General features: G+C 60.8%; 78 protein-coding genes and 4 tRNA genes (2 of these 82 cut by a window edge). 27 read left to right on the top strand and 55 right to left on the bottom strand.

All coding sequences use genetic code 11. The annotated features are described in order from the left end of the window. Positions 1–551, top strand: the 3' portion of a protein-coding gene (locus JOE39_RS03730; protein ID WP_210077883.1) for a HAMP domain-containing sensor histidine kinase. Its footprint begins 490 nt before the window's first position; 551 of the gene's 1041 nt are visible here — the last part of the coding sequence; its start codon lies off the left edge, out of view; the stop codon is at positions 549–551. Positions 552–559: 8 nt separating this feature from the next. Here the strand turns inward: JOE39_RS03730 and JOE39_RS03725 are convergent, their stop codons facing one another. The 8 genes from JOE39_RS03725 to JOE39_RS03690 all read right to left on the bottom strand — a co-directional run bounded on the left by JOE39_RS03725 (position 560) and on the right by JOE39_RS03690 (position 6899). Then, positions 560–1606 carry an AI-2E family transporter gene (locus JOE39_RS03725; protein ID WP_003394617.1) on the bottom strand — a complete coding sequence of 349 codons (1047 nt, stop codon included), beginning with the start codon at positions 1604–1606 and terminating at the stop codon, positions 560–562. A gap of 69 nt (positions 1607–1675) precedes the next feature. Then, positions 1676–2494 carry a DUF4892 domain-containing protein gene (locus tag JOE39_RS03720; RefSeq protein WP_024665632.1) on the bottom strand — a complete coding sequence of 273 codons (819 nt, stop codon included), beginning with the start codon at positions 2492–2494 and terminating at the stop codon, positions 1676–1678. A 139-nt stretch (positions 2495–2633) separates the two neighbouring features. Further along, a complete protein-coding gene (locus JOE39_RS03715; RefSeq protein WP_044311589.1) occupies positions 2634–3488 on the bottom strand; it encodes an alpha/beta hydrolase in 855 nt (284 codons plus the stop codon). Further along, the gene (locus tag JOE39_RS03710) at positions 3485–4294 is read right to left on the bottom strand and encodes an alpha/beta hydrolase (protein ID WP_003423598.1); all 810 of its coding nucleotides are present in this window, start codon (positions 4292–4294) and stop codon (positions 3485–3487) included. The genes JOE39_RS03715 and JOE39_RS03710 overlap by 4 nt, the downstream gene beginning before the upstream one ends. A 252-nt stretch (positions 4295–4546) precedes the next feature. Then, a complete protein-coding gene (locus JOE39_RS03705; protein WP_003343540.1) occupies positions 4547–4990 on the bottom strand; it encodes a hotdog fold thioesterase in 444 nt (147 codons plus the stop codon). Positions 4991–5052: 62 nt separating this feature from the next. Continuing rightward, entirely contained in the window at positions 5053–5508 is a 456-nt protein-coding gene (gene sixA, locus JOE39_RS03700) for a phosphohistidine phosphatase SixA (RefSeq protein ID WP_058445122.1), read from the bottom strand. After that, a complete protein-coding gene (locus JOE39_RS03695; protein WP_210077885.1) occupies positions 5505–5849 on the bottom strand; it encodes a DUF4389 domain-containing protein in 345 nt (114 codons plus the stop codon). The genes sixA and JOE39_RS03695 overlap by 4 nt, the downstream gene beginning before the upstream one ends. A gap of 24 nt (positions 5850–5873) precedes the next feature. After that, positions 5874–6899 carry an NAD(P)H-dependent glycerol-3-phosphate dehydrogenase gene (locus JOE39_RS03690; protein ID WP_003394589.1) on the bottom strand — a complete coding sequence of 342 codons (1026 nt, stop codon included), beginning with the start codon at positions 6897–6899 and terminating at the stop codon, positions 5874–5876. A gap of 286 nt (positions 6900–7185) precedes the next feature. Here JOE39_RS03690 and JOE39_RS03685 point away from each other — a divergent pair, with 286 nt between their 5' ends. From JOE39_RS03685 to fabB, 3 genes are all read left to right on the top strand, one after another. Beyond that, the gene (locus JOE39_RS03685; protein WP_024665630.1) at positions 7186–9123 is read left to right on the top strand and encodes an ATP-binding protein; all 1938 of its coding nucleotides are present in this window, start codon (positions 7186–7188) and stop codon (positions 9121–9123) included. Between the two features lie 221 nt (positions 9124–9344). Further along, positions 9345–9860, top strand: coding sequence for a 3-hydroxyacyl-[acyl-carrier-protein] dehydratase FabA (gene fabA, locus JOE39_RS03680; RefSeq protein WP_003316569.1), 516 nt, complete (start codon positions 9345–9347; stop codon positions 9858–9860). Between the two features lie 10 nt (positions 9861–9870). Further along, positions 9871–11094: a beta-ketoacyl-ACP synthase I gene (fabB, locus tag JOE39_RS03675; RefSeq protein ID WP_003394585.1), complete on the top strand. Its 1224-nt coding sequence runs from the start codon at positions 9871–9873 to the stop codon at positions 11092–11094. Between the two features lie 252 nt (positions 11095–11346). Here fabB and JOE39_RS03670 read toward each other — a convergent pair whose 3' ends face one another. Next, positions 11347–12075, bottom strand: a complete 729-nt coding sequence (locus JOE39_RS03670; RefSeq protein WP_003316567.1) for a dienelactone hydrolase family protein — start codon at positions 12073–12075, stop codon at positions 11347–11349. A gap of 90 nt (positions 12076–12165) precedes the next feature. Beyond that, positions 12166–14073: a molecular chaperone HtpG gene (gene htpG, locus JOE39_RS03665; protein ID WP_003394582.1), complete on the bottom strand. Its 1908-nt coding sequence runs from the start codon at positions 14071–14073 to the stop codon at positions 12166–12168. Positions 14074–14385: 312 nt separating this feature from the next. Between htpG and JOE39_RS03660 the strand changes: the two genes are divergently transcribed. Next, the gene (locus JOE39_RS03660; protein WP_002552985.1) at positions 14386–14646 is read left to right on the top strand and encodes a lipoprotein; all 261 of its coding nucleotides are present in this window, start codon (positions 14386–14388) and stop codon (positions 14644–14646) included. A gap of 93 nt (positions 14647–14739) precedes the next feature. On the opposite strand, the gene brnQ is transcribed toward JOE39_RS03660, so the two are convergent. After that, on the bottom strand, positions 14740–16053 hold the full coding sequence (gene brnQ, locus JOE39_RS03655; RefSeq protein ID WP_004410338.1) for a branched-chain amino acid transport system II carrier protein: 1314 nt from the start codon (positions 16051–16053) through the stop codon (positions 14740–14742). A gap of 301 nt (positions 16054–16354) precedes the next feature. Here brnQ and JOE39_RS03650 point away from each other — a divergent pair, with 301 nt between their 5' ends. Beyond that, entirely contained in the window at positions 16355–16930 is a 576-nt protein-coding gene (locus JOE39_RS03650) for a GNAT family N-acetyltransferase (protein WP_024665287.1), read from the top strand. A gap of 100 nt (positions 16931–17030) precedes the next feature. Here JOE39_RS03650 and sucD read toward each other — a convergent pair whose 3' ends face one another. The 9 genes from sucD to sdhC form a co-directional block, all read right to left on the bottom strand. Then, positions 17031–17912 carry a succinate--CoA ligase subunit alpha gene (gene sucD, locus JOE39_RS03645; RefSeq protein WP_003316562.1) on the bottom strand — a complete coding sequence of 294 codons (882 nt, stop codon included), beginning with the start codon at positions 17910–17912 and terminating at the stop codon, positions 17031–17033. Beyond that, complete coding sequence (gene sucC / locus JOE39_RS03640) at positions 17912–19078, bottom strand: ADP-forming succinate--CoA ligase subunit beta (RefSeq protein ID WP_003316561.1); 1167 nt, start codon at positions 19076–19078, stop codon at positions 17912–17914. Before sucC ends, sucD begins: the two co-directional genes overlap by 1 nt. A gap of 208 nt (positions 19079–19286) precedes the next feature. Continuing rightward, complete coding sequence (lpdA, locus tag JOE39_RS03635; protein ID WP_003394569.1) at positions 19287–20723, bottom strand: dihydrolipoyl dehydrogenase; 1437 nt, start codon at positions 20721–20723, stop codon at positions 19287–19289. A gap of 172 nt (positions 20724–20895) precedes the next feature. Beyond that, the gene (gene odhB, locus JOE39_RS03630; RefSeq protein ID WP_016567773.1) at positions 20896–22131 is read right to left on the bottom strand and encodes a 2-oxoglutarate dehydrogenase complex dihydrolipoyllysine-residue succinyltransferase; all 1236 of its coding nucleotides are present in this window, start codon (positions 22129–22131) and stop codon (positions 20896–20898) included. Positions 22132–22172: 41 nt separating this feature from the next. Beyond that, the gene (locus JOE39_RS03625; protein WP_210077887.1) at positions 22173–25004 is read right to left on the bottom strand and encodes a 2-oxoglutarate dehydrogenase E1 component; all 2832 of its coding nucleotides are present in this window, start codon (positions 25002–25004) and stop codon (positions 22173–22175) included. A gap of 259 nt (positions 25005–25263) precedes the next feature. After that, on the bottom strand, positions 25264–25968 hold the full coding sequence (locus tag JOE39_RS03620; protein ID WP_003316554.1) for a succinate dehydrogenase iron-sulfur subunit: 705 nt from the start codon (positions 25966–25968) through the stop codon (positions 25264–25266). A 12-nt stretch (positions 25969–25980) separates the two neighbouring features. After that, positions 25981–27753 carry a succinate dehydrogenase flavoprotein subunit gene (sdhA, locus tag JOE39_RS03615; protein ID WP_003394562.1) on the bottom strand — a complete coding sequence of 591 codons (1773 nt, stop codon included), beginning with the start codon at positions 27751–27753 and terminating at the stop codon, positions 25981–25983. Between the two features lie 3 nt (positions 27754–27756). Further along, positions 27757–28125 (bottom strand): succinate dehydrogenase, hydrophobic membrane anchor protein, encoded by a 369-nt coding sequence (gene sdhD, locus JOE39_RS03610; RefSeq protein ID WP_003316551.1) that lies wholly within the window; start codon positions 28123–28125, stop codon positions 27757–27759. Then, positions 28119–28493: a succinate dehydrogenase, cytochrome b556 subunit gene (gene sdhC / locus JOE39_RS03605; protein WP_003423585.1), complete on the bottom strand. Its 375-nt coding sequence runs from the start codon at positions 28491–28493 to the stop codon at positions 28119–28121. Before sdhC ends, sdhD begins: the two co-directional genes overlap by 7 nt. Before the next feature lie 361 nt (positions 28494–28854). Here sdhC and gltA point away from each other — a divergent pair, with 361 nt between their 5' ends. Further along, the gene (gene gltA / locus JOE39_RS03600; RefSeq protein ID WP_002552974.1) at positions 28855–30144 is read left to right on the top strand and encodes a citrate synthase; all 1290 of its coding nucleotides are present in this window, start codon (positions 28855–28857) and stop codon (positions 30142–30144) included. Positions 30145–30208: 64 nt separating this feature from the next. Here gltA and JOE39_RS03595 read toward each other — a convergent pair whose 3' ends face one another. The 9 genes from JOE39_RS03595 to JOE39_RS03555 form a co-directional block, all read right to left on the bottom strand. Beyond that, on the bottom strand, positions 30209–30820 hold the full coding sequence (locus JOE39_RS03595) for an START domain-containing protein (RefSeq protein WP_183133129.1): 612 nt from the start codon (positions 30818–30820) through the stop codon (positions 30209–30211). Positions 30821–30876: 56 nt separating this feature from the next. Then, positions 30877–31134: a YkgJ family cysteine cluster protein gene (locus tag JOE39_RS03590; protein ID WP_003406159.1), complete on the bottom strand. Its 258-nt coding sequence runs from the start codon at positions 31132–31134 to the stop codon at positions 30877–30879. A 94-nt stretch (positions 31135–31228) separates the two neighbouring features. Further along, positions 31229–31870, bottom strand: a complete 642-nt coding sequence (locus tag JOE39_RS03585; RefSeq protein ID WP_245227467.1) for a translation initiation factor 2 — start codon at positions 31868–31870, stop codon at positions 31229–31231. Positions 31871–31984: 114 nt separating this feature from the next. Beyond that, complete coding sequence (locus JOE39_RS03580; RefSeq protein ID WP_003319050.1) at positions 31985–33424, bottom strand: PLP-dependent aminotransferase family protein; 1440 nt, start codon at positions 33422–33424, stop codon at positions 31985–31987. A gap of 217 nt (positions 33425–33641) precedes the next feature. Continuing rightward, the gene (locus tag JOE39_RS03575; protein ID WP_210077890.1) at positions 33642–34457 is read right to left on the bottom strand and encodes an OmpA family protein; all 816 of its coding nucleotides are present in this window, start codon (positions 34455–34457) and stop codon (positions 33642–33644) included. Continuing rightward, positions 34454–34807 carry a DUF4398 domain-containing protein gene (locus tag JOE39_RS03570; protein ID WP_003345625.1) on the bottom strand — a complete coding sequence of 118 codons (354 nt, stop codon included), beginning with the start codon at positions 34805–34807 and terminating at the stop codon, positions 34454–34456. The genes JOE39_RS03575 and JOE39_RS03570 overlap by 4 nt, the downstream gene beginning before the upstream one ends. Before the next feature lie 10 nt (positions 34808–34817). After that, a complete protein-coding gene (locus JOE39_RS03565) occupies positions 34818–35645 on the bottom strand; it encodes a transporter substrate-binding domain-containing protein (protein WP_198705644.1) in 828 nt (275 codons plus the stop codon). A 116-nt stretch (positions 35646–35761) separates the two neighbouring features. Further along, entirely contained in the window at positions 35762–36691 is a 930-nt protein-coding gene (locus JOE39_RS03560; RefSeq protein WP_003366683.1) for an FAD-binding protein, read from the bottom strand. Continuing rightward, positions 36692–37441: an electron transfer flavoprotein subunit beta/FixA family protein gene (locus JOE39_RS03555; RefSeq protein WP_003394537.1), complete on the bottom strand. Its 750-nt coding sequence runs from the start codon at positions 37439–37441 to the stop codon at positions 36692–36694. Between the two features lie 519 nt (positions 37442–37960). Here JOE39_RS03555 and JOE39_RS03550 point away from each other — a divergent pair. Further along, positions 37961–39616, top strand: coding sequence for an electron transfer flavoprotein-ubiquinone oxidoreductase (locus JOE39_RS03550; protein WP_003394534.1), 1656 nt, complete (start codon positions 37961–37963; stop codon positions 39614–39616). 101 nt (positions 39617–39717) lie between these two features. Here the strand turns inward: JOE39_RS03550 and JOE39_RS03545 are convergent, their stop codons facing one another. Continuing rightward, positions 39718–40611: an AraC family transcriptional regulator gene (locus tag JOE39_RS03545; protein ID WP_032660594.1), complete on the bottom strand. Its 894-nt coding sequence runs from the start codon at positions 40609–40611 to the stop codon at positions 39718–39720. A gap of 179 nt (positions 40612–40790) precedes the next feature. On the opposite strand from JOE39_RS03545, the gene JOE39_RS03540 reads away from it, so the two are divergent. Then, positions 40791–41843: an NAD(P)-dependent alcohol dehydrogenase gene (locus JOE39_RS03540; protein ID WP_003394533.1), complete on the top strand. Its 1053-nt coding sequence runs from the start codon at positions 40791–40793 to the stop codon at positions 41841–41843. A gap of 11 nt (positions 41844–41854) precedes the next feature. Here JOE39_RS03540 and JOE39_RS03535 read toward each other — a convergent pair whose 3' ends face one another. From JOE39_RS03535 to leuC, 9 genes are all read right to left on the bottom strand, one after another. Next, positions 41855–42664 (bottom strand): IclR family transcriptional regulator, encoded by an 810-nt coding sequence (locus JOE39_RS03535; RefSeq protein ID WP_004418314.1) that lies wholly within the window; start codon positions 42662–42664, stop codon positions 41855–41857. Positions 42665–42743: 79 nt separating this feature from the next. Continuing rightward, positions 42744–44054 (bottom strand): MFS transporter, encoded by a 1311-nt coding sequence (locus JOE39_RS03530; protein ID WP_003316531.1) that lies wholly within the window; start codon positions 44052–44054, stop codon positions 42744–42746. 326 nt (positions 44055–44380) lie between these two features. Continuing rightward, positions 44381–45529, bottom strand: a complete 1149-nt coding sequence (gene dgoD, locus JOE39_RS03525) for a galactonate dehydratase (protein ID WP_003394509.1) — start codon at positions 45527–45529, stop codon at positions 44381–44383. Between the two features lie 66 nt (positions 45530–45595). Continuing rightward, positions 45596–46231, bottom strand: a complete 636-nt coding sequence (locus JOE39_RS03520; RefSeq protein ID WP_003316530.1) for a 2-dehydro-3-deoxy-6-phosphogalactonate aldolase — start codon at positions 46229–46231, stop codon at positions 45596–45598. 1 nt (position 46232) lies between these two features. Next, entirely contained in the window at positions 46233–47237 is a 1005-nt protein-coding gene (locus JOE39_RS03515; protein WP_016567766.1) for a 2-dehydro-3-deoxygalactonokinase, read from the bottom strand. A 180-nt stretch (positions 47238–47417) separates the two neighbouring features. Beyond that, positions 47418–48530, bottom strand: a complete 1113-nt coding sequence (asd, locus tag JOE39_RS03510) for an aspartate-semialdehyde dehydrogenase (RefSeq protein WP_002552957.1) — start codon at positions 48528–48530, stop codon at positions 47418–47420. 70 nt (positions 48531–48600) lie between these two features. Continuing rightward, on the bottom strand, positions 48601–49683 hold the full coding sequence (leuB, locus tag JOE39_RS03505; RefSeq protein WP_003345644.1) for a 3-isopropylmalate dehydrogenase: 1083 nt from the start codon (positions 49681–49683) through the stop codon (positions 48601–48603). A gap of 147 nt (positions 49684–49830) precedes the next feature. Next, positions 49831–50472 (bottom strand): 3-isopropylmalate dehydratase small subunit, encoded by a 642-nt coding sequence (leuD, locus tag JOE39_RS03500; RefSeq protein WP_003423567.1) that lies wholly within the window; start codon positions 50470–50472, stop codon positions 49831–49833. 10 nt (positions 50473–50482) lie between these two features. Continuing rightward, entirely contained in the window at positions 50483–51907 is a 1425-nt protein-coding gene (leuC, locus tag JOE39_RS03495; protein WP_003316525.1) for a 3-isopropylmalate dehydratase large subunit, read from the bottom strand. A gap of 145 nt (positions 51908–52052) precedes the next feature. Between leuC and JOE39_RS03490 the strand changes: the two genes are divergently transcribed. After that, the gene (locus JOE39_RS03490) at positions 52053–52925 is read left to right on the top strand and encodes a LysR family transcriptional regulator (protein WP_003345646.1); all 873 of its coding nucleotides are present in this window, start codon (positions 52053–52055) and stop codon (positions 52923–52925) included. Between the two features lie 66 nt (positions 52926–52991). Continuing rightward, on the top strand, positions 52992–55184 hold the full coding sequence (locus JOE39_RS03485; RefSeq protein WP_210077892.1) for a GGDEF domain-containing phosphodiesterase: 2193 nt from the start codon (positions 52992–52994) through the stop codon (positions 55182–55184). Positions 55185–55250: 66 nt separating this feature from the next. Here JOE39_RS03485 and JOE39_RS03480 read toward each other — a convergent pair whose 3' ends face one another. The 9 genes from JOE39_RS03480 to uvrB all read right to left on the bottom strand — a co-directional run bounded on the left by JOE39_RS03480 (position 55251) and on the right by uvrB (position 62467). After that, a complete protein-coding gene (locus JOE39_RS03480; RefSeq protein WP_003345647.1) occupies positions 55251–55694 on the bottom strand; it encodes an Hsp20 family protein in 444 nt (147 codons plus the stop codon). A gap of 129 nt (positions 55695–55823) precedes the next feature. Beyond that, the gene (locus JOE39_RS03475) at positions 55824–56789 is read right to left on the bottom strand and encodes a tRNA-dihydrouridine synthase family protein (protein ID WP_210077894.1); all 966 of its coding nucleotides are present in this window, start codon (positions 56787–56789) and stop codon (positions 55824–55826) included. Positions 56790–56818: 29 nt separating this feature from the next. Next, positions 56819–57280 carry a thioesterase family protein gene (locus JOE39_RS03470; RefSeq protein WP_103695333.1) on the bottom strand — a complete coding sequence of 154 codons (462 nt, stop codon included), beginning with the start codon at positions 57278–57280 and terminating at the stop codon, positions 56819–56821. A 525-nt stretch (positions 57281–57805) separates the two neighbouring features. Continuing rightward, positions 57806–57881 (bottom strand) — tRNA-Glu (locus tag JOE39_RS03465). Positions 57882–57927: 46 nt separating this feature from the next. Beyond that, a tRNA-Ala gene (locus JOE39_RS03460) sits at positions 57928–58003 on the bottom strand. A 51-nt stretch (positions 58004–58054) separates the two neighbouring features. Continuing rightward, positions 58055–58130: transfer RNA gene (locus tag JOE39_RS03455), tRNA-Glu, on the bottom strand. 95 nt (positions 58131–58225) lie between these two features. Then, a tRNA-Ala gene (locus tag JOE39_RS03450) sits at positions 58226–58301 on the bottom strand. A gap of 148 nt (positions 58302–58449) precedes the next feature. After that, positions 58450–59931, bottom strand: coding sequence for a glutamate--tRNA ligase (gene gltX, locus JOE39_RS03445; protein ID WP_046266695.1), 1482 nt, complete (start codon positions 59929–59931; stop codon positions 58450–58452). Between the two features lie 520 nt (positions 59932–60451). Next, positions 60452–62467: an excinuclease ABC subunit UvrB gene (gene uvrB, locus JOE39_RS03440; protein WP_024649959.1), complete on the bottom strand. Its 2016-nt coding sequence runs from the start codon at positions 62465–62467 to the stop codon at positions 60452–60454. Between the two features lie 402 nt (positions 62468–62869). Here uvrB and JOE39_RS03435 point away from each other — a divergent pair, with 402 nt between their 5' ends. After that, complete coding sequence (locus tag JOE39_RS03435) at positions 62870–64066, top strand: amino acid aminotransferase (protein ID WP_024649960.1); 1197 nt, start codon at positions 62870–62872, stop codon at positions 64064–64066. Between the two features lie 222 nt (positions 64067–64288). Next, positions 64289–64600, top strand: a complete 312-nt coding sequence (locus JOE39_RS03430; protein WP_032660575.1) for a hypothetical protein — start codon at positions 64289–64291, stop codon at positions 64598–64600. Between the two features lie 52 nt (positions 64601–64652). Here the strand turns inward: JOE39_RS03430 and JOE39_RS03425 are convergent, their stop codons facing one another. Continuing rightward, a complete protein-coding gene (locus JOE39_RS03425; protein ID WP_032660572.1) occupies positions 64653–66986 on the bottom strand; it encodes an acylase in 2334 nt (777 codons plus the stop codon). Between the two features lie 192 nt (positions 66987–67178). Here JOE39_RS03425 and JOE39_RS03420 point away from each other — a divergent pair, with 192 nt between their 5' ends. From JOE39_RS03420 to JOE39_RS03410, 3 genes are read left to right on the top strand one after another with little or no spacing between them, the layout of a single operon-like run. Beyond that, the gene (locus tag JOE39_RS03420; protein ID WP_032660570.1) at positions 67179–68351 is read left to right on the top strand and encodes an efflux RND transporter periplasmic adaptor subunit; all 1173 of its coding nucleotides are present in this window, start codon (positions 67179–67181) and stop codon (positions 68349–68351) included. Then, positions 68352–70322 carry a MacB family efflux pump subunit gene (locus tag JOE39_RS03415; RefSeq protein WP_210077896.1) on the top strand — a complete coding sequence of 657 codons (1971 nt, stop codon included), beginning with the start codon at positions 68352–68354 and terminating at the stop codon, positions 70320–70322. 7 nt (positions 70323–70329) lie between these two features. Next, on the top strand, positions 70330–71718 hold the full coding sequence (locus tag JOE39_RS03410) for an efflux transporter outer membrane subunit (RefSeq protein WP_003423557.1): 1389 nt from the start codon (positions 70330–70332) through the stop codon (positions 71716–71718). 197 nt (positions 71719–71915) lie between these two features. On the opposite strand, the gene JOE39_RS03405 is transcribed toward JOE39_RS03410, so the two are convergent. Beyond that, positions 71916–73550: a PvdJ/PvdD/PvdP-like protein gene (locus tag JOE39_RS03405; protein ID WP_210077898.1), complete on the bottom strand. Its 1635-nt coding sequence runs from the start codon at positions 73548–73550 to the stop codon at positions 71916–71918. A gap of 182 nt (positions 73551–73732) precedes the next feature. On the opposite strand from JOE39_RS03405, the gene pvdM reads away from it, so the two are divergent. The 6 genes from pvdM (at position 73733) to JOE39_RS03375 (ending at position 84279) form a co-directional block, all read left to right on the top strand. Continuing rightward, entirely contained in the window at positions 73733–75127 is a 1395-nt protein-coding gene (gene pvdM, locus JOE39_RS03400; RefSeq protein ID WP_032660561.1) for a pyoverdine-tailoring dipeptidase-like protein PvdM, read from the top strand. Continuing rightward, positions 75120–76400 (top strand): aminotransferase class V-fold PLP-dependent enzyme, encoded by a 1281-nt coding sequence (locus tag JOE39_RS03395; RefSeq protein ID WP_032660560.1) that lies wholly within the window; start codon positions 75120–75122, stop codon positions 76398–76400. Before pvdM ends, JOE39_RS03395 begins: the two co-directional genes overlap by 8 nt. A gap of 47 nt (positions 76401–76447) precedes the next feature. Then, a complete protein-coding gene (locus JOE39_RS03390; protein WP_210077899.1) occupies positions 76448–77314 on the top strand; it encodes a formylglycine-generating enzyme family protein in 867 nt (288 codons plus the stop codon). A 66-nt stretch (positions 77315–77380) separates the two neighbouring features. Next, entirely contained in the window at positions 77381–79057 is a 1677-nt protein-coding gene (locus JOE39_RS03385) for a cyclic peptide export ABC transporter (RefSeq protein ID WP_024661644.1), read from the top strand. Positions 79058–79363: 306 nt separating this feature from the next. Continuing rightward, a complete protein-coding gene (locus tag JOE39_RS03380; protein ID WP_024684592.1) occupies positions 79364–81595 on the top strand; it encodes a TonB-dependent siderophore receptor in 2232 nt (743 codons plus the stop codon). A 272-nt stretch (positions 81596–81867) separates the two neighbouring features. Then, positions 81868–84279: a TonB-dependent siderophore receptor gene (locus JOE39_RS03375; protein WP_046265646.1), complete on the top strand. Its 2412-nt coding sequence runs from the start codon at positions 81868–81870 to the stop codon at positions 84277–84279. Between the two features lie 144 nt (positions 84280–84423). On the opposite strand, the gene JOE39_RS03370 is transcribed toward JOE39_RS03375, so the two are convergent. The 5 genes from JOE39_RS03370 to JOE39_RS03350 all read right to left on the bottom strand — a co-directional run bounded on the left by JOE39_RS03370 (position 84424) and on the right by JOE39_RS03350 (position 112049). Beyond that, positions 84424–93054: a non-ribosomal peptide synthetase gene (locus JOE39_RS03370; protein ID WP_210077901.1), complete on the bottom strand. Its 8631-nt coding sequence runs from the start codon at positions 93052–93054 to the stop codon at positions 84424–84426. 1 nt (position 93055) lies between these two features. Beyond that, entirely contained in the window at positions 93056–99520 is a 6465-nt protein-coding gene (locus JOE39_RS03365; RefSeq protein ID WP_210077903.1) for a non-ribosomal peptide synthetase, read from the bottom strand. A 14-nt stretch (positions 99521–99534) separates the two neighbouring features. Beyond that, positions 99535–107403: a non-ribosomal peptide synthetase gene (locus tag JOE39_RS03360; RefSeq protein ID WP_210077905.1), complete on the bottom strand. Its 7869-nt coding sequence runs from the start codon at positions 107401–107403 to the stop codon at positions 99535–99537. Then, positions 107400–110810, bottom strand: coding sequence for a non-ribosomal peptide synthetase (locus JOE39_RS03355; protein ID WP_046265824.1), 3411 nt, complete (start codon positions 110808–110810; stop codon positions 107400–107402). Before JOE39_RS03355 ends, JOE39_RS03360 begins: the two co-directional genes overlap by 4 nt. Before the next feature lie 261 nt (positions 110811–111071). Next, a complete protein-coding gene (locus JOE39_RS03350) occupies positions 111072–112049 on the bottom strand; it encodes a TauD/TfdA family dioxygenase (protein WP_003416013.1) in 978 nt (325 codons plus the stop codon). Positions 112050–112343: 294 nt separating this feature from the next. Here JOE39_RS03350 and JOE39_RS03345 point away from each other — a divergent pair, with 294 nt between their 5' ends. The 5 genes in view from JOE39_RS03345 to JOE39_RS03325 are tightly spaced (at most 35 nt apart) and all read left to right on the top strand, a layout consistent with a single transcriptional unit that may run on beyond the window. Beyond that, entirely contained in the window at positions 112344–113558 is a 1215-nt protein-coding gene (locus tag JOE39_RS03345; protein ID WP_096133372.1) for a PepSY domain-containing protein, read from the top strand. Continuing rightward, entirely contained in the window at positions 113555–114100 is a 546-nt protein-coding gene (locus tag JOE39_RS03340; RefSeq protein WP_024683408.1) for a hypothetical protein, read from the top strand. The genes JOE39_RS03345 and JOE39_RS03340 overlap by 4 nt, the downstream gene beginning before the upstream one ends. Beyond that, positions 114097–114429, top strand: a complete 333-nt coding sequence (locus JOE39_RS03335) for a hypothetical protein (RefSeq protein WP_096115489.1) — start codon at positions 114097–114099, stop codon at positions 114427–114429. Before JOE39_RS03340 ends, JOE39_RS03335 begins: the two co-directional genes overlap by 4 nt. Continuing rightward, a complete protein-coding gene (locus JOE39_RS03330; RefSeq protein WP_004404943.1) occupies positions 114426–114992 on the top strand; it encodes a DUF6162 family protein in 567 nt (188 codons plus the stop codon). Before JOE39_RS03335 ends, JOE39_RS03330 begins: the two co-directional genes overlap by 4 nt. A 35-nt stretch (positions 114993–115027) precedes the next feature. Next, positions 115028–115343, top strand: partial view of a metal ABC transporter substrate-binding protein gene (locus JOE39_RS03325; RefSeq protein ID WP_003423544.1) — the start only. It continues 617 nt past the right edge of the window; the window shows 316 of its 933 coding nt (coding positions 1–316); its start codon is at positions 115028–115030; the stop codon falls past the right edge of the window.

Here is a 115343-nt window from a genome sequence, read left to right as displayed (position 1 = left end):
TCGAAGAGCCCAGGCTGCATGGCCAGATGACTCAGGATCTCAATGACATGATCAGCATGCTCGACGCCACCCTCGCCTACCTCAATGAGCACCGGCGCAGCGAAGGCCTGCAGCAATTCGACCTGCAGGCGCTGATCGAATCGCAGGCCGAGAATGCCCAGGACAATGGCGACGACGTGCAGTACGAAGGCCAGTGCAAACCGCTCAGGACGCAGCCGATGGCGCTGCGCTCGTGCCTGCAGAATCTGGTCGACAACGCTCTGCGTTACGCTGGTAGCGCGCGTATTGTGATTGAGGACAGCGCCGATCACGTGCGCATATCGGTCGTTGATCACGGACCGGGGATTGCGCCCGAGTTTCACGAGACAGTATTCGAACCGTTCTACCGTCTGGAAGGTTCTCGCAACCGCAACTCCGGCGGAATCGGCATGGGTATGAGCATTGCGCGGGAAGCCGCGCGGCGCATCGGCGGCGAGCTATCGCTCACACAAACGCCAGGCGGCGGCCTGACGGCAATCCTCGATCTGCCAAGACGCAGAGCGACTGCATAGCCCGCCCGCTAGCGGGGACGCGCCCGCTCGCTGCCGACCCAATCGGTCAACAGGCTGTAAGCGACTGCCAGAAGCGTCGGGCCGATGAACAGGCCGATGAAGCCGAATGCCAGCAATCCGCCGAACACACCCAACAGGACAATCACCAGCGGCAGATTGCCGCCCCTGCTGATCAGGTATGGCTTGAGCACGTTGTCCACGCCACTGATGATGAACATCCCCCAGATGCCCAGAAATATCGCCATGCCGTACTCGCCCTGCCAGACCAGCCAGGCAGTGGCAGGCAACCAGACCAAGGGCGGGCCCATCGGGATCAGACTGAACAGAAAAGTCAGAATACCCAGCACCAACGCGCCGGGAATACCCGCGATCAGGAAGCCGATCAGCGCCAGTACCGCCTGGGCCGCTGCTGTGCCGATGACGCCGTTGACAACGCGCTGCACTGTGCCAGCGACCAGATCCAGATAATACTGGGCGCGCTCGCCGATCAGGCGTTCCAGCAGGCTGAGCACGAAGGCGGCCAGGCGCGGACCGTCCCTGTAGAAGAAGAAGGCGAAGACGATGCTCAGGGTCAGTTCCAGAATCCCGCTGCCGATCTGCGCACTGCGTGCCAGAATCCAGTTACCGACCTGACCCAGATGCGGCTTGAGCGTCGCCATGAACGCCGCGCCTTGCTGATCGATGGTGGTCCACAGCGCTACCAGTCGTTCGCCCACCAGCGGAATACCCGCCAGCCATTGTGGTGGGTCGGGCAAGCCGTCGACCTGAATGTCCTTGATCAAGCCCGTGGCGTCACGCACATGGTCGGCAAGATTGAAGCCCAGCCACACCAGCGGCGCCGCGACCAGCAGCATCCAGCACAGGCACATCACCAGTGCAGCCAACGACTCACGGCCCTTGAACCAGCGGGTCAGCAAACGCATCAGCGGCCAGCTGGCGAAGGCCAGTACCGCGCCCCAGACCAGCGCCGACCAGAACGGCGCCATCACCCAGAGACAGGCACCAAACAGCGCCAGCAGCAGAATCTGCACCAACAGACGGTCATTGTTGAACATGCGCTATTCACTAAAAAGGATCGGAGGAAGCGAGCATAATGGCGAACCTGCCTGTCCGCCATCACTGTTCTAGCGGATAACCTCGATCTTGAGCCCCTTGCCTTCAGTGACGCCCGCCTCGAGCCGGGCAGCACGAACGCCTTTGGCGATCAGGGCGTCAAGCCAGGCGCCGGCACTGGGCCCGGACACCGTGGCGCGCAGGCTGCTGTCCAGGTTCAGGGCGCGAGAAACAAGAGTAACCCAGGCATCCTGTGGTTCGCCGCTCAGTCGGGGCAGTTCCAGCTTGCCGGTGCTGCGCAATTGGCGCAGCAAGGTGGCAGAGGTCGGCAGCAGTTCGCCCAGTGGCGCAGAGGATTCAAACTGCTCGACGTGCAGGTAGGCCCGGCGGTTGCCACGGGTGATGCTGTAAAGCGCTACCAGGGTGTCACTGCGCGGTTCTGCCAGACGCAACAGAAGGTAAGCCTGGCGGTCATCCGCGCCATACAGTTTTGCGTTGCCGAACACTTCGTTGGCCCACAGGCTGCTTTCTCCGCAGTCGCGCGCCTGACACCAGAACAGCAGTTCGGCGCCTTGCTGCTGCAAGGATTCGCGAGCTGCAGTGAAGGCGTCGTCGGAAGTCCGCTCGGCAGGTAATTGATAGGTAACCGACGTCAGATTGCCGCGCGCACTGACCTGGCCATCAAAACGCAACTGGCCGCTGATCTTGCGGATCGAGCCCATGGGGTAGACCCGCTCGAGCTCGGCAGCCGGACGATAATCGACGATTTCCGTGTCGGCCAGACGCGGCAGAATTTGCAGATCACTGCTGCCTGTTACATCGGCGGCGCAGAGCACAGTGCTGAACATCGACAGGCACAAGGCGACAACGGGAACACTTGATAAACGCATGAGTGCTCTCATTGGCAGGCAAGCAGGGAACGAAAATATAAAAGATCGCCAGCGAGGCGGCCACCAGAGGCTGCGGATTGATCCATCACGGTTGACTCCTGTTTCAACCCGTCCAGCGTCGACAGTTGCCGGGCTCAAGTCAAGAAGCAGCGAACAAGCGATTGATACAGTGTGCAACAGCGCTCGCACCGTGCTCGTCGTCCAGGTGCAGATGATGACCGCCTTCAAGCTGCACGACGTCGAAAGGCAGCCCGGACAGCATGAGCTGGTTTTTAGCCAGCATGCCGCCTGTAGCGACCAGCAGTTGCGTCGGGCAACGGATAGCGTTTACGAAAGACATCGCCTGCTGATGTGTAAGACGAATCGCAGATGGCAACGTCAGGCGGCTGTCGCTGCGCCAGGTATAGCCGCCGGGTACCGGCATCAGACCGCGCTGGGCGAGTAATTCGGCAGCCTCGCGACTCACCGGGACCACGCCTTTCATACGCGCCAGAACAGCACGTTGCTGATCCTCGTAAACCGGCTTTTTCTTGCCTGACAGCCTGAGCTGCGCCTGCAGGGCGGAGCCCATCCGCCCGGCGGCGGATTCAGGGTCGCCGGTCAAGGGAATCAAACCATCGATCAGGGCCAGCCGCGTGACCCGCTCCGGCAACGACCCGGCCAGCAATACCGAAATGATCGCGCCCAGCGAGTGGCCCATCAGGGCGAAGCGCTGCCAGCCCAATTGCTCGGCGACCTGCAGCACGTCGAACACGTAGTCGGCCAGCGCATAGGACGCCCCGGCAGGCCGATGCTGTGAATGACCATGCCCGGCCAGATCGAGCGCCACGATGCGCAGGCCCTCCAGTCGCGGCGCCAGCCTGGCAAAGCTGTTGGCGTTGTCGAGCCAGCCATGCACGGCAATCACCGGCTGGCCGTCTTCGGGGCCGTAAAGATGAGCCGCCAGTTCGATATGCCCAAGATTGAAACGCACCTCTTCCATGGCAAACGTCACGCCGTCACCCTTGAGGCACTGCGTGCGTCCCAGCGAGCCAGCAGCGTCTTGAGCAGCAATGCGGTTTCATCCGGTCGTTCAAGGGGAAACATGTGCCCTCCAGGCATGGACAGGTATTCGCCTTCGCGCATGCGTCGGGCCAGATAGCCATGATGAGGCATGATCACCCGGCTGTGTTTGCCGCGCACCATCGCGAGTGGCACCTTGAGTTGCCGTGACGGCACTGGGCTGGTGTGCGGGATGCTGCGGTAGATGCTGATCTCGGTCGCTGGGTCGAAACGCAGCCGCCACTGCCCGCCGTCCTCGCGCAGACCATGTTGCAGGTACGCGGTCAGGCAGTCGGGATCGAAGCGGCTGAACAGGGTCTTGCCAGCGAAGTAGGCGCGTGCCGACGGCAGATCATCAAACGCCTCACGACGGCCCAGGGTACGGCCCGCTGGCGTGATGCGGTCGATAAAGCCCAGGCGCTTGGCGGCGCGTATGAACAACTGGTCAGCCAGCCCCAGCACCGGCGAATCGAGCATCACCACGCCCCGGTAGAGTTCCGGGCAGCGCAATGCGGCATGCAGATGCAACACGCCGCCGAGCGAGTGCCCTACCCCCCACACCGGGCCAGGCTGCTCGCGCAGATGGTGAAGCAACTCATCGACCAGATTCAGCCAGTTGTCATCCACCGGAAAACGCGGATCATGGGCGTGTTGCTCAAGATGGGCCACCGAAAATTCCGGTGCCAGCGCGCAAAACAGCTTGCTGTACGTCGCCGAAGGGAAGCCATTGGCGTGAGCAAAGAACACGGGTTGCGACATGCCAATACTTCCATGAGCGGGCGAGTCACGATTGTGCCAAGTTGCTTCGTAGATCGGCAATGACTGGAACCGCCATCACAGGTGTCACTCCGGCCATCAGGATCACCCGATACGGCGGTCGGAGCGGCATTAAGGCCTATAAAGCCTGGGTGAACCGGTCCAGGCAAGCCTTTATATATAGGCGACCTGAAAACCAAAAGACTGCCTGAAGAGAGCCTTGGCTTAAGCAGAGGGATTAATAGCTGAGAACACTCAATTGACTGGAGGCTCTTTGCCATGCGCTACGACGGCCACCGTCAAGCGCGAAATGCAGCTTGGCTTGCCTTCGTCGTTGCTGATGCGGATGTCCCATACATGAGTGGTCCGGCCTATGTGCACAGGCCTGACCACACCGGTGACACGCCCGCTACGCACACCACGCAAATGGTTGGCGTTGACCTCCAGCCCGACGCAAAAATACTTGCTCGGGTCGACGATCAGGTAACTGGCCATTGACCCCAGCGACTCCGCCAGGACCACGGATGCGCCGCCGTGCAGCAGCCCGAAAGGCTGGTGGGTACGTTGATCGACCACCATGCTGGCCGTGAGGGAGTCATCGGTGAAAGACTCGAAGCGAATGTCCAGCACTTCACCAATGGTGTTTTTTTGAGCCGCCATAAGGGCTTCGATATCGGGAGCCTGACGCCATATGCTCATGCTGAATCCTTTTCCAGGGAGAGCCGCATTCGCGGCGGTTATTCATTGCGCGTACAGACCGTTCAGACGTGCCTGACGCTGTTGAGGCGCATCCCGCCTGCCACTACAAACTCGCCTTCCAGCTCGGCAAGACTGGCAGTGCTCATCGGCTCGGCCTGTCGCGGACTGCCGTGTGCCAATACCCCGATCAGCTCGCCCACCAAAGGCTGATGGCTGACCAGCAGCACTTCATCGATACCCAGCTTGTCCAGTTGCGCCAGCACCTCAAGCGGGCTGCTTTCGGGTGTAAGCCAGGGTGCGGTGACGATCGAGCCATCGAAGGCCAATGACTGACGCACCAGTTCGGCAGTCTGTTGTGCACGCACATAGGGGCTGGCGATGATCCGTCGCACAGGCTTGTCCGTCAGTTGCAGTGCACTTTTCAGCACCTCCTCACGCCCATGTGCAGTCAACTCGCGCTCGGCATCACTGCGCGCCCGCGACTGCGCTTCGCCATGACGCAATACCCAGACCTTCATGGCTTTGGTTCCTCATCGCGCACCGGCTGTACCGTTGGCGGGACATGATGAGGCACCTCGCCTTCGGGCGCACGCGGTGCTGGCCAGTCGCCAAAAGGCCAGGGTTTATGGTCGCTGTGAAACGTCCCGAAACGACCGATCTGCGCCAGGTACTGGCTGATGCTGTCGCCGAAGTTCATCAGGCCACCATTCGGCGCACCGTGAATCAGGCGGTAGACCAGTTGCACCAGCACCACGCCCGCCAGAATGATCTGGGCAACGTGCCATACGCCCAGAAACAGCAGCATCCACAGAATGCGCAGCAGGATCGATTCGTTGTGCTGGATTTTCGACTCGTTCAAGACCTTCTCCTGATCAGACTGAATTCAATTAAAGCCGGTAATCGAAATGAAATCGACGTCCGTCTTGGGCTCGGCCCGCATCAGCGCCTCAATGACCTGGCTGAGCGTACGGCCTTCAAAAAGAATCGCGTGCAGCCCGGCGACCAATGGCATATAGACCTGCACTTCCTGCGCTTTGACCTTGAGCACCTTGAGGGTGTTCACACCCTCGGCCACCTCGCCCAGGCGTGTGACCGCCTCTTCCAGCGTCAGCCCCTGGCCCAAGGCAAACCCGACCTGATAGTTGCGGCTTTTCGGCGAGGAACAGGTGACGATGAGATCGCCCACCCCGGCCAGGCCGAGAAAGGTCATCGGGTTGGCACCCTGGCTGACCGCGAAACGGGTCATTTCCGCCAGCGCCCGGGTGATCAGCATGCTCTTGGTGTTTTCGCCCATGTCCAGCGCCACCGCCATGCCGGCAATGATTGCGTAAACGTTCTTCAGTGCCCCGCCCAGCTCGACGCCAAACCGGTCATTGCTGGCATAGACGCGAAAGGTGCGCCCGTGCAATGCCGCCTGAACCTCCTGACACAACGCCTCGTCTTCGCTGGCAACCACCGTTGCGGTCAACGCATGCTCGGCGATTTCCCGCGCCAGATTGGGCCCGGACAACACGCCGATACGCGCTTGCGGGACGATCTCTTCGAGGATCTGACTCATCAGCTTGAAGCTCTGCGCTTCGATACCCTTGGTCAGGCTCACCAGCATCTTGCCATTCAGGCGCTCGACGTGAGGCGACAGCACCGAGCGCAAGGCACTCGATGGCAAGGCGACGAAGATCAGTTCACTGGCGTCGAGCACCGCCGTCAGGTCGGTGACCGGTTCGACTTCAGGACGAACCTTGATGCCTTTGAGGTAACGGGGGTTTTCACGATTGACGCGAATGGCCTCAGCCTGCTCCGGATCGCGCATCCATTGACGAACCTGATGGCCGTTCTCGGCCAGCAGATTGGCAATGGCCGTACCGAAGCTGCCACCGCCAAGCACCGCGACGGGTTGCTGTGTGGTCATAAAACTATCCATCCAGAGCCATTCAAGTGGCGATGTGATCATTATACGGAGCAACACGTTATCAGCTAGCGACAAAGCTGATCCGTTACGCAGTCAGGACAGCATCAATCAAACAAGTTCGCTGGAAACACGCGCCATCTCGGTTAACATGCGCGCACAGCATGAATCATCGTGATGGCCGGCCCTGCCTTGTGCAGCCTGACCGATTCGCGACCACCGGGCAAACAGGCATGGACGCATCAATCGAACAACCTCAGCAGTGCCTTGCGCGCGAGGCGCACAGCCGATGAAGTTTCGGCACTGGGACATCAATACCCGCACGCAGATCATCAGCCTTGGCCCTGCCCTGTTGCTGACGGCTTTGCTGATCAGCTTTTTTACTTTCGTGCGTATTCAGGATCTGCGTCAGGAGCTCAATCACACCGGGCAGCTGATCGCCAATCAGCTGGCGACCGCGGTCGAGCCGGGCGTGACCACGGGTGATATCGAGGGGCTCAAGGCGCTGATGCGCGCCACCCTGTCCATGCCCAGCGTTCGCTATGTGGAAATTCAGGATAGCTCCAATACCGCCGTGATCTACATAGACCAGCCGCGCGACAACGAGCAGCAGGCCCGGCAGATGGAAGTGTTCCTGGCCCCCGTTCAGCCGCAGCGCACCACCATTCACGGCAATCCCGGCACGCCTGCCCCAGGAAAAAGCCAACCCGCGCAGGGCGCTTCACAGCGTTATCTGGGGCGGGTGCTGGTGGGCATGTCCAGCGAAGCATTCAGTCGACGTCAGCAGGAGATACTGCTCAAGGCTGGCGTCCTGGCGATGGTCGCTTTGCTGTTCGCCTTTCTGCTGGCGCGTAGCCTGGCTTTGAGCCTGTCCAGGCCCATCAGTGATATGGGCGAAGCGCTCAAGGCGATTCAACAGGGCGATTACCACACGCCCATGCCGGTCAGCGACGACGCCGAACTGGGCGCGCTGGCACGGCACATCAACAACCTGGCAGAGAACCTGCACCGCGCCAGCCTCGAGCAGCAGCGCTCGGTGGCACAGCTGATCCAGACCCGGGAAGAAGCCGAGCAGGCCAACCGCGCCAAATCTGATTTTCTGGCCATGATGAGTCACGAGCTGCGTACGCCAATGAACGGTGTACTGGGCATGCTGCAGCTGCTGGAAACCACGCACATGACCCATGAGCAGAGCGAGTATGCGACGCTGGCGACCGAATCCACCGAGCATCTGCTGCGGGTCATCAACGATATCCTCGACTTTTCCCGCATCGAGCGCGATGCCCTGCAGATGGAAGGCATACCGTTCAACCTGGCGGAACTGGTCAGCGCCTCGACCCACGCCTTCAACCACAGCGCCGCGCAACGCACGCTGCTGCTGGAACTGCATATTCAGCCAGGCCTGGAGACCTTGAACGTCATAGGCGACCCGACCCGCATTCGCCAGATTCTGGTGAACCTGATCGGCAACGCGCTTAAATTCACCGAGCAAGGCAAGGTCTGCGTCGACGCCAGGTGGGCAATGCTCGACGATGAGCTGCTGCACTTTACCTGTGCGGTACAGGACAGCGGCATCGGTATCGACGCCGAGCGACTGGAATCGATGTTCGATGCGTTCAAGCAGGCCGACAGCTCTATTTCCAGACGTTACGGCGGCACGGGGCTGGGGCTGCCGATTGCGCGGACTCTGGCCGAACGCATGGGCGGTACCTTGCACGCCGAGAGCGAGGAAGGGTCCGGCTCATTATTCACGCTGCAGATCCCCCTGCCCGTCTCGCGCGACGCTTCGGTGGCTATTGCCAAGCCGCTGTCGACACTCGACTCACACGGCCGGGAGCGCAGCATCTTGCTGGTCGAAGACAACCCGGTGAACCGCACCGTGGTGCAGGCCATGTTGCGTAATCTGGGGTGCGAGGTCGACATCGCTGTCGACGGTGCCGAAGCAGTGGCGAAGGCAAGCGCAGGCAATCACGCGTTGATTCTGATGGATTGCCGACTGCCGGTCATGGACGGCTATGAGGCCACCCGTCGAATCAGGCAACTTTCCGGGCTGGAGCGAATCCCAATCATTGCCCTGACCGCCAACGCGCTACAGGGTGATCGGGACGCCTGTTTGCAGGCAGGGATGGATGATTACCTGCCCAAACCGTTCAAACATGCTGATTTACAGCAGGTTTTGCAGCGCTGGCTGTCCTTTGAAGCACCTGTGACTGGCGATAAATGTTAAATTGCGGCAGTCTTGGCATCCAGATCGGCCAGCAAAATCGGCTGAATGACAAAATTCAGTGTACAGGTGTACCTTGATTTCACCTGCGCTGTGACTTTCATTACAACGCAACAGTCTATGAGTAGGCTGCCGGACAGGGTCCTGGCGAAATTAGCGCGCCAGGACTGGCGTTCGGGCCAGTGGCGCCACAACCTGCCGCACAAGATTATTGAGGAGCTCGCATGACCAAACAACACGCCTTTACCCGGGAAGACCTGCTGCGCTGCAGTCGTGGCGAGCTGTTCGGCCCAGGTAATGCGCAACTGCCCGCCCCCAACATGCTGATGGTTGATCGCATCACGCACATCAGCGATGAGGGCGGCAAGTTCGGCAAAGGTGAGTTGGTCGCCGAACTGGATATCAATCCGGACCTGTGGTTCTTTGCCTGCCACTTCGAAGGTGATCCGGTCATGCCTGGATGCCTGGGCCTCGACGCCATGTGGCAGCTGGTCGGCTTCTATCTTGGCTGGCAGGGCAATCCCGGCCGTGGCCGTGCCCTGGGTTCAGGCGAAGTGAAGTTTTTCGGTCAGGTTCTGCCTACCGCCAAGAAAGTCACTTACAACATCCACATCAAGCGCGTCCTCAAGGGCAAGCTGAACCTGGCCATCGCCGACGGTTCAGTGAGTGTCGACGGTCGCGAAATCTATACCGCCGAAGGCCTCCGGGTCGGCGTGTTCACTTCCACTGAAAATTTCTAAGGGTACTCGCATGCGCCGCGTCGTTATCACTGGTCTGGGTATTGTTTCCTGCTTGGGCAATGACAAAGAGACCGTCACCGCTAACCTGCGTGCTAACCGCCCTGGCATCCGCTTCAACCCGGAATATGCCGAAATGGGTCTGCGCAGCCAGGTTTCCGGCTCCATCGACCTGAATCTGGAAGAGCTGATCGATCGCAAGATCTTCCGCTTCGTCGGCCATGCGGCAGCCTATGCCTACCTGGCGATGAAAGACGCTATCACCGATTCGGGCCTGACCGAAGAGCAGGTTTCCAACGTGCGTACCGGCCTGATCGCCGGCAGCGGCGGCGCCTCGACCCTGAACCAGATGGAAGCGCTGGATACCTTGCGTGAGAAAGGCGTCAAGCGCGTTGGCCCCTACCGCGTCACGCGGACGATGGGCAGCACCGTTTCGGCCTGCCTGGCCACACCATTCAAGATCAAGGGTGTGAACTACTCCATCTCGTCCGCCTGCGCCACCAGCGCACACTGCATCGGCAACGCTGTCGAGCAGATCCAGCTGGGCAAACAGGACATCGTCTTTGCCGGTGGCGGCGAAGAAGAGCACTGGAGCCAGTCGTTCCTGTTCGACGCGATGGGCGCACTGTCCACCCAGTACAACGAAACGCCGGATAAAGCCTCGCGTGCCTACGACGCCAAGCGTGACGGTTTCGTCATTGCTGGTGGTGGCGGCATGGTGGTGGTCGAAGAACTCGAACACGCCTTGGCGCGTGGCGCGAAGATCTACGCAGAAATCGTCGGTTACGGCGCGACCTCCGATGGCTACGACATGGTCGCACCCAGCGGTGAAGGTGCCATTCGTTGCATGAAGATGGCCTTGGGCGACATCGACTCCGGCGCCATTGACTACATCAACACCCACGGCACCTCGACCCCGGTCGGCGACGCCAAGGAAATGGAAGGTGTGCGCGAAGTATTCGGCGCCAACGCTCCGGCGATCAGCTCCACCAAAAGCCTGTCGGGCCACTCGCTGGGCGCCGCAGGTGTCCACGAAGCGATCTACTGCCTGCTGATGATGGAGAACAACTTCATCGCAGGTTCGGCCAACATCGAAGAGCTGGACCCGGTGGTTGCCGACATGCCTATCCTGCTCAAAACCAAGGAAGACGCCAAGCTCGATCTGGTCATGAGCAACAGCTTCGGTTTCGGTGGCACCAACGCCACGCTGGTCTTGAAGCGCTGGGCGGGCAAGTAATACTGCTTTTGCCACAAACAAAGAAGGCGCCTTTCGAGGCGCCTTTTTTGTGAGTCGGAAAAACGTGGCTAGCGTTCTTCGGTATATCTGGGGGGACGATGGATCTTCAGAACACCGATCGTTCACACCACTCCAGCGTGGGAATTCAGTTCACGACGCTCTGCGTCGCAAGAGGACGCAGAGCGTCCGGACCGGCATGCCCACGGAACGGTAGTGTCATCCGGCACGCCTTAGGGGAAGATCGTTGTTCCTTCAGCCGAACACTTCTTTCAGCAAATCATGCATCGACTTGAACGCGCGGCTCGATACTTTGGCGTCGTACATCATCATGCCCGGCACGTTGGCGTGCGGATCGGTGAAGGAGTGGAATGCACCGCCGTAGCTGTACAGTTGCCAGTCCACGCCAGCGGCGTTCATCTCGTCTTCGAAAGCCGGCAGTTGCTCTTTCGGCACCAATGGGTCAGAAGCACCGTGCAGGACCAGCACCGAGCCCTTGATGTTTTTGGCGTCAGCCGGGTTGGGTGTGTCCAGCGTGCCGTGGAAGGAGATCGCGGCTTTCAGTTCGGCACCGGTACGCGCAAGCTCCAGAGAGCAGCAGCCGCCGAAGCAGAAGCCGAAGGTTGCGATTTTGCTTGAGTCCAGAGACGCACCGCCCTGGCCCAACAACTGGTCGAGCCCTGCCTGCATACGCTTGCGCAGCAGGCCGCGATCGTTCTTGAGCGGCGTCATGGCAGCGCCCGCCTCGTCATTGTTACCTGGACGAATCTGCTGACCATACAGGTCAGCCAGCAACACTACATAGCCCTCGGCTGCGACTGCTTTGGCAATGTCTTCGGCACCCTTGCTGACACCCATCCAGTTAGGCGCCATCAACAGACCCGGCTGTGCAGCAGTAGCTTTTGTGTCGTACACCAGACGGCTTTCATAAGGCTGACCATCAATCTGATAGACCACAGAACGAATTTCGATATTGCTGCTCATTACTGACTCCTGATCGTTGGAGAGATGAAGGACGTGTCGCGGGAACTGAAACAAAAAACCCGCCGAGGCGGGTTTCTTGTCAACCGGCTATCAAACCGACAGTTCTACCAGCAACTTGTTCAGACGGCGCACGTAAGCGGCCGGATCCTTGAGGCTGTCACCGGCGGCCAGCGCGGCCTGATCGAACAGGATGTGCGACAGATCGCCGAAGCGGTCTTCGCTCTGTTCGGCATCGAGCTTGCTGATCAACGGGTGCGCAGGGTTGAATTCGAAGATAGGCTTGGAATCCGGCACCTTCTGCCCGCTTGCTTCCAGAATCTGACGCATCTGCAGACCCATATCCTGCTCGCCAATGGCCAGGATCGCAGGCGAATCGGTCAGACGATGGGAAACCCGCACTTCGCTCACCGACTCACCCAGCGCGGCTTTCAGGCGCTCGATCAGGCCTTCCTTGTCCTTGGCGATCTCTTCCTGAGCCTTCTTGTCCTCTTCGGAGTCAAGCTTGCCCAGATCCAGGTCACCACGCGCCACATCCACAAAGCCCTTGCCGTCGAAGTCGCTCAGGTAGCTCATCAGCCACTCGTCGATACGATCGGTGAGCAACAACACTTCGATGCCTTTCTTGCGGAAGACCTCAAGGTGCGGGCTGTTCTTGACCTGTGCGTAGGATTCGCCAGTGAGGTAGTAAATCTTGTCCTGACCTTCCTTGGCACGCGCCAGGTACTCGGCCAGAGAAACGCTCTGTTCGCCGCTGTCGTCGGACGTCGATGCGAAACGCAGCAGACCGGCGATTTTTTCCTTGTTGGCGAAGTCTTCTGCCGGACCTTCCTTGAGGACCTGACCGAAGTTCTTCCAGAAACCCTTGTACTTCTCGGGCTCGTTTTTCGCCAGCTTCTCCAGCATGTCCAGCACACGCTTGGTCAGCGCCGACTTCATCGAGTCGATGATCGGATCTTTCTGCAGGATTTCACGGGAAACGTTCAGCGACAGATCGTTGGAGTCGACCACGCCCTTGACGAAGCGCATGTACAGCGGCAGGAACGACTCGGCCTGATCCATCACGAACACGCGCTGCACGTAGAGCTTGAGACCACGCGGTGCTTCACGCTGATACAGATCGAACGGCGCACGCGCAGGCACGTACAGCAGCGAGGTGTATTCCAGCTTGCCTTCGACCTTGTTGTGGCCCCAGCTCAGCGGGTTCTCGTAGTCGTGCGCGACGTGCTTGTAGAATTCCTGGTACTCCTCGTCCTTCACCTCGGTGCGCGGACGGGTCCAGAGTGCGCTGGCGCGGTTGACGGTTTCCCACTCCAGCGCCGGAGCCTCCTCGCCTTCGGCTGCCGGAGGCTGCTCTTTGGGCAGCTCGATCGGCAAGGCAATATGGTCGGAGTATTTCTTGATGATGTTGCGCAGGCGGTAGCCGTCAGCGAACTCTTCTTCACCGTTTTTCAGGTGCAGAACAATACGGGTGCCACGATCAGCCTTGTCGACGGTGGCGACTTCGAACTCGCCTTCGCCCTTGGAAGACCAGTACACACCTTCGCTCGCTGGCGTGCCGGCACGACGACTGAACACTTCGACCTGATCGGCAACGATGAACGCCGAGTAGAAGCCCACGCCGAACTGACCGATCAGGTGCGAATCCTTCTTCTGGTCGCCGGACAGGTTTTTCATGAAATCGGCGGTACCGGACTTGGCGATCGTGCCCAGGTGGGTGATCACGTCTTCACGGCTCATACCGATGCCGTTGTCTTCAAGCGTAACGGTCTTCGCGTCCTTGTCGAAGCTCACACGAATTTTCAGCTCCGCGCCGCCTTCCAGCAACTCGGGCGTGGACAACGCTTCAAAACGCAATTTGTCGACCGCGTCAGACGCGTTCGAGATCAATTCGCGAAGGAAAATTTCCTTGTTGGAATACAGCGAATGGATCATGAGGTGCAGCAGTTGCTTTACCTCGGTCTGGAAGCCCAGGGTTTCCTTTTGAGTTTCCACACTCATAATCATCAAACTCCGATCTGGATGGTATAAGCCGTCACGGTCAGGCAGCAGCCTGTGTGACAGCGGGTAGTCATCAAGGTGGGGGCTGGGTCGGGGATTTCAAGAGCTATGATGCCTGGAGCGTTTTTCGCTCACCGGGCACGAGGCGAAACAGCCTGCCTGGGGCTCGCAGAAACGACTCATCATCAGGCCGCCTGCATCAGCCTGTAACGACAGTGAAACGGCCCCCTCCATTATTGTCGTCACGGGTGGAACTTAACCCTCGGGGGCAGGCTCTTAGGCTCGTGAATACTTAATAAGGAGAAACACCCCATGCGTAAATCTTTAGCCTATGCCTTGATGCTTTCTGCCACCCTGGGCCTTGCCGCCTGTGACAAAAAGTCCGAAAACACTCAGCAAGATGCCAACAAGGCAGCTCAGCAGTCCCAGGAGTCGATGGAAAAGGCTCAGGAAAAAGTGAATGACGCGGCCAAGGAAAGCCAGGAAGCCGCTCAGAAGAACGCTGAAGCCGCTCAGCAGCGCACCAATGAAAACGCCAACAAGGCGCCAGAAGCAGCACCAGCCACCAAGTAAGGCTGACACGCTCGCAGAACTAAAAAGGCCCGCTTATAGCGGGCCTTTTCATGCAACACGATTTTTCCTGCGCAATCGTCTAAAGCCGGGCCTTCAAGCCAGCGCCTCGCTGCGCTTGCCCATGACCCTGTCGACCACCACTGCAACCGCAAGTGTGACAACAGCAGGCACCAGCCACGCAAGCCCCTGATCACCCAGCGGCAGATGGCTCAAAACATCCGGCAGAGCATCGGCGAAACCAGCGCCCTTCAGCGCATCGATCAGGCCGAATACCAGAGAAACCAGCATCACGGGTGCCACCACACGTCCCTGGCTCTGCCAGAGCTCTTTGCAGAAGCTCAGCGCGACCAGAACGATGCACGGCGGATAAATCGCCGTGAGCACCGGAATCGAAAACTGGATCAGTTTGGTCAACCCGAGATTGGACACCAGCAACGAGAACACCGCGAGAATAATTACCAGCGTTCTGTAGGACAGCGGCAGCACCTTGGCAAAGTATTCGGCGCAGGCACAGGTCAGGCCTACTGCAGTGACCAGACACGCCAGGGAAATCAGTACGGCAAGAAAACCGCTGCCCAGCGAACCGAAGGTGTGCTGTACGTAGGCATGCAGAACCGCTGCGCCATTGCTGGCACCTGCGGCCACGGCGTGGCTGCCGGAACCTAGGCGAAATAGACTGACATACACCAGCGCCAACCCGACCCCGGCGATCAGCCCGGCAATGATCGCGTAGCGCGTGATCAGACGGGGCGATTCGACACCGCGAGAGCGGATCGCGTTGACGATGACGATACCGAAGACAAGCGCCCCCAGCGTGTCCATGGTCAGGTAGCCATTGATGAAGCCCTGGGAAAATGGCGCTACGGCGTACGCCGGCTCTGCCTCCCCTATTCCGCCTGCCGGCAAGGCGAATGCCGCGATGCCCAGTACCGCCAGCGCGATGATCTTCAGCGGCGCCAGAAAGCGCCCGACGGTATCGAGCAGGCGCCCCGGGTACAGCGACACCCAGAACACCACCAGAAAATACACCAGACTGTAGAGGAACAACGCCATCGGCGTGTCGCCGGTCAGAGGCGCAAGCCCGACTTCGAACGAGACCGTGGCGGTACGTGGCGTGGCGAACAATGGACCGACCGCCAGATAGCAGACGGCAGCGAGCGCCCCGCCGGCGATCTTGCCAATCGGACTGCTCAGGGCATCCATCGCGCCCCCGACCCTGGCCAGAGCAATCACGGTAATGACCGGCAAGCCAACTGCGGTGACCAGAAAGCCCAGCGCCGCCATCCAGACATGCGGCCCGGCCTGCAGACCCACTATGGGGGGGAAGATGATGTTGCCAGCCCCGACGAACAGGGCAAATGTCATAAAACCGAGTGCCAGGATGTCCTGGCCTTTCAACACTTTCATTACGAGGGACCACACGGAATCGAAATAAGGGATGGGACGTCACCCATGAATGGGGCAGACGCAGCCCGTCGGCGTAAGACGTGGCAGTACCTTGCGAAACGCCCCTCGTGAGGGCAACGCAAAAACGGCGGACAGGGTAGCCAACTTCGCTCGAAAATGCACTGTCTCAGGGCGAGCAACCCGACGACGCACCTTGAACTGGCAGTTGCAAAAGCCGCTGTAAAACCAGAAATGCCTGACAGACCAGGCGTTTCCTAGCGGATAGATTGGCCCTCCTCTCTATACCCGGCAGCTTATTTCCATGCCTGACATCACCCATCTGAGCGCGATACTCACGCCGACCCTGTATACGCCGCGCCTGGTCCTGCGGCCCTTGCAGCTTGAAGACGCCGCGGCGATGCAACACCTGTTCAACCAGTGGGAAGTGGTGCGTTATCTGACCCACCATGTGCCCTGGCCCTACCCTGACGGAGAAGCGCTGCGTTATCTTCGCGAGGACGCCCTGCCAGCCATGCAGGACGGTGAAGAGTGGCACTGGTCGATTCGTCTTTGCGGCGAGCAGGATCATCTGATCGGTGCCGCGTGCATGATGGATGAGCCAGACAACAATCGCGGGTTCTGGCTATCTCCACCCTATCAGGGGCTGGGCCTGATGTCGGAGGTCTGCGTGGCCATCGACCGTTTCTGGTTTGAAACCTTGAAACGTCCTGTTTTGCGTGTAGCCAAATCGGCCTTGAATGAAGCGTCGTGCCGCCTGTCGCGGCGTGAAGGCATGCGTCTTGTGACTGTGCAGGAAGCGCAGTTTGTTTGCGGGACCACCCAGGAGCAGATATGGGAATTGACCCGCCAGGAATGGCAGATGAACAACAATCGATAGGAGAACACAGGACCAGAACGCCCCCGCGGCCTTTTTCAGACGCCCAAACAAAAGCCACCCGAAGGTGGCTTCTGTCGATTACCCGAAAAGCAAGCGAGGCTTACTTGGTCGGCCAACCGGTCAGCTCGGCCAGGGCCTTGCCGATATCTGCCAGGGAGCGCACGGTTTTCACGCCAGCGTCCTGCAGTGCAGCGAATTTCTCGTCTGCAGTACCTTTACCACCCGAGATGATTGCACCGGCATGGCCCATGCGCTTGCCCGGAGGAGCAGTCACACCAGCGATGTAGGAAACAACCGGCTTGGTCACGTGTGCCTTGATGTAGGCAGCCGCTTCTTCTTCAGCCGAACCGCCGATCTCACCGATCATGACGATCGCTTCGGTCTTCGGGTCTTCCTGGAACAGCTTCAGGATGTCGATGAAGTTCGAGCCCGGGATCGGGTCACCGCCGATACCAACACAGGTGGACTGACCGAAACCGGCGTCAGTGGTCTGCTTCACAGCTTCGTAAGTCAGGGTGCCGGAACGCGACACGATGCCTACCTTGCCTGGCAAGTGAATGTGACCTGGCATGATGCCGATCTTGCACTCGCCCGGAGTGATGACGCCTGGGCAGTTAGGACCGATCAGGACCACACCCAGCTCGTCGCACTTGACCTTGGCTTCCAGCATGTCGATGGTCGGGATGCCTTCGGTGATGCACACGATCAGCTTGATGCCGCCGAACGCTGCTTCAAGGATGGAATCCTTGCAGAAAGGAGCCGGAACGTAGATGACGCTGGCGGTTGCGCCAGTGGTGTCTACCGCTTCTTTCACAGTGTTGAACACGGGCAGGTTCAGGTGCGTGGTGCCACCCTTGCCTGGTGTCACGCCGCCAACCATCTTGGTGCCGTAGGCAATGGCTTGCTCGGAGTGGAAGGTACCTTGCGAACCAGTGAAACCCTGGCAGATAACCTTGGTGTCTTTATTGATCAGGACGCTCATTACTTGCCCTCCGCGGCTTTGACAACTTGTTGAGCAGCGTCGGTCAGGCTGGTAGCAGCGATGATGTTCAAACCGCTTTCTGCCAGTACTTTAGCGCCCAGCTCAGCGTTGTTGCCTTCAAGGCGAACAACAACCGGGATTTTAACGCCGACTTCTTTCACTGCACCGATGATGCCTTCGGCAATCATGTCGCAACGAACGATGCCGCCGAAGATGTTGACCAGTACTGCAGCGACGTTGGCGTCGGACAGGATGATCTTGAACGCTTCGGTAACGCGTTCCTTGGTGGCACCGCCGCCAACGTCAAGGAAGTTTGCAGGCTTGCCGCCATGCAGGTTGACGATGTCCATGGTACCCATGGCCAGACCGGCACCGTTGACCATGCAGCCGATGTTGCCTTCCAGCGCAACGTAGTTCAGTTCGAACTTGGCGGCGTGAGCTTCGCGAGGATCGTCCTGCGAAGGATCGTGGAAGCCCTTCAGCTTTGGCTGACGGTACATGGCGTTGGCGTCGATGTTGATCTTGGCGTCCAGGCAGTGCAGATCGCCGTCAGCCTTGATCACCAGCGGGTTCACTTCCAGCAGTGCCAGGTCATGGTCCTGGAACAGCTTGGCCAGACCGGTGAAGATCTTGGCGAACTGAGTGACCTGCTTGCCTTCCAGACCCAGCTGGAATGCCAGATCGCGACCCTGGAACGGCTGAGCGCCGACCAGTGGATCGATGGTGGCCTTGAGAATCTTTTCAGGAGTGTCGTGAGCGATCTTCTCGATGTCCACGCCACCTTCGGTGGAAGCCATGAACACGATACGACGGCTGGAACGATCGACCACAGCGCCCAGATACAGCTCTTTGGCGATGTCGGTGCAGGACTCGACCAGGATCTTGGTCACTGGCTGACCGTTGGCGTCAGTCTGGTAAGTCACCAGACGCTTGCCCAACCACTGTTGAGCGAACGCTGCAGCGTCTTCCTTGCTGCGAACCAGCTTTACGCCGCCCGCTTTACCGCGACCACCTGCGTGAACCTGGGCTTTGACGACCCACTCGGTCCCGCCGATCTTGTCGCAGGCTTCTGCTGCTGCTTCCGGGGTGTCTACCGCGTAACCCTTGGATACTGGCAGGCCGTACTCAGCGAACAGCTGCTTACCCTGATACTCGTGAAGATTCATGCTTATTACCGTCTTCGTTTAGGTACTGCGCATTCGGTGCTGCACGTCAGCGTGCCGCACCACCTGTGACCGCTACTCCGGGTGGACTCCGCAAGTGCCGTGGGACACTCATGAAGCCGCCTGAGAGGTCGAGTCCGGCGCAGATTCCGCGGTTAGCCCTGCTTGCAAGGCCAACGACGGGCACTGCGCCGTGGTTTCTCTTGTTGTCTTAGCGTTTTTTGCGATTCTGGATATGGATGGCGCCGCCATTCACAGCCAGTGCAGCTTCATGCAGCGCTTCGGACAAGGTCGGGTGCGAGAAGACCATCATGCCGATGTCCTCTGCGCTACTGCCGAATTCCATCGCGATTGCGCCCTGCTGTACCAGTTCTGCGGCGCTCGGGCCGATAACGTGAACACCCAGTACGCGATCGGTCTTGGCGTCGGCAATGATCTTGACGAAACCGCCGGTGTCGTTGGCTGCCATGGCACGGCCACTGGCTGCGAACGGGAACGTACCGACATTGACTTCAACGCCTTCGGCCTTGAGCGTCTGCTCGGTCTTGCCGACCCAGGCGATTTCCGGGTGGGTGTAGATAACCGACGGGATCAGGTTGTAGTTCATCTGAGCCTTGTGGCCCTTGATGCGCTCGACAACCATGATGCCCTCTTCCGAGGCCTTGTGCGCCAGCATCAGACCGCGAACCACGTCACCGATGGCGTATACGCCCGGTACGCTGGTGGTGCAGTAGTCATCAACGTAGATGAAACCGCGCTCATCCAGATCCACACCGCTGTCCGAAGCCAGCAGGTCAGTGGTCACAGGGCGACGGCCCACGGCAACGATCAGACGATCGAAGGTGATCGACTGTTCGCCGGCAGCGTCGGTGTAGCTGACCACAACCTGTTCGCCTTCGACCTTGGAACCGGTCACGCGAGCGCCCAGTTTGATGTCCAGACCTTGCTTGTTGAAGGTTTTCAGCGCTTCCTTGGAGACCGCTTCGTCGGCTGCAGGGATGAACTTCTCCAGCGCTTCCAGAACGGTGACCTGAGCACCCAGGCGAGCCCACACGGAACCCAGTTCCAGACCGATCACGCCAGCGCCGATGACGCCCAGACGTTGTGGAACCTGCTGGAATTCAAGAGCACCGGTCGAATCGACGATGACTTTCTGGTCAACAGGAGCTGGCGGAATGTCGATAGGACGCGAACCCGAAGCCAGGATCACATGGTCCGCTTCGATGATTTCGACAGTGCCGTCGGCTGCGGTCAGCTCGACCTTCTTGCCGGCCAGCAGTTTGCCGTGACCCTGCAAAGTGGTCACGCCGTTGGCTTTGAACAGGCTGGCGACGCCGCCGGTCAGGCCTTTGACGATCGTCGACTTGCGGCCAATCATCGCTGGGATATCGATGTTCAGTTCAGATGTCGAGATGCCATGTACGCTGAAGCCGTTCTTGGCTTCATAGAATTTCCAGGAGCTGTCGAGCAGTGCCTTGGAAGGAATGCAACCTACGTTCAGGCAGGTACCGCCGAGGGCCAGTTTGCCCTCCTTGTCCTGATACTTCTCGATGCAGGCAGTCTTGAGACCAAGTTGCGCAGCCTTGATGGCGGCAACATAACCGCCAGGGCCTGCGCCAATCACTACCACGTCGAATTTCTGGGACATAAAAAAGAATTCCTCTATAGCTGCGAGCTTTTAGCTGCAAGCTGCAAGTCAGTCCGCGTTTCATCGCGAGGCCGACTTGCGACCTATTGAATGAGGTGAAACACATCAGCCCCGACTGCTCGCCTTTCGCTTCTGACTTGAAGCTTGAGGCTTGCAGCTCGAGGCTACTCCATCAGATATCCAGCAGCAGACGAGCCGGATCTTCCAGCAGGTTCTTGATGGTCACGAGGAAGGTTACCGCTTCCTTGCCGTCGATCAAACGGTGATCGTACGACAACGCCAGATACATCATCGGGCGAATCACAACCTGACCATTGACCGCCATCGGACGCTGCAGGATGTTGTGCATGCCCAGAATCGCAGCCTGTGGCGGGTTGACGATCGGCGTCGACATCATCGAACCGAAAGTACCACCATTGGTGATGGTGAACGTACCGCCGGTCATCTCGTCGATGGACAGTTTACCGTCGCGGGCTTTCTTGCCGAAGGTGGCGATGCCGCCTTCGATTTCAGCCAGGCTCATGTGCTCTGCGTTACGCAGAACCGGTACGACCAGACCGCGATCGCTGGAAACCGCGACACCGACGTCGGCATAGCCGTGGTAAACGATATCGGAACCATCGATCGACGCGTTGACGGCCGGGAAGCGTTTCAGCGCCTCGGTGGCAGCCTTGACGAAGAACGACATGAAGCCCAGACGTACGCCGTTGTGCGACTTCTCGAACAGGTCCTTGTACTTCGAACGCAGCGCCATGACTTCGGTCATGTCGACTTCGTTGAACGTGGTCAGCATCGCCATGTTCGACTGAGCTTCGACCAGACGCTTGGCAACGGTTGCACGCACGCGGGTCATCGGTACACGCTTCTCGGTGCGATCGCCAGCGGCGACGACAGGAGCAGCGGCGGCGGCAGGCTTGGCAGCAGGCGCAGCGGCCGGAGCGGATTTCTTCGCTTCAACTGCAGCAACCACGTCTTCCTTGGTGATACGGCCGTCTTTACCGGTGCCCTTGACGCTGGCCAGGTTGATGCCGTTTTCTTCAGCCAGTTGACGCGCAGCAGGCGCAGCAATCGGGTCTTCTTCGCCAGCAGATGCAGCCGGTGCAGCGGCGGGTGCCGAAGCAGGCGCCGAGGCAGGCGCAGCAGCAGGTGCCGGAGCAGCAGATGCTGTAGCACCGTCATTCAATGTGCCGAGCACTTCGTTGGACAGGACGATGGCACCCTCTTCCTTGGTGATCGCGCCCATCACGCCGTCAGCTTCGGCCAGCACTTCGAGGACAACCTTGTCAGTCTCGATATCGACCAGCATTTCGTCACGCTTTACCGCATCGCCCTCTTTTTTGTACCACTTGGAAATGGTGCCGTCGGCAACGGATTCCGGGAAAGAGGGGGCTTTAATCTCGATAGCCATTATCTGTAATTCCTTAATTCGGTTTCTAATGCTCGAAGGCGTTAAACAGTGAAGGCATCTTGCAGCAGTTTTTCCTGCTGCTCGGCGTGCATCGACGCGTAACCACACGCTGGAGCGGCAGAAGCATCACGACCGGCGTACTCGAGAACGAGTTCACGTTTGTGGTTGCCCATGCTGCGACGCAGGTGGTGTTGACTGCTGTACCAGGCACCCTGGTTCATCGGTTCTTCCTGACACCAGACCACATGCTGCAGGTTGGTGTAAGGCGCGATGGTTTCCATCAAATCATCTTCAGGGAACGGATACAGCTGCTCGAGGCGAACGATGGCGATGTCTTCACGCCCTTCGGCACGGCGTTTTTCCAGCAGGTCGTAGTAAACCTTGCCGCTGCACAGCACCAGACGCGTGACCTTGGCCGGATCGAGGGTATCGATTTCCGGAATGACGGTCTGGAACGAGCCTTCGGCCAGATCTTCCAGGGTCGAAACAGCCAGCTTGTGACGCAGTAGCGACTTCGGTGTCAGCACGATCAGCGGCTTGCGCAGCGGACGGATGACCTGACGACGCAACAAGTGATAGATCTGCGCCGGAGTCGTCGGTACGCACACCTGAATGTTGTGCTCGGCGCACAATTGCAGGTAACGCTCCAGACGTGCCGACGAGTGCTCTGGCCCCTGCCCTTCGTAGCCATGAGGCAACAGCATGGTGAGACCGCACAGACGGCCCCACTTGTGCTCGCCGCTGGTGATGAACTGGTCGACAACCACCTGGGCACCGTTGGCGAAGTCGCCGAACTGGGCTTCCCAGATAACCAGTGCATCAGGCTGGGTGGTCGAATAGCCGTATTCGAATGCCAGTACAGCCTCTTCCGAAAGGAACGAGTCGTACAGGTCGAAACGTGGCTGACCGGAGTACAGATTCTGCAACGGGATATAGGTCCCGGCGTCTTTCTGGTTGTGCAGCACGGCGTGACGGTGCGAGAACGTACCGCGACCGATGTCCTGCCCCGTCATGCGGATCGGGTGACCTTCGAAGGCCAGTGTGGCGTACGCCATGGTTTCGGCGTAACCCCAGTTGATCGGCAAGCCACCGGCCTGCATCTTCTGGCGGTCTTCGTAGATTTTCTGAACCTGACGCTGCACGACGAAACCTTCCGGCAGCTCCATGAGCTTGGCGGACAGTTCCTGCAGGGTCTTGAGATCGAAGCTTGTATCGTGACGCGCAGTCCAGGCATGACCCAGATATGGACGCCAGTCGACGAACAATTCCTTGTTCGGCTCCTTGACCAGGCTTTTCACTACGTGCAGACCATTGTCCAGCGCGCTGCGGTAGTCGTCGACCTTGGCCTGAACGCGGGCATCGTCGAGAACGCCGGTCCTGATCAGATGCTCGGCATACAGCTCGCGGGTGGTGCGCTGCTTGGTAATCTGCTGGTACATCAAAGGCTGGGTGCCGCTAGGCTCGTCAGCTTCGTTGTGACCACGGCGACGGTAGCAGACCAGGTCGATCACGATGTCACGCTTGAACTGCATGCGGTAATCGATGGCCAGCTGGGTCACGAACATCACGGCTTCCGGATCATCCCCATTCACATGGAGGATCGGTGCCTGGATCATCTTGGCAACGTCGGTGGCGTACTCGGTAGAACGCGAGTCCAGCGGGTTGCTGATGGTGAAGCCCACCTGGTTGTTGATGACGATATGGATCGTGCCGCCCGTCTTGAAGCCGCGAGTCTGCGACATCTGGAAGGTTTCCATGACCACGCCCTGGCCGGCAAAGGCCGCGTCGCCGTGGAGGGAAATCGGCAGAACCTTGTCGCCGTTCGGATCGTTGCGACGATCTTGACGCGCACGCACAGAACCCTCGACCACTGGAGACACGATCTCCAGGTGAGACGGGTTGAAGGCCATGGCGAGGTGGACCTCACCGCCTGCGGTCATGACGTTGGAAGAGAAGCCCTGGTGGTATTTGACGTCACCGGAACCCAGCTCCACTTTCTTCTTGCCTTCGAACTCGTCGAACAGGTCGCGAGGATTCTTGCCGAAGGTGTTCACCAGTACGTTGAGGCGGCCACGGTGGGCCATGCCGATCACAACTTCCTTGGTGCCATAGGACCCGGAACGCTGAATCAGCTCGTCGAGCATCGGAATCAGGCTTTCGCCGCCTTCCAGACCGAAACGCTTGGTGCCCGGGTATTTGGTGCCCAGGTATTTTTCGAGGCCTTCAGCCGCGGTAACACGCTCGAGCAGATGGCTCTGAATGTCAGCCGAGAACACCGGACGGCCACGGACACTCTCGAGACGCTGCATGAACCAGTTGCGCTGCTCGGAATCCACGATGTGAGTGAACTCGGAGCCGATGGTGCGACAATATGTCTGCTGCAACGCTTCATGAATTTCGCGTAGGCTCGCTTCCTCTTTGCCGATGAACAGGTCGCCGGCACGGAAGGTCGTATCGAGATCGGCATTGGTCAAGCCGTAATGATTGATCGACAGATCCGCAGGCGCAGGGCGCTGCCACAGGCCCAGCGGATCGAGTTGGGCAGCCTGGTGGCCACGCATCCGATATGCCTGGATCAGTCGCAGCACTTCAACCTGCTTCTTCTCGTGTTCGCTGCTCACACTGCCGGCGGACACCGGTTGAGCGCGGCGCTGGTTTTTGGCCAGCAACACGAAATGATCGCGAATGGTCGAGTGCGATACATCAGTGGCAGAGCTGCCGTCTGCTGGCAACTTCTGAAAGTAGGTGCGCCATTCTTCTGGCACAGCGTTAGGGTCGTGCAGGTAAAGCTCATAGAGCTCTTCCACATAGGCAGCGTTACCACCGGATAGGTGGGCACTGTTCCACATGCGCTGCATCACGCTTTCTTGCATGCTTGGTCACCCTCGGTAAGGGGACACCACCGGCGAAGACACCAGAGCAATCCTGAAATAGTCGTGTGCAGCGACTGTATCAAGTCACCAGGGATCACGCAGATAGTCCGGGTACCAGCCCGGATGCCCCTGCTGGTCTCATTTCTTCAAAATAAGAGCCGCAGCTTTGCGAGCTGCTGCTCAGGTTAAAACTACGGCGCCGGTTGAAGCCTGCGCCGTAGCCACTTCAGTGTAACGGTGTAACAGATAAAGCGATGAATCAGACGCCGTTCTGCAACAACATGTTGCGTACGTGACCGATAGCCTTGGTTGGGTTAAGGCCCTTCGGACAGACGTTGACGCAGTTCATGATGCCGCGGCAGCGGAATACGCTGAACGGATCATCAAGCGAAGCCAGACGCTCACTGGTGCGAGTATCACGGCTGTCAGCCAGGAAACGGTAGGCTTGCAGCAGTGCAGCAGGACCCAGGAACTTGTCGGGGTTCCACCAGAAGGACGGGCAGGAAGTCGAGCAGCAAGCGCACAGGATGCACTCGTACAGACCATCGAGCTTTTCGCGCTCTTCCGGCGTTTGCAGACGTTCGATGGCCGGAGCCGGCGTATCGTTCTGCAGGAACGGCTTCACCTTCTCGTATTGCTTGTAGAAGATGCTCATATCGACGACCAGGTCACGGATAACCGGCAAACCAGGCAGAGGACGTACGATCAGCTTGTTCTTGGCAACGACAGCCGACAACGGCGTGATGCAGGCCAGGCCATTCTTGCCGTTGATGTTCATGCCGTCGGAACCGCACACGCCTTCACGGCACGAGCGACGGTACGAAAAGCCTTCATCCTGCTCTTTGACCAGGGCGAGCACGTCCAGCACCATCAGGTCCTTGCCACCGGTATCGACCTGAAACTCCTGCATGAATGGTGCAGCGTCCTGATCAGGGTTGTAACGATAAACACTGACTTGCAACATATCGGTCACCCCTTAATAAGTCCGAATCTTCGGTTCAAAAGTCGGGACAGTCTTCGGCGAGAAGTTCACGGCGCGCTTGGTCACACTCTTGTCACCCGGGAAATACAGGGTGTGGCACAACCAGTTCTCGTCATCGCGATCTTCAAAGTCTTCACGAGCGTGAGCGCCGCGGGACTCTTTGCGATGCTCTGCAGCGATCGCCGTGGCTTCGGCAACTTCCAGCAGGTTTTGCAGTTCCAGCGCTTCGATACGGGCGGTGTTGAACGCCTGGCTCTTGTCGTTGATCTTGACGTTGGCGATACGTACGCGCAGATCAGCCAGCTGGGCGATACCCTTCTGCATGTATTCGCCGGTACGGAATACACCGAAGTAGTTCTGCATACAGCTCTGCAGTTCTTTACGCAGGGTTGCAACGTCTTCACCGGTGGTGCGCTCGTTCAGGCCGGCAAGGCGTGCAAGGGCAGCATCGATGTCGGACTCGGAAGCGCGCGCATAATCGACGCCTTCACGCAGGGCCTGCTCCAGGTGGATACCCGCAGCGCGGCCGAACACCACCAGATCAAGGAGCGAGTTGCCGCCCAGACGGTTGGCGCCGTGAACCGATACGCAAGCCACTTCACCTACCGCGAACAGACCTGGAATGATCTGGTCGACGCCCGCCGCATCCTGAGTGATCGCCTGGCCGTGAATGTTGGTGGCAACGCCGCCCATCATGTAGTGGCAAGTCGGTACGACAGGAATCGGCGCGGTCGCAGGATCGACGTGAGCGAAGGTCTTGGACAGCTCCATGATGCCTGGCAGACGGCTGTGCAGCACTTCTTCACCAAGGTGATCGAGCTTGAGCATCACGTGATCGCCATCGGGACCACAGCCGTTACCGGCAATGATTTCCTTGACCATGGAACGTGCCACAACGTCACGACCGGCAAGGTCCTTGGCGTTCGGAGCATAACGCTCCATGAAACGCTCGCCGTGCTTGTTGATCAGGTAACCGCCTTCACCGCGGCAACCTTCGGTGACCAGTACACCTGCGCCGGCAATACCGGTCGGGTGGAACTGCCACATTTCGATGTCCTGAACCGGAACACCGGCACGCAGCGCCATGCCGATACCGTCACCGGTATTGATCAGGGCGTTGGTGGTCGACGAGTAGATACGGCCTGCACCGCCAGTCGCCAGCACGGTTGCATTGGCGCGGATGTACGAGGTTTCGCCCGTCTCGATGCAGATCGCGATGATGCCGACAAAGGCGCCATCGTTGTTCTTCACCAGATCCACTGCATAGTATTCATTGAGGAATACAGTGCCGGCCTTCAGGTTGGCCTGATACAGGGTGTGCAGCAGCGCGTGACCGGTACGGTCGGCGGCAGCGCAGGTACGGGCAGCCTGCCCGCCCTTGCCGAAGTCTTTGGACTGGCCACCGAACGGACGCTGGTAGATACGGCCCTGCTCGGTACGGGAGAACGGCAGGCCCATGTGCTCGAGCTCGAAGACCGCTTCCGGACCTACGGAACACATGTATTCGATAGCGTCCTGGTCACCGATGTAGTCGGAGCCCTTGACGGTATCGTACATGTGCCAGCGCCAGTCGTCGTTTGGATCGGCGGAAGCGATTGCACAGGTGATGCCACCCTGGGCGGATACGGTGTGCGAGCGGGTCGGGAAGACCTTGGTGACCACGGCAGTCTTGTGACCGCCCTGGGCGAGCTGCAGCGCAGCGCGCATGCCGGCACCGCCACCACCAATGATGATGGCGTCGAAAGAAAGCGCATTAATGTTAGCCATGGATCAGATACCCCAAAGAATCTGCACGCCCCAGACGAAGTAGGCGAACATCAGAACGCCACATACCGCCTGGAACAGGAAACGTACTGCAGTTGCGGACTTGCCCAGCGCCATCGGCGTCAGGTAGTCGGTCGCGATGGTCCACATGCCGACCCAGGCGTGAGCGCCAAGGGCAACGAGAGCCAGAAGACTGAAGATACGCATTCCGTTGTGAGCGAACAGACCATGCCATTGGGCGTAGCTCAGACCCGGGTGAAAGACCATGTAACCGATCAGGAAAATGAAATAAGCCGCGAGCACGACTGCGGAAACACGCTGAGCCATCCAGTCATAGAGCCCCGAACGCGACAGGTTGGTGACGTTGGTTACCATATCCATACTCCCGCCAGAAGAATCAGAATCACGGAGACCGCGATAACGATTTTGGAGCCCAGCTTGCCGCCTTCAAGCGTCTCGCCTACCCCCGAGTCCATGATGAGGTGACGAATACCGGCCACCAGGTGGTACAGCAGGGCAGACAGAAGTCCCCAGATGATCAGCTTGGCCAGCGGACTGGTCATATACGCCTTGACTTCACCAAATCCCTCTTCGGAGGCCAGCGACTTGTCCATTGCATACAGCATGATTGCAATACCGACAAAGAGGATGACACCGGAGATGCGGTGAAGGATGGACGTGTAAGCGGTGACTGGGAGCTTGATGGTCCTTAGGTCTAGATTTACAGGTCGTTGGCTATTCACGGCTTTTTTTCACACTGAAGAGCCCCTAACAATCAGGGCAAGTTGTTGGGAAGTGCACTGGTCAGGTACCCACCACCCAGGAAGTGACGACCCCCTTGAAACAGGCCAAAAGCCTCTGGCGGTCGGACGCCGAGTATAGACAGTTAGGTTACTAATGACAACGCGCAGACTTACCGCCAATAGCGGATTGCGTTGCTGCGACAAAAGGCGTAAACGGCAGTAAACCGTATGCAAAATTCACGGCCGAGCCCTTGCGGAACACGACTTTAGGCAAATTGACTTTAGAATTTATCTCACTATAGTGATGCGGGCCCTGCGTGGGGGGCCTGTCTGATGATTTGAAGCATAAATAGGAGGCCACATGGCTGACAAAAAAGCGCAGTTGATCATCGAGGGCGCTGCCCCCGTCGAGCTGCCAATTCTGACCGGTACAGTGGGTCCGGACGTGATCGACGTACGCGGCCTGACCGCCACCGGCCGCTTCACATTTGACCCTGGTTTCATGTCCACGGCCTCTTGCGATTCGAAGATCACCTACATCGATGGTGATAATGGCATTCTGCTACACCGCGGCTACCCGATCGAACAACTGGCCGAGCAGTCCGACTATCTCGAAACCTGCTACCTGCTGCTCAACGGTGAACTGCCCACCGCCGAGCAGAAAGCCCAGTTCGTGGCCGTGGTCAAGAACCACACGATGGTTCACGAACAGCTCAAGACCTTTTTCAACGGTTTCCGCCGCGACGCCCACCCGATGGCCGTCATGTGTGGCGTAGTCGGCGCCCTGTCAGCGTTCTACCACGACTCACTGGACATCAATAACCCGCAGCACCGCGAGATTTCTGCGGTCCGCCTGGTCGCCAAAATGCCGACCCTGGCAGCGATGGTCTACAAGTACTCCATGGGTCAGCCCATGATGTACCCGCGCAACGACTTAAGCTACGCGGAAAACTTTCTGCACATGATGTTCAACACCCCGTGCGAGATCAAACCGATCAGCCCGGTGCTGGCCAAGGCGATGGACAAGATCTTCATCCTCCACGCCGATCACGAGCAGAACGCTTCGACCTCCACCGTGCGCATGGCAGGCTCTTCGGGCGCCAACCCGTTCGCCTGTATCGCAGCCGGTATCGCAGCGCTCTGGGGCCCTGCCCACGGCGGCGCCAACGAAGCGGTACTGACCATGCTCGATGAAATCGGCGATGTGTCGAACATCGACAAGTTCATTGCCAAGGCCAAGGACAAGAACGATCCGTTCAAGCTCATGGGCTTCGGCCACCGCGTGTACAAGAACCGTGACCCGCGCGCGACCGTAATGAAGCAGACCTGCGACGAAGTACTGAAAGAGCTGGGCATCACCAACGATCCTCAACTCGAACTGGCCATGCGCCTGGAAGAGATCGCCCTGACCGACCCGTACTTCATCGAGCGTTCGCTGTACCCGAACGTCGACTTCTATTCGGGCATCATCCTCAAGGCCATCGGCATTCCGACCAGCATGTTCACCGTGATCTTCGCCCTGGCGCGGACTGTCGGCTGGATCTCGCACTGGAAGGAAATGCTCTCCAGCCCTTACAAGATCGGTCGCCCCCGTCAGCTGTACACCGGCAACGTGCAACGCGACATCGTCGCCCTGCAAGACCGCAAGTAAGCGCCACGCGCAAAAAAAGGGCTGCCATTGGCAGCCCTTTTTTGTGCCCGCTACCCGGTACAAATCATGGGGTTTGCGCGGCACGCTCCCTGAGGGCCTTCAGGGTATTGAACGGCGCATCGACAACGAACTTGTTGGCCAGCATCGACGGCACACTGCCACCCGGCTCGGTGTGAACCTGATAGGTCACTTCAGTCTGGTTCGGCCCTTTCGGCACCATTTTCCAGAAGCCTTTGACCTCGGTCACCCGCACATAGCCCTTCTCCTCGGGGATATACGAGGGCTGCTCTTCCAGGTTACGGGTAACACTCCGGTCAGGGCCTTCCTGAGTGGTGATCAACAGCACCGAATCGCGAGGCGTCACCGGCCAGGGCGTATTGAACTGGCTGTAGGTCCAGGTCTTGTTGCCTTCGTGCTTGAGCACTTTCTGCAACTTGCACTCATGAATCCAGGCGCAGGCCCCCGTGACGTCCTCCTGGAGCGCACGCAACTTGCTTACGCTGGCATTGATCAGCGCAATACCTTGATACGCCTTGTAATCGGAACCAGGCACGTCGCTCAACGAGACCTTGATGCCATCCTGATTCTTGACCTCTTTCCACTCTTCAGCTTGCGCCGTTCCGGCAAGCATTACAGTAAAGCCACAAGCAACAGCCATGCGATACAGCGGACCCATTGTTCTATTCCTTGTTTTGAAGTTCCGAAGAAGCATTTGTGCTCGAAAACACTTTTTCAGGCCACCGCAGTGGCTTTTTCCCACCAACCGATCAGGCGAATGGCATCCGCCTGGTCGGCACCGCAGACATCCTCTGCCGCCTTGAACTGACTACACACCGCCGGCCGCTCAGCCCTGCCGAACAAGGCGCACAAAAACTCGACCGACAGATGCAGACAGCGCTCGCCAGCAGGCTTTCCGTCAGGCATACCGGGTATGGGAGACGTGATGGAAGGCGCTATACAGCACGCGCCACAACCGGAACGGCAGTCCATGACCAGACACCCTTTTGTGAAAATTAAAAAAGAGGAAGGATATTAACCGTCAAAACGTCTGTTTGAAAACGCCGTATCGGACGACAGGCAGGACTTACTGCTTGAATTTGAAGTCCAGCGCAGCGCCTTCTACATCGCGACGGTTGTCATTGCGCATCTGCAATTGCATTTCGTTGGTCAGCAATCGCCCCTCGAGCTCGAAAGGGCCAGGGTTCGCAGAATCGCCCTTGTCGCTGAACATCTGCGGCAATATCGGCTTGCGCTTGTTGGTAATAACCTTGGCAGGCGGGTCGAGCTCCTTGACCAGCTCGGGAGGCAGGCTCAGGTCCAGCTTGGGTGCTTTGATTCGCACATCCTTGACGCTGGCGGTCTTGGCATCCTTGGCGTTCTTGCGCTTGCTCGCAGGTGCCTTGGCTGCCGCAACCCTGGAAGAGGCTTTTTCGGAAGTCGCCGATTTGACGCTCTGGGGTGCTGCAGGTTCTGATTTTTCATTTCCGACCACCACAGGCACGACTGGCACGCCCGGCATCAGCTGATGCATGGTGTCCGGCGCCTTGATTTGCTTGGCATCGGTGGCGGCTGCCTGCGCAGGTGCCTCAGTCTTCAGATGCACCTCGGGCGATACCGGCGCGGTGATGACCGCCTCGGTCTTGGGTTTGGGCACAGAGGTATCCGGAGCGTCACAACCACTCAGAAGTACGACGACAAGCAATCCGAGACAGCGAAAAACATTCATAGGCAAAAAGTCAGGCAAGACAGTGGCAAAAAGCCGGAAAGAAACACATGCTGTCCTTTTGAGGCCAACCTGACAAGACAAGAGTTCCGAAGAATTGACAAATATCTTTGCCAATCAATAAGCCTGAACAGCCTCCTGACACAACTGCTTGGACAGAATCCCCAATGTCATCAATGCGCGCTCGGCTTCCTTGTTCCATTTCATGCCGCAATTCAAACGAATACAGTGGTTGAACTGCTCGGTATTACTGAAAATCAGCCCGGGCGCGATGCTGATGCCCTGCTCGAGCGCACGCACGTGCAATTCCTGGGTATTGACCCTGCCCGGCAGACTGACCCAGAGGATAAAGCCCCCTGCGGGACGACTCATCTGCGTACCTTCGGGAAAGAACTGCTGCACCGCCAGCTGATACGCACTGAGGTTCTTGCGGTATTCGAGACGAATGAAGCGCAGGTGCCGATCGTAGCCACCGTTTTCGAGGTAAGCCGCGACGGCCATTTGCGTGACACTGCACGCCGAGTGAGTACTGAAGGTTTGCAGACGCTGAATTTCCGCCTGGTACTTGCCGGCTATCATCCAGCCGATACGCACACCCGGCGACAAGGTCTTGGAGAAGCTTGAGCAGTAAATCACCCTCCCCAGCCGGTCGAACGCCTTGAGCGCCTTGGTCCGCCCTACTTCGAACATCAACTCGCCATAGACGTCGTCTTCAACCACCTGGATATCGAAATCCGAGGTCAGACGCAGCAGGCTTTTCTGCCGCTCCTCAGGCATGGTTCCGCCCAGTGGATTGCTCAGCCGCGAGGTCAGTACCAGTGCCTTGATGGACCATTGATTGGCCGCCAGCTGCAAGGCTTCAAGGCTGATGCCGGTGGCCGGATCACTGGGGATTTCGATGACTTTCAAACCCAGCAGGTCGGCAAGTTGCAGCAACCCGTAATAGGCTGGCGATTCGGCGGCAATCAGATCGCCGGGCCGCGTCAACACCCGCAGGGCCATCTGCAGCGCATCCACGCAGCCGTGAGTGATCACCACCTCTGACGGGTCGACCACCACGCCGGCGTCACGCATGCGGATGGCGACCTGCCTGCGCAAGGGTTCGAAGCCGGGGCTGAACATGTAACTGAAGGCCCGCGGGCTGTGAAAGCGCGTGACCTTGGCCAACTGCTGATGCAACGCGCGCACCGGCAGGTAATCAACATGAGGCACGGCAGCTCCAAGGGCGAACACACCTTCACGGCGGGACTCTTCGAGTACCTGCTGGATAATGCTGCTGCGTGTGACCAGGCCGGGCCGCTCGACCCGCGCGATATCCGGGGTCGAAGCTGTCAGCGCGGGGGTTTGATGGACGTAGTAGCCGGACTGAGGACGCGCGCGGATGAGCCCCTGATCTTCAAGGTTCGCGTAAGCCTGCAATACAGTGGCATGGCTGACGTTGAGCTGCGAACTCATTTTGCGGACGGACGGCACCCGCTCGCCGGGCTGATAGACACCACGACGGATGTCTTCGGCCAACTGCTGAGCGATACGCTGGTAGAGCAAGAGATTGGTCATGACACAGCCTCAAAAAGACCGGTGATTTATTATTTTTGAAAATACAGATGCGTAATAACCGGCACAGATCGGAAGTGTACGGGAACAGTTTGAAATCAGGCCAGCATTGATGACTGCTGATTGAAAATAAACGCGGGCAGAAACGCCATAATCAATGTGATTAAAGACAAAAAAGCCCGAGGCCGTTTCCGGCGTCGGGCTTTTTATCGGCTTTTTATCAGCGAGCTGCGCCCAACTGACCTTTCTCGTCCGAGAAAACGATCTCGACACGCCTGTTTTGCGCACGGCCCCGCTCGGAGGTATTGGTATTCACAGGAAACTCCTGGCCATAGCCTTCGACGTGGATACGTTTTTCATCGACACCCAGGTCCATCAGCACGTCAGCGACGGCCTGTGCCCGGTCTTTCGAGAGCTTCAGGTTGTCCTGACGATCGCCCGTACTGTCGGTATAACCTTCGATCCGGACCACTCGGCGCGGGCTGATCTGCAGAAACTGCACAACTTTGAGGATGGTACGGCTGGCGGAGTTTTTCAGGCCGGCATGTCCGGCGTCGAACAGCACATCGCCCAGGGTCATGACCAGCCCGCGGTCGGTTTCGGTGGTGGCCAGGCTGAGGATCTGATCCTCCAGCCAACGACCCTGCTGCTGGGCGCTGGCCAGCTTGGCTTCACGCAGTGCCAGCTGCATACGCTGACGCTCCATGTCCATTTTTGCCAGACGCTCCTGACTCAGCATCAGGTTGCTGTGCTCACGCGCGATTTCGCTGTAACGGCTGCTGAGGTAGGCGTAGTGAGCGACATCGGCACCGCTCCCCAGGTAACTGGACAGACGCTCGGCGCGGGCCAGCGACTCACCCGCGCGAATGACATCTTTGGGCGCACTGCGCAGCACATCGGTATCTTCCTTGACCTTCTGGAAGTCGGCACTGGCCTGCTGCAAGGCCTGGCCACTGTCCTTGTGACCGGCACAACCGTAAAGGCCAGCCGACCCCAGCAACAGACACACACTCAGGACACGAGGAATACGGTTCATTGCGCCTCCCCCAGCTGCTTGCGCAAGCGATTGAGGCGGGTATTCAACTGATTGACCTGCTCCTGGCTCTTGAGGGTCAGCACTCGCGCTTCGGCCAGGCGCGCATCAAGTTCGGCCTGCTCGGCTTTCATGCGCGCGTCCTTGTAGGCGTGGCTTGCCATGGAGGCGCGGGCTTCGGCGAAGCCGGCCTGGGCGACTTCCATCTCGGGCTGATCGTCACTCGCACCGACCGCCTTGGCCTGCTCCAGCGCCTGCTCGGTCAGTTTGAACTGCTCGGTTGGTACCGGGTCACTGGCGCAACCGGCCAGCGTGGCGATTGCCATGACGGCAATTGAAAAACGAATACTCACAAAAACATCCCTACTTGTTGGGTGCGCTGGCGCTGGCAGGTTGCAGCAGTTGGGCTTTCCACAACTCCAGGTTGTGCCTGATGACATCGCCCGCAAGGCCAGAGGCGGCCGATTCTGTCATCTTTTTCGCCAGCTGTCCGCGCAACCATGGTTCATTGCAGGCCGAATTGAACGACAAGGCCAGATAAAAACCCGGCGTATCGACCGGTAGAGGCTGCGCTGTCAGGTCTTTGGACAGACCCAGGGTCTGCACCATGACCAGACCGGCATAACGCCCGGCAAGCACGTAATCCACCTCACCCAGGGCCAGCTTCTGGAACGCGGGCGTAAGTGCAGGCACCCTCTCCAGGGTCAGACTCTGTCTGGCCAGCGCATCAAAGGATGGCGTCAGGCGGGTCTTTTCCGACATGGCGCCGGGATGACCCTGCAGCTCGCTGACGGCATTGAACGGCACACTGTGATCGTGACGCGTCCAGACCATGATTTCGTTCTGCACGATCGGCGGATGAATGTAATCCAGCGCTTCGAGTTGTGCCGCGTTCAACGGCGCGTCAGCCAGCAGGTCCATGCGCCCGGTGCGCACCTCTTCGAGTGCCTGACTGCGCTTGCCGCCATACAGAAACTCAACCTTGATACCCAGCTCGCCCGCTGCCTGAGTCAGCAGATCGGCATTGGCACCCATCAGGTGACGCGGTTCCTGGGGATCACGCCACAGATAAGGCGGCGCGTCCGGGCTGCCAGTCACGATCAGACGCTCGCACTTGCCTGCGGCGAAGGCCAGCGACGGCAGCGCGATCAGCCCGAAAAGAAGCGAAGACAGCAGCCGGGAATGCACCATGAGAAGTCCTTTCGATACCCAATAAAAAACCCGTTCGATCCGGGCAGGCGCACCATAAACCGCTGGTGTGCGAACCCCGAATGGAACGGGTTCTCTTTATAGTGGAAGCGCGTGGCTTAAACCAGCTTCTCCAGCTCGGGGATGGCTTCGAACAAGTCAGCCACCAGACCGTAATCGGCGACTTGGAAGATCGGCGCCTCTTCATCCTTGTTGATCGCAACGATCACCTTGGAATCCTTCATACCGGCCAGATGCTGAATGGCACCGGAAATACCGACCGCGATGTACAGCTGAGGAGCAACGATCTTGCCGGTCTGACCGACCTGCATGTCGTTGGGTACGAAACCGGCATCGACCGCAGCACGGGAAGCGCCCACTGCCGCACCGAGCTTGTCGGCCAGCGTGTACAGGTGCCTGAAGTTGTCGCCGTTCTGCATGCCGCGACCACCGGAAACGACGATCTTCGCTGCTGTCAGTTCCGGACGATCAGATTTGGCCAGTTCTTCACCAACGAAACTGGACTTGCCGGCATCGTGAGCAGCCGATACCGCTTCAACAGCGGCCGAGCCACCCTCGGCAGCCACCGGGTCGAAGCCGGTGGCGCGTACGGTGATGACCTTGACCGCAGCCGTCGACTGCACGGTGGCGATGGCATTACCGGCATAGATCGGACGAGTGAAGGTGTCGGCGGAAACCACCGATACGATCTCGGAGATCTGGTCAACATCCAGCTGCGCAGCGACACGCGGCAGGATGTTCTTGCCATTGGACGTTGCCGCAGCCAGAACATGGCTATGGCCCGCAGCCAGTTCCACGACCAGCGGTGCGATGTTTTCAGGCAGTTGGTGCGCGTAGGCTTCGTGATCGGCCACCAGGACCTTGGTCACACCGGCAATTTTGGCGGCTGCGTCGGCAACGGCGCTCACGCCGGAACCGGCCACCAGCAAATGAATGTCACCGCCGATCTTCTGGGCAGCAGCAAGGGTGTTGAGCGTAGCCGGGGCTACGGTCGCATTGTCGTGTTCAGCGATAACCAGGATCGTCATTTAGATTACCTTCGCTTCGTTTTTCAGTTTCTCGACCAGTTCAGCCACCGACTTAACCTTGATGCCGGCGCTGCGTGCAGCCGGCGCTTCGACCTTGAGGGTCTTGTTGGTCGAGGCCGTGGAAACGCCCAGTGCATCCGGGGTCAGCACTTCGAGCGGCTTCTTCTTGGCCTTCATGATGTTGGGCAGCGAAGCGTAGCGTGGCTCGTTCAGACGCAGGTCCGTGGTCACAATGGCTGGCAGGCTCAGGGAAACAGTCTGCAGGCCGCCGTCGATTTCACGGGTCACGGCAACCTTGTCGCCAGTCACTTCAACCTTGGATGCGAACGTACCCTGCGGGTAGCCGCTCAACGCAGCCAGCATCTGGCCGGTCTGGTTGTTATCACTGTCGATGGCCTGCTTGCCAAGGATCACGAGTTGTGGCTGCTCCTTGTCGACCACGGCCTTGAGCAGCTTGGCCACAGCCAGAGAAGTCAGTTCCTCGGCGGACTCGACCAGCACGGCACGGTCGGCACCCAGTGCCAGGGCGGTACGCAGTTGTTCCTGAGCGGTGGTCGGGCCGATGGTGACGACGACGATTTCGGTGGCTACGCCCTTCTCTTTAAGACGAACCGCCTCTTCAACGGCGATTTCGCAGAACGGGTTCATGGACATTTTGACGTTGGCAAGATCGACGCCGGAGTTGTCCGCCTTGACGCGAACCTTGACGTTGTAGTCGACCACTCGTTTGACAGCTACAAGAACCTTCATGGATTCCTCACTCTCCGGTGAAAAGAAGTCGCCCGGCGGCACCAGGCGATCGATATGTGTCCTCAACAAGCAATCGCTATGCGTGCAGGCCATTCGGACGGCTTTAAAAAGCCATATAAAAGCCGGGAGTCACCCGTCAAGCAGCGGCTGGGTGTGTAAAATGCGCCGTGCGACGTTGACCTGTTGCCTGCAGCGCGTCTGCCTGATGCCTTTTGAGAGATTGCCCGCAATCCGGGAACCTCGTTTCAGCCTACGGCAAACGCAAAACCGCCCGTATATTGACCGCAACGCCTTTTCCGGTCAATACGCCAAATCGGCCAGTTCCGAGTCTGGTGTCTTTGATTTATCTGGCCTGCGGCCGATTCAAACAAACGTTTGTATTGGACCCGCGCAGTGGTGTAGATATAATGCGAACCATTAAAAGACGAGGCGGTTCAATACCTCCATGCGTCGGCCTGCAGCAACCAAAAAAGCAGTGCCCATAAAAACACCGTGAGCCTTGAGAGTAGGAGATAGCCTGTGGAACGCGAATACATGGAATTCGACGTCGTTATCGTCGGAGCCGGCCCGTCCGGGCTTTCTGCCGCTTGCCGCCTTAAACAGAAGGCCGCTGAAGCTGGCCAGGAAATCAGCGTCTGCGTGGTGGAAAAAGGCTCCGAAGTCGGTGCGCACATCCTCTCCGGTGCCGTGTTCGAGCCCCGCGCACTGAACGAACTGTTCCCCAACTGGCAGGAACTGGGCGCTCCGCTCAACACGCCGGTCAAGCGCGACGACATCTATGTGCTGCGCGACGCCGAAAAAGCCCAGAAAATACCGGACTTTTTCGTCCCCAAGACCATGCACAACCATGGCAACTACATCATCTCGCTGGGCAACCTGTGCCGCTGGCTGGCGCAGCAGGCTGAAAACCTCGGTGTCGAAATCTATCCGGGCTTTGCCGCTCAGGAAGCGCTGTTCGACGAAAACGGTGTAGTACGCGGCATCGTCACCGGCGACCTGGGTGTCGACCGCGAAGGCAATCCGAAGGAAGGCCTGTACACCCCCGGCATGGAACTGCGCGCCAAGTACACGCTGTTCGCCGAAGGCTGCCGTGGTCACATCGGCAAGCAGCTGCTCAAGCGCTTCAAGCTCGACGACGAAGCCGACGTGCAGCATTACGCTATCGGCCTCAAGGAAATCTGGGAAGTCGATCCGGCTAAACATGAACAGGGGCTGGTGGTGCACACCGCCGGCTGGCCGCTGGACGATGACAATCCGGGCGGCTCGTTCCTGTACCACCTGGAAAACAATCAGGTCGTGGTCGGCCTGATCATCGACCTGTCCTACAGCAACCCGTACCTCTCGCCGTTCGACGAATTCCAGCGCTACAAGCATCACCCGGTGGTCAAGCAGTACCTGGAAGGCGGCAAGCGCATCAGCTACGGCGCCCGTGCGATTGCCAAGGGCGGCTTGAACTCCCTGCCGAAGATGGTCTTCCCCGGCGGCGCGCTGATCGGCTGCGATCTGGGCACGCTGAATTTCGCCAAGATCAAGGGCAGCCATACGGCGATGAAGTCAGGCATGCTGGCTGCCGATTCGGTAGCCGACGCGCTGCTCGCCGGCAAGGAAGGCGGCGACGTGCTGAACGCCTACGTGGACGCCTTCAAGGCCAGCTGGCTGCATGAAGAACTGTTCGCCAGCCGTAACTTTGGCGTGGCGATCCACAAATACGGCGCGATCAAGGGCGGCGCATTCAACTTCATCGATCAGAACATTTTCGGTGGCAAGCTGCCGTTCACGCTGCACGACACCAAGCCGGACTACGCCTGCCTGAAGCTCGCAGCCGACTCGAAGAAGATCGATTACCCGAAACCCGACGGCAAGCTCAGCTTCGACAAGCTCAGTTCAGTATTCCTCTCCAGCACCAACCATGAAGAGGAACAGCCCTGCCACCTGAAGCTGACCGATCCGAGCATCCCGATCAGCAAGAACCTGCCGCTGTATGACGAGCCAGCTCAGCGCTACTGCCCGGCTGGCGTGTATGAAGTCATCACCAAGGAAGACGGCGAGAAACGCTTCCAGATCAACGCGCAGAACTGCGTGCACTGCAAGACCTGCGACATCAAGGACCCGTCGCAGAACATCACCTGGGTAGCACCGGAAGGCGCTGGCGGCCCGACCTACCCGAATATGTGAGGTGAAGCAGCTACAAGCTACAAGCTACAAGCTACAAGCTACAAGCTACAAGCTACAAGCTACAAGCTTTGATCTTGAAGCTTGCGGCTTGAAGCTTGCAGCTAAACCCTACATCCCTCTTCGCCCGGTCTGCGCTCAAAGTAACGTTTGTATTCACGACTGAACTGCGACGCGCTTTGATAGCCGACCTTCAACGCGACCTGCGCCACACCCAGGCCCTCGGCCACCAGCAATTGCTGAGCCTTGAGCAGGCGCAGGCGCTTGAGGTACTGCACCGGCGACAACAGCGTGCTGCGCTTGAAATGCTCATGAAAGGTCGACGTGCTCATGTTCGCGCAACTGGCCAGCGTGTCGACGTTCAGCGCGTGGTCATAATGCTCATGCAGGTAGGTCACCGCCGAGGCAATTCGTGCGAACTGCCCCTGCTGTTCGACCAGCGCACGTAGCACCCCCGACTGCGGTCCGCGCAGCGCGGTGTACAGTACCTCGCGAATCCGTGCCTGGCCCATGGCCTGACACTCCAGCGGATCATGCAGACAACGCAGCAAACGCTCGACACTGTCGCGCATGGTGTTGTCGATGCGCACCGAGGTCATGGACTCCGGCGTCTGCACCTGACTCTCGTGCCCGGTGACCGGGCCCATCGCCTGCACCAGCTCACCGAGTAACACGCGGTCAATGGCCACTGAAACGCCGTAAAGCGGCTTTTCCGGAGTGGCGAACGTTTCGCACTTGAACGGCACAGAGAGCGCCTGAATCAGGTAATGCCCGGTGCCGTATTCGAACGTGCGCGGCCCCAGGCACGCGACCTTGCTGCCCTGCACCACGATCATCAGGCTCGGCTCGTAGATCTGCGGGCTGCTGGCGACATAACCAAACGCCGAAAGCACGCGGACCTTCGGCAACGGCGTAGCGACAAACCCCGGGCGCACTGCCAGCGGCTGGATCAGGGAAACGAGGGTGGCATTGCCATCCGGCACAACAGGTAAGGTCATGGGCACAGCCTGGCAGAGAAACAGACAGCCGTATCATCGCAGATTTGCGCCTCAGCGCCGACCCTGAAATTTCAGGCCGGAGGAATAGGCATGAAACACGGAGGATTCACCATAGCCGCGAAGGGCCTGTATCAGGACAATGGCTCGCCTCTCTTCCGTTACATCTTGCGAGGTCAAACATGTACACAGCTATCGGTTACGCCGCACAGTCAGCTACCGCTCCCCTCGCCCCGATGACCTTCGAACGTCGCGCTCTGCGTGCCGACGACGTTGCCATCGAAATCCTTTATTGCGGTGTCTGCCACTCCGACATTCACCAGGCGCGCAACGAGTGGGGCATTGCTGTTTACCCACTGATGCCAGGCCACGAAATCGTTGGCCGCGTCACTGCCACTGGCGCCAATGCCACTAAATACAAAGTCGGTGACATGGTCGGCGTAGGCTGCATGGTCGATTCGTGCCGCGAATGCTCGGCCTGCAAGTCGGACCTCGAGCAGTACTGCCTGGAAGGCCCGACCATGACTTACGCAACGCCGGACCGCGTGGACGGCAGCAACACCATGGGCGGTTACTCGAACAGCATCGTGGTCGCCGAGCACTTTGTCGTGCGCGTCCCGGAAAAACTCGATCCGGCCGCTGCTGCGCCGATTCTCTGCGCAGGTATCACCACCTATTCGCCGCTCAAGCACTACGGCGTCAAGGCGGGCGACAAGGTCGGCATTCTGGGCATGGGCGGTCTGGGCCACATGGGCATCAAGTTCGCCAAGGCCATGGGCGCTGAAGTGACCCTGTTCACCCGCTCCGCCGCCAAGGCTCAGGAAGCACATCGTCAAGGCGCCGATCATGTGATCGTATCCACCGACGCTGAACAGATGAAGGCTGCTGCCGGGCACTTCGACTTCCTGCTCGACACCATTCCGGTGCAGCACGACCTGAACCCCTACCTGGAAACACTGCGTTTCGACGGCGCCCACATTCTGGTCGGCCTGATCGAGCCGATCGAGCCGCCAGTACACGCGGCCAACCTGGTAATGAGCCGTCGCGTGCTGGCCGGTTCGTTGATTGGCGGTATCGCGGAAACTCAGGAAGTACTGGATTTCTGTGCCGAGAACGACATCACCTGCGACATCGAAATGCTCGATATCCGCAACATCAACGAAGCCTACGAGCGCATGCTGGCCGGTGACGTGAAGTACCGCTTCGTGATCGACATGGCCACGCTGAAGGCCTGATCGACTGCCGATCAGCCGCCGAGATCGGCCGAGAGTTCCGCTGCGATGGTTTTGATCAGCGGAACCAGCTCGGCCATCTTCTCCAACGGCATGTAGGGCACGGTACTGGCGACACTGATGCCGGCAACGATCTGTTTGCTGGCATCACGTACCGGCGCTGCGACACAACGGATCGACGGCTCGTTGTCCTCCAGATCGAATGCATACCCTCCTTCTACGTACTCCTCCCGCCGTGCCTTCAACTGTTCCCAGGTTTGCTGCTCATGAGCAGGCCATAGCGGATTTCTGCCTGTGCTCGGCATGCTGATTTCATACAGCCGCTGCCACTCGGACTGAGCACTGTCCAGCAGCAGCGCCTTGCCGATACCGGTGCGCACCATCGGCATCCGATGCCCGACCCGCGAACGCATTTCCGGACCATTGCGACCGGGATTCTTGTGCAGATAGAGCACGTCGTCCCCTTCCCGTACTGCCAGATGCACGGTATCGCCGGTCAGCTCCGACAAGCGATCCAGATACGGCCGGGCCAGCATCGCCAGGGGCACCTCTTCACGCGCCTGAAACCCTAGCTCGATCAGTTTTGGCCCAAGCAGATAGCCCACCTGAGGAACGATGCGCAGGTAACGCTCCTCGACCAGGCAACTGGCCAGACGGTGCGTGGTGCTGCGCGTGGTGCCGATCAGCCGGGCGATCTCCTTGAGGTCCCGTGCGCCACCGGCAACCGCCTGCACCACCCCCAGCCCGCGCAGCAAGGTCTGAGTCCCGGTGGGTACGGAGTCCTTGCCGGTAATCTTTTCAGGGGTGATCGAATCGTTGTGCATGAGAGGCCTTGCTCGGATCAAAAGGGTTCGGATCGAAAACCGGCGGCATTATCACCGCCAGTGTCCGGATGCGTCGATATCAGAGCTCGATACGCTCCACTTTCCCTACCAGCAGGATGTACGACAGCGCGCCCAGCAGCGCCAGGACCGAAATGTAGGTGATGGCAGGCGCGAACGAGTCTCCCGACGCCAGAAAGCCAATCACGATCGGGGTGGCGATGGCAGAGAGGTTGCCGATGAAGTTGAACGTGCCACCGGTCAGGCCCAGCAGGCGCGCCGGTGCCAGCGTCGAGACCAGCGACCAGGTGATCGACGCCAGACCGTTGCCGAAGAACGCCAGCGCCAGAAAGGTGATCACCAGCGGCGTGGAGTCGACGAAGTTGGCACCGATGATCGAGGTCGAGATCAGCAGTCCGGCAATGATAGGCAACTTGCGTGCAAAGCCTACGCTATGCCCGCGACGGATCAGCCAGTCGGAAAAAAAGCCCGAGCACAGCACACCGACGAATGCGGCGAGGAACGGCAACGACGCCAGCAGGCCGGACTTGATGAAGTCCATGCCCCGGTATTTCACCAGGTAGGTCGGGAACCAGGTCAGGAAAAACCACAGCGTCGAGTTCAGGCAGAACTGCCCCAGGTAGATGCCCCACAGCTTGCGCCTGCTCAACACAATGCCCAGGTCCAGCCAGCTGAACGCCTGCTTCTGTTTTTCGACGTCCTTCTGGATGTCCACCAGCCCGCCGCCCTCCTGGATCAGCTCGATTTCCTGCTGATTGACGCCTTTGAAATCACGTGGCTCGCGATACACCGTGTACCAGATCAGCGCCCACAGCACGCCGACTCCACCGGTGGCGACAAACACCATGTGCCAGCCGTAGTGCGCCTGCAACCAGGCCAGTACCGGGGTCAGAAATGCCAGACCGACGAACTGCCCGGAGGTATAGACGCCGATGGCGGTGGCTCGCTCGCGCTCGGGAAACCAGGTGGTGACCACGCGGCTGTTGATCGGATAAGCAGGTGCTTCCAGCGCACCAACCGCCATGCGCAGTACGAACAGGGCGATGAAGCTGGCGGCGAAGCCGAGCATGATGGTCGCAATGGACCACAGCAGCAGGGCTGCGGTATAGAGAATGCGCGGCGGCACGCGATCTACCAGCCAGCCCCCGGGCAGTTGCATGGCGGCGTAGGTCCAGCCGAACGCGGAAAAGATCAGCCCGACATGCACCGGATCAAGGCCCAGTTCTGAGGTCAGCGCTGGTGCGGCAATCGACAGGTTGCTGCGGTCCAGGTAGTTGATCACTACGGTGATGAACAGCAGCACCATGATAAAGAAACGTTTGCGGGACGGCGTCACCAGGGATGCCGCACCCTCCAGAGTTCGAGTGCGCATGGAATGTAGCCTCTTGTTGGATTTATTGAGGTCTGTGTTTCGATATAACCGAGCTGAAGGCACGCCGATTCTCGTTCCCGCGCAGAGCGCTCATCGTTATACGCAAGTGCGCTTTTGATTCTGGCCGAAGGCCTTAGGAGCGAACGTGTTCGCGAAGACAATTGTTCAAACGAAACATTTTCAGAGAACAGGTAAGCCTGTTCGCGAACACGTTCGCTCCTACGCCCTGCGGGCAGAAGCCTGAACGCCCATTTTCCAGGCTCTTCAGGACTTATGTATGGCGATGAGCGTAGAGCGCCGAAACGATGGCTAGCGGATTTGCTTTTCTACCACTCGGCAAAACTGCCATCCGCATGACGCCAGATCGGGTTGCGCCAGCGGTGGCCGATGGCGGCGCGTTCAATGACGTATTCTTCGTTGATTTCGATGCCCAGGCCGGGGCCGTTGGGGATCTTGACCATGCCTTTGTCGTAGTCAAAGACTTCCGGGTGCTTGACGTAATCGAGCAGGTCGTTGCTTTCGTTGTAGTGAATACCCAGGCTCTGCTCCTGGATGAAGGCGTTGTAGCAAACCGCGTCCAGTTGCAGGCAGGCCGCCAGCGCGATAGGCCCCAGCGGGCAATGCAGCGCCAGTGCGACGTCGTAGGCTTCAGCCATGTTGGCGATCTTGCGGGTTTCGGTAATGCCACCGGCGTGCGAGGCATCCGGCTGGATGATGTCGACGTAGCCTTCGCTCAACACACGCTTGAAGTCCCAGCGCGAGAACAGCCGCTCGCCCAGCGCAATCGGAGTGCTGGTCAGCGGCGCCAGTTCCTTCAGTGCTTCATAGTTCTCGCTGAGCACCGGCTCTTCGATGAACATCAGCTTGTACGGGTCCAGCTCCTTCATCAGCACCTTGGCCATCGGCTTGTGAACCCGGCCGTGGAAGTCCACACCGATGCCGACATTCGGCCCCACTGCATCACGCACGGCGGCCACGTTGGCCAGTGCCAGGTCGACCTTGTCGAAAGTGTCGAGAAACTGCAGCTCTTCGGTGCCATTCATCTTCACCGCCGTAAAACCGCGCTCGACCGCTTCCTTGGCGGCGCGCGCCGTATCGGCGGGTCGATCACCGCCAATCCACGAATAGACGCGAATCTTGTCACGCACCTGACCGCCGAGCAGATCACTGACCGACACCCCCAGCGCCTTGCCCTTGATGTCCCACAACGCCTGATCGATACCGGCCAGCGCACTCATGTGAATCGCGCCGCCGCGGTAGAAGCCGCCGCGGTACAGCACGGTCCAGATGTCTTCAATGTTGCGCGGATCCTTGCCGATCAGGTAATCGGAAAGCTCTTCCACAGCGGCAGCGACCGTGTGCGCGCGGCCTTCGACCACTGGCTCGCCCCAGCCGACAACGCCCTCGTCGGTCTCGACCTTGAGGAAGCACCAGCGCGGCGGAACGATGAACGTGGTGAGTTTGGTGATTTTCATGAGTGCGGTTTCTCTTGTTGATTCTCTTGTTGGATAGCGGCTACTGCACGACGGCGTCTGCGCCGGTCAGTCTGCAAGCGCTGCGCTGTGCAGCTTCCAGGCCGCCACATAGGCCTGGGCACGCTCGGTGACGTCTGCGACGCTCATGCCGGGTTTGAACAGCCCGGAGCCCAGGCCAAACCCCTTCACGCCCGCATCGAGAAATACCTTCATGTTGTCCGGCGAAATCCCCCCGACCGGCAGCAGAATCGTGCCCTTGGGCAAGACCGCCAGCCACGCCTTGACCACCGCAGGCGACATTTGCTCGGCAGGAAACAGCTTGAGCACATCGGCACCTTCGGCCAGTGCCGCAAAGGCTTCGGTCGGCGTCGCGACCCCTGGCGACAGGAACAGCCCGGCCGCCTTGGCCGCACGCAGCACCTTGGCGTCACTGTGCGGCATAACGATCACTTGCCCGCCGGCATCCTTGACCTGAGTCACCTGCTCAGCGGTGAGCACGGTGCCAGCACCGATCAGGCAATCGGCAGGCAATTGCTGACGCAACAAGCGGATGCTGTCGAACGGTTGCGGGGAGTTGAGCGGCACTTCGATGACCCGAAACCCCGCCTCGTACAGCGCATCGCCCACGGCAGGCGCTTCTTCGGGACGCAGGCCGCGCAGAATCGCGACCAGGCCATTTTCTTTCAATGCTTGCTTGAGCATGTCAAACCTCTCGAATGTGTTGGGACGAGCGGCGCGCGATCAGACCGGCCTGAACGGCGACCTGCCACAGGCCACGCTCGGTCGCCTGCTCGGCCAATGTCACCCCGGGAAAGCCACAAACCGCAAGCCCGCGTGCATAGCGCGTGCACAGCGAATCACTGCCGATGAGGATCACCGCAGGCAATTGTTCGTGGTTGTGCAGATGCAGCCTGGCGATGGCACCCAGTTCATGGCCAATCAACAGGCCGGAAAGATAGTCAGGTTGCGCACTAGCAGCCAATTGCCCGGTCAGGCCGAGCGTTCGCGTGCTGAAAATCGTCGACAGCGGCCCCGCGGAGCCCGCGTCGGACAGAGCAATCGACAGGCCGCGGTCAAACGCCTGCTCGTCGAACGCCTGCGAAGGCTGCATAGTGCGTCCGAGAATGGTATGTGCGCAGAGTGCGGCGTAGACCTCGCCGGTCATGAAGGTGTCGAAGTGAACGATGCGCCCGCGCTCTACCTGCACCCATTTGGAGTGACTGCCAGGCAGACCGATCAGCAGAGGCTGGCTGCCCTGCCCTTCTTCGAGCCCCGCCAGCACACCCAGCACCTGGGTTTCTTCGCCACGCATGACGTTAGGCAGGGTCGAGCGCTGCAGGACGCCGGGGATGATGTGCACGGTTACACCGCGCACGCTGCGCACGGTCTGCAACGCTGCGCTCAGTTCGTTGACGCTGGCCGGCGTTTCCCGGTAAGCCGCCTCGCGCCAGCCCTGCGCGCTGCCGACCATGCCGCAGGCAATCACCTGCAGGTCTGGCTGGGCATCGAGCCAGTCGCCGCACGCCTGGTCAAAGGCCAGTTCGAAACCGTCACTGCAGAACTGCCCCGCGATCAGCCGCGGCGTGGTTGGCAACTGCATGATGCCCGCGCTCAATGCGCGCTGTTCCAGTACCTGGCCATGTTCGCCAAGTCGATAAGCACGAAGTGAGGTTGTCCCCCAATCGAGCGCGATCAATTGCGCCTGCATTGCGTCACCTGTTGTTTTTTTGGAAGTGAGTGCAGGACGACTATAAACCCGTTGTTACACTTATCTCAATATGTAAATTTCAATCCCATATATAGGGACAAAGGGCGATCAATCAAAAGTATCAGCCATTAAAAAACCCGCTTCCCTTTCGGAAAGCGGGTTTGCTGTGAAACCGAAGCCTCAACGCTCCAGCAGGATTCTCAGCATGCGACGCAGCGGCTCCGCAGCGCCCCACAACAGCTGGTCACCCACGGTGAAAGCGCCCAGGTATTGCGAACCCATGTTCAGTTTGCGCAGACGCCCCACCGGAATGCTCATGGTGCCGGTCACCGCCGTCGGGCTCAGCTCATGCATGCTGGCTTCGCGATTGTTCGGCACCAGCTTGACCCACGGGTTGTGCTGGCTGATCAAGCCTTCGATGTCCGCAATCGGCACATCCTTGTTCAGCTTGATGGTCAGCGCCTGGCTATGGCAGCGCATCGCACCAATGCGAACGCAGATGCCGTCCACCGGGATCGGGCTCTTGAAGCGACCGAGGATCTTGTTGGTCTCGGCCTGGCCTTTCCACTCTTCGCGGCTCTGGCCGTTTGGCAGGGCCTTGTCGATCCACGGGATCAGGCTGCCCGCCAGCGGCACGCCGAAGTTCTCGGTGGGGAACGACTCGCTGCGCATGGCTTCAGCCACCTTGCGGTCGATGTCCAGAATGGCGCTGGCCGGGTTGGCCAGATCATCGGCCACCGAAGCATGCACCGCGCCCATTTGCCGGATCAGCTCACGCATGTTCTGCGCGCCGGCGCCGGAGGCCGCCTGATAGGTCATGACGTTCATCCACTCGACCAGACCGGCATCGAACAGGCCGCCCAGGCCCATCAGCATCAGGCTGACGGTGCAGTTGCCACCGATATAGTTCTTGGTACCCGCATCCAGTTGCTGGTCGATGACCTTGCGGTTCACCGGGTCAAGCACGATGACCGCGTCATCCTGCATGCGCAGGCTCGACGCCGCATCGATCCAGTAACCCTGCCAGCCCGCTTCGCGCAGCTTGGGGAACACCTCATTGGTGTAGTCGCCACCCTGGCAGGTCAGCACCACGTCCAGGGTTTTCAGCTCGTCGATGCTGTAGGCATCTTTCAGGGGCGCAACATCCTTGCCCACCGAAGGCGCCTGGCCACCGACATTGGAAGTAGTGAAGAACACCGGCTCAATGAGATCGAAGTCCTGCTCTTCCCGCATCCGCTGCATGAGCACGGAACCGACCATGCCACGCCAACCGATCAGACCTACACGTTTCATCGCAACTACACCTTGAATAAAAGTGGGACCGCCGCTCTGCGCGTACACAGCAGGCGGCGGGCCAGAGAGATTACAGATTCCGCAGCGCGGCGACTACAGCATCGCCCATTTCCTGCGTACCGACTTTGACTTTGCCTTCCGACCAGATGTCGCCGGTGCGGATACCCTGATCCAGAACCAGGCTGACAGCCTTTTCGATGGCGTCGGCCGCATCGGTCAGATTGAAGCTGTAACGCAGCATCATCGACACCGACAGAATGGTCGCCAACGGGTTGGCAATGCCTTTGCCGGCGATGTCCGGCGCAGAACCGTGACATGGCTCGTACATGCCCTTGTTGGCCGTGTCCAGCGAGGCCGACGGCAGCATGCCGATGGAGCCGGTGAGCATCGACGCCTGATCGGAGAGAATGTCGCCGAACAAGTTGTCGGTCACGATCACATCGAACTGCTTGGGTGCACGCACCAGTTGCATGGCAGCGTTGTCGACGTACATGTGGCTCAGTTCGACTTCAGGGTAATCCTTGGCAACCTGCTCGACGATTTCGCGCCACAGCTGGCTGGACGCCAGTACGTTGGCCTTGTCCACCGAGCAGAGCTTCTTGCCACGCACCATGGCCATGTCGAAACCGACTTTGGCAATGCGGCGGATCTCGCTTTCGCTGTACGGCAGTGTGTCGTAAGCCTGACGCTCGCCATTATCCAGCACCCGCGTGCCGCGTGGCGCGCCGAAATAGATGCCACCGGTCAACTCGCGAACGATCAGGATATCCAGGCCGGCGACAATTTCCGGTTTCAGGCTCGACGCGTCGGCCAGTTGCGGATAAAGGATCGCCGGACGCAGGTTGCCGAACAGGCCCAGTTGCGAGCGTATTTTCAGCAGACCGCGCTCAGGACGGATGTCGCGCTCGATGGTGTCCCATTTCGGGCCGCCGACTGCACCCAGCAGCACGGCATCGGCCGCACGGGCACGCTCCAGGGTTTCATCGGCCAGCGGCACGCCGTGCTTGTCGATGGCCGCGCCGCCGATCACGTCGTGGGTCAACTCAAACCCCAGCTGATACTTTTCATTGGCCAGCTCCAGCACTTTGACCGCTTCGGTCATGATTTCCGGACCAATACCATCACCAGGGAGAATCAGAATCTGCTTGCTCATAACATCCTCGATTTTGTGCATCGGCGTCTTTGACAACGCCTGCTTGAAACGCTCGATACCACAGAAAATTTAGCGTGCCGCGAAAACACTTTTGCCAGCAAGGGGCAATTGCACCTTACTGGCAAACATGCATCCGCTGGCAATCAATCAGTCGCGAAACAGCCACGGCTGGCTGGCGCGATGCTTGCTCTCGAAACCGGCGATGGCCTCGGCGTCCATCAGCGTCAGGCCGATATCGTCCAGACCGTTGAGCAGGCAATGCTTGCGGAACGCATCGATTTCAAAGCTCAGGACCTTGCCATCCGGGCGGGTCACGGTCTGCGCCTGCAGATCGATACTCAACTGATAACCGGGCGTGGCTTCCACCTGCTTGAACAGTTGATCGACGTCTTCCTCGGACAGGATGATCGGCAACAAGCCGTTCTTGAAGCTGTTATTGAAGAAGATGTCCGCGTAGCTCGGCGCAATGATTGCGCAGAAACCGTACTCTTCCAGTGCCCACGGCGCGTGTTCGCGGCTCGAGCCGCAGCCGAAGTTTTCCCGGGCCAACAGAACACTGGCACCCTGATACCGCTCGTGGTTGAGGACGAAGTCAGTGTTCAATGGGCGCTTGGAGTTGTCCTGGTAAGGCTGCCCCACGTCCAGATAACGCCATTCATCGAACAGGTTCGGACCGAAACCGGTGCGCTTGATCGACTTGAGAAACTGCTTGGGAATGATCTGGTCAGTGTCGACGTTGGCACGATCCAGAGGAGCGACCAGGCCACGGTGCTGGGTAAAGGCTTTCATACGGGACTCCTCAGTGCTGGATCAGGTCGCGAACATCGATGAAACGGCCATTCACCGCAGCGGCAGCGGCCATCGCCGGGCTCACCAGATGCGTGCGGCCACCGGCCCCCTGACGACCTTCGAAGTTACGGTTGGAGGTCGACGCGCAGTGCTCGCCGGAACCCAGGCGGTCCGGGTTCATCGCCAGGCACATGGAGCAGCCCGGTTCACGCCACTCAAAGCCGGCTTCGATGAACACCTTGTCCAGCCCTTCCTTCTCGGCCTGCGCCTTGATCAGCCCCGAGCCTGGGACCACGATGGCCTGCTTGATGGTTGAAGCCACCTTGCGACCTTTGGCAACGTCCGCAGCGGCGCGCAAGTCTTCGATGCGCGAGTTGGTGCAGGAACCGATGAATACCCGGTCCAGCTGGATGTCGGTAATCGGCTGATTGGCTTTCAGGCCCATGTACTTGAGCGCACGCTCGATGGAGCCACGCTTGACCAGATCCGGCTCTTGCGCAGGGTCCGGCACGTTCTGATCAACCGCCAGGACCATTTCCGGCGAGGTGCCCCAGCTGACCTGCGGCTTGATCTGTGCGGCGTCCAGCTTGACCACGGTATCGAACACAGCGTCCGGGTCGGACACCAGGTCCTTCCAGGCTTCGACAGCGAGGTCCCACTCTGCGCCTTTGGGTGCGAACGGACGGCCTTTGACGTACTCGACGGTCTTCTCGTCGGTGGCCACCATACCAACCCGCGCGCCCGCTTCGATGGACATGTTGCAGATGGTCATGCGCCCTTCGATCGACAGGTCGCGGATCGCGCTGCCGGCGAACTCGATGGCGTAACCGTTACCGCCGGCAGTGCCGATCTTGCCGATCACTGCCAGTACGATGTCCTTGGCTGTCACGCCAAACGGCAATTGCCCTTCGACCGACACCAGCATGTTCTTCATTTTCTTGGCAACCAGGCACTGGGTAGCGAGCACGTGCTCGACCTCGGAAGTGCCGATGCCGTGGGCCAGCGCACCGAATGCGCCGTGGGTCGAGGTGTGCGAGTCGCCGCAGACCACGCTCATGCCTGGCAGGGTTGCGCCCTGCTCCGGGCCGATCACGTGGACGATGCCCTGGCGCGGGTCATTCATCTTGAATTCGGTGATGCCGTACTCGTCGCAGTTGTCGTCGAGGGTCTGCACCTGCAAGCGCGACACCTGATCCTCGATGGCACCGATGCCACCCTTGCGTTCCGCGGTGGTCGGCACGTTATGGTCAGGCGTGGCGATGATCGAGTCGATCCGCCAAGGCTTGCGCTTCGCCAGCCGCAGACCTTCGAACGCCTGCGGCGAGGTCACTTCGTGGATGATATGACGATCAATGTAGATCAGCGCCGAACCATCGTCGCGCTGTTTGACCAAATGCGAATCCCAGAGCTTGTCGTAGAGCGTTTTCCCGGCCATCGGACGTACTTCCTCATCAGCTTCTTTCTATGCCTTGGGCAATCGTGGCGATGACCCTTTGGCTTGTGCGGTCATCCTATGGAATATGCTTAAATAACTCAAATTCATAATTTTCATACTTTGGATAACCAACTGGAATCTGACCATGGACCTGGCCAACCTCAATGCCTTTATCGCCATCGCCGAGACCGGTAGCTTCTCCGGGGCAGGCGAACGCCTTTACCTGACCCAACCGGCCATCAGCAAGCGGATTGCCGGTCTGGAGCAGCAACTCAACGTGCGCCTGTTCGACCGCCTGGGCCGCGAAGTCAGTCTGACCGAGGCCGGACGCGCCCTGCTGCCGCGCGCCTACCAGATTCTCAACGTGCTGGATGACACCCGCCGTGCTTTGACCAACCTGACCGGGGAAGTCACCGGGCGGTTGACTCTGGCGACCAGCCATCACATAGGACTGCATCGTTTGCCTCCGATATTGCGGGCCTTTACCCGCACTTATCCGAAGGTTGCACTGGACATTCAATTCCTGGATTCGGAAATTGCCTATGAGGAAATTCTTCACGGGCGCGCCGAGTTGGCAGTCATTACACTGGCGCCCGAGCCGCATGCACTGATCCGCGCCGTGCCCGTCTGGGACGATCCGCTGGATTTCGTCGCGGCACCCGAGCACCCGCTGGCCAACAGCGGCCCGATGAAGCTGGAGGATATTGTGCGCTATCCGGCGGTATTTCCCGGCGGTAACACGTTTACCCATCACATTGTCAGCGGATTGTGCGAGGCCCAAGGCCTAAAGCCCAACATCGCCATGAGCACCAACTATATGGAGACCATCAAGATGATGGTTTCCATCGGCCTGGCCTGGAGTGTTCTGCCACGTACCATGCTCGACGAGCAGGTCGCGCGCATTCCGCTGCCGGGCGTACAGCTCAATCGCCAGCTAGGCTACATCCTGCACACCGAACGCACGCTGTCGAATGCGGCACGGGCATTCATGAAATTGCTCGATGCGCAGACACAGTGAGTAGATGCTGCTGCAGGCCGCAGGCAGATCGCTCTGGCGGTTCTATCGATTAAAGGCTCGGATAACATGCCCAACCTACCGGATAACGCCGTGCCGAAAGCTACCGCACAGTCGGCCTCCGCCAGGCTGCCGCTGACGGACGCAGAGCGGGCCCTGCAGGAAACCCGTGATCGCCTGGAGCTGGCGCTGGACCTGGCGCAAATGGGCACTTGGGATCTGGATATCATCCGCAACCGACTGCAAGCCTCGGCACGCGCGGCGCTGCTGCACGGCATGCCGGCGCTGCCCTTCGATGAGTCTGGCGGGCAGTTCTTTGGCAGCCTGCCCGGCGAAGAGCGCCGCCGAATGCGCGCGATCTATGCCGTGGCACTCGAAACCGGGCAGGACTGCCTTCAAGTCACCTACCGGTTCAAGTTGAAAAACGGAGCGTCACGCCTGCTTGAAGGCCGCGCGCGGATTTACCGGGATGAACAGGGCCAGCCCGTCAGGCTGTCCGGCACCCTCATGGACATTACCCAACAGTGCGCGCAGATCGCCCTGGAGGCCAGCGAGGAAAAATTTGCCAAGGCGTTTCATTCAAGCCCCGACTCGATCACCATCACTGAAATCGACTCGGGCCGCTATGTCGAGGTCAACGATGGTTTTACTCGCCTGACCGGTTTCAGCGCGCAGGAAGTGCTCGGCCGTACAGCGCACGAGGTCGGTATCTGGACCGACACCTTGCAGCGCGAACACATGCTTGAAGAATTGCGCCAGAAAGGCCGCGTGCATCATCGGGAAATGGACGGTCGAGACAAGCACGGCGCGCCCCTGGTACTGGATATATCGGTCGAATTCATCACCCTGAACAACACCGCCTGCCTGTTGATGAATGCCCGCGACATCGGCGCGCTTAAAAATGCCCAGGCGCAGATTCAGCACCTGGCTTATCACGACCCGCTGACCGGGCTGCCCAATCGCGCACTGCTGCTCGACCGCCTGAGCCAGCAAGTGTCGCTGCTTCAGCACCAGAACCTGCGCGGTGCCCTGCTGTTTCTCGATCTGGACCATTTCAAGCACATCAACGACTCGCTCGGCCATCCGGTAGGCGACAGCGTCCTGAGCATCATCGCCGCGCGCCTGGAAGCCAGCGTGCGCCAGGAAGACACCGTGGCCCGCTTGGGCGGCGACGAATTCGTGGTGTTGATCTGCGGCCTGGAAGGCTCACAGGACGAGGTCACCCAGCAAGTGCGGGAGCTGGCCGACAACCTGCGCAACCTGCTGGCCGAACCAATGTTTCTCGACGGCCATCGCCTGCAGGTCACACCGAGCATCGGCGTGGTGCTGATTCCGGATGATGGGCTGACCCCGGCCGATCTGCTCAAGCGCGCCGATATTGCCCTGTATCGGGCCAAGGATTGCGGGCGCAACGCTTCGCAGTTTTTCCATGTATCGATGCAACAGGCCGTCAGCCAGCGTCTGCGCCTGGAAAACGACCTGCGCCTGGCACTGACCCGTAACGAATTTCATCTGCACTTCCAGCCCCAGGTCGACTGTCGCAACGAATACATCACCGGGGCTGAGGCCCTGCTGCGTTGGCAACACCCCGAATACGGCTTGCTGGCGCCTGATCAGTTCGTGCAGATACTTGAAGAAAGCGGCATGATTCTGGAGGTCGGCAGCCATATTCTGAACGAAGCCTGCAAAACCGGTGGCCTGCTGTTAAGACAGGGGCTGATCCCGGAAAACAGATTCCTGATGGGCGTCAATATCAGCCCGCGACAGTTTCTCCAGCATGATTTCATCGAGCGCGTGGAGCGCAGCCTCACGCTGCACCAGCTGCCTGCCTCCATGCTCAAGCTGGAAATCACCGAGGGTATCGTCATTCAGAATCTGGACGACACCATCCTCAAGATGCTCAGCTTAAAGGCGCTGGGCGTCAGCTTTGCGATGGATGATTTCGGCACTGGCTATTCGTCACTGACCTACCTCAAGCGCTTGCCGGTGGATACGCTGAAGATAGACCAGTCTTTCGTCCAGGACGCCACCAACGACCCCAACGACGCGGAAATCATCCGTGCCATCGTCGCCATGGCGCAGAGCCTCAACCTGAACGTGATCGCGGAAGGCGTGGAAACCTCGGAGCAGTTGGCATTTCTGGAAAAAGTCGGCTGCTACACCTATCAAGGCTATCTGTTCAGCGAACCGCTGCCAGGCCCGCAGTTCGAGTCCTTGCTGGCGCTCAAGCGGCCTGCGCAGCAAACCGCACATCAGGACTGAAAAAGAGAAGGCGCCCCGCAGGCGCCTTCTTTGTTACGTGCCGCTGACTCAACATCACCTGACGGATCAGTTTTCCAGCGCTTTCTGGCTATTGAGCGGAATACGCTTTGGTTTCGCTTCTTCCGGCACGTTGCGCACCAGGTCAATATTCAGCAGGCCGTGAGACAGATCGGCCCCTTTGACTTCGATATTGTCCGCCAGCCTGAATGACAGCTTGAATTCACGCCGGGCAATACCCTGATGCAGATACGTCACGTTTTCGGCTTCTTGCTCGCGCTTGTTGCCAACTACGGTCAGCACACCTTTTTCGACCTGCAACTCGAGATCCTGCTCTTGCATACCTGCTGCAGCGATCACGATTCGATAATGGTCATCGGTGTGCCGCTCGACGTTGTAGGGCGGATAACCGCTGGTTGTCTCATTTCGTGCCGCCGACTCGAAGAGGTCGTTGAAGCGGTCGAATCCCACTGAGTTGCGAAACAGTGGAGCCAGAGAAAATGCAGTAGCCATAACAATTCTCCTGTTTATCAGCGAGTGGTTTACGCGACCCGTTTTCGGCATCGCTTGATCACCAAAATAGGGACAGCCTTTCGCTTTTCAAGAGACTTTTTTCAGGATTTTTTTGACCGTTCGTCGGGATCAGCTTCTGGGTAAGCAACCGGGCGCGCAGCCCAGCAATACGCTGATGCGGTCGCAGTCGGTCTCGCGGCGCAACGTATTGAACATCAGGGTCGCCTCGGGATAACTCTTAGTCAGCAGCACCAGCCACTGCTTGAGCCGGCCCGGCGCCTGAATCAGCGTCATCTTCGCCAGGCAGTCCTGCCAGAAGACCCGCAGCATCGGCTGTAGCTCGCCCCAGGTGATTGGCACGACCTCTTCGCCCTTCTGCGCCGCAGCGATCTGCCGGGCCAGATCAGGACGCGCCACCAGCCCGCGACCGATCATGATGTCCCGCGCGCCACAGATTTCGCGGCAACGCCGCCAATCCTCAACGGTCCAGATTTCCCCGTTGGCGACCACCGGAACCTTGACCACTTCCTGAATGCGCGCAATCCACTCCCAGTGCGCCGGCGGCTTGTAGCCGTCGACCTTGGTGCGGGCGTGAACGACGATTTGCTCTGCCCCGCCGTCAGCCAATGCCCGCGCGCAATCCAGCGCGCCGTCGGTGTTTTCGTAACCCAGACGCATCTTGGCGGTGACAGGAATATGTTGGGGCACGGCACGGCGTACCTGGCTGACGATCGAATGCAGCAATTCCGGCTCCTTGAGCAGGATTGCGCCGCCACGCGAGCGGTTGACGGTCTTGGCCGGGCAGCCGAAGTTGAGATCCAGCACGGGGGCGCCCAACTCGCAGGCGAACGCGGCGTTTTCGGCCAGGCACACCGGGTCAGAGCCCAGCAACTGAAGGCGCAACGGTGTGCCGGCGTCAGTTTTCGCGCCCTGGTGAAATTCCGATGCGTACTTGTAGAAGTAGTGCGCCGGCATCAAGCGCTCGGACACCCGGATGAATTCGGTCACGCACCAGTCGATGCCGCCGACTTTCGTCAGCACATTACGCAGGATGTCGTCGACCAACCCCTCCATGGGCGCCAGAGCAATTTGCATGGGTCACACTCGAAAAAAAGTCCGGCAGTTTACTGCCCGACGTGCGGATTGGGAACGGCGCTGTCAGAGATGGCTGCGCCATAGCCCTCAATGAACTCGGCAGGCATACGCTTGGGCTTACCAGTGGACAGTTCGATGCAGACAAAGGTGGTTTGCGCGCGCAGCAAGGTCAGGTTGTCGGCAGGACGCTTGAGCTGAAAACAGCGGGTCATTTTCAGGCGGCGGTCCCAGTCGACGATCCAGGTCGCCAGTTGCAGCTCGTCGTTCTCGTAGGCGCTGGCGAGGTAGTCGACCTCATGCCTGACCACCGCCATCGCACGGTCAAGGCGTCGGTATTCGGTGAGGTCCAGCCCGAGGAACTGCGAATGACGCCAGGCACAGCGTTCCAGCCATGACACATAGACGGCGTTATTGGCGTGCCCCAGCCCGTCGATGTCTTCGGCGGCGACATTCAGATCGATGACAAACGGCGTTGCCCGGTCCCAGACCATGCGTGCTCCTGCTTGAGTAGATGTGATTGGCGGGAGTGTAGCGGGTCATGGCGCGCGTTCACACGCGCTGGCATGAAAAGGGCCCCTCGGAACGCCTTTTGCTCTTCACGCTACAGCGCTCAGAGTCACACACAAGTCTGGATAAGCCCGGATAAAAGGCCTGAAACCGTACGTGCAGACTGGACACAGACCTGTGGGAGTGAGCTTGCTCACGAAGACGATGCATCCAACCCCTATTTCCTGGGAGCTATACCGGCCTCTTCGCGAGCAAGCTCGCTCCCACAAGACTTATGTATAACCATGAGGGCTGTAGCGCGAGGATGCAGTTCGCGGCGCACTGCGTTGCGAACGCATAGAGGACGCGGAGTGTCCCGAACGGCATGCCAACGCAGTATCGGCAAGAGAGTCGGTTACAGTTGAGTGTGGCAATAGATAAAAACAGAAAGGAGGATTTTTCGAACCCTGAAAAAACAAAAGGGCCATTCAATAATCGAATGACCCTTGGTCCCGCAGAGCGGGAAATCGTGGCGTCCCCTAGGGGACTCGAACCCCTGTTACCGCCGTGAAAGGGCGGTGTCCTAGGCCACTAGACGAAGGGGACGCAAAACCTTCAGTCAGGTTCATCGAACGATGAACCCTGGCAAAATTGGTGGAGCTTAGCGGGATCGAACCGCTGACCTCCTGCATGCCATGCAGGCGCTCTCCCAGCTGAGCTAAAGCCCCGGATTTACGCCTCTCGGCGGAGATCAACCTTCCGGCATCACTCGGTGAAACTGGCGTCCCCTAGGGGACTCGAACCCCTGTTACCGCCGTGAAAGGGCGGTGTCCTAGGCCACTAGACGAAGGGGACAAAACCTTCTCGCAAAACAAACGGTCGCTGGATCCGCTTGTTTCACATCATTCCAGATTCCAGAGCAGTGTAGCAGCACTCTGCAACGCTAAATTTGGTGGAGCTTAGCGGGATCGAACCGCTGACCTCCTGCATGCCATGCAGGCGCTCTCCCAGCTGAGCTAAAGCCCCACATCAGTGGACGGGGCGCATATTAAGCGTGAGTGACAGGGCTGTCAAATTTATTTTCTACAATCTGCAAACTTTTTTGTCGGTAATACAACCACTTACCATTCAACCCCCGGAGAACCGGGGGCGATTCACAGGAACAGGTAATGCCTCAGGCAATCGAGCCCAGCAGCTTTTCCCATTCCTTGTTTTCTTTCTTGGAAACGCCGCCCAGCAAATCGAGTGCCTGACGCAGCCGGAAGCGGGTCAGGTCAGGACCGAGGATTTCCATCGCATCGGTCACCGAGACCGAATTGGCCTGACCGGTGATCGCAGCGAACATCAGTGGCATGGCATCACGCAGCTTGAGTTCGAGATGTTCGACCACGGCCTGGATGCAACCCATGATGCGGTCCTTCTCCCACTGACGCAGCGATTCCAGCTTCCACAGGATCAGCTGCATCACCTGACGCACCTGCTCCGGAGACAGCTTCTTGTGTTCGAACAGCTTCACATCAGGCGTGACGCCACCTGCGAAGAAGAAGCCGGCCAGCGGTGCGACCTGACTGAAGGTCTCTACCCTGCCCTGCACATGCGGTGCGATCTTCATCATGTAGTCAGGGTTCAGCGCCCAGGTCTTCAGACGTGAGGCAAACTCCTCGACCGGCAGATCACGCAGCCATTGGCCATTGAGCCAGGAAAGCTTTTCGATATCGAAGATCGGCCCGCCCAGCGAAACACGCGACAGGTCGAAGTTGTCGACCATCTCCTGCAAGGAGAACTTCTCGCGCTCGTCAGGCATCGACCAGCCCATGCGCCCCAGGTAGTTGAGCATCGCCTCGGGCATGAAGCCCATGCGCTCGTAGAAAGTCACCGAGGTGGGGTTCTTGCGCTTGGACAGCTTGCTCTTGTCGGGGTTACGCAGCAGCGGCATGTAGCACAGTTGCGGCTTGTCCCAGCCGAAGTATTCGTACAGCAGGATCAGTTTGGGTGCCGATGGCAGCCATTCTTCGCCGCGCAATACGTGGGTGATGCCCATCAGGTGGTCATCGACGACGTTGGCGAGGAAGTAGGTCGGCAGGCCGTCGGTCTTCATCAGGACCTGCATGTCCATGCGGTCCCACGGGATTTCGACTTCGCCACGCAGCATATCAGGGACGACGCAGACGCCTTCGGTCGGCACTTTCATGCGGATCACGTGTGGCTCGCCGGCATCCAGGCGGCGCTGAACTTCTTCCTTGGTGAGCAGCAAGGCACGACCGTCATAGCGCGGAGTTTCGCCCTTGGCCTGCTGTTCGGCGCGCATCTGGTCCAGCTCTTCGGCGGTGCAGAAGCACGGGAAGGCATGACCCATGTCGACCAGTTGCTGCGCGTATTTCTTGTAGATGTCGCCGCGCTCGCTTTGGCGGTAGGGGCCGTGAGGACCACCGACGTCGGGGCCTTCGCTCCAGTCGATGCCCAGCCAGCGCAGTGCGTCGAAGATCTGCTGTTCGGACTCGCGGGTAGAGCGCAGTTGATCGGTGTCTTCAATGCGCAGGATGAACTCGCCGCCATGCTGTTTGGCAAAGCAGTAGTTGAACAGCGCGATGTAGGCCGTGCCGACGTGGGGGTCGCCTGTGGGCGATGGCGCGATGCGGGTACGAACGGTGGTCATGGAAAATCCCGAATTATGTCGATCAAGCGCGGAATGTTAACAGGCCGGGGGCATGGGGCTCCAGCAAGAAAGGCAATTGCCCGGACGTCTCTCGTTCCACATGCTCCGCGCCCGGAGCTGTAAAAAAATTCAGCTGATTATCGTGCCAATGCTCCGCATTGGCATGCAGTTCGTGATGCTCTGCGTCACACGGCGGTTTTTCTTTTTCAGGTGGATTGGGGTTCGGCTCAGGTCACCTTTTCGCCCCTCGGCGACCTACTTTGATGGGGCCAAAGTAGGCAAACCCCCTCGCTCCGGTTTCCGGCCCGACTTCGTCGGGTTCCTTCGCCCTGGCACTTACGTCGCACTCTGCGTCGTCTGTGCCATCGTGATCGAAAAGCGCGTATGGCGGCCTCATAGAGGCGCGGCATGACGTTGTGCGGCACTGAAGACTTTTGACACAGAGCGTAACGACCTGCCTGCCAACACGGAGCATTGGCATGCAGGTCAGCGCGGATTGACGCAAGCGTCGGCTAGCCCATCAAACCGCCAGCAACCGCTCGCGCAGTTTGCCGATTTCGTCGCGCATTTGTGCGGCGGCCTCGAATTCCAGGTCGCGGGCCAGTTGGTACATTTTTTCTTCCAGTTGGCGAATGCGTTTGTTGATCTCGCTCGGCGAGCGCAGTTCGTTCTCGTAGCGGGCGTTTTCTTCGGCGGCTTTGGCCATGCCTTTGCGCTTCTTGCTGCGCGAGCCGGGCACGGTGGCGCCTTCCATGATGTCGGCGACGTCCTTGAATACGCCTTTGGGCGTAATGCCATGTTCCAGGTTGAAGGCGATCTGCTTCTCGCGACGTCGCTCGGTCTCGCCGATGGCGCGCTCCATCGAGCCGGTAATCCGGTCGGCATACAGAATCGCCCGGCCGTTGAGGTTCCGTGCCGCCCGGCCAATGGTCTGGATCAGCGAACGGTCGGAACGCAGGAAGCCTTCCTTGTCGGCATCGAGAATTGCCACCAGCGACACTTCCGGCATGTCCAGACCTTCACGCAGCAGGTTGATGCCCACCAGCACATCGAACGTCCCCAAGCGCAGGTCGCGGATGATTTCGACGCGTTCCACCGTATCGATGTCCGAGTGCAGGTAACGCACGCGCACCCCGTGGTCGCTCAGGTAGTCGGTCAAATCCTCGGACATGCGCTTGGTCAGCGTGGTGACCAGCACCCGCTCTTCGAGCGCAGCACGCTTGTGAATTTCCGACAGCAGATCGTCGACCTGGGTCAGCGCCGGACGAATCTCGATCTGCGGGTCCACCAGGCCGGTCGGACGCACCACCTGCTCGACGATACGCCCGGCGTGCTCGGCCTCGTAGTTACCCGGAGTCGCCGAGACAAAAATGGTCTGCGGGCTGATCGCCTCCCACTCGTCGAAGCGCATCGGCCGGTTATCCAGTGCCGACGGCAGGCGGAAGCCGTACTCGACCAGGGTTTCCTTGCGCGAACGGTCACCTTTGTACATCGCGCCGACCTGCGGCACGCTGACGTGAGATTCGTCGATCACCAGCAAGGCATCCGGGGGCAGGTAATCAAAAAGGGTCGGCGGCGGCGCACCGGAGGGACGGCCCGACAGGTAGCGCGAGTAGTTTTCGATACCGTTGCAGTAGCCCAGCTCCAGCATCATTTCCAGATCGAAACGGGTGCGCTGCTCAAGACGCTGGGCTTCCACCAGTTTGTTCTGGCTGCGCAGGTACTCGAGGCGCTCCTGCAGTTCGACCTTGATGTTTTCCATCGCTTCGATCAGCGTTTCGCGCGGGGTGACGTAGTGGCTTTTCGGGTAGAAGGTGAAGCGCGGCAGCTTGCGGATCACCTCGCCGGTCAGCGGATCGAACGCCGACAGGCTCTCGACCTCGTCATCGAACAGCTCGATACGAATCGCTTCCAGATCGGATTCGGCCGGGTAGATGTCGATCACATCACCGCGCACCCGGAATGTCGCACGGGCAAAGTCCATGTCATTACGGGTGTATTGCAGGTCCGCCAGACGGCGCAGCAAGGCACGCTGATCGAGTTTGTCACCGCGATCGATGTGCATGACCATGCGCAGGTAGGTTTCCGGACTGCCCAGACCGTATATGCACGACACCGTGGTGACGATGATCGCATCCTTGCGCTCCAGCAACGCCTTGGTCGCGGACAGACGCATCTGCTCGATGTGGTCGTTGATCGACGCATCCTTCTCGATGAAGGTGTCGGACGACGGCACGTAGGCTTCAGGCTGGTAGTAGTCGTAGTAGGAAACGAAGTATTCCACGGCGTTGTTCGGGAAAAACGCCTTGAATTCGCCATACAACTGTGCGGCCAGGGTCTTGTTCGGCGCCAGCACCAGCGTCGGGCGCTTGATCTGCGAGATCACGTTGGCGATGCTGAACGTCTTGCCCGAGCCGGTCACCCCGAGCAAGGTCTGGTGTGCGAGCCCGGCGTCGATCCCTTCGACCAGTTGGCGAATGGCCTCGGGCTGATCGCCGGCTGGCTCAAAGCGGGTAACGAGCTGGAACTCGGACATAACTGACCTCTTGAATGGTGCGCGTGTGACGGGGTTCGCGCGAATCTTTCCGCGACCTGACCGCCTCGACGGCACAACTGGAAATATTCGTCGGCGCATGACGGCGCGCAACGACGAAATCATCGCAAACAGCCGTTCCCGCCGGGAAGCAGGCGTGCGATGTTTTGAAGTGATGGCTAATAGATGGAGTCATATATCAGCCTTTCAAGGCACGCACTTAAAGCATTGAGGTTTTAACCGAACGAACGTTCTACAAATATGCGCAAAAACCTGTAAAAAACCCGCCCTGCACTGTCGATCAGCGAGGGGATGCTCTCTATACTACGCTCTGTTTGCGCACCGCTTTGGCGCATCGAGCCTCAGCGTGTCCCCTTCCCACTCTTCACCAAGAGCCGCCGCACCATGAGCCTGTTTTCCGCTGTCGAAATGGCACCCCGCGATCCGATCCTGGGTATCAACGAAGCCTTCAACGCCGACACCCGCAGCACCAAGGTCAACCTTGGCGTAGGCGTCTACTGTGATGAAGACGGGCGCATTCCCCTGCTGCGCGCCGTGGCCGAAGCCGAGAAGGTCCGCGTGGCCCAGCATGCCCCGCGTGGCTACCTGCCGATCGACGGTATTGCCGCCTATGACCAGGCCGTGCAAAAACTGTTGCTGGGCGCCGATTCGCCGCTGATCGCCTCGGGCCGCGTGCTGACCACCCAATCGGTCGGCGGCACCGGCGCACTGAAGATCGGTGCCGACTTCCTCAAGCAGTTGCTGCCCGATGCCGTCGTCGCCATCAGCGACCCGAGCTGGGAAAACCATCGTGCGCTGTTTGAAACCGCGGGCTTTGCGGTGCAGAACTATCGCTACTACGACGCTGCCACTCACGACGTGAACCGTGCCGGCATGCTCGAAGACCTGCACAACCTGCCGAACAACTCGGTGGTCGTGCTGCACGCCTGCTGCCACAACCCGACCGGGGTCGACCTGAGCCTGGATGACTGGAAAAAAGTGCTGGAAGTGGTCAAGTCCAAGGGCCACGTCCCGTTTCTGGACATGGCCTATCAAGGCTTCGGTCAGGGCATTCAGGAAGATGCGCTGGCAGTGCGCCTGTTCGCCGAGTCGGGCCTGACCTTCTTCGCCTCGAGCTCGTTCTCCAAATCGCTGTCGCTTTATGGCGAACGCGTCGGCGCGTTGTCGATCATTACCGAATCGAAAGAAGAAACCACTCGCGTCCTGTCCCAGGTCAAACGCGTGATCCGCACCAACTACTCCAACCCGCCGACCCACGGTGCGATCATCTCCGCAGCGGTGCTTAACGACCCGACGTTGCGCGCAATGTGGGAAGAGGAACTGGGCGAAATGCGCCTGCGCATCCAGGGCATGCGCAAGGCGATGGTCGAGCGTCTGGCTGATAATCCGGCCGGTCAGGACTTCAGCTTCGTCGCGCGCCAGTGCGGCATGTTCTCCTACTCCGGTCTGACCGCCGAACAGGCCCAGCGCCTGCGCAGCGAGTTCGGCATCTACGCGCTGGACACCGGGCGTATCTGCGTGGCCGCGCTGAATCAGAAGAACATTGACGTAGTGTGTGACGCGATCAAGCAGGTTCTTTAAGCTTTAAGCTGCAAGCCGAAAGCTGCAAGCTGCAAGTAAAAGCAGAACCGCTCTTGCTTGTAGCTTGCAGCTTGCAGCTTGCGGCTTGCGGCTTGTAGCTCCCAGCTCCCAGCTCCCTGCTCCCTGCTCCCTGCTCCGCTGGGCACTTTCCATCGAACGATCTGAAAAAACCTGCCTCGAAACTCTGTCAGCACATTTTCTGAACCAGATATCGAGGTACTCATGTCTATCGAACCGCAACGTCAGAAAGAACCGACGCCAAATCAGGACGCACCTGCCAGCCCGGGCCCGGACCGCAACGATCCGGCAATCGAGCCGCAGGTCGGGGACGTAAAACCCGAGACTGAAAAGGGCAATGGCCAGAGCCAGGGCCAGACGCCTTCCCCAAGTCAGTCACAGACTCAGTCGCAGAGCCAGTCAAACAGCGACAGCGCCTATGTGCCTGACCATGAGCCGGAAGAAAAAACCGACGATTTACGCAATCATCAGCCCACCACTGGCGTTGACGCTGACATTGATACACCCGGCGGCTGATTCCCGGCAAGCGCATTTGGGCCGCATGGCCCAAACGCTTTTCTTGCCTCTTTCAGCGATTGGCCTCCTCGCTTATCACCTGCACCTCATACGCAGGATCAGCCTTGATCTGCTGATCAGTGAACGGCAATGCTTGCCACTGTTTTTTTGAAAACGCCTCAGTCTGGTCGCTTGAATGGGCTGACTGTGGATTGCTCGACTCCGAGAACGCCAGTAAACCCTGCGCCTTGGGGCCGTGCTCGTCGAACGACACCACCTGCAGGTAGCTGGTGCCACTGACCACCTCGCGCTTGCCGTCCTTGCCAGCGATTGTCTGCATGGCGTTGTAGACGCCCAGCCCGGCCGGCCCGCCATGAATAGGGATCTGCTTGCCGCTGATGCTGGAGACCTGAATGTCGCCCCATTTACTGCCTGCCGAGAGGCCTGCCTTGGTCACTTCATCCACTGCGGCCAACATGGCAGCGCGCAATGCAGTGGCGACCTGAGGGTTCTCAATCGCCAGCCCGCTCGGCGTGTGAACCGGGTCCCGTGGGTCGAACTCCACGCGCCAGCGCAAGGCAACAGCCTGCATGGACGTCACGATTCTCTGGAAGTACAAGAAGCCGATGCTACTGTTCAGGTCAGCGCGTCCATCCCAGGCTTTCAGCGCGGTACACAGCGGCGTCAGACGCGCCGCATCATCACCCAGCTCCGAGGCACAGAAACTGAGCAGATCCGGCAGCACTTGCCCGGCCTGATAGACCTCGTTGTCCATGACCATCGCTTGCAGGTTCTCGACGCTGATCTTGCCCGCCTTTTTCAGGCTGCCCAGCCGATCCAGCGCAAAACGCGCTCGCTGTCCCAGCGGCTGGCCGTCCTGGCTGATCAGCGGCGAAAAGTCCTTCAACGGCGCAGCGGGATTGACCATCCACGCCGAATCGTTGGAGTGCTGCACGAAGTCGGTCCGCAGCAGTTGCGGCTGGCGCGAGGACGGATAGATACCGGCTTGTGCCGCCTCTGCGGAGACCTTCCAGTTGCATTCACTGCGCGAGCCGTCGAGCACGATCAGTTCCGTGCCGATGCGCGGATCACTGCATCGGGCAAGCCTGGCGGCGTCAACGTTCGGCACCACCGAGAGGTTCATGTACAGCGCCTGCCCCTTGGCATCGACTGCCAGGGTGTTGACCCACGGAATGCCCTGGATCTTGTGCACCGAATCCTCAAACGCCTTGAGGCTGTCGGCCTTGTCCATTGCATACCACTGCTGCAACACCCGATCATTTTGCAGGTTGGCATCACGCAGACTGAAGGCAAACTTATTATCCCAGTCCAGCTTGCCCGGCCATTGCACCACCGGACCGAATATGGACGAATAGACGATGCGTGGCACCGACTTCAGGCTGCCATCCGCTTGCTTCACGTCGACACTCACCTGCTGCTTGCCCATGGCAACCGATTGGCCATCCAGCAGGTAACGGGTGGAATCCTTCGGGTCGAGCTGCAGGCGATGCAGCGTGAAGTGTTTCGACGTGTCGACGGTATGGCTCCAGGCCAGATGCTGATTGAAGCCGATATTGATCAGCGGCAGGCCCGGCAGCGCTGCGCCCATCACGTCGAGTTTGCCGGGAATGGTCAGATGCATTTGATAGAAACGCATGCCGCCAGCCCATGGAAAATGCGGATTGGCCAGCAGCATGCCACGCCCGTTGGCGGACAGCTGGCGCCCTATTGCCACTGCATTGCTGCCGCGCTCCAGGGCAAAACGCTGATTACGCGCTGCGGCCAGTTGCAGCGCCTGAACCTGCTGAGCATTTACCTGCAGTGGCTTCTGCAGCGCAGGCGGCGTGGCACCGGCCAGCGCTTCGGCGAACTGCCCCACGCCCCCCTCGACCAGCAGGCGGCGGGTCAAGCGCACCAGATCATCAGTGCTGATCGGCCGAACCCACTCGGCCGCACAGGGCTGCGGCAGGCCCTTGGCCTTCTGCTCATCGAGCGAGCGGTTGTAACCGGCGACATAACCCTGCATCAACTGGCGAATCTCCAGTGGCTGCGCCTTCCAGAAATCTGCCAGTGCCTGCGGCGTATTGAGCCACTGGAACAGCAGGTCACTGGCCATGTTGTTGCGTTGCTCAAGGGTCGCCTTGTCCGGGCCGAAATAGCGCGAGCGCCGGCCGTTTACGGTAATCACCTCATTGGCCAACAGGCACAGGTTGTCCTGCGCGTAGGCATAACCGATGCCGTAGCCCAGACCGCGCTCATTGGCGGCAACGATATGCGGCACGCCAAAACCGGTCCGCCGGATCTCGGCCCTGGCCGCCTGATTTCCAGGCTCAACCAAGGCCTGCGCGGGCAAAATCACAGCGAATGAAAGACCTGCAAACAGAAAACCGCACAGGGGTCTGGACATATTCACGCTGACTCCAACTCGACAAGACGACCCGAATTAGCCGCTCCCGTTAAACGAAGCACGGACGCTGATGTTTAGCCGAAGCGGATAACCCGTGTTCGACGCTAAATTCCTGCCGGCATGCCTCGTTTAAAGGGCAGCTCTCGTGGCCGTCGTTCATCGACCGACTGATCTCCCAGCGCAGGAATCTGCATGAAACGCTCTCGACATCCTCGACGCGCCCTCCTGGTGGCGCTGTGCCTGTTCCCGGTCATTGCCGTATGCGCCTGGCAGATCCTGCCCGACAGCAAAGGCAGCGCCGCGACTGTGACGGTGACCCGCGGCACGATCGAAAACAGCGTCACGGCGCTCGGCACCCTGCAGCCGCGCAGCTACGTGGACGTGGGTTCGCAGGCCAGTGGGCAGATCATGAAAATCCACGCCCAGGTCGGCGACCAGGTCAAGGAAGGCGACCTGTTGGTCGAGATCGACCCTTCGACGCAAAAAGCCAAGCTCGACGCCGCACGCTACGCCATCGATAACCTCAAGGCGCAATTGCAGGAACAGCGTGCGCTGCACGAACTGGCCGAACAGAAGCAGCAGCGCCAGAAGCGCCTCGCCGCAGGCGGTGCCACACGGGCCGAGGACGTGCAGGCTGCAGAATCGGAATTTCGCGCCACCCAGGCACGGGTCGATATGTTCAAGGCGCAGATTCTCGAAGCCCAGGCCGCCCTGCGCAGCGACGAAGCGGCGCTGGGCTACACCCGTATTTTCGCGCCCATGAGCGGCACAGTGGTGGCACTCGACGCACGTGAAGGCCAGACATTGAACGCGCAACAACAGACACCGCTGATTCTGCGCATCGCCCGCTTGTCGCCGATGACGGTCTGGGCCGAGGTCTCGGAGGCCGATATCGGCCATGTCAAACCCGGCATGACTGCCTATTTCACCACCCTGAGCGGCGGCAACCGGCGCTGGAGCAGCACCGTGCGGCAGATCCTGCCAGTACCGCCCAGGCCGCTGGATCAAGCCAATCAGGGCGGTGGCAGCCCAAGCAGTTCGCGCAAAAACGGCGGTGGCCGGGTGGTGCTGTACACCGTGCTGCTGGACGTGGATAACAGCGATCAGGCGCTGATGGCAGAAATGACCGCACAGATATTCTTCGTCGCCGAAAAAGCCGAGAACACCCTCACCGCGCCACTCGCGGCGTTGCGAAACGGGGCGCAGACTGATAGGCAGACCGCCCAGGTGCTATCTGCCAATGGCGAGGTGCAGAACCGTCAGGTGCGCACCGGCATCAGCGACCGTCTGCGCGTGCAGGTACTCGACGGCCTGAATGAAGGTGAACGCCTGCTGGTGCCCGCCTCCGTCGGCAGCGGGGGCTGAATGCGCACGCCGCTGATCGACCTGCGAGGCATCCGCAAATCCTACGGCGGAGGCGACAGCCCGCTGGTCAACGTGCTGCGCGGCATCGATCTGTCGATTCATGCCGGTGAGTTCGTGGCGATTGTTGGCGCTTCCGGGTCCGGCAAGTCGACACTGATGAACATCCTCGGTTGTCTGGACCGTCCGACCTCGGGCGAATACCTGTTCGCCGGAGAAAACGTCGCCGCGCTGGGCAGCGACGAACTTGCCTGGCTGCGCCGCGAAGCGTTCGGGTTCGTGTTTCAGGGCTATCACCTGATTCCGTCCGGCTCGGCGCAGGAAAACGTCGAGATGCCGGCGATCTATGCCGGGACGCCCGCCGCAGAGCGTCACGCGCGGGCCGCCGCCCTGCTCGACCGGCTGGGCCTGGCGTCGCGCACCGGCAATCGACCGCATCAGTTGTCCGGCGGCCAGCAGCAACGGGTTTCCATCGCCCGCGCCTTGATGAATGGCGGGCACATCATCCTCGCCGACGAGCCCACCGGTGCGCTGGACAGCCACAGTGGCGCGGAGGTGATGACCCTGCTCGACGAACTGGCCAGCCAGGGCCATGTGGTGATCCTCATCACCCATGACAGGGAAGTGGCGGCGCGCGCCAAACGGGTCATCGAGATCAGCGATGGCCTGGTGATCAGCGATACCGCCAATGACCGGCCCACGCCGCCTGCAGACAATCCAGCCGCGCTGCAAGCGGTCGACCTGCGCAAGCGCCTGAGCGAGGGCAGCGGCAGTCACAGCGCCTGGCAAGGCGAACTGCTCGATGCGGTTCAGGCGGCGTGGCGCGTCATGTGGATCAACCGCTTCCGAACTGCGCTGACGCTGCTGGGCATCGTCATCGGCGTGGCGTCGGTGGTGGTGATGCTGGCCGTCGGCGAAGGCAGCAAGCGTCAGGTCATGGCGCAGATGTCGTCGTTCGGCTCCAACATCATTTACCTCAACGGCAAGGCGCCCAATCCGCGTGCGCCCAAGGGCGTCATCACCCTGGAGGAAGTCGCCGCGCTGGGCCAGTTGCCCGAGGTCAAGATGATCATGCCGGTCAACGGCGGCCAGGCCGGGGTGCGCTACGGCAACGTCGATCACTCCAGTTACGTTGGCGGTAATGACACGCACTTTCCGGCAATCTTCAACTGGCCGGTGGTGGAAGGCAGTTATTTCAGCGAGGCGGATGAGCAGAACGCAGCGGCCGTGGCAGTGATTGGTTACAAGGTTCGCCAGAAACTGTTCGGCGAGCAGACCGACCCTGTCGGCCAGTACATCCTGATCGAAAACGTGCCTTTTCAGGTGGTCGGCGTGCTGCAGGAAAAAGGCGCCACGTCGGGCGATCTGGACAGCGACAATCGCATCGCCATCCCCTACTCGTCGGCCAGCATCCGCCTGTTCGGCACGCAGGACCCCGAGTACATCACCATCGCCACCCGCGACGCCAACAACGTCAAACAGGCCGAACAATCGATACGCAACCTGCTGCAACAACTGCATCACGGCAAACAGGATTACGAGCTGACCAACAACGCCGCGATGATCCAGGCCGAAGCACGCACCCAGAATACCCTTTCGCTGATGCTCGGCTCGATTGCCGCCATTTCCTTGCTGGTCGGCGGTATCGGCGTGATGAACATCATGCTGATGACGGTGCGCGAACGCACCCGTGAAATCGGCATCCGCATGGCCACCGGCGCGCGGCAGGGCGACATCTTGCGGCAGTTCCTCACCGAGGCAGTGATGCTTTCCGTGGTCGGCGGGCTGGCCGGTATCGTGCTGGCGCTGGGCATGGGCGCAGCGCTGCTGCTGAGCAAGGTGGCGGTGGCGTTCACCCTGCCGGCTGTGGCCGGGGCGTTTGCCTGCGCCCTGATCACCGGCGTGATCTTCGGCTTCATGCCGGCCCGCAAAGCTGCTCGCCTCGACCCGGTCGCGGCCCTCACCAGTGAATGATCGATCAATGAAGACCAGTCTCTCCGTTTTGACTGCCTGCCTGTTGCTGAGCGCTTGCCAGACGCCTGCTCCGCCGCTGGACAGCGGCATCCAGCCACCAGCAAGCTGGGCGTTTGCCGAAAACGCCGCCGCACAGCGCAGCGACGTGCGTTGGTGGCGGCAGTTCGGCAGTCCGCAGCTGAATCGCCTGATCGAACAGGCCAGCCGCGACAGCCACGAAGTCGCTGCGGCGATGGCGCGGGTTCGTCAGGCGCAGGCCAGCGCTATCATCGGCGGCGCGCCGTTACTGCCGGAGCTGGCGTTTGACGTGCGCGGTGAACGCAACAAATTCGTGCGCAACAGCGACCGCAAGGCCAACCCTTCCGATGACAACAACACCAACAACTTCACCAGCGACCTGACCGCCAGCTATGAAGTGGATTTCTGGGGCGGCATCGCAGCGGGACGCGACAGCGCACTACAGGGCCTGCGCGCCAGCCAGTTCGATCAGGCGACCGTGGAGCTGACCCTGCTGGCCAACGTCGCCGATCGCTATGCGCAAACCCTGGCGGCGCGCGAGCAAGGGCGGATTGCCGAACTGAACCTGACCAACGCACAAGACGTGCTGCGTCTGGTGCAGACGCGCTATGAATCGGGTTCAGCTACCGCTCTGGAGCTGGCGCAGCAGAAGAATCTGGTTGCGACCCAGCAGCGTGAACTGCCCCGTGTTCAGCAACTGGCCAACGAGCAGTTGATCACCCTGGCGGCCTTGCTCGGTCAGCCGGTGCAGAATCTGCACCTCGCGGATCAGCCCTTCGACACCCTGAACTGGCCGGACATCGGCCCCGGCCTGCCCAGCGAACTACTGACCCGCCGCCCTGATCTGGCCAAGGCCGAAGCCGAACTGGCGGCGGCACAGGCCAATGTCACCGTCGCCCGCGCCGCCATGCTGCCGAAACTGACCCTGAGCGCCAGGCTCGGCACCGAAAACACCCGCGCCGAAGACTGGCTGCGCGCACCGTTCAGTAGCCTCGCTGCCGGGCTGGTCGGACCGATCTTCAACAACGGGCGTCTGGCCGCCGAGCGCGACAAAGCCACAGCGCGTCAGGAAGAGCTGCTGGAAACCTATCGCGGCGCGATCATCAACAGCTTCGCCGACGTGGAAAAAGCCTTGAACAGCATTCGTGGCCTGGATCAGCAGCGCTACTGGCACGAAGAAGAGCTCAAGCAAGCGCAGACCGCCTTCCGCATCGCCCAGAGCCGCTACCAGGAAGGCGCCGAGGACCTGCTCACCGTACTGGAAACCCAGCGCACGCTGTACCTGGCGCAGGATGTCAGTGTGCAACTGCGGCTGGCGCGCCTGCAGGCGAGCATCGCGCTGTACAAGGCACTGGGTGGGGGCTGGCAGGTGCGCTGAGCGTCACGCAAGGAACGATAATCGCCCCCCGCTATCGTGCTGAAGCTCTGCGTCGGTCTGCGCGGACAATCCGATTATCGTGCGACGCTCCGCGTCGCATGCCTTTCTGGACGCTCTGCGTCCTCTTGCGACGCAGAGCGTCATAGACGGCACTCCCACGCTGGAGCGTAGGGAACGACAATCTCAACCGTCGTTCGTCAAAACCACCTGTCCGGCAACAGATTCCGGGCATACCACGGCCGGCGCGGCACGCGGCGTAGCAGGTTGCTCAGTTTGTCATCGGCCGCGAAGGTGATGCGCAGCGCCAGCTTCATGACTTCCGGGTCCATTTCCATGGTCGTGCCTGCAGCCTGGCCCGGCACTGTGCTGCAACCGTGGGTGTCCGGCCCCAGCCAGGGATCGCTGACATTCACCCAGCGGCCTGGCGCAAACCACGGCACGCCGTTGACCTCCAGGCGCGTCACCTCGCCCGGATGAAAGCGCTCATGGGCGCGGAACCAGTCCTCGATGCGGTCGTCAATCCAGCCATGGAACATCCAGAACACCGGGTTCACGTGCGATGAAAACGGGTCGGCGAGAAAGTCGTTTTCCGGCGCGAACCAGCGCTCGGCAAAATCATCCGAACGACGTGCCATCGGCACCGGCTGGCCGTTGGCCGGATCTCGGGCCACCGAGGCCCAGCGCATGTGCAGCCAGTCGTGCAGTTCCAGTTCGACCTGCGAACCAAACTGGCCCAGGGTCAGCTTCGACAAAAAACGCGGATCGCGATACTGCGATTCCCAGACCTGAAAATGCGTATGAAACGTCTCGTGGCTTTTGATATCGCTGACCAGCTGTGTGTATTCCTCGTCACCATGCGCCAGCCAGTTGGGCGGCAGCGAACAACCATCGTGATTGTCGAAATAGCGGGCAAAGCCCAGGCGGTCGCGTTCCAGCTCAGGCTGCGGCAGCGGAAAACGCGGCCAGGACGGCAAGTCCTGAATCCTGCGTGCCTGGATCAGCATGTGCCGGTGCATATAAAAGAAGTCTTCACCCGAGCCGTTGCGGTCCTTGTGCGGGCCACGCGCATCTCGCTCATGATCACGCGGCCCCGGCTGCCAGCCGATGCCACGCAGAGCGTCACGCTTGCCTTCCGGCAACTTGTGCCATTTGTCTCGCGAGGCATGCCAGAGCTGATGGAACAGACGATGCTCCCTGGAAACCAGCCAGGCCAGAAACGGCGGGCTCAGACCGACCCTTTCCCGCGCCTCTGGAAACACCTGCTTGATCGCGATCAGACGGTTGTCCAGTTCCGGCAGCGCCAGCGGTCGGTCCAGACGTTCGATACGCCCGCTCAGGGTGCCGCTGCCCGCGTTACCGAACGCGCCCCAGACTTCATCGAGGGTCAGGCTGAATTCGTAATCCGGGCTGTCGCTGTGCGGATCATTGCCGGCATGCCCGTCCATGACCCGCAGATAGAGTCTTGCGGCGTTGGCCGGTTGCAGATCGCCAATCACCCGAAAACGCGGCAGCGCATCGCCGCGCAATTGCTCGGCCGTGTCGATATAGCCGCGCAGACCGCGACCGCGCGGGGCAATATCGAGAAACATTTCCAGGCCTTCGAGCGGCGCACCGCTCAGCCCGGCATCGTGCCCCTCAAAGCGCAGAGTCCACACACCGCGCAACTTGTCGGCCAGGCGCTGGGTGGCGGTATCGGCAGGCCCCGCCGTGGCTTCGCCCGGCGTTTCCGGCAGGTCGACCCGGGTGAGTTCCCGATGCGCGTAATACGCTGCCGGAACTGCCGCACCGGTCAGCGCCAGCCCCGCTATGAACCCTCGTCGAGAAATCGTCATTACCCTACCTGTTCCAGCCCCGAGACAGCCGTTATCCAAGCTAGAACGTAAAACCGGCAGACAAATTTAGCGCTGTACCCACATCCATGCCCCCGCGCTAAATTTATCGGCGATCCGCTCGTTCTCCACCAGATAGCAACAGCCGTCGCTGGCTGCGCAACGGTTAACCACACGAGACGGAAATGACAAGACCGCGTTGGAAAAAAGCTCTCTTCATCGGCCTGCCGCTGGCCCTGGCCATTAGTGCAGGTACGGGCTTTCTGGCCTGGAATTACTGGTCGCCGGCAGGCTACCCGGTCAAGGTCATGCAACAGGCCGACGACCTGCAGGAGCGGATCATTTCCTTCGACAGCCACATCACCGTGCCGATGAAATTCGGCAGCGAGGGCAACGAAGCCGACAAGGACGGCTCGGGGCAGTTCGACCTGGTGAAAGCCGCGCGCGGACGCCTGTCCGGGGCTGCACTGACGGTATTCGGCTGGCCGGAGATCTGGAACGGCGACAACGCCCCGCATCGTCCGACACCCGGTTTCGTCGACGAAGCACGCCATCAGCAGGAAGTGCGCTACCGGATCATCAGCGGGCTGGTGCGCGATTTCCCCAATCAGGTCGGCATCGCCTACACCCCGGACGACATGCGCCGCCTGCACGGCGAAGGCAAGTTTGCGATCTTCATCAGCATGCTCAACGCTTACCCGCTGGGTAATGACCTGAGCCTGCTGGACCACTGGACCGCACGCGGCATGCGCATGTTCGGTTTCAGTTACGTTGGCAACAACAGCTGGGCCGATTCTTCACGCCCCCTGCCCTTTCTCAATGACACGCCCGACGCTCTGGGCGGCCTGTCGGAGATCGGCAGGCAGGCCGTGCGCCGCCTCAACGACCTGGGTGTGATCATCGACGTGTCGCAGATGTCGAGCAAGGCGCTGCAACAGGTCAGCGAGCTGAGCCGTACGCCCATGGTCGCCTCGCACTCGGCGCCGCGTGCGCTGGTGGACATCCCGCGCAACCTCAGCGACGAGGAACTGCAGCTCATCAAGCGCAGCGGCGGCGTGGTGCAGATCGTAGCGTTCCCGGCCTATTTGAAGCCGCTGAGCCAGAAAACCCAGGACAAGCTCAACGCGCTGCGCAAGGACTTCGACCTGCCACCGCTGCCGAACCTGGCCATGGCGCTGATGCCCGGCGACCCGATCATCACCGTCTGGCCGGAACAACGCTTCGGCGCCTATGCCAGCAAGCTGTACGCGATTCTTGAGGAGGAGCCCAAAGCCACGGTCAAGGACTTCGTCGACGCCATCGATTACACCGTCCGCAAAATCGGCATCGACCACGTCGGCATCAGCTCCGACTTCAACGATGGCGGCGGCGTGAAAGGCTTCAACGATGTCAGCGAGATCCGCAACGTGACGGCCGAACTGATCGAGCGCGGCTACGCCGAAGCGGATATCACCAAGCTCTGGGGCGGCAACTTTCTGCGCGTCTGGGAGCAGGTTCAGGCTGCTGCTCGCCCGGATGTGAAGCACATGAATCTCTCAAACGCCGCTACCCGACCCTCAGGCGCAGACGCTCATGACTGATCGCAGAACCTTTCTCAAACAGGCCGGAGTGCTGGCCGCAGCCCTGCCACTGGGCTCCAGCCTGGCAACGGCGGCCATGACGCCAGCCACTCAGCCGGCCTCCACGGATAAATGGACGCGCCTGAAACAATTGTTCAATCAGGACCCGGACTACGTTCACCTCTCCAATTTTCTGGTCACCTCGCACCCTGCACCGGTTCGTCAGGCCATCGAACAGCATCGCGCGCATATCGACCGCAATCCCGGTCTGGCCATGGACTGGGACCTGGGAGAGACCGAGCGCCGCGAACACGAGGTTCGCGTCTGGGCGGGCAAGTACCTGAACGCCCAACCCGGCCAGATCGCCCTGACCGGCAGCACCACTGAAGGCCTGGCGATCATCTACGGCGGTCTCCATGTGCGCCCGGATCAGGAGATTCTGACCACCGAACACGAGCATTCCTGCGTCCGCGACATCCTCAAATTCCGCCAGCAGCGCGACGGCACGCAGGTGCGCAAGATTCGCCTGTTCAAGGACCCGGCTACCGTCTCGGTCGACGAAATCATCGGCTCCATCGCGCGCAGTATCCAGCCGAAGACGCGGGTGCTGGGCATGACCTGGGTGCAGTCCGGCAGCGGCGTGAAACTGCCCATCGGGGCCATCGGCGATCTGGTCGAGGAACACAACCGCAACCGTGACGACCAGGACCGCATCCTCTATGTGGTCGACGGCGTGCATGGCTTTGGCGTCGAGAACCTCGACTTCCCGGAGATGAAGTGCGACTTCTATGTCGCCGGCACCCACAAGTGGCTGTTCGGTCCACGCGGTACCGGCATCGTCTGCGCCCGCTCGGAACAGGTCAAGGACCTCACGCCGCTGATCCCGACGTTCTCGGAAGCCACCGGTTTCAGCACGATCATGACGCCCGGCGGCTACCACTCGTTCGAACACCGCTGGGCGTTGAACGAGGCCTTCAAACTGCACCTGAAACTGGGCAAGGCCGATGTGCAGGCACGTATTCACCAGCTCAACAGTTACCTCAAGCAGCGCCTCAAGGCCCAGCCCAATGTCGAGCTGGTGACGCCCATGGACCCTGCGCTGTCGGCGGGCTTCAGTTTCTTCCGGCTCAAGGGCCAGTCGTGCGACGACGTGGCGGCCTGGCTGATGAAGCAGCGCATGGTCGTTGACGCGGTGAGTCGCGACGTCGGCCCGGTGGTGCGCACCGCGCCGGGGCTGCTGAACAGCGAAGCCGAAATCGATCGTTTCATGACGCTGCTCGCCCGGCGCGCCTGACACAAATGCACTGATCACCTGTTTTCCGTTTTCCATCGAGACCCGTCATGAAAAAAACACTGCTGCCCCTGTCCGCCCTGCTCGGCCTGTTGCTATGCGGCACCACCCTCGCCGCCACGCCCGCAGCGGTGCCCGCGCCCGGAAAAGTGTTCAAGGACTGCAAGGACTGCCCGGAAATGGTCGTGCTGCCTGCGGGCACCTTCACCATGGGTGCGCCCGAAGAGGAACTGGGTCGTCAGCCGGACGAAGGTCCTCTGCATGACGTGACCTTCGCGAAACCCTTCGCCATCAGCCGTTTTCAGGTGCTGAGCGGCGAGTGGAACGCTTACATCAAGAGCTCCGGCTACAAAATGCCGGACGGCGATACCCGGCCGGGTCGCGAGTGCAAGGCCGGCACACCGCGCTACCCGCTGAGCCCGCGTCAGCCTGCGGTGTGCATGGACTGGAACGAAGCCAAGACGTATGTCGAATGGCTGTCGAAAAAGACCGGCAAGTCCTACCACATGGTCAGCGAAGCCCAGCGCGAATACGCAGCACGCGGCGGCAGCAAGGGCTCCTTCCCGTTTCCGATGGACGAAGGCAAGCCCTACAGCATCGCCAAACACGCCAACACCTACGGCCCGGAAGACGGTTTCAGCTACACAGCGCCCGCTGGCAGCTACAGCCCTAACGATTTCGGCATCTACGACGCCCACGGCAACGTCTACGAATGGACTGCCGATTGCGAGACCAGCAACTACAATGGCGCGCCCACCGATGGCAGCGCATGGCTGGCCGGTGATTGCACCTGGAAGATGATTCGCGGCAATGACTGGACCGAAGCGCCGATTTTCTCGCGCTCCGGCAACCGCAACAGCCGCCAGCCGGATGTACGGGGCGACTGGCTGGGTTTCCGGGTCGTCCGCGACCTCTGACGGACTTCATGCGCCCCCGGCCTGAACAAGCCCACGCCGCACTCACGGACACTGACGAGACACACCATGACCCGCACAACTGAAAGCCTCGCCCGGGAAACCCTGAGAATCCTCAAGCCGTTCTGGTGGCTGGTGGCGCTGTCGACCTTGCTGGGGATTGTCAGCGGCCTGAGCGTGACCGGCCTGCTGGCCACCATCAACAACGCGATGAACATGCCCGGCGGGCCGGACACGCAGACCGCGCTGCTGTTCGCCGGCCTGTGTGTGCTGACCCTGGCGTGCTCCACCCTGTCCAACCTGTCGACCAATTACGTCGGCCAGCGAGTCGTCGCCAACCTGCGCCGCGAGCTGGCGGCCAAGGTGCTGGTCGCGCCCATCGAGCAGCTGGAACGCTATCGCGCGCACCGCCTTATTCCGGTGCTGCTCAACGACGTCAACACCATCAGCACCTTTGCCCTGTCGGTCGCCCCGATGGTGATTTCGTTTACCGTCACCCTCGGCTGCCTGGCCTATCTGGCCATGCTTTCCTGGCAGATCCTGGCACTGACGGTGCTCACCGTAGTGCTCGGCACCGGCGCACAATACCTGGCGCATACGTTCGGCATGCGCAGCATTCTGGCCGCGCGCAACAGCGAAGACGAATTGCAGAAGCACTATCAGGCGCTGTCCGCAGGCGCCAAGGAGCTGCGCATTCAGCGCAAACGTCGTCAGCACATGCTCGACGAAAAGATTCACGGGGCCACTGAACACATCTGCCGCTCGAACATTCGCGCTGCCAACATCTTCGTCAGCGCGGAAACCTTCGGCTCGATGCTGTTCTTTGCGGTGATCGGCATGGCCATTGCCTTTCAGGCGCTCTGGCCGACGACCGAAAAGACCGTACTGGGCGGCTTCGTGCTGGTGATGCTGTACATGAAAGGCCCGCTGGAACGCCTGATTACTGCCCTGCCCGGCATCAGCCGTGCGCAGATCGCCATGCGCCGCATCGCTGAGCTGTCGTGGAAATTCTCCAGCCCCGAACCGCACCTGCTGGTCAGTGACCGCCCGACGTCGCTGGCCAGCATGCACACGCTGGAGCTGCACAACCTGCGCTATGACTACCCGCCGGTCGAGGGCAGCGACGCCTTTCACCTTGGCCCGGTCGACTTGAGCATCAAACAGGGCGACATCGTGTTCATCGTCGGCGAGAACGGCTGTGGCAAGACCACACTGATCAAGCTGCTGCTGGGCCTATACACGCCGCAACAGGGCGAGATCCGCCTCAATGGCCAGGCCGTCACTGCGGAAAAGCTGGATGACTACCGCCAGCTGTTCACCACGATTTTCGCCGACTACTACCTGTTCGACGAGCCGTTGCAGGGCCAGGCCGCGCTGCCGCAAGACGCGGGCAAATACCTGGAGCGCCTGGACATCGCGCACAAGGTCAGGATCGAGAACGGTGCCTTCACCACCACCGATCTGTCGACCGGTCAGCGCAAGCGTCTGGCGCTGATCAATGCGTGGCTGGACGAGCGGCAGGTGCTGGTGTTCGACGAGTGGGCCGCCGATCAGGACCCGGCGTTCCGTCGCGTGTTCTACACCGAACTGCTGCCGGAACTGAAGCAGCAGGGCAAGACCATCATCGTGATCTCCCATGACGACCGCTATTTCTACGTCGCCGACCAGCTGGTGCGGATGCAGGCCGGGCAGATTCAGGTCGAACAGGTTCACAGCGAAACCCGCGACAAAACCATTCCAGCGTGATTCACCCACGCCTTGAACGCCCCGCCCGGCCCGTCCGCGAGCGGGGCTTTTTTTTGCCTGTGCACTCCGCGCTACGCTCAATTACTAGCCAAGCGCCATCTTTTTTCGTGAATTGTGAAAAAAACATTAAATAAACGTTATTCGCTTTCGTTCTCATTAACAGCGAATTGCGCGCCCAGCCATCTCTCGCGCAACGCCCCATAAAAAAGTAGCTCACGCCTGCCCGGTCGACGGCTGGACCCGACTGCGCAGACCTGAACGACGCTCCCGATCTCCTTGCCGATACTCACTGGAAAAAGCCAATTCATGCACAACCCGTCACGACTCACCCCGCTCAGCAAAGCGTTGATGCTCAGTCAGATGTTCCGCTCCCGGCCATCCATGGCGGCCATGGGTCTTGCGCTGTGCATGCCGGTGGCCGGCCAGGCGCAGGAAACTGTCGCAGACGATTCGAACACGACGGGCACGCTCAATCTGGCCCCGACCGCAATCGACTCGCATTACCTGGGCACCAGCACCGACGGCACCGGTTCCTACACCACCGGCGCAGTGAGTATCGGCAAGGGCGCACCGCAATCGCTGCGCGAAACACCGCAATCGGTGAGCGTGGTGACTCGGCAAGTCATGGATGACAACAACCTCACCAGCCTCAGCGACGTGCTGGAAGACACTCCGGGTATCACCTTCCAGTACCGCAACTTCGGCGGTCACGTGTACACCTCGCGCGGCTTTTCGCTGCTGGCGGAGAGCTTCCTGGTCGACGGCATTGGCGGTCAGGGCTATCAGATCACCGGCTGGATGCAGCCGGACATGGCGATCTACGACCGTGTGGAAGTGCTGCGCGGCGCGTCAGGGCTGCTGGTCGGTGCCGGTCAGCCCGGCGGCGCGGTCAATCTGGTGCGCAAACGCCCGACCGCCGAGAACAAATTCTCGATCACCACCCGCGCCGGCTCATGGGACCAGTACCGGGTCGACCTGGATGGTAGCGGCAAGCTCAACGATTCAGGCACCCTGCGCGGGCGCATGGTCGCGGCCTACGATGACAGCGGTTCCTACCTGGACGGTCGCGACAGCCGCACGCCGCTGCTGTACGGCATCGTCGAAGCCGACCTGAGCGATGACACCACCCTGACCATGAGCCTGCGTCGTCAGGAACAGGTCATCAACGGCTACTCGATCTATGGCCTGCCGCGCTACAGCAACGGCCAGTCGCTGGGCCTGTCGCGCTCGACCAACCTGGCGCAGAAGTGGAACCGCCATGAAAGCGACATGACCGAGGTGTTCACCGAAGTCGCGCATCGCTTCAATGAGGACTGGACCAGCCGGACGTCGCTGACCTATTCCCAGGGTGGCTTCGATCAGAACATTGCCTACGCAAGGGGCGCAGTGAATCCCGTGACGCTGGCGGGCTCCAACTTTCAGGGCACGCTGTTTCGCAAGGACGAGGTCGACAGCGTCGGTCTGAACAGCCAGCTGGAAGGCAACTTCAACGCGTTCGGCCTTGAACATCAAGTGACCCTGGGGGCCGATTGGTCGAAGCAGGACGCCAACACACATCAGGCGACCGTGACCAGACGCACCGCAGTCAACGTTTTCGACGTCAACGAGAATGCGTTTGCCAAACCGGCCCGTCCCGCTTGGCAAAATGACATCGACACCACCGAAGAACGCGCGGGTCTGTACGCCAACACGCGTATTCACCTGAGCGAACCGTTGAGCGTGGTGCTGGGCACGCGCCTCAGCTGGTATGACTACAAGTACGACGTCAAAACCGGTGCGGCAAACAGTTACGAATCCAAGCAGACTCAGGAATTCACCCCGTTCGCCGGCCTGATCTATGACATCAACGACAGCTGGTCGTGGTACGCCAGCTATGCCGACATCTTCACGCCACAGGCCAACTACGTCACCGCTGGCGGCTCGCCACTGGACCCGGCCATCGGCTCCAACTACGAAACCGGCTTCAAGGGCGAGCTGTTCGACAAGCGCATGAACCTGTCGATGGCGCTGTTCTATATCAAACAGAAAGATGTGGCTGCCGTTGATGTGAACACCACTGAACTGTGCCCTACCAGCTCCGACGGTTCCTGCTACCTGCAGGACGGCATCAGCCGCAGCAAGGGCGTCGACGTCGAGGCCAGCGGTGAAGTGCTGCCGGGGCTGCAAGTGTTCGGCGGTTACACCTACAACATGCTGCGCAACAACGGTGATTCGGATGTGGCTTACGAAACGCCGAAACACATGCTGCGCCTCAACACCAGCTACAACCTGCCGGGTGCCTGGAACCGCCTGACCCTGGGCGCTGGAGTGTCGGCGGATTCGGGTTACGAAGTGCCGTCCAACAAAGAACTGGGCGTGGCCGGTCGGGCCATCTGGGATGCCAGGGCGTCATGGAAACTGGACGAAAACTGGAAGGTGTCACTCAACGCCGAAAACCTGTTCGACCGCAAGTACTACACCACCTCGATCGCCACCGACCGCTCCAACGTCTACGGCGAACCGCGCAGCTACGTCCTGACCTTGCGGGGGGATTTCTGATCTAAGTAAACGATAGGCGTGATTCTAGCGCCTACGCTCTGCATTCGGCGTTATACACAAGCCCGCTTTTGATTCTGGCCGAAGGCCGTGGGAGCGAACTTGTTCGCGAAGACTGTAGTTCAGACGATGCATTTTTGGACAACATACTGGCCCATGAGCGTTTGAGCGAGCGGAACGCTGGGGGCCGGGACACTCAGCAAACATCTGCATACCACCAACTCCACCGCAAATGCATTATCCTTCGCCATTGATCTCAACGAGCCATCCCTCCCATGCAAACATCCTCCAGCCGTCTGCGCACAGGCCGCGTGAGAACGCTCGGCCTGCGTCTGGGCGGTGTGGGGTTGTTGCTGGTGTTGAGTGTTCAGGGACAGGCACTGGCAGAGGAATTCGAGTTCGATATCCCGGCCCAGACCCTGAGCAGTGCGCTAAAGGAATTGGGCCGCCAGTGCGATCTGCAAATCCTCTATAACCCCGACGACCTGAATGGCAAGCTCAGCAGCCCGGTGCATGGCAGGCTGACGCCCGAACAGGCAGTTGCCGATCTGCTGAAAAAAGCCAACGTAGCGCACAGTCTTGAAGACAACACCCTGACCCTTGGCGCTGCTGCCTCCGCACAAACCATGAATCTCGGGCCGGTGGCGATCAAGGGCGACTCGTTCGGCATCACCTCCGAGGGCAGCGGCTCTTATGCGGCCACTGGCGTGAGCATCAACAAGACCGCTCAGTCGCTGCGCGAAACGCCGCAGTCGATCACCGTCATGACCCGCCAGGTGATGGACGACAAAAACCTCACCGGCCTTGATGAAGTGATGGCCCAAACGCCCGGCATCACCTTTTCCCAACGTAACTTTGGCTCTCATGTCTTCAGTTCGCGGGGCTTCGCGCTGGAGGACGAGAGCTACATCATTGATGGCGTGGCTGGTCAGGGTTACAGCGTGACCGGCTGGATGACCCCGGACATGGAAATCTACGACCGCGTTGAAGTGTTGCGCGGCGCAGCCGGCTTGCTGATCGGCGCAGGCAACCCCGGTGGTGCGGTCAATCTGGTGCGCAAGCGCCCGACCGCCCTGCCGCAGCTGTCGATTACCACCCGCGCAGGCAGTTGGGACAACTACCGGGTCGACCTGGATGGCAGCAGCAAACTCAACGATTCCGGCAGCATCCGCGGGCGTTTTGTAACGTCCTATGAAGACCGCGGCTATTTCACCGATGGTCTGCAGAAAACCGCGCCGTTGCTCTACGGCATCCTGGAAACCGACCTGAGCAAAGACACCACCCTGACCCTGGGCGTGCGCCATCAGAACGCGGACACCCAAGGCTTTTCGATCTTCGGTCTGCCCCGCTACAGCAACGGCAAGGCCATCGACTTGCCGCGCTCCACGTCGCTGGCCCAGGACTGGAACCGCCACCAGACCCTCACCGACGAAGTATTCAGCGAGCTGGAAACCCGCTTTGACGAGAGCTGGAGCGGCACACTGTCGGCAACCCACTCCGATGGCGCTTTCGATCAGAAGGTGGCCTACGCACAGGGCGCTATTGATCCAGCGACGCAGAGCGGTTCCCGACTGGTCCGAACCCTGTTCCGCTCGGACGATATCCATAGCAATGGCATCGACGCGCACCTGGACGGCCGGTTCGACGCCTTTGGCCTGACTCACCAGTTGACCGTCGGCGGCAATGGGTCCGTGCAGAAACGCGAGTCGCGCTATGCCACGGTCAACGCCAATCAGCCGCTGGCTATCTTCAACCCCGACCACGACGCGATTGCCGAACCTGCGCGCCCGGCCTGGAGCAGCACGGACTACAGCGACAAGCGCTATGGCGTCTACAGCAACCTGCGCCTGAGCCTGACAGAATCCTTGAGCCTGGTGATGGGTGGCCGGGTCAGCAGCTATGACTATCAGACCACGTCCGCAGGCGTAAACCGTCGCGCGCATGAGGACAACCAGGTCACGCCGTTTGCGGGGGTCATCTACGACCTCAACCGGGACTGGTCGTGGTACGCCAGTTACACGGATATTTTTCTGCCGCAAAGCGCCTATCGAACCGCCTCAGGCACGCTGCTAGATCCGGCCATCGGCGCCAGCCATGAAACCGGAATCAAGGGCGAGCTGTTCGACAAACGCCTGAACGTGTCACTGGCGCTGTTCTATGTGAAGCAGAAGGACGTGGCCGTCGAAGATGATGCCAATGCGGGTCAGTGCCTGAGCAATGATGCCTATGGGACCTGCTACCTGAACGGTGATATCCGGCGCAGCAAGGGCGTCGACATGGAAATCAGCGGCGAGCCTTTACCGGGATTGCAGACCCTGGCCGGCTACACGTTCAACATCACCCGCGGCAGCGACGGGCAATCGATTTCAGCAGAAACACCCCGACATATGCTGCGCCTGACCAGCCGCTACACCCTGCCCGGCGCCTGGCGTCGGTTGACGGTCGGCGGCGGGGTTTCGGCGCAGAGCGGCTACTCGGAACACGAGTCGACCCAACCCATCGATAACGCTGGCCGGGCCATCTGGGATGCCCGGATCGCGTGGAAAATCGACGAACACTGGTCGGTGGCGCTCAATGGCAACAACCTGCTGGATCGCAAATACTACAAGGCCACCGGCGACATCGACCGCGGTAACTATTACGGCGACCCGCGCAACTACGTCCTGACCCTGCGCGGTGATTTTTAAGTGACGCTCGCGCCGCGCACTCAAGAGCGGACGCAGAGCGTCCAGAAAGGCATGCCCACGCGGGAGTGAACTGCCCCCAAAAAGTCGGACGTTTGACTATCGTTCCCATGCTCCGTGTGGGAATGCCGTTCGTGACGCTCTGCGTCACACCAAGCGCTCGGCAAGCGCCTGCAGAAACGCTTCCGCGATTACCAGGTTGTCGTGTCGTTGATCGATCGTCGTCGAGCTGCGCAGTCCGTTGACCGAGCATTGTTCCAGCAGCACCGCTTCGGCCTTGGCAATCTGCCCCGGTTTGCGGCTTTGCCCCGCCCACCAGCAATCGGCCTTTACATTGAGGGTCTTCAAGGTAAACGCCTGGCTGAGTTTTGCGTTGGCTTCCAGCAATGTGTAACCGGTTTCGATTTCGTCCTGCACCGCAATGTCCTGGAACATGCTGCGCAGGCTGTCGACGTTCATTGCGTGTTGCAGCGCGATCTGCTCGATCACTCGATCAATCACTTCACTCTCCCCGGTCACCGACTGCCGGGCCGTTTCGATCAGGTCGACAATGGTTTGCTCCTGCAAGCCCGGCACAAAGGCCTGCAGGCTCTTGATCAGGCTGCGGTAGTAGTTTTCGCCCTGCTGCTGCGTGGTGACGTGCGGGTCCTCTTCGACCCATTGCATGCCGACCGATGCCGGTAGCTGGGTGTCGACCAGCCCGAGAAAGCTCACCACCTCGCCAGCGCGCTCCAGCACGTGCGCGACCTCGACGGCCAGCGCGCCGCCCATCGACCAGCCCAGCAGGTTGTACGGCCCGTGCGGCTGGGTCATGCGGATCTGCTCGACGTAGTAGTCGACCATGTCCTGCCACGACGTATCGAACCAGCCCGGCACCACGTAGGCCTTGTTGACCAACCCGTAAACCCTTCGGCTGTCGCTCAACCTGCCCGCCAGCGGGTAGTACGAATAGGTGCCACCACCGCCCGGCGGCAGGCAGAACAGTGGCGCATGCGCCGAGCCATTGGCGTTCATGGCGATGACCGCCGACTTGACCCTGGCTTCATCGGCACGCATGAAATCGGCCAGTTCGCCCAGGGTCTGCAGCAACAGCAAGTCATGCAGCTTTATGGAGATATCGAACGTCTCGCGAATCCTGCCCGCCAGTGAAACCGCCAGCAGCGAGTGCCCGCCCAGGGCAAAAAAGTTATCGTTGAGCCCGACCCGTTCGACGTGTAACACCTGCTCCCACAACGCAGCAAGGCGTTGCTCGAATGCGCTGCGCGGCGCCACATAACCCTGCTGTGAACGGGCCACGTCCGGTTTCGGCAGAGCCCTGCGATCCAGCTTGCCATTGGCGGTCAGCGGCATCGAATCGATAAATACGAAGTAGCCCGGCACCATGTAATCCGGCACCTGAGCCTTGAGGTGGGCCTGCAGACGCTCGCGCAGAACGTCCGGCGCCTCAGCGGTAGCGGTCGGCACCAGATAAGCCACCAGTTGCTTGCCGGACGGCCCGTCGATGTCGATCACCGTGACTTCGCGCACAGCGGCATGCTCATGCAGACGCGCTTCGATTTCGCCCAGCTCGATGCGCAAGCCGCGAATCTTCACCTGATGGTCGATACGCCCGGCGTAGTCGATGACGCCCGCGTCGCGATAACGCGCCAGATCGCCAGTGCGGTACAGCCTGCCGCCGCCCTGTTCGTCGAACGGATCCGGCACGAAGCGCTCAGCCGTCAGCGCTGCACGGTTGTGATAACCCCGCGCCAGACCGACGCCGCCCAGGTACAACTCCGCCGCCACGCCCTGTGCAGCAGGCAGCAGGCCGTCGTCGAGGATGTGGGTTTTCAGGTTGTCGATCGGCCGGCCGATCGGCACGCTGAGCACGTCGTCGGTGGTGCACGTCCAATGGGTCACGTCGATGGCCGCTTCGGTCGGGCCATACAGGTTGTACAAACCGGCCTGCGGCAAACGCTTGAGCACCTGAGCGGCCAGCTCGGCAGGCAGTGCTTCGCCGCTGCACACCACTCGGCGCAGCGTGTTGCAGCTTTCCACCTGAGGATGAGCCATGAACGCCTGCAGCATCGACGGCACGAAGTGCAGCGTCGTGACCTGATGCTCACGGATGGTCTGCACCAGCCGCTCGGGGTCGCGGTGATCGCCCGGCAGCGCCATGGCCAGACGTGCACCGGTCATCAGCGGCCAGAAGAATTCCCAGACCGACACGTCGAAACTGAACGGCGTCTTCTGCAGAACCGTGTCGCTGCCATCCAGCGCGTAAGCCTTCTGCATCCAGTGCAAGCGGTTGACCAAAGCACGATGGCTATTGCCCGCGCCCTTGGGTTTGCCGGTCGAACCCGAGGTGTAAATCACGTAAGCCAGATTCAATGGATGGCTGAGGTTGACCGGGTTGGCGGTGCTGTAACCCTCCAGCCAGTCGCCGTGCTGATCCAGACACAGGCTCTGCACCTGATGCGGAACCGGCAAGCGTTCCAATAGCGCCGTCTGAGTCAACAGCAAACCAATCCCGCTGTCCTGCATCATGTAGGCCAGACGATCCTCGGGGTAGTCCGGGTCCAGCGGCACGTAAGCGCCACCGGCCTTGATGATCGCCAGCAGACCGATCACCAGTTCCAGGCTGCGCTCGACGCAGATACCCACTAATACGTCCGGGCCGACGCCCGACTCACGCAGGCGATGCGCAAGCTGATTGGCGCGGGCGTTGAGGTGTGCGTAGCTCAATTGTTCGGCGGCGAAAATCAGCGCCGAAGCGTCCGGCGTGGCACGCACCTGGGCTTCGATCAGATTGTGCAGGCACTGCTCGCTGGGGAAGTCTACGGCTGTGGCGTTCCACTCGCGCAGCACATGCTGCTGCTCGTTGTCGTTCAACAGCGCCAGTTCGCCAAGCGCCGCGTGCGCATCATGCGCCAGCGCCTGCAGGACCTGCTGAAAATGCGCCGACAACTGCGCCATGTGTTGCTCGCTGAACGCCTGACGGGCGTAACTGAAGCGCAACGACAGGGTTTCACCGAGATTGACCACCAGCGTCAGTGGATAATGCGTCTGCTCCTGCGTGTACAGACCACCGAACACCAGCCCCGGCGGCGCAGCTTGTTGCAGGGCTTCGGACACCGGGTAGTTTTCGAACACCAGAATGGTGTCGAACAGCGCCTCGCCAGCGCTGCGTGCCCAACGCTGAATCTCGTACAGCGGCGTGTGTTCATGCTCTCGCAGAGCGATATTCTGCGCCTGCACCTGTTGCACCCACTCCGCCACGCGCTGCTCGGCACGTGGGCTGGCGATCACCGGCAGGGTATTGATGAACAGCCCGAGCTGCTCCTCGACACCCGGCAGGTCCGCCGGACGCCCGGCCACGGTTGCGCCGAAGGTGACGCTGGACTGCCCCGTGTAGCGTTGCAGCACCAGCAGCCAGGCCGATTGCACCAGCGTGTTGAGGGTCACGCGCTGCTCGCGGGCAAACTCGCTCAGTTGACGGGTGTTCTCGGCGTCGATCGAGTGCAGGTAATCACCATGCCCCTGCCCATTCTCAGGCGTCTTGAAGGACTGCACCAGCCGCGTGGGCTCATCGAGTCTGGCCAGCTGATCGGTCCAGAAACGCTCGCTGAGACCCGCATCCTGGCGCTGCAACCATTCGATGTAGTCGCGATAGCGGCTGACCTGCCTAGGCAGTGTCTGGCCGCTATAACGCTGCAGCACTTCACCTAACAAACGCGAGCTGCTCCAGCCGTCCATGAGGATGTGATGGCTGGTGTAGATCAGTTGATGGCTCTGCTCGCCGGTGCGCACTACGGCCAGGCGCAGCAACGGCCCCTGGGCCAGATCGAAACCCTGCTGGCGGTCGGCATCGGCCCATTGGTCGATCCAGCCGGACGACTGCACCCGGGCATCCAGCTCGACAAAAGGCATGCGCACATCACGCAAGACCACTTGCAGCGCTGGCTGCAGATGGCTGATGAAAGCACTGCGCAGCACCTCATGGGCATCCAGCGTGGCCTGCCAGGCGGCGCGGAAACGCGGCACGTCCAGACCGCTGACCTCAATGCGCATCTGGTTGATGTAATGACCCGCCTCCTGCTCGAACAAGGTGTGGAACAGCATGCCCTGCTGCATCGGTGCCAGCGGGTAGAGGTCTTCGATCTGCCCGGCAGATATCGGCAAACGGCTCAACTGCGACTGGCTCAGGCGCGCCAGCGGAAAGTCCGACGGAGTCGCCCCAGCCACGCCTTCGGTGGTGCAATGGGCAATCAATTGTTGCAATTCGGCGGCGTACTCATCGGCCAGGCGCTGCACGGTCTCGCGCTCGAACACCGCGCCACTGAAGGTCCAGCTCAGGCGCAGCTCACCGGCATAGACCTGACCGTTGATGCTGATCGGCGCAGCCAGCGGCGCATCGGCACTCTGTGAGGCACCGCTGCTGTCGGCCGAAGGTGTGAACAGTGCCTCTGGTGCGTCGAAGCTGCCGTCGAACTGCCCCAGGTAATTGAATACGATGCTGCCCAGCGGCAGGGCTTTTAGGGTCTGCCGCGCCGATTCGCGGCCCAGGTAGCGCAACGCGCCGTAACCGATGCCCTTGTCGGGCACTGCGCGCAGTTGCTCCTTGATGGTCATGATCGAATCGGCCAGCGAGGCCTGCGGGGTGAGCCTGACCGGGTACACATTGCTGAACCAACCCACCGTGCGGCTCAGGTCCAGTGCGTCGAACAGGTCTTCGCGGCCGTGGCCTTCGAGACGAATCAACGCATGCGGTTGCGCGGTCCAGCGGCTGACCACCCGCGCCAGCGCGGTCAGCAGCAGGTCATTGATCTGCGTGCGGTACGCCGCCGGGGCGTCTTGCAGCAGTTGTCGGGTCAGCTCGCCATTGAGTTGCGTGACCACCGACAGCGCGTGCTTCTGTTGCTGGCCGCCATGCGGATGATCACACGGCAAAGCATCGCTGACGTCCTGCAATTGCGCCTGCCAGTAGCCCAACTCCTGCTCCAGCGCCGGGCTTTGCGCGTAGGCCTGCAAGTGCTCGGCCCAGCTTTTCAGCGAGCTGGTTTTCGCCGGCAACAGCGCTGGCTGGCTTGATGCCAGAGCTACGTACGCCTGCTGCAGGTCTTCCAGCAACACCCGCCAGGACACGCCGTCCACCAGCAGATGATGAATCACCAGCAACAGACGCTGTTCGCCTTGCGGCAGATTGATCAGCACGGCACGCAGCAACGGGCCGTTTTTCAGGTCCAGGCTGCGTTGCGCCTCATCGGCCAGCTCAGACAAGCGCTCGATGCTGTCCAGCTCATGGGTCCAGAGCAGCTCGCGAGTGTTCAACGCGCCGAAGGTGGCCTGCCATTGGCCGTTCTGCTGGCTGAAACCCAGACGCAGTGCGTCGTGCTGCTCGATCAGCGCAGTCAATGCAGACTGAAGATGAGCAGCCTCCAGCGTTTGCAACGGCTTGAGCATCAGCGCCTGATTCCAGTGCTGACGCTCGGGGATGTCCAGTTCGAAGAAACGCGCCTGAATCGGCAGCAACGGTAACGAACCGCTGATCTGCTCTGCTACGGCGGCGGGCTTTTTTTGAATCAGTTTCGCCACCGAGGCCAGTTGGCCGATGGTCTGTTTTTCGAACAATTGCTTGGGGCTGAGCTTGATGCCCTGGCGCTTGGCGCGGGCGATGATCTGCAGGCTGAGAATCGAATCGCCGCCCAGTTCGAAGAAGTTGTCGGTGCTGCCGACCTGCTCCAGCTTGAGGACATCCGCCCACACGGCGGCGAGCTTTTCCTCGATCTCGCCGACTGGTGCGGTGTAACGCTGTTTGACTACGCCAGGCCTTGGCAAGGCGCGCTTGTCGAGCTTGCCATTGGCGGTCACCGGCAGACGCTCCAGGAGCATGATCTGCGCGGGCACCAGATACTCCGGAAGGCGAGCCACCAATTGCTCGCGCAACTGGTCGACATTGAGGCTCGTGCCGGCCGCCGCGACGCAATAGGCCACCAGTTGCAGGCGCGTCTCGTCACTGTCCAGCGGCTGGGCCAGCACCACGGCCTCGGCGACGTTGTCCAGGGTTTGCAGAAGCTGGCCGACCTCGCCCGGCTCAACCCGATAACCGCGGATTTTCACCTGATCGTCAGCACGGCCCAGGTATTCCAGCACGCCATCCACCCACCGCGCACGGTCGCCTGCACGGTACAGACGCTGACCATTGGCGTCCGGATCCGGCACAAAGCGTTCGGCGGTCATTGCCGCACAGCCCAGATAACCCTGCGCCAGCCCGCGCCCGCCCAGATACAGTTCACCGGTCACCCGTTCGGCCACCGGGTTGAGGTAAGCGTCCAGCACCCGCGCCTTGCCGTTGGCCAGCGGCTGACCGACCGGCACACTGCGGCAGGCGTCTATAGGCCCCGCCACTTCGTGGGTCAGGATGCCGACCGTGGTTTCGGTCGGGCCGTAGTGGTTGATGATCCGGCAGTCGGGTTTGAGCGCACGCACCTGCTCGATCAACGCCCAGGCGCTAGCCTCTCCACCCAGAATCAGCACTTGCCCAGGCAGCACGTCCACCGGGTTGGCGGCCTGCAGCAGGCCCTGCAAATGGCTGGGCACGATTTTCAGCACGTCAACCTGATGCTCGGCCATGTAACGCGCAAAACCGTCAGGGTCGAACGCCTGTTCGTGAGACAGCAGGTGCAGCGTCCGGCCGGACGCCAGCGCACCGAACAACAGCGTGTGCCCCAGGTCGGCAGCGACCGTCGACACCATCGCCATGCTCGCCCCGTCGTTCAATGCCAGGCGCTCAAGCACGCCCTGCACATAGTTGGCCAGCGCGCCGTGGCTGATCACCACGCCCTTGGGCTGCCCGGTGGAGCCGGAGGTGTAGATGATGTACGCCGCTTGCCCGGGCAGCACCCGAACATCCAGCGCCTGGCTGTCGACAGCAGCCCAAAGCGCAGCATCGAACGCCAGCACCGGGCACACGCCCAACCGCGCGGCCTTGTCGTCTTCGGGCGCATGCACCAGCAGCACCGTGCCGCTGTCACGGACCAGTTGCTGCAGGCGCTCGGCCGGTTGCGCGCTGTCCAGCGGCAGGTACACCGCGCCCAGCTTCAGCAGCGCCAGCAGGCTGATCACCCATTCCACGGAGCGGTCCAGGCACAGCGCGACGGTCATGCCCGGCTTGATGTCCTGGGCGTGCAGGTAGCGGGCGAATTGGTTACTGCGTGTCTCAAGCTCGTCAAAGCTCAACACCTGCTGGCCCACACGCAACGCAGTCTTGCCACGCCCGGCACGCAGGTCCTGTTGCCAGAGGCTGAGAAAATCGGTGCAGGCAAAGTCCCGGGTTTGCTCGGCGACCAGCGACGATACCGCGTGTGGATGATCGGCCAGACGCCGGTCGGTATCCGAAACCAGTGCGTGCAGCACCCTGCGCAGCGCGTCGGCGATACGCTCGATGGTCTGTGCTTCGAACAGATCGGTGGCGTAGGTGAAATAACCGCGTATCCCTTCAGGCGTGTCGGTGAAGTCGAAGGCCAGATCGAAACGCGCATCGCTGCTGCCCATCGGGAACTCATCGACCGTCAGGCCCGACACGCGCTGCCCGCTGCCGTCGGCCGCCAGCACGTGCTGATTGATCTTGAACTGGAACAGCGGGTTGTGGCCCGGATTGCGCTCCGGCGCCAAGGCATCCACCAGATGCTCGAACGGCAGTTCCTGATGCGACTGCGCGCCCGTGACCACCTGCTTGACCTGATCCAGCAGCTCGGCAAAGCTCTGCCGCTCGTCCACCTGCACACGCAGCACCTGAGTGTTGATGAAAAAGCCGATCAGCCCTTCCAGCTCGCTGCGGGTGCGCCCGGCATTGGGTGCGCCGATGCGGAGGTCGGACTGCCCGCTGAAGCGCGACAGCACCACCGACAGCGCCGCCAGTGTCACCATGAACAGGGTCTGGCCGTTGTTGCGCGCCAGGCTTTTCAGTTGCGCGGAGAGTTGCTGCGGCAGGTCGACGCGCACACTCGCACCGCGATGGCTGGGTTGCAGCGGACGCGGATGATCCAGTGGCAGGCTCAGCAACGGATGTTCGCTGCCCAGTTGCTGTTTCCAGTAGTCCAGCTGCCGCTCGCCCTCCCCGGCCTCCAGCCAGGCGCGTTGCCAGATCGCGTAGTCGGCGTACTGAATCGCCAGCGCAGGCAACGGCACTGGCTGCCCCGATACCTGCGCCTGATACAACTGCACGAACTCGCGAATCAGCACTTCGCCGGACCAGCCATCGGACACCACGTGATGCATGCACACGGTCAGTACGTGTTCGCTTTCATTCAGCTGGAACAGTTTGACCCGCAGCAGCGTCCCACTCAGCAGATCGAAGGGCTTTTGCAACTCGGCGCGCACCTGCTGCTCGATGTCTGCGGGCGCCACCGACGCGAACTCGAGGGCGACCGTGGCCTGCTCGAGAATCTCCTGATAGAACGCGCCGTCCTCTGAAACGAAGCGGGTACGCAGGGTTTCATGACGCTGCACCAGCAGGTCCAGCGCCTCGCTCAGGGCCTGCCGGTTCAATGCGCCATTCAGACGCACCGCCATGGGCACGTTGTAGGCCGCGTTGCCCGGCTCCATCTGCCAGAGGAACAGCATGCGCTGCTGCGCGTAGGACAGCGGAATACGCGCTGCGGCGTGTCGGGTCACGGCGATGGGCAGCAGTTTGAAGCTCTGTCCGGTCTCGTGCATCTTGGCGAGGATCTGCCGGCGCTGTTCGACGGGCAAGCCGACGAAACGCTGGGCGATACGCTCTGCTGCAGACTTGTCCATGTCAGATACCCGCCATTTCATTCATCATTTTTTCAATATCGGACAAGCCGTCCTCGGTCAGCGACAGGCCACTGCCGGCGAAGGCCTGAATAAATTCGTTCAATTGTGGTTTCTCGAAGATCAGGCGCAGCGGAATGTCGATTCCCAGGCCGCTGTGGATTATGGAAATCAGCTGCGTCGCCAGCAGCGAGTGGCCACCGAGCTCGAAGAAATCGTCGCTCAGGCCGACACGCTCGACTTTCAGCACATCGGCCCAGATCGACGCCATCTGCTGTTCCTGCTCTGTGGACGGCGCGACGTACTGGCGCTGCAACTGGCTGGCGTCCGGTTTCGGCAGTGCCTTGCGATCGAGCTTGCCGTTGGCGCTCAGCGGCATCCTGTCGAGGATGATGAAGTGCGTGGGCACCATGTAATCCGGCAGCGACTCCTTGAGGAAGGCCTTGAGCGCATCACGCAACTGATCGTCGTGGTGCTCGACCACCAGATACGCTGCCAGCTGCTTGCCGGACGGGCCGTCAACGTCGATCACCACCACCTCATGAACACTGTCGTGGTCCAGCAGGCAGGCTTCGATTTCGCCCAGTTCGATGCGCAAGCCGCGAATCTTCACCTGATGGTCGATACGCCCGGCATAGTCGATGACGCCCGCGTCGCGGTAGCGCGCCAGATCGCCGGTACGGTACAGCCTGCCGCCGCCGTGCTCGTCGAACGGATCCGGCACAAAGCGCTCAGCCGTCAGTGCTGCTCGGTTGTGATAACCCCGCGCCAGACCGACGCCGCCCAGGTACAACTCCGCCGCCACGCCCTGTGCAGCAGGCAGCAGGCCGTCGTCGAGGATGTGGGTTTTAAGGTTATTGATCGGCCGGCCGATCGGCACGCTGAGCACGTCGTCTGTGGTGCACGTCCAATGGGTCACGTCGATGGCCGCTTCGGTCGGACCATAGAGGTTGTACAAACCGGCCTGCGGCAAGCGCTTGAGCACCTGAGCGGCCAGCTCGGCAGGCAGTGCTTCGCCGCTGCACACCACTCGGCGCAGCGTGTTGCAGCTTTCCACCTGAGGATGGGTCAGGAACGCCTGCAGCATCGACGGCACGAAATGCAGGGTCGTGACCTGATGCTCACGGATGGTCTGCACCAGCCGCTCGGGGTCGCGGTGATCGCCCGGTAGCGCCACGGCCAGACGTGCACCGGTCATCAGCGGCCAAAAGAACTCCCAGACCGACACGTCGAAACTGAAAGGAGTCTTCTGCAGAACCGTATCGCTGCCATCCAGCGCGTAAGCCTTCTGCATCCAGTGCAGACGGTTGACCAGCGCACGATGGCTATTGCCCGCGCCCTTGGGTTTGCCGGTCGAACCCGAGGTGTAAATCACATAAGCCAGATTCAGTGGATGGCTGAAGCTGACTGGATTTGCAGTGCTGTAACCCTCCAGCCAGTCGCCGTGCTGATCCAGGCACAGGCTCTGCACCTGAGGCGGAACAGGTAAACGCTCCAATAGCGCCGTCTGGGTCAACAGCAAGCCAATCCGGCTGTCCTGCATCATATAGGCCAGACGATCCTCGGGATAATCCGGGTCCAGCGGCACGTAGGCGCCACCGGCCTTGATGATCGCCAGCAGACCGATGACCAGTTCCAGGCTGCGCTCGACGCAAATCCCAACCAGCACGTCCGGGCCGACGCCCGACTCACGCAGGCAATGCGCAAGCTGATTGGCGCGGGCGTTGAGTTGCGCGTAGCTCAGTTGCTCGGCGGCGAAAATCAGCGCCGGCGCGTCCGGCGTGGCACGTACCTGCGCTTCGATCAGGCTGTGCAGGCAGTCCTCGCTGGGAAAGTCTGCGGCTGTGGCATTCCAGTCGTGGAGAATCTGCTGCCGTTCAGCCCTGTCGAGCATCGGCACTTCGGCGATGCGCTGTGCGGCATTGGCGCAGATGGCCTGCAACAAGGCCAGCCAGTGCCCGGCCATGCGCTCGATGGTGCGCGGGTCGAACAACGCTGTCGCGTAGGTCAGGCCAGCGCTCAGGCCACCGTCATGTTCGGCAGTGTTCAGGGTCAGGTCGAACTGCGCCGGGTAACTGTCCGGCAGCAACGCTTCGACCTGCAGACCGGGCAACGCGCGGACGTTGGCGCTGGCCTGGCTCTGGTGATTGAACATCACTTGAAACAGCGGGCTGTGGCTGAGACTGCGCTGTGGCTGCAGGGCTTCGACCAGTTGCTCGAATGGCAGCTCCTGATGCGCCTGGGCTTGCAGGGCGGTGTGTTTGACCTGCTGCAGCAACTCGTTGAACGTCGTGTGCACGTCAAACTCGGCGCGCAGTACCTGCGTGTTGACGAAGAAGCCGATCAGGCCTTCGGTTTCAGCGCGGTTGCGGTTGGCAATCGGCACGCCGACACGAATGTCCGACTGACCGCTGTGACGGTGCAGCAGGCTCTGGAATGACGCCAGCAACAGCATGAACAGGGTCACGCCCTGTTGCCGCGCGACCTGCTTCAAGCCATCGATCAGCGCGGGCTCAAGCTCGACTGCCAGCCGCGCACCGGCATGGCTTTGCACCACGGGCCGCGGGTAATCGGCGGGCAGCTCCAGAATCGGCTGCTGATCGCCCAATTGCTGCTTCCAGTAATCCAGCTGCCGGGCCTGTTCGCCAGCCTCCATCCAGGTCCGCTGCCACAGTGCGTAGTCGGCGTATTGCAGGTCCAGCGCGGTCAGGCTCACCTCACGGCCCTGACTGTAGCCCTCGTAAAGACGCACCAGTTCATCGACCATGATCGGCATCGACCAGCCATCGGAGACGATGTGATGCTGGGTCAGAATCAGCACATGCTCGTCGGTGTTCAGGTTCAGCAAACGGACCCGCAACAGCGGCCCCTGCTCCAGATCGAACGGGCGCTGCATTTCCTGCTGCACGCAGGCTTCAAGGGTCTGGCCGCTGGGCAGCGACTCGACAGACAGGGTCAAGGCACGTGGCGGATGGACGATCTGCAGCGCCTGTTCGCCCTGCTGACGGAAGGTCGTGCGCAGGGTTTCGTGGCGGGCGATCAGCGCGCTGAAACTGTGTTCCAGCGCAGCGATGTCCAGCGAACCGCGCAGGCGCAGGGCTGCGGGAATAACGTACGCCGTGTTCTCCGGGTCAAGCTGCCAGAGGAACCACTGCCGCTGTTGCGCATAGGAAAGCCCCAGCGGCTGCGTGCGGTCGGCCTTGATGAAGCGCGGCGCACCGTTGCCCTGCCCTGCGCCCGCTGCCAGCGCGAAGGCCGCCAGATCACGCGCTTCGAACAGGTCGCGTAACGACAGCTCGACATCCAGCTGCTGACGAATGCGCGAAATCACCTGAGTGGCCAGCAGCGAATGCCCGCCCAGCTCGAAAAAGTTGTCGCTGCGCCCGACCCGCTCGAGTTTCAACACATCGGCCCAGATCGCGGCCAGTTGCTGCTCCAGCTCGCCTTGCGGGGCGCTGTAGGTGGCCTGTAACTGACTGGCGTCCGGCGCAGGCAGCGCCTTGCGGTCCAGCTTGCCGTTGGCAGTCAGCGGCATGCTGTCGAGGACGATGAAATGGGTGGGCACCATGTAATCCGGCAGGTGCGCCCTGAGTTCGTTTTTAAGCATTTCACGCAGGGTTGGCTGGTCCTGATCAGGCTCAGCAGGTACCAGGTACGCCGCCAACTGCCCGTCCAGCGCCAGCACGTGCACTTCACGCACCGCCGGGTGCGCTTGCAGCCGCGCTTCGATTTCACCCAGTTCGATACGGAAGCCACGAATCTTCACTTGGTGGTCGATGCGCCCGGCGTAGTCGATCATCCCGCCAGCACGATAACGCGCCAGGTCGCCGGTGCGGTACAGGCGGCCGCCCTCGCTGGAAAACGGATCGGGCACAAAGCGTTCGGCCGTCAGCGCGGCGCGGTTATGGTAGCCCCGCGCCAGACCGGCATGGCCGATGTGCAGCTCGCCGCTGCAACCTTGGGCGACCGGATTGAAATCGGCGTCCAGCACGTACCACGACAGGTCGGGAATCGCCTCGCCAATCGGACTGGCCGGGTTCTGCGTGTCGGCTTCGGTTAGTGGCCTGTAGGTGACGTGCACGGTGGTTTCGGTGATGCCGTACATGTTGACCAGTTGCGGTGATTGATCGCCTAAACGCGCGAACCAAGGCTTCAGGCTCGCCACGTCCAGCGCCTCGCCGCCGAAGATGACTTTTTGTAGCGATAACGCCGACATGGAATCGCAGGCCACGCGCATCAGTTGCTTGAACGCCGAAGGCGTCTGGTTGAGCACCGTGACCTGTTGTTCGATCAGCAACGCATGGAATTCTTCCGGCGAGCGGGTCACTTCGCGGGGCACGATGACCAGTCGGCCGCCATGCAGCAGCGCGCCGAAAATCTCCCACACCGAAAAGTCGAAAGCGAAGGAATGGAACAGCGTCCACACATCTTGCTCGTTGAAATGGAACCAGTCTTCCGTCGCGGCAAACAGGCGCATCAGGTTGTGATGGGCGAGTAAGGTGCCTTTTGGCTTACCGGTCGAGCCCGAGGTGTAGATCACGTAGGCCAGGTTGTCCGGTGTGGTCTGATTGAGCGGGTTTTCCGTGCTGTAACCGTCCAGAGCGTCAGCCAGATCGAGCGTCTGCACCTGTGCGGGGATTGGCAGTTTGTCGAGCAACGACGTCTGGGTCAGCAGCAGCTGGATACCGCTGTCGTGCATCAGAAAGCTCAGGCGATCCTGCGGGTAATCCGGGTCCAGCGGCACGTAAGCACCCCCGGCCTTGAGGATGGCCAGCAGGCCGACAATCATCTCCAGACCGCGCTCGGCAGCCAGCCCGACGCGCACATCCGGGCCGACACCCTGCTCCCGCAGTTTATGGGCAAGCTGATTGGCGCGGCGGTTGAGCTGTTGATAGCTCAGTTGCTCGACACCAAAGCTCAGAGCGATGGCCAGCGGCGTGCGCTCGGCCTGGGTTTCGATACGTTGATGGGCACAATGAGCGCTTGGGTAAACCGCAAGATCGCGGTTCCAGTCACGCAGAGTGTTCTGGCGTTCCTCGGCACTCAGCAATGGCAGGTCAGCGATACGCTGATTGACGTCGCGGCACATGCCGTTGAGCAGGTTGCGCCAATGGCTGGCCATGCGCTCGATGGTCGATGCGTCGAACAGGTCGGTGGCGTAGGTCAGTGCGGCTGTAAGGCCGTCCGGGCGTTCGCAGGTGTCGAGGGTCAAGTCGAACTGCGCGGTGTGCTTGTCGGACACCTGATATTCCAGACGCAGCCCTGCCAGCTCACGGCTCTGGTTGTGCCCTTCGCTCTGGTGGTTGTAGGCCACCTGAAACAGCGGGCTGCGGCTCAGGTCGCGCTGCGGCTGCAAGGCTTCGACCAGTTGCTCGAACGGCAGGTCCTGATGGGCCTGCGCCTGCACGGCAGTGTGTTTGACCTGCTGCAACAGCTCGGCCACGGTGGTCTGCGTGGTGAATTCGGCCTTGAGCACCTGAGTATTGACGAAGAAGCCGATCAGCCCCTGGGTTTCGCTGCGGGTACGGTTGGCGACCGGCACACCGACGCGCACATCGGCCTGACCGCTGTAGCGATGCAGCAGGGTCTGCAACGAGGCCAGCAACAGCATGAACAGCGTGATGCCCTGTTGACGCGCCAGCACCTTGAGGCTGTCGAGCAGTGCGGCGTCCAGCTCGACGTCAAGCCGCGCACCTTCGTAACTGCGCAGCGCAGGACGCGGCCGATCAGTGGGCAATTCCAGAATCGGCTGTTGCTCGCCCAGTTGCTGCTTCCAGTACGCCAGTTGGCGTTCCTGTTCACCCATTTCCAGCCAGTTGCGCTGCCAAAGGGCGTAGTCGGCGTACTGGATCGGCAGCGGCGCCAGTGTGATCTCGCGACCGAGGCTGGCGGCCTGATAGAACTGCATCAATTCCTCGACCATGATCGGCATCGACCAGCCATCGGAGACGATGTGGTGCTGGGTCAACACCAGTACATGCTCCTGCCCGCTCAGCTTGAGCACGTTGACCCGCAGCAGTGGCCCTTGCAGCAGATCGAAAGGCTGCTGCACGTGCCGATCCACCCAGGCTTCAACAGACTCACCAGCCGCCAGTTGCTCGACACCGAGCGCAAACGGCGACGCCGGCTGCACCACCTGCAGCGCTTCATCGCCCTCCTGTTCGAAGGTCGTGCGCAGGGTTTCGTGACGCTCGATCAGTTGCTCCACGCTGCGTCGCAATGCCTCGACATTCAGCGCACCGTGCAGGCGCAGCGCCAGCGGAATGTTGTAGGCCGCGCTGTGCGGCTCCAGTTGCCAGATGATCCATTGCCGCTGCTGCGCGTAGGAGAGCGCGGACGGTGCCTGCGTCTCCCTCACGGCAATCGGCGTGACCCCGTAGAGATTCACCCCTTGACGCTTGAGCAGCACCGCCAGCGCCTTGCGTTCACGGGCGGACAGCGATTTAACGGAGTCAAGCAACTGTTGCACTGGGGTCTCTCCTGCTAAGCAATCAAATTATCAATTTCCTCCGCTGATAAACGTTTGAGTGCCTCCAGTGATTTAGTCAATTCGTCCTGCGCGTGGTCACTTTCGCCATTTTTTTCCTGCAGCGTGGCGCAGAAGTCCGCCAGCAGCGGTTGCTCGAAGACATCCTTGAGGCTGACCTCGTGCTGCAACTGTTCGCGCATCCGCACGAGCATCTGCACCGCCAGCAGCGAATGCCCACCCAACTCGAAAAAGTTGTCGTTGCGCCCGACCCGCTCGACCTTCAACACATCGGCCCAGATCGCTGCCAGTTGCTGCTCCAGCTCGCCTTGCGGAGCGCTGTAGGTAGCCTGCAACTGACTGGCATCCGGCGCAGGCAATGCCTTGCGGTCCAGCTTGCCGTTGGCAGTCAGCGGCATGCTGTCGAGAACGATGAAATGGGTGGGCACCATATAATCGGGCAAGTGCGCCCTCAGTTCATTTTTCAGCGTTTCACGAAGGCTCTGCTGATCCTGATCAGGCTCGTTAGGCACCAGATACGCCGCCAACTGCCCGTCCAGCGCCAGCACGCTCACTTCGCGTATGGCCGGGTGCGCTTGCAACCGCGCTTCGATTTCACCGAGTTCGATGCGGAAGCCGCGAATTTTCACTTGATGGTCGATGCGCCCGGCGTAGTCGATCATCCCACCAGCCCGATAACGCGCCAGGTCGCCGGTGCGATACAGGCGGCCACCGTCGTTGGAGAACGGGTCCGGCACAAAGCGTTCGGCGGTCAGCGCCGCACGATTGTGATAGCCCCGCGCCAGACCGGCATGGCCGATGTGCAACTCGCCGCTGCAGCCCTGGGCGACCGGATTGAAATCAGCATCCAGCACGTACCAAGACAGGTCGGGAATCGCCTCGCCAATCGGGCTGATAGGGTTCTGCGTGTCGGCCAGCGCGATCGGTCGATAGCTCACGTGCACCGTGGTTTCGGTGATGCCGTACATATTGATCAGTTGCGGCGTCTGATCGCCAAAGCGCTCGAACCACGGCTTCAGGCTGGCGACGTCCAGCGCCTCGCCGCCAAAAATGATTTTCTGCAGCGACAGCGGTAGCGATGAATCACAGGCCACGCGCATCAGTTGCTTGAACGCCGACGGTGTCTGGTTGAGCACCGTGACTTGCTGTTCGACCAGCAGCGCATGGAATTCTTCCGGCGAGCGGGTCACTTCGCGGGGCACGATCACCAGTCGGCCGCCATGCAGCAGCGCGCCAAAAATCTCCCACACCGAGAAGTCGAAGGCAAAGGAATGGAACAGCGTCCACACATCCTTTTCGCTGAATGTGAACCAGTCATCCGTCGCGGCGAACAGGCGCATCAGGTTGTGATGGGCGAGCAAGGTGCCTTTCGGTTTACCGGTCGAACCCGAGGTGTAGATCACGTAGGCCAGGTTGGCCGGCGCGGTCTGATTGAGCGGGTTTTCCGTGCTGTAACCGTCCAGTTCGTCAGCTAGATCGAGCGTCTGCACCTGTTCGGGGATCGGCAGTTTGCCAAGCAGCGGCGCTTGGGTCAGCAACAGTTCGATACCACTGTCGTGCATCAGAAAGCTCAGGCGATCCTGCGGGTAATCCGGGTCCAGCGGCATGTAAGCACCACCGGCCTTGAGGATGGCCAGCAGGCCGACAATCATCTCCAGACCGCGCTCGGCGGCCAGCCCGACGCGCACATCCGGGCCGACGCCCTGCTCGCGCAGTTTGTGCGCCAGCTGGTTGGCGCGCTGGTTGAGCTGCCGGTAACTCAGTTGTTCGCCACCAAAGCTCAGGGCAATAGCCTGCGGGTTACGCTCGGCCTGGGTTTCGATGCGTTGATGCGCGCAGTGCTCGCTCGGGTAGCGCTGCACGCTTTGCGTCCAGGCGGTCGGCAATGCCAGTTCGCCGAGTGGCGTGGTTGCCGATGCGCAGAGGCTCTGCAGCAGATGATCGAAATGTGCCGCCAGTTGCAGAATGCCTTCGGCGCTGAAATGCTGGCGGTCGTAACTGAAACGCACCGACAGCACCTCAGTGGCCTCGACCACCAGGGTCAGCGGGTAATGCGCCTGCTCCTGATTGCGCAGGTCGCTGAAGACCAGACCGTCCGGCGCGCGCTGCAGGGCTTCGGACACCGGGTAGTTTTCGAACACCAGAATGTTGTCGAACAACGCCTCGCCACTGTTGCGCGCCCAGCGCTGGATGTCATACAGCGGCGTGTGCTCATGCTCGCGCAGAGCAAGGTTTTTCGCCTGCACCTGCTGCACCCAGTCGGCCACCGTCTGCTCGGCACGCGGGCTGGCGATGACCGGTAGGGTATTGATGAACAGCCCCAGCTGTTCTTCGACACCCGGCAACTCGGCCGGACGCCCGGCCACGGTCGCGCCAAAGGTCACGCTGGACTGGCCGGTATAGCGTTGCAGCAGCAACAGCCAGGCCGATTGCAGCAGCGTATTGAGGGTGACGCGCTGCTCGCGGGCAAACTCGCTCAAACGTCGGGTGCCGTCGCTGTCGATCAGCTGGATGTAATCGCCGTAGCCCTGCCCCTCGGCCGAAGACTTGAACGCTTGCAGCAAGCGGGTCGGCTCGTCCAGTTTCGCCAGCTCCGCAGTCCAGAAACGCTCGCTGAGCGCGGCATCCTGATGTTGCAGCCACTGAATGTAATCACGATAGCGGCCTGCCTGTTTCGCTGGCATCTGCCCGCTGTAGCGTTGCAGCACTTCACCGAGCAGGCGCGAGCTGCTCCAGCCATCCATAAGGATGTGGTGGCTGGTGTAAACCAAATGCCACGCGTCGTCGGCGATACGCAACACGGCCAGGCGCAACAATGGCCCTTGCGCCAGATCGAAGCCTTGCTGACGGTCGGCCTGCGCCCAGTCGTCGAGCCAGTTTTCTGGCTGACCACGCGCATCCAGCTCGACAAAGGGCACCTCGACCTGACGCTGCACCACTTGCAGCGACTGCTCGCGCTGACTGACAAAACAGCTGCGCAGCACGTCGTGATGGTCCACCGCGGCCTGCCAGGCGTTGCGGAAACGCGGCACATCCAGCCCGCGAATGTTCACCTGCAACTGGTTGATGTAGTTGCCCGCGCGTTCATCGAATAACGAGTGAAACAGCATGCCCTGCTGCATCGGTGACAGCGGGTAGATATCCTCGATCTGGCCCGCCGCAATCGGCAGACCGTCAAGCTGCGCCTGGGTGAGGCGCGCCAGCGGGAAGTCCGACGGCGTAACGCCTTGATGCCCCGCCGTGCAATGTTCGATCAGGGTGGTCAGCGCCTGCTCGTAGCGACGCGCCAGGGTGTCGATGGTCGAGGCGTGATACACCTCGCGGCTGAAGCTCCAGTCCAGTTGCAACTGGCCGTCGAACACCTGACCGTTAAGGCTCAGCCAGTTGCCCAGCGGCCCGTCTTCGCACAGCGCAGTGCCTGCACTGTCGGCACTCGGTACGAACAGCGCGCCTTGGTGTTCGTTGAAGCTGCCGTCGAACTGGCCCAGATAATTGAACGTGACCCGCGCCTGCGGCAAGGCGGCCAATTGCTGCGCGAAAGGCCCCTCGCCCATATAGCGCAACACACCGTAACCAATGCCCTTGTCGGGCACCGCACGCAATTGCTCCTTGATGCCGCACAGGCTTGCACCCGGCGCGGTCTGCGGCGTGAGACGCAGCGGAAACAGGCTGCTGAACCAGCCGACGGTGCGGCTCAGATCAGTGTCGTCGAACAGGTCTTCGCGGCCATGCCCTTCCAGCTGAATCAGCACCGAGGGCTGCTGGCTCCATTCGCAAAGGACCTGGGCCAGCGCCGTCAGCAGCAGGTCGTTGACTTGCGTGCGGTACGCGGCGGGCGCGACTTTCAGCAGCTTGTGGGTCAGGTCCCGGCTAAGCCAGGAAGATGCATGGGCCGCGTCGCGATTGCGCATCGTGCCTTCGGGCTTGTCACGAGGCAGCGGCTGGTCTTTGCCCTGCAAGGCCTGCAGCCAGTAATCGCGCTCGGCCTTCAGCGTCTCACCGGCCGCATACTGTTGCAATTGCTCGGCCCAGCGCTGGAGCGACGTGGTTTTTGCCGCGAGTAATACTGGCTGGCCTTGCGCCAGGGCGAGGTACGCGTGTTGCAGGTCTTCCAGCAACACCCGCCAGGACACGCCGTCCACCAGCAGATGATGAATCACCAGCAACAGACGCTGTTCGCCTTGTGGCAGGTTGATCAGCACGCCACGCAGCAACGGGCCGTTTTTCAGGTCCAGGCTGCGTTGCGCCTCATCGGCCAGCTCAGGCAAGCGCTCGATGCTGTCCAGCTCATGGGTCCAGAGCAGCTCGCGAGCGTTCAGCACGCCGAAGGTGGCCTGCCATTGGCCGTCCTGCTGGGTGAAACCCAGACGCAGTGCGTCGTGCTGCTCGATCAGCGCAGTCAATGCAGACTGAAGATGAGCAGCCTCCAGCGTTTGCAACGGCTTGAGTATCAACGCCTGATTCCAGTGCTGACGCTCGGGGATGTCCAGTTCGAAGAAACGTGCCTGAATCGGCAGCAACGGCAACGAACCGCTGATCTGCTCTGCCACAGCGAGGGGCTTTTTCTGAATCAGTTTTGCCACCGAAGCCAGTTGGCCGATGGTCTGTTTTTCGAATAATTGCTTGGGGCTGAGCTTGATGCCCTGGCGCTTGGCGCGGGCGATGATCTGCAGACTGAGGATCGAATCGCCGCCCAGTTCGAAGAAGTTGTCGGTGCTGCCCACTTGCTCCAGCTTGAGGACATCCGCCCACACGGCAGCGAGCTTTTCCTCGATCTCGCCGACCGGCGCGGTGTAACGCTGTTTGACCACGCCGGGTCTGGGCAAGGCGCGCTTGTCGAGCTTGCCGTTGGCGGTCAGCGGCAGACTGTCCAGCAGCATGATCTGCGTGGGCACCATGTAGTCCGGCAAGCGCGCAGCCAGTTGCTCGCGCAGGCTGTCGACATTCAGATTCGCCCCGCTTGCCGCGACGCAATAGGCCACCAGTTGCAGGCGGGTCTGATCGTCATCGACGGGCAACGCCAGTACGCTGACCTGCGCCACCGAAGCCAGGCCCAGCAACACCCGCGCGACCTCTGCCGGCTCGACACGATAGCCGCGCACTTTGACCTGATCGTCGGCCCGGCCGATGAATTCCAGCAGGCCCTGATGATTGCGGCGCATGCGATCACCGCTGCGGTAGGCGCGCGTGCCGTCCTGCGCGAACGGGTCCGGCACAAAGCGCTCGGCGGTCAGCGCAGGCTGGCCGATATAGCCCAGCGCCACGCTGCCGCCGCCGATGTACAGCTCACCGGCGACCTGAGTGCCGACGGGGTTCAGCACGTCGTCCAGCATATAAGCACTGGCCCCTGGCAGTGGTGTGCCGACTGGCACGCTGCGCAGAGGATCGCCAGCGTGCACCCCAGTGGATACACATACATCCTGTGGGAGCGAGCCGGGCGACATCAGCACCTCATAAGTCAGCACACCAACAGTGGTTTCGCTCGGCCCGTAGTGGTTGATCACCCGGCAACCCGGCTTGAGCTGACGCACCTGCTCGATCAGCGCTGGCGAGCAGGCTTCGCCGCCGACAATCAGTGCATGCTGCGGCAGTACGTCGGCTGGCTGGCCGGCCTGCAACAGCGCGGCCAGATGACCGGGGACGATTTTCAGCACGCCCACCTGATGCTCGGCCATGTAGGCCGCGAAGGCATCCGGGTCAAAACCCAGCGCCTCTGTCAGCACGTGCAGCGTGCGTCCCGAACACAGCGCGCCGAACAGCACGGTATGGCCGAGGTCGGCGGCGATGGTCGAGACCAGCGCCATGCTCGCCTCGGGTGCCAGTTGCAATTGCTCCGACAAGCCACGCAGGTAACTGGCCAGTGCGCTCTGGCTGACCAGCACACCTTTTGCCTGGCCGGTCGAGCCGGAGGTATGAATCACGTAGGCCGCCGAATCGGCTGAAGGCCGGGTGTCAGGGCGGCTGACAGGCAGGTCCTGCCACAGCGCAGGCGTCCAGGTCAGGCCCTGACAACCGGCAACACCCAGCGACGTGTGCCGCACATCACCCTCGGCACACAGCAATACTCTTGCCTGCGCATTGACCAGCATCTGTTGCAGTCGCGCATCGGGGGCTTTGACGTCCAGCGGCATGTACACGCCGCCGGCCTTGAAAATTGCCAGCACGGCGGTCAGCCAGTCCAGCGAACGCTCCATCAATACCGCGACCGGCTGGCCCTCGCTGATGTCCATGCGGATCAGGTGATGGGCCAACTGATTGGCGGCCTGCTCCAGTTGCAGCGTGGTCAGCGTGCGCTGCAGGCAGCGGGCTGCCTGGGCATTAGGTTGCCGTTCGACCTGTCGGTCCCACAGTTGCAGCATGTGCGGCGCGGGTGCGCGAGCGTCGCGCCTCGGCTCGACCGCGAGTGCTCCCAGGCTGAACAGCGGTGCCTGCGGCGCGTCGAGCAGGGTTTCGAACAGCGCGAGCAGTTCCGGGATGAAACCTTCGACGGTGGTGCGTCGATACAGGTCGCTGGCGTAGGCCATGTCGCCGTGGATCAGTGTGCCATCATCCGTGATGTCCAGCGCCAGGTCGAAATGTGCGCCCTGTTTGTCGAAGGCATATTCGCTGACCTCCAGCCCGGCCAGCCTGAGCGCGGTTTTCTGCTTGAGGACCACGTTCTGGTTGAACTTGGCCTGGAACAGAGGGTTGTGGCCCAGGCTACGCTCGGGCGCCAGTTGATCGACCAGTTGTTCGAAGGGCACGTCCTGATGCGCCTGCGCACCGAACGAGGTGTCGCGAATCTGCGCGAGCAGGTCAAGGTAGCTCAGGCGTTCGTCCACCTGGCAGCGCAAAACCTGAGTATTTATGAAGAAGCCGATCAAGCCTTCGGTTTCAGCGCGACCGCGGTTGGCATTCGGCACGCCGATGCGGATATCACGCTGCCCGGCCTTGCGCGACAGAAACAGCGAAAAGCCGGCCAGCACCAGCATGAACAGGGTCATGCCCTGCGTGCGCGCAAAGGCGTTGAGCCGCCGCGACAGGTCTACACCGAAATCGAAACGCAGGTGCTCGCCCTGATGGCTTTGCGTGGCCGGACGCGGGAAATCCGGTGCGGCGTCCAGCAACGGTTGCTCTTCGCCCAACTGGTGACGCCAGTAGTCCAGCTGACGTGCGCCCTCGCCCGCCTCCAGCCAGCTGCGCTGCCAGATCGCATAGTCGGCGTATTGCAGCGGCAGTTCCGGCAGCGCGGGTTCGCGGCCCTCGCAGTACGCCTGATAGCAGTGCACGAACTCCTGAATCATCACATCCATCGACCAGCCGTCGGAGACGATGTGGTGCATGCTGACGATCAGCACATGCTCGTCGTCCGCGAGGCGAAACAGGTGCGCGCGCAGCAGCGGCCCCGTACGCAGATCAAACGCTTGGCCCGTGACTGTGGCCACTTGCAGCGCCAGCTCGGCATCGCGCAGTTCGACATCGGCCAGACCGGCCAAATCAATGCTTTCCAATGCGACTGTCTGGTCGTGCAGCAGCAGTTGCTGTGCCTGATCGCCATCAGTCTGAAACACCGTGCGCAGCACCTCATGGCGCTCAATCAGGTGATCGAATGCACGGCGCAACGCCGACTCGTTCAACGTGCCGCGCAGACGCAGGCCGGTGGTCATCTTGTACGCGTCGCTCGACGGATCGAGCTGCCAGAGGAACAGCAGGCGTTGCTGAGCGAAGGACAGCGGAATGGCGCTGACATCATGCCGGCTGACCGGCACCGGCAACAGGCTGAAATCCTTGCCTTCCTGGCGCAACCGGGCGAGGAACTGTTGGCGTTGCTCCAGCGACAGGCCGACAAAACGTTTCGCGATGCGTGCAGCAGTGGTCCCGGTCATGCGCCGAATTCCTCCAGTGAGTCCATGAACTGGTCCATGTCGCTCCAGTCGTTGTCCGTGCTGTTGTCGGTCAGCGCTGCCACTTCGACGGCGAGCTCACTGAGCAGCGGTTTTTCAAACAGAGTGCGCAGCGGCAGGCTGATGCCCAACTGCGTCTTGATCCGGGCGATGACTTGCGCGGCGAGCAACGAATGCCCGCCCAGTTCGAAAAAGTGATCGTCGAGGCCCACCTGGGGCGCATGCAGGACGTCCGCCCAGATGGCCGCCAGGCAGATTTCCACCTCGCTGTGCGGCGCCCGATAACGCGCCTGCAACTGGCTTGCGTCGGGGGCTGGCAATGCCTTGCGGTCCAGCTTGCCGCTGGGCGTCAGGGGCAGCTCGGGCAACAGCAGCATGTGCGTCGGCACCATGTAATCCGGCAGGAAGGCTTGCAACTGGCTGCGGATGCTTTGGCGCAGGGCCAACTGTTCGGCCTCTGTAGACGCGGCAACGTCCGGCACCACGTAGGCGACCAACTGCGTGCTGCCCGCCAGTTCGACGGCCAGCACCACGGCCTCGCGCACGCCCGTGCATTGCTGCAGGCGCGATTCGATTTCGCCCAGCTCGAGGCGGAAACCGCGAATCTTCACTTGATGATCGACCCGGCCGATGTACTCGACAGCACCATCGGCACGCAGTCGGGCGCGGTCGCCGCTGCGATACAGGCGCTCACCGCTGACAAATGGATCGGCGACAAAACGTTCGGCGCTCAGACCGGGCTGAGCGTGATACCCCCGCGCCAGACCAGGACCGCCGATGTACAGCTCGCCCACCGCACCTTGCGGCAGCAGGTTCATTTGATCGTCGAGAACGTACAGGCGTCGTCCTGCCAGCGCCCGGCCAATCGGCACGCCGCGCCAGGACACCTGCTGCGGGGTCAGCGTGCTGCAATCATGGATGCTCGACACCACGGTGGCTTCGGTCGGGCCATAGGTATTGAGCAGGCGTACATGCCCGAGCCCGGCCTTTTGCCACAGGCGCAGCCCCTCGACGGCCATGGCTTCGCCGCCAACATGCACCTGCCGTAGCGCGCCGTAATGCGCGGGCGGGCTGGCGGCGAAGTCCTGAACCAGCGTCAGCCAATAGGCCGCGGGCAAGTCGGCGAGGGTTACGCCGTGCTCGACGATGGCCTGATGGAAGGTGGCGCTGTCCCACAGGCGCTCGTCACGCAGCACGACGGCCGCACCGCGACACAACGGTGGGTAGAACTGCTCGACGAAGCCATCGAAGCTGTGGGTGGCGAACTGCAGGACCCGGTCGCCTTCGCGCAGCTCACTGTAGTTGGCCCCCAGGGCGACGAACTCGGCCAGCGCCGCATGACTGATCGCCACGCCTTTGGGCCGCCCGGTCGACCCTGAGGTGTAAATCACGTAGGCCAGGCTGGCCGGATCGATCGGGCCGTCGAGGTTGTGCACGCTGGCGGTTTCGCTGTTCATCCGATCGATGCACAGGCATTGCATGTCAGCCAATTCAGGCAGCCCGGTCAGCTGATCGCTGTGGGTCAGCAGCAGTTTCACGCCACTGTCCTCCAATACATGACGCAAGCGTTCGCGCGGCGCATTCAGGTCCAGCGGCACATAGGCACCGCCAGCCTTGAGCACGGCGAGCAGCGCCACGGGCATGTCCAGCGAACGATCCAGCGCCACGCCGACCAGCACGTCCGCGCCGACACCCTGCTCGCGCAGCTGCCAGGCCAGACGGTTACTGCGCTGGTTCAGCTCGGTGTAGCTCAGGCCTGGAGACTGACCTTCGCTGGCAAGGATCAGCGCCGCTGCATCGGGCGTGCGTTGTACCTGCGCTTCGAACAGACGGTGTGCGGCGGTGTTGCTGTCGGCGTTGGCAGCACTGTCCACTGCCAACAGTTGCTTACGTTCGTCGGCCGAGAGCATCGACAGCTCGGCGATGGTCTGCAGCGGGTCGGCACAGACAGAGGCCAACAGGTTGCGCCAGTGCCCGGCCAGGCGAGCGATGGTCGACTCGTCAAAAATGTCGGTGGCGTAGGTGAAGGCGGCATGCAGTTGTTCGCCTTCACCGCTGGTGGCCAGCATCAGGTCGCTGGCGGCAGCGTGCGAGCGCTGCGCCAGTGCCTGTTGTTCGGCGGGCAGATTGGCCACGCGCAGGCCGCCGCTCAACTGTTTGTCGAGCAGGTCGGCAACCACCGGCTGGTGATTGAACATCACCTGAAATAAAGGGTTATGGCTCTGACTGCGCTCCGGCTGCAGGGCGTCGATGATGGCGTCGAATGGCAACTCCTGATGCGCTTGGGCACCGGTCGAGGCATCGCGGACGATATTCAACAGGTCGACGAAGCGGGTCTGCGCCGTCACTTCACTGCGCAGTACCTGAGTATTGATGAAGCAGCCGATCAGCCCTTCGGTTTCGCTGCGGGTGCGGTTGGCGATCAGGCCGCCGACACGAATGTCGGTCTGCCCGCTGTAGCGATGCAGCAGGCTTTTGAAGGTCGCCAGCAGCACCACGAACAGGGTCACGCCCTGGCGTTGCGCGAGGCTTTTCAGGTTGCGCAGCAGCTCGGGCTCCAGTGCCAGCTCCAGGCGAGCGCCGTCGTGACTGGGCAAGGCCGGATACGGACGGTCGGTGGGCAGCTCCAGCAGCGGATGCTCTTCGCCCAGGTGGCTGCGCCAGTAGTCCAGCTGACGCGCCTGCTCACCGGCTTCTAGCCAGCTGCGTTGCCAGACTGCGTAATCGCGGTACTGCACAAGCAGCGGCTGAAAAGGCAGCGGTTTGCCGGCCAGCAGCGCGTCGTAGCCGCGCAGCCATTCGTCGATCAGCACGTTCATCGACCAGCCATCGGTGATCATGTGGTGCAGGTTGAGCAGCAGCAGGTGCTCCTGTTCGGCCAGACGCAGCACCTGCACGGTGAACAGCGGCCCGCGCTGCAGATCGAAGGTTTGCGCGGCCTGTTCGGCCATGGCCTGACGCGCACTGGCCCAGCGCTGCTCGGGCGGCAAGGCGCTCAGGTCGGTCAGGCGGATGCTCACTGGCGCTGGCGGCGCGACACGCTGAAACGCCCGGTCGCCCTCCTGGCCGAAGGTGGTGCGCAGGCTTTCATGTCGTTCGACCAGCGCACCGAATGCCCGCTCCAGCAAAGGCAGTTCCAGCGGACCGTTCAGGCACACCGACATCGGCAGGTTGTAGGCCGCGCTGTGCGGGTCCAGTTGCCAGAGAAACCACATGCGTTGCTGGGCATAGGACAGACCGTCACGCTCGGCCAGCCCGGCACAGGAAGGAATCGGGAACAGCGAGAAATCCATGTTCTCCTTGCGCATGCCATCGAGGAACAGGCGGCGTTTTTCAAGGGGTAACTCGACAAAACGGCGAGCGAGTTTCTGGGCGTGTTCGGGGTTCATGGGTCGATCCTTGCTGAGTGGGGCTGACCGTCGGGCGGGGTCGTATCAACAAGAACGAATTGGCGAGGAAATATTTAGAAAGGTTTCTCGGGGGTAAGGCTCTGCATTGCACTGCGCACTCAAGAGAGGACGCAGAGCGTCCAGAACTGCGTGCCTACGCGGAGCGCAGGCACGATAATCAATAGCCGGACACTTATCGTTCCACTCGCTCAAACGTGACTATCGCGCCTACGCTCCGTCAGCACGATGATCTAACGGCGTTTACTTATCCGAATGCCCCTGTGCCATGGCGACCACCACTTTGCGTTTGCCGGTGAAGGGTGCGCGGGAGTGGGCGGTGAGCATGTTGTCGAGCATCAGGACGTCGTTTTCCAGCCATGGGAAGCTGACGGTGCATTCGTCGAGTACGCCGCGGATTTCGTCCAGCAGGGTTTCTTCGAGGGGCGAGCCGTCGCCGTAGTAGACGTTGCGCGGCAGGTCTTCTTCGTCCACTACGTCGAGCAGGGTTTCGCGCACTTCCGGTTGCAGGTTGGAGATGTGGAACAGGTGCGCCTGGTTGAACCAGACGGTGTCGTGGGTCACCGGGTGGCGTGATACCGCCTGACAAATCTGCCGGGTGCGCAGTTCGCCGTCGTCTTTCCATTCGCACTCGATGTTGTGCGCCCGGCAGTAGGCTTCGACCACGGACTCATCGTCGGTATTGAACACCTGACTCCATTCCACATCGAGCCCGTTGCCGTAGTTACGCACGTACATCAGTTTCTTTTCGACAAAGCGCTCGCGAATGCGCGCCGGAATGCGTCGGTAGATTTCGCGGCTGTCGGCGATCGGTGTTTCACCACCTGTCTGCGCCGCGATCATGCTGTAGAACCAGATCTTCATCGGCCATTCCAGCGTGTAGGCCTGCTCGTTGTGCAGAGGGATGCTCTGGTGCGCCGGGTACTCGGTTGAGGTGTACACGCCTTTGGTGACATTGCTGCGCGGCGTAGAGCCGAACTCGTAGTTGAGCAGCGGATCGCCGAAACCGGCGGCGAACTCGCGAAACGCTTCCGCACCGCCCACCTCGAAGCCGCGAAACAGAATCCCGCCGGCGCTGTACAGATGTTCGGCGACCAACGGCTTGAGTTCGCCCAGCGCTTCCATCAAGTCCAGACCGGGCTCGGGTGCCTGCACCAGCATCGGCAAGCTGCCCGCCCCTGCCAGCAACGGCCGGATATCCAAACTCAACGCATGACTCATGATGTCTCTCCCTTGATGGCAAAAGCGCCCGAGCCCCTGCGGCCTGGCGCAACACCAATGTCCAGATTGAACGTACTGCGCTGCTGAAAAATTAGCCGTACCGCCCTATTCATGCGGCATGCGGAGGTGTACCGCGGCGCTGAAACAATTTTTTGCATTTAAACGCAAAAAGTTCCTATAGGAATTCAGTTCTCATTCGTCTTTAACTTAATGCGAGGCTTTTTACGCCCGCGCGTACAGACAGAGGGCACCGCCTTGCGGCCGCTCCACATCGTGAATCGAGATTGTTTATCCATGTCGAAGAAGTCCCGTTCAAAAATCTGGTTTCTCGTCCACAGCTGGCTGGCCCTGCCGATCTGGTTCTTCGTGCTGATCGTTTGTGTGACCGGCACGCTGGCCGTGGTCAGCAAGGAAATCATGTGGCTGGCCAACCCGGAGATGCGTGACAACCGCCCTTCCGACGACGCCCAGCGCCTGAACTTCGAACAGATTCGCGCAACCATCGAACGCAACGAGCCGGACCTGATCGTCGGCACCATCATGCAGCCGGACGGCGAGTACTTCGCCTTGAGCGTGTTCATCACCTACCCCGACGGGCGTTCGGTGCCGGCTTACGTCAACCCTTACACTGGAGTGATTCAGGGTATTACCCCATCGTTCGACTTCCGCCGCTTCACCCGGGCGCTGCACGGCTGGTGGCTGGTGCCGTTTACCAACGGCTATTCGTGGGGCTGGTACCTGGTGTCGATTCTCGGCCTGCCGTTGCTGGCGTCACTGGTGACCGGGCTGGTGGTCTACAAGAAATTCTGGCGCGGCTTTTTCAAGCCCGTGCGTTTCAGCCAGGGCCCGCGGATTTTCTGGGGCGACCTGCATCGCCTCAGCGGCGTCTGGTCGATCTGGTTCATTGCGGTAATTTCCATTACCGGCACGTGGTTTCTGATCCAGGCGATTCTGGGCGACAACCAGATCAGTATTTCCAGCAAATCCCAGGTCGCGTCGATCATCCCGCACAGCGCCGTGCCGCTGACTGCCGACGGCAGACCCGCGCCGACCATCAGCCTGGAGCGCGCCGTGGAAATCGCCAGGGAGCGGATTCCGGGCCTGGAAGCCAGCTTCATCACACCGCCGTTCAATGCCTACAGCAACATGCAGGTGGGTGGACGCAGCTGGTATCCATTGATGTTCCAGACCGCCGAAATCAACCCGTACAGCGGCGAGATTGCCGCCTCGCACCTGCTGTCGGACCGCAACAAGCTGGAGTTCGTCACCGAGTCCATGCGCCCCCTGCACACCGGCGATTTCGGCGGCATCTGGATCAAGCTGATCTGGGCGTTTTTCGGCCTGCTGCTGAGCATGATGGTGCTCAGCGGCCTGTTGATCTGGAGCAAGCGCACCGCGATAGCAACAATCAATGCCCTCAAGCGTGATGCCCGAGCCAGACCTGTCGCGTACACCCCGGAGATAAACACCTCGCCGCTGGCGACCCGCACCCCGGAGAACAGCCTGTGAGCAAGGCCGCCGCTGCTGCACAACCTGCATCGTCACTGAGTCGTTTCTGGCACAAATGGCGCTTCCATATCAACGTGCTGCTGGTGCTGATCCCGCTGGGTTTCATGCCCAAGTACTTCTCCGATGTTTCACTGGATCGTGGTGATCAGGGCCTTGGCCAGCGCGAGGTCGGCGAGATTCAGGTCGGCCCGTGGAACCTGCGCCTGGCAGAAGACCGCAACGAAGCGCCGCGCCTTTCCGGCCCATCGGGCTACATGAAAAGTTTCAACGCGGCGCTGTGCAACGCCTGCATCGACCGGGTCAAGGCCACTTATCTGCGTATCGGCAAACCGCGCAGCCTGCGCACCGCCGGGGTGATTTTCTTCGGTGGCGGCTACCGCATGAGTGCCTTCATGCAGATCGCGCAAAACACCGATCCCGACGCCGAACTGTGGATCACCATGGAAGGCTGGGACGGCGCCGTGCATCAGACTTCCATCCCCCTGCAACAGGCTTCGCCCAGCACCGTGGCGTGGCTTAAAAAACAAGGAGCCCAACCATGATTGCCCGCCCTTCCCTGCGCTGGCTGACGGCCAGTGCCCTGTGCCTGCTTGGCCTGAGCGGCAACGCCCTGGCGCATAACCCGATGTGCGAATGCAAACAGATCGACACCGAGCAGATCCGCTGCACCGGCGGTTTTTCCGACGGCAGTGGTGCGCCGGGTGTGACCCTGGACGTGATCGGCTACGACGAAACCATCCTGGTGCCCGGCAAGCTCGGCGAAGACTCGACCGTGACCTTCAAGCGCCCGGCTTCGGAGTTCTACGTGCTGTTCGACGCCGGACCCGGTCACGTGGTGGAAATCGATCAGGCGGACATCCAGGCGCCATGAGCACACCAACCCGACACATCGTCCGCCCGGCAGGCGCCGGGCATGAAACCCTGTACGTCCTGCTGCTGTGCCTGCTGATCCTCGGCAGCGCTGCCGGCGTGATCAGCCTGCACCGTGATACTCAGGAAACGCACAGCATCGCCAACCACCAACTGGACGCACGACGCGATTTGAGCGCTGCGGAACAAGGCATTTACGCCGACCTGCGCGTGACCCTCGACGAAATCCGCCTGCTGGCCAGCGAGCAGCAGACACCGATCACCCCAGAGCAACTGGGCGATGAAGGCTTTGCGCCGTTCGCCAGGGATGCCAGTTCGGTGAGCCGTGGCGATCATGCCTGGCAGATGATCGAGCAGTCCTACCTGGGACTGAGCCGGACGCCGAGCGTGGCCGGTTCGTTTCTGATGCGTGTCGATTCCGGCGAGCAGCCAGACATCTGGATCAACCGCAACGCCTCGCTGGCGACGGTCAGCGACCTCAGTGACCAGGCCTTGATCGATTCAGGCTGGAAACAGGTCGTCGCGCAATTCGATGCTGGCGTGACCCGTCAGCACCCGCACTGAAACTCCGCATTCCTTTGAAAGAAGACCGCTTGCCCATGCCTATTTCATTCAAACGCCGTCCCTTGCTGCGCGGCCTGCTGACGGGGCTGATGGTCGCCCTGCTGGCGCCGTCCAGCTTCGCCGCCGAACCGGCCAAACGCCTGCGCATCGGCATTACCCTGCACCCTTACTACAGCTACGTGAGCAATATTGTCGGCGACAAGGCCGACGTCGTGCCGCTGATCCCGGCGGGCTTCAACCCGCATGCCTATGAGCCGCGCGCCGAGGACATCAAGCGCATCGGTTCGCTGGACGTGATCGTGCTCAACGGCGTTGGCCATGACGATTTTGCCGACCGCATGATCGCCGCCA

Origin of the sequence: Pseudomonas sp. PvP100, assembly GCF_017833055.1 — a bacterium.
GTDB classification, from domain to species: Bacteria; Pseudomonadota; Gammaproteobacteria; order Pseudomonadales; family Pseudomonadaceae; genus Aquipseudomonas; species Aquipseudomonas syringae.
Note: the sequence above shows the minus strand (reverse complement) of the source record. Positions and strands in the feature narration are given on the sequence as shown.

Bases quoted from the DNA above. Each gene is read 5' to 3' on its own strand.
- odhB (WP_016567773.1), bottom strand. From the start codon at position 22,131: ATGGCTATCGAGATTAAAGCCCCCTCTTTCCCGGAATCCGTTGCCGAC.
- JOE39_RS03720 (WP_024665632.1), bottom strand. From the start codon at position 2,494: ATGCGTTTATCAAGTGTTCCCGTTGTCGCCTTGTGCCTGTCGATGTTC.
- JOE39_RS03330 (WP_004404943.1), top strand. From the start codon at position 114,426: ATGAGCACACCAACCCGACACATCGTCCGCCCGGCAGGCGCCGGGCAT.
- JOE39_RS03565 (WP_198705644.1), bottom strand. From the start codon at position 35,645: ATGGTGCATTCCCGGCTGCTGTCTTCGCTTCTTTTCGGGCTGATCGCG.
- JOE39_RS03710 (WP_003423598.1), bottom strand. From the start codon at position 4,294: ATGTCGCAACCCGTGTTCTTTGCTCACGCCAATGGCTTCCCTTCGGCG.
- JOE39_RS03520 (WP_003316530.1), bottom strand. From the start codon at position 46,231: ATGCTCAAGCAAGCATTGAAAGAAAATGGCCTGGTCGCGATTCTGCGC.
- sucD (WP_003316562.1), bottom strand. From the start codon at position 17,912: ATGAGCGTCCTGATCAATAAAGACACCAAGGTTATCTGCCAGGGTTTC.
- gltA (WP_002552974.1), top strand. From the start codon at position 28,855: ATGGCTGACAAAAAAGCGCAGTTGATCATCGAGGGCGCTGCCCCCGTC.
- JOE39_RS03470 (WP_103695333.1), bottom strand. From the start codon at position 57,280: ATGGTCTGGGACCGGGCAACGCCGTTTGTCATCGATCTGAATGTCGCC.
- lpdA (WP_003394569.1), bottom strand. From the start codon at position 20,723: ATGTCCCAGAAATTCGACGTGGTAGTGATTGGCGCAGGCCCTGGCGGT.
- JOE39_RS03650 (WP_024665287.1), top strand. From the start codon at position 16,355: ATGCCTGACATCACCCATCTGAGCGCGATACTCACGCCGACCCTGTAT.
- sdhD (WP_003316551.1), bottom strand. From the start codon at position 28,125: ATGGTAACCAACGTCACCAACCTGTCGCGTTCGGGGCTCTATGACTGG.
- JOE39_RS03585 (WP_245227467.1), bottom strand. From the start codon at position 31,870: ATGAATGTTTTTCGCTGTCTCGGATTGCTTGTCGTCGTACTTCTGAGT.
- JOE39_RS03405 (WP_210077898.1), bottom strand. From the start codon at position 73,550: ATGACGATTTCTCGACGAGGGTTCATAGCGGGGCTGGCGCTGACCGGT.
- JOE39_RS03475 (WP_210077894.1), bottom strand. From the start codon at position 56,789: ATGCAAATTGCTCTGGCGCCCATGGAGGGGTTGGTCGACGACATCCTG.
- JOE39_RS03480 (WP_003345647.1), bottom strand. From the start codon at position 55,694: ATGGCTACTGCATTTTCTCTGGCTCCACTGTTTCGCAACTCAGTGGGA.
- JOE39_RS03425 (WP_032660572.1), bottom strand. From the start codon at position 66,986: ATGTCCAGACCCCTGTGCGGTTTTCTGTTTGCAGGTCTTTCATTCGCT.
- JOE39_RS03685 (WP_024665630.1), top strand. From the start codon at position 7,186: ATGAAGTTTCGGCACTGGGACATCAATACCCGCACGCAGATCATCAGC.
- JOE39_RS03725 (WP_003394617.1), bottom strand. From the start codon at position 1,606: ATGTTCAACAATGACCGTCTGTTGGTGCAGATTCTGCTGCTGGCGCTG.
- uvrB (WP_024649959.1), bottom strand. From the start codon at position 62,467: ATGTCCGAGTTCCAGCTCGTTACCCGCTTTGAGCCAGCCGGCGATCAG.
- JOE39_RS03490 (WP_003345646.1), top strand. From the start codon at position 52,053: ATGGACCTGGCCAACCTCAATGCCTTTATCGCCATCGCCGAGACCGGT.
- pvdM (WP_032660561.1), top strand. From the start codon at position 73,733: ATGACAAGACCGCGTTGGAAAAAAGCTCTCTTCATCGGCCTGCCGCTG.
- leuB (WP_003345644.1), bottom strand. From the start codon at position 49,683: ATGAGCAAGCAGATTCTGATTCTCCCTGGTGATGGTATTGGTCCGGAA.
- JOE39_RS03590 (WP_003406159.1), bottom strand. From the start codon at position 31,134: ATGGACTGCCGTTCCGGTTGTGGCGCGTGCTGTATAGCGCCTTCCATC.
- JOE39_RS03350 (WP_003416013.1), bottom strand. From the start codon at position 112,049: ATGAGTCATGCGTTGAGTTTGGATATCCGGCCGTTGCTGGCAGGGGCG.
- JOE39_RS03535 (WP_004418314.1), bottom strand. From the start codon at position 42,664: ATGCACAACGATTCGATCACCCCTGAAAAGATTACCGGCAAGGACTCC.
- sixA (WP_058445122.1), bottom strand. From the start codon at position 5,508: ATGAAGGTCTGGGTATTGCGTCATGGCGAAGCGCAGTCGCGGGCGCGC.
- htpG (WP_003394582.1), bottom strand. From the start codon at position 14,073: ATGAGTGTGGAAACTCAAAAGGAAACCCTGGGCTTCCAGACCGAGGTA.
- asd (WP_002552957.1), bottom strand. From the start codon at position 48,530: ATGAAACGTGTAGGTCTGATCGGTTGGCGTGGCATGGTCGGTTCCGTG.
- JOE39_RS03435 (WP_024649960.1), top strand. From the start codon at position 62,870: ATGAGCCTGTTTTCCGCTGTCGAAATGGCACCCCGCGATCCGATCCTG.
- JOE39_RS03370 (WP_210077901.1), bottom strand. From the start codon at position 93,054: ATGGACAAGTCTGCAGCAGAGCGTATCGCCCAGCGTTTCGTCGGCTTG.
- leuD (WP_003423567.1), bottom strand. From the start codon at position 50,472: ATGAAAGCCTTTACCCAGCACCGTGGCCTGGTCGCTCCTCTGGATCGT.
- JOE39_RS03580 (WP_003319050.1), bottom strand. From the start codon at position 33,424: ATGACCAATCTCTTGCTCTACCAGCGTATCGCTCAGCAGTTGGCCGAA.
- JOE39_RS03555 (WP_003394537.1), bottom strand. From the start codon at position 37,441: ATGAAGGTTCTTGTAGCTGTCAAACGAGTGGTCGACTACAACGTCAAG.
- JOE39_RS03690 (WP_003394589.1), bottom strand. From the start codon at position 6,899: ATGACCACACAGCAACCCGTCGCGGTGCTTGGCGGTGGCAGCTTCGGT.
- JOE39_RS03485 (WP_210077892.1), top strand. From the start codon at position 52,992: ATGCCCAACCTACCGGATAACGCCGTGCCGAAAGCTACCGCACAGTCG.
- sdhA (WP_003394562.1), bottom strand. From the start codon at position 27,753: ATGGCTAACATTAATGCGCTTTCTTTCGACGCCATCATCATTGGTGGT.
- JOE39_RS03375 (WP_046265646.1), top strand. From the start codon at position 81,868: ATGCAAACATCCTCCAGCCGTCTGCGCACAGGCCGCGTGAGAACGCTC.
- JOE39_RS03430 (WP_032660575.1), top strand. From the start codon at position 64,289: ATGTCTATCGAACCGCAACGTCAGAAAGAACCGACGCCAAATCAGGAC.
- JOE39_RS03540 (WP_003394533.1), top strand. From the start codon at position 40,791: ATGTACACAGCTATCGGTTACGCCGCACAGTCAGCTACCGCTCCCCTC.
- brnQ (WP_004410338.1), bottom strand. From the start codon at position 16,053: ATGAAAGTGTTGAAAGGCCAGGACATCCTGGCACTCGGTTTTATGACA.
- JOE39_RS03560 (WP_003366683.1), bottom strand. From the start codon at position 36,691: ATGACGATCCTGGTTATCGCTGAACACGACAATGCGACCGTAGCCCCG.
- leuC (WP_003316525.1), bottom strand. From the start codon at position 51,907: ATGGCCGGGAAAACGCTCTACGACAAGCTCTGGGATTCGCATTTGGTC.
- JOE39_RS03410 (WP_003423557.1), top strand. From the start codon at position 70,330: ATGAAGACCAGTCTCTCCGTTTTGACTGCCTGCCTGTTGCTGAGCGCT.
- JOE39_RS03545 (WP_032660594.1), bottom strand. From the start codon at position 40,611: ATGACCTTACCTGTTGTGCCGGATGGCAATGCCACCCTCGTTTCCCTG.
- JOE39_RS03390 (WP_210077899.1), top strand. From the start codon at position 76,448: ATGAAAAAAACACTGCTGCCCCTGTCCGCCCTGCTCGGCCTGTTGCTA.
- JOE39_RS03380 (WP_024684592.1), top strand. From the start codon at position 79,364: ATGCACAACCCGTCACGACTCACCCCGCTCAGCAAAGCGTTGATGCTC.
- sucC (WP_003316561.1), bottom strand. From the start codon at position 19,078: ATGAATCTTCACGAGTATCAGGGTAAGCAGCTGTTCGCTGAGTACGGC.
- JOE39_RS03395 (WP_032660560.1), top strand. From the start codon at position 75,120: ATGACTGATCGCAGAACCTTTCTCAAACAGGCCGGAGTGCTGGCCGCA.
- JOE39_RS03345 (WP_096133372.1), top strand. From the start codon at position 112,344: ATGTCGAAGAAGTCCCGTTCAAAAATCTGGTTTCTCGTCCACAGCTGG.
- fabA (WP_003316569.1), top strand. From the start codon at position 9,345: ATGACCAAACAACACGCCTTTACCCGGGAAGACCTGCTGCGCTGCAGT.
- gltX (WP_046266695.1), bottom strand. From the start codon at position 59,931: ATGACCACCGTTCGTACCCGCATCGCGCCATCGCCCACAGGCGACCCC.
- JOE39_RS03515 (WP_016567766.1), bottom strand. From the start codon at position 47,237: ATGCAGGCGCAATTGATCGCGCTCGATTGGGGGACAACCTCACTTCGT.
- JOE39_RS03620 (WP_003316554.1), bottom strand. From the start codon at position 25,968: ATGTTGCAAGTCAGTGTTTATCGTTACAACCCTGATCAGGACGCTGCA.
- JOE39_RS03575 (WP_210077890.1), bottom strand. From the start codon at position 34,457: ATGAACCGTATTCCTCGTGTCCTGAGTGTGTGTCTGTTGCTGGGGTCG.
- JOE39_RS03530 (WP_003316531.1), bottom strand. From the start codon at position 44,054: ATGCGCACTCGAACTCTGGAGGGTGCGGCATCCCTGGTGACGCCGTCC.
- JOE39_RS03420 (WP_032660570.1), top strand. From the start codon at position 67,179: ATGAAACGCTCTCGACATCCTCGACGCGCCCTCCTGGTGGCGCTGTGC.
- JOE39_RS03360 (WP_210077905.1), bottom strand. From the start codon at position 107,403: ATGACCGGGACCACTGCTGCACGCATCGCGAAACGTTTTGTCGGCCTG.
- fabB (WP_003394585.1), top strand. From the start codon at position 9,871: ATGCGCCGCGTCGTTATCACTGGTCTGGGTATTGTTTCCTGCTTGGGC.
- JOE39_RS03625 (WP_210077887.1), bottom strand. From the start codon at position 25,004: ATGCAAGAAAGCGTGATGCAGCGCATGTGGAACAGTGCCCACCTATCC.
- JOE39_RS03335 (WP_096115489.1), top strand. From the start codon at position 114,097: ATGATTGCCCGCCCTTCCCTGCGCTGGCTGACGGCCAGTGCCCTGTGC.
- JOE39_RS03660 (WP_002552985.1), top strand. From the start codon at position 14,386: ATGCGTAAATCTTTAGCCTATGCCTTGATGCTTTCTGCCACCCTGGGC.
- dgoD (WP_003394509.1), bottom strand. From the start codon at position 45,529: ATGAAAATCACCAAACTCACCACGTTCATCGTTCCGCCGCGCTGGTGC.
- JOE39_RS03415 (WP_210077896.1), top strand. From the start codon at position 68,352: ATGCGCACGCCGCTGATCGACCTGCGAGGCATCCGCAAATCCTACGGC.
- JOE39_RS03595 (WP_183133129.1), bottom strand. From the start codon at position 30,820: ATGGGTCCGCTGTATCGCATGGCTGTTGCTTGTGGCTTTACTGTAATG.
- JOE39_RS03355 (WP_046265824.1), bottom strand. From the start codon at position 110,810: ATGAACCCCGAACACGCCCAGAAACTCGCTCGCCGTTTTGTCGAGTTA.
- JOE39_RS03705 (WP_003343540.1), bottom strand. From the start codon at position 4,990: ATGAGCATATGGCGTCAGGCTCCCGATATCGAAGCCCTTATGGCGGCT.
- JOE39_RS03670 (WP_003316567.1), bottom strand. From the start codon at position 12,075: ATGAGCAGCAATATCGAAATTCGTTCTGTGGTCTATCAGATTGATGGT.
- JOE39_RS03385 (WP_024661644.1), top strand. From the start codon at position 77,381: ATGACCCGCACAACTGAAAGCCTCGCCCGGGAAACCCTGAGAATCCTC.